This is a genomic window from Vibrio sp. M250220 (assembly GCF_036533795.1).
GTDB lineage: Bacteria > Pseudomonadota > Gammaproteobacteria > Enterobacterales > Vibrionaceae > Vibrio.
Genome location: NZ_JATABI010000001.1, coordinates 1 through 115,343, shown reverse-complemented (window position 1 = coordinate 115,343; position 115,343 = coordinate 1). Strand labels below are relative to the sequence as shown.

The window sequence follows — 115,343 nt, the reverse complement described above, 5'->3', positions numbered from 1 at the left end:
TGTAGTTTTGTATTTCGCCAACTCGGTTTCGTAACACATAGATACTGAGTTTTTCGGGATAAACGGCGCCAAATTTCGTTTGGTTCCAGACCTCGCCGCTCCAGTGCCCCTGTTCATGAAGCTCTGCCCACATCTTTTGATAAAAGCTCGCCGGATGGAGACTAGAACTCAAAATAGAAGGTGATTCGCCCTCTAGCTCGGCAAAAGTATAGCCAGTAATATCTTCTACTTTAGAGTTGGTACTGATAATACGGTTGTGCTTGTCGGTAATTAATACGCCGTTACTAGAGAGGTCGACGATCTTTTGCGCGATGGTAAAGTCCGCTTCTAATTGAGAAATATCTGTCGTATTTCGTATGTTGCCTACGATCTTAGTCAATTCACCTAACTCATTGAATTTTTTAATGTAGCTAATTTCGAATTGCTTATTGATCGGGCACATTTCTCGATAAACAGTGAGAGTCTTAGCTTCACTCCCAGAACTTACATCAAGCATGAAGCGATCTAAGCTGATTTTACTCTTAAAGATATAGAGTCGGAAAAAGTCAGAAAATTGTAGTCGTTGATCAGGTTTCATGCCCGTCATATTGGCGAGATTTTTAGAGTAGCTAAAATGGTTATGAGCAATATCCCATGTCCATGAACCACTTTGCGTTAATTGCTCTGAACGTTCAAATTGTTCCAATAGTTTATCTTTTTGATCTGCAAGGCGTTGCTGAGTGATTGACTTACCGATCAGAAAACCGATGGTTTCTAGCCAAGTCTTATCAAAAGATATATCGGGTAAATCGGTGTCATACATGAGTGCGATAACGCCAACCACTTTGCCACTGCGCGACTGAATAGGAATGCCGAGATAACTGTGCGCATTGATTATCTGTAAGATGGCATCATCAGGGAAAAGTTGTTGAATTTTCTCTTTGTAAACACAGATTTCTCGGTTATCCAGCACCAGTTCACACGGCGTGCCACCTAAAGAATAGGTGATGTTTTCCGCTAGCTCGCCGTGGTGTAAGTAACAGTGAGAATGAGCAATGTTCTGCTCAAGATCATACTCAGCAATCAAACAGTGTTGTGGTTTATAGCGTAAATAGACGTCTTGTAGACAACGGTGGTAAAGCTCTTGTTCATTTCTTGAGTCGATGACTTTTGTAATGAGCGATTCCATTGAAAGGGGCCAATCCTTGTTAAGTAATATGTTCTATTTTTATGGTTTATAGGGTTGGCATAAATATTCACACAGGTGCCATTAATTGTATATGTACAATGTACGGTTTTGTGAGGGGAATATTGTCAAAATATAAAATGATCAGTTAATTCAGCTGGATGGAACGTCGCTGCCTAAACATTAAGGCCTAATAATTCTAGTGTAATTACTCCATTTCATTGTAAACAACGACCTTATGTTGAGTTAATTAGCCTTGTCTAAGAAAGAACAAAGGCTGGAAAGCCAGCCTTTGAAACGAGGGGATTACGAATTCTTCTTTCCTACACCAAGGTTCTCTTTCTGTGCCAAAGTGATTTTACTAAAGCCAAGTTTTTTAAAGTGATTATCACGATAATTGCGAACGGCTTTGGTGTCTGAAATCGCTTCGATTTGCTGCTCCATTTTTAGGTATGCCGAAATATCAATACCTTCAGCTTCTGCCACTGCCTCGTGAATGTTTCTGTGTTTCTCGTAAGAAAAAGCCAGTGTTTTGTCTTGGTCTTTGTAGGTATATAGGATTGTACGAGCCATAAATATTCAACCGTCTATAAAATAAAGAGGCCAGCTAAGCTGGCCCCTGAATGGATTGCTAGATTCTGCCTTGAAGTGGGATGATTGTCACGCTTTCTCCAACTTTAACCGTGTCAACAGCAGGGGATATTTCGATCAAGCAGTTGGCTTCACTCATTGAGCGAAGAATACCTGAACCTTGCTTGCCCGTTGTTGCGACGGTTAAATGGCCACGAGAATCAAATTGATAGATGCCGCGACTAAATTCTGTGCGTCCTTGGCGAGAACGTAAGGGTTCAGTGGCGATTGCCTTAATCTTTAATGGCTGCCAATCAAGTTCGCCTTGCATCTTGCGTATCGCTGGCTCGACGAAATTAATGAATGACACCATAACCGCCACTGGATTACCTGGTAAACCAAAGAAAGGTTTTTCGCTAATCTTTCCGAAAGCGAGTGGGCGACCCGGACGCATGTTTATACGCCAAAAATCGATACTACCTAGCTGTTCAAGGGCAAGTTTAATGTAATCGGCATCGCCAACAGAGACGCCACCAGAAGTAATGACCACGTCTGCTTGCTGAGCTGCGCGTTCCAGTGCTTCAACCATCGTCTGCTGGTTGTCCTCAACAATGCCAAAATCTAAAATTTCACAACCAAGATTTTGCAGTAACCCCATAATGGTGAAACGATTTGAATCGAATATAGAGTGCGCTTTTTGCTCACTCCCCGGGGCTTGAACTTCATCACCTGTTGAGAAAACAGCAACTTTAAGCTTACGGTAGACTTGGCATTCACCGTAACCAAGAGAGGCGATCATTCCCATCTCAGCAGAAGAGAGGCGCTGACCAAGAGAAAATACATCACTTCCTGCCGCTAGGTCTTCACCTGCAAGACGTACATTCTGACCTTGTTTTATTGAAGCATTAGGAAACGTGACGATGTCACTATTTTCGGTGGCTTGTTCACGCATGACAACTGTGTCGGCAAATTGTGGCGTCGGTGCACCTGTCATGATTTTTACCGCTTGACCTTTTTGTAAAGGTTGTTGATAAGCATGACCTGCGAGTACTTCAGCCACGACTTGGTAGTGTTGACGATTGAGGTCATCACCACGAATTGCGTAACCGTCCATTGCCGAATTGGTGTATTGAGGCACATTGACTGGTGAAATGATGTTGTTCGATAAAACTCGACCAAAACAAGATTCCACAGCGCACGGCTCATTCTCAGTGACGGTGTTGACAAGTGACAGAATTTTTTCTTGTCCTTGCGTGACAGAAAGATACGCAGGGGAGAGGGTGTCACAACATGGCGCCACATGGTTTGGTTGGATACCATTTTGTGCGTACTGAATGACAAACTGAGCAATCACATCAAGGTCATTGATATCCATTTGTGGCAGTTCGCTATCCTTGACTGGCGTATCCGACGCAATGGCAATGATGTTAGTGTCATTTGGATACAACCAAGGTTTACCGACAACTTCGCGATGCAATTCAATCTTAGGAAACGCGATGTTTTTACAGCCTTCAACCAAAATGATATCGAGTTTATCGGTATCAAAACGTGTCAGTAGATATTGAAATTGTGATTCTTCCTCAGGTGTCTCCGTCATCAGTGCGTAACGATTACGAGAAGAAATCAGCATTTGCGATGCGCCAGCTTTACGAAGACGATAACTATCTTTTCCTTCTTTATCGACGTCAAAATTGTGGTGAGCGTGTTTCAGCATACCAATGCGCAGACCAGTGGTTGTTAGCTTTGGCAATAGTGCTTCAAGGAGCGTCGTTTTACCTGTGCCCGAATAGGCAGCAAAACCTAGAATAGGAATGGGTGTTTGTTCAATCATCAGTCAATGGTACCGAATTGAGCGAGCTCTTCTGGTGTGTTCAAATTAACAAAACAGTTTGGTGAATCGCTAAAGTCGACATACTGGGTATGGCACTCTTTATAAAGTAGGATGATTTTGCGATCACCGCGCTCTAAGAAAGCGGTTAACTTGGGAAGAACTCTTTTGTGATAAAGGGTGAAAACCGGCTGTTGGTGATCACCATCGTGAGCAACGAGAATATCCGTCTCGTCGGTGACAGAAGCGCAAAACCGCTCGACGAGATCGTTATTGATGAGTGGACTGTCACAAGGGACGAATCCTACCCAGTCTGTTGGTGCGTTGAGCAGTCCCGCATGGATACCGCCCATTGGCCCAGGATAGTCTTTAAATTGATCACTAAATACTTCGCCGAACTGAGTATAAATACTCTGATTTCGGTTAGCGTTAATCATGATGCGCTCAGTCTGTGGAGTAAGACGCTCGATAACGTGTTGAATGAGTGGTTTGTCATTCAGTTGGACAAGCCCTTTGTCTTGTCCGCCCATACGGGTTGCTTGTCCACCAGCTAAAATGACCCAGCTAGTTTGCATTGGAAGAAGCATAATTAATTTGTAACTCTTTGTCGGTTATTACTTGAAGCAGAGGAGACTCTACCAAAGTCGCTTCTTTTATCCACCATTGTTTACGGCATAAAGCGGTCAAGGCGTTTTGCTGGTGACTGGTTATCACCAAACTTGACCCACGTTCGAGAAGATCTTGCGCCATAATCACTAAACGGTCGATCGATTCTTGATCTAAAGAAGCACTGGGTTCGTCCATCAGCAAAATCGAAGGCTTTAGAATCCACGCTCGTGCCATTGCAACGCGTTGCTTTTCGCCCCCCGACAGCACTGAGATGTGTTCGTCTGCAAGAGTTTCTAAGCCTACCATGCGCAGTGCCGTAATAACTTGAGCTCGCTTATCTTTTGCTGTTTCTTTTTGATAGCGAATACCGTATGCAACATTCTGGTATACCGTGCCATCAAATAAATAGGGAGACTGATGGAGGTAGATAACATTTTTTCGTCCCGATCGCGAAAAGAGTCTATTGCGCCACGAGTCACAGGGGGCGACAACTTTACCGGTGGTGGGTTTGATCAACCCAGAAAGGATTTTTAGCAGGGTAGTTTTACCGACACCATTATCTCCTTTTAGATAAATGGCGTCGTTTGGACCAATATTCAAAGTAGGGATGTGAAATAGCACGCGCTCTTTGAAGCGCATAGAAAGTTGCTGTGCCGTTATTTTTATAGTCATACAGCGCCCTTAAGTTCTGAGGTAGCCTTTGCCACGCATACTGGTAAGCAAGAAGTTTAATACTAAGGCTAGAGTCAGTAACACTATGCCTAATGCGACACCTTGCGCAAAGGCACCCTTGTGGCTTTCCATAGCAATCGCTGTCGGTATGTTGCGAGTGATGCCCATAATGTTGCCACCAACCATAGTCGAGCAACCCACCTCTGTCACGATGCGCGAGAAGGCAGCAATAGTGGCTGCAAGAAGCGGGAACCGTGTTTCCCAAATCATTGTTCCAACGATGCGAGGTACCGAAGCTCCGAGCGTGATTGATGTTTCAACCGCTCTTCGGTCACTAGATTGAAGCGCGCCATGCATCATTGAAACCAGTACCGGAAAACCGATAAGCATCTGACCAACAATCATCGCTTTCTGAGTGAATAGCATCTGCCAGTCCCCGAGAGGACCTGCACGTGACAGTAGCATGTAGAGCAGTAATCCAATCACAACGGTTGGGATAGCCTGAAGCGTATTGACCAGCGAAAGAAAAAGCCATTTTCCCCTGAACTCTGTGTACGCGAGAACAAAAGAGAAAATGATTGCTGGTAACAGCACGATCGAAATCGCTGACAATGAAACACTAAAGGAGACCGCGACGATCTCCCAAAGTTCGCTATCGAGGCTCACCAATAAGGCGAGCGCATCGAGGGTGGTTTGCCATAGGCTCATCGAAAATTATTTCTCGTTAGCGTTGGCGACAAACAGTTGTTTACCATTGAGTTTGAATTCATTGATCAGTTGTTGTCCTTTTGGATTGACAAGCCAGTCACTGAACTCCTTGGCACCTTGGTAATTGATGCTAGGGTAGCGCTCAGGGTTAACAAGAATAACTTGGTATGGGTTAAACAGTTTTTTATCGCCTTGGAACAACACTTCTAGATCAAGTTTGTTGTTGTAGGCTAACCAAGTACCACGGTCGGTCATCGTGTAACCTTGCATCTCATTGGCCATATTTAGCGTTGGCCCCATACCTTGGCCCACGCTGCGGTAGCCGCCAAAGTTGGGTTCCATTTTTGTTTGTTGCCAAATGCCTTTTTCTTTTTTATGTGTTCCAGAATCATCACCACGAGATACAAAAGTAGCGTTCATGTTTGCAATACTTTTGAACACTTCAGCAATGTCTTTCTGCTGAGCAATTTTTGCAGGATCTGAATGAGGACCAACAATAACGAAATCATTATACATCAGCTTGCGAGGCAGTACGCCATAGCCTTTTTCTACGAAGTTTGCTTCTGCTTTTGGTGCGTGCGTCATAACCAAATCTACGTCACCGTTCTCACCCATTTTAAGTGCTTTACCCGTTCCGGCAGAAATAACGTCGACTTTATAACCGGTATCTTGTTCAAATTTAGGTAATAGGTAGTCAAGTAGGCCTGAGTGATACGTGCTAGTAGTAGTCGCGAGACGAACATGAGGAACTTCATCGGCAGATGACGCGGAGTAACTGACTAGGGCTAAAGACGCTGTTGCTAATGTAAAAGAGATTGCTTTCATAGTGTTTATTAATCCATTCTATTTATTATTTGATAGGTATTTTGATACCTAATCGCTGCCAACTCTGACGTGTTATAATTTGGCATGCATATAAAGCAATCTTGATGCCAAAAAAATGCGATCTTTTTCAAATGAATTATCAATAAGTTAGAAGGAAAAAGTTTGATGAGGGACAAAATGTCTCACATTAAATATAACCAAGCTTTGGAAACTTGGTACACTCTGTCCCAATAGTCACACAGTAATAGTGGAATACAATGCCTCCTTCATTCGACCCTAATAAAGCTTCACAATATCAAGCATTTTCCGTTCTTGTCGTTGACGACGAAGCGGGAATGCAAGCGATATTAAACAAAGCACTAAGTAAATGGTTTTCAAAAGTGGATTGCGCTGGAAGTATCGAAGAGGCAGAGATGCTCAGATGTGCTAATCATTATGATTTGATCATCTTGGATATCAATTTACCGGGTCGCTCTGGTATTGAGTGGGAAGAGGCGTTTTACGACGATGATAAAAAAGCCGACGTGATATTTATGACAGGATATGCCGACTTAGATACCGCTATTTCGGCGATCAAACTCGGCGCGACGGACTTTATTCTTAAGCCGTTTAATTTGGAGCAAATGCTTAATGCCGTTCAACGTTGTATGGACAAACGTCTTGAACAACGCCATCAGTTTGCGCTTCGTCATGACTTCAAGCGCCATATCGCGACTGATATCGTTGGTGGTTCCGACAAAACCAAACAACTGAAACAACTCATTACCCAATTTGCGCCTTCACGTGCGTCCGTTCTCATTGAAGGCGAATCTGGAACGGGTAAAGAACTGGTCGCTAGGGGTGTACATGATGCGAGTCAGCGTAATGGGCCTTTTGTTCCCATCAACTGTGGCGCTATTGCCCCTGAATTATTAGAGAGTGAACTGTTTGGTCATACCGCGGGCGCTTTTACAGGGGCGAAACGCAGTCGTGAAGGCTTATTCCGTGTCGCCAATGGGGGGACTCTGTTTTTAGATGAAATTGGCGAGATGCCGCTTCCAATGCAGTCGGCGTTACTAAGGGTGTTGGAACAGAGAACAATCCGCCCAGTGGGAAGTGAGAAAGAAGTGACGGTCGACGTGAGAGTGGTGGCCGCGACGAACCGTAATCTTCAACAAGAAGTCAACAAAGGGCATTTTCGATCGGATCTCTATTATCGCCTTAACGTACTAAAAATTGATGTCGCACCGCTGAGAGAACGTAAGACGGACTTGATTGAGTTGGTACCGTTCTTTACTAAAAAGCTCGTCGCAGAGTTGGCAATGCCCGACCCTAAGTGGGCGCATGAAGATGTTCTGGCGATGAATGAGTATGATTGGCCAGGTAACATCCGTGAACTCAAGAACCTGATTGAACGTTGTATTCTGCTAGGGAAACCACCTGCTCATTACTGGCGTGAGATACATGGCGATGCTTACAAACCTTCTGTTTCGATGAAGGTTTCGAGTGGTGTTGAATTAATCGAGCTGGCTGGCGATACCAACAAGGGGGTTGGCTATCCAAACAGCTGGGCGCTAAAGGATGTTGAAAAAGCCCATATCATGCAGTTGGTTGATTACCATGATGGTAATAAATCCGCCGCCGCACGTGATTTGGGCGTAGCTCGTAAGACATTAGAGCGCAAATACAAAGAGTGGGATGGTGAGGAGTCAACGCATGCCGAGTAGAGCATCACGTTGGTCTCTGTGGTCAAAATGGCGCTATCGCTTTAAAACCATGGTGCGATATAGGCTGATGATCCTCACCTCTGCGCCGATTTTTTTGACTCTGCTCGCTCTGATTGGAATAACCATCTACTGGTCGATTCATTACACTTGGCAAAGCGCGTTGATTGATGTTTCTGAACGTTTAGGCGTGGCAGAGAACAGCATTGAACTGATTCAGGAACGTCAAGCGAATCACGTCAAAGCATTTGCGAACTCTTACGACTTTGTAACCAGAGTGGCCAACAGTGAGATGCCAGAAGCAGATTTGCAACAATGGGTGTCTGACCAGCGTATCGAATATAAGTTGGATTTCTTACGGTTTCATCGCGTAGATAACCTAGTCAATAAATTTCGCTTTATGGATCTCACTCGCCGTGAATCCTTCTTCGATGTACTTACTCAGCAGGAGCTCAATGCATTAGGGTCGGATCTTGTAAAACGAGCTCAGACGCCGATTCTAAATAGTAGCGAGATAGAAGGACGTGGCTTAGTTAGTCGAACCGTGATCCCTATTCACAACAAGAGCAATGATATTATTGGTTTTTTGGATGGTGGATTGCTGCTTAACAACAGCACTGCTTTGGTTGATACCATTCGTGATTTAATCTATCCGTCGATACAAGATAGCTTGCGTCCCGTGGGAACACTCACGGTCTTCTTGGACGATCTGCGAATCAGTACCAACGTTCCTTTAGACAGTGATGACCGCTTGGGACGCGCCATCGGTACGCGCGTTTCCGACGAAGTCAAACGTACGGTACTCATCAATGGTGAGGAGTGGGTTGACTTAGCCTTTGTATACGACGCTTGGTATATCACGGCTTATCAGCCACTACATGATCAATATGACAATGTGATTGGTATGCTTTATACCGGATACCTGTTATGGCCGTTTGTCACCACCTATATGACCAACATCGCTGAGATCTCGATAACGACCTTGTTCCTACTGCTCATTTCCAGCTTATTGGTCTATCGCGGTTCGAGAGATCTGTTTATTCCTATTGAGCACATTCACCGCGTCGTCAAAATGATCCAGTTAGGTAAGGAGACGCGTATTGGCCCGCTCGGTTTGGATGAGAACCATGAACTGGCGCAATTAGCTAAGCAATTCGACAACATGCTTGATCTGCTCAAGCAGCGCAAAAATGAATTGTTGCGAGCGGCAAATGAACTTGAGTGTAAAGTCCAAGATCGCACCGCCAGTTTGAAAGAGAAAACGGAGGATCTGGAACTTCATATCAAGCTACTCAACCAAACTCGAGACAAGTTGGTGGTCAATGAGAAATTAGCCGCGCTTGGCGAATTGACGGCGGGTATTGCGCATGAAATCAATAATCCAACAGCGGTGATTCTGGGAAATGTCGAGTTAATGCAGTTTGAACTCGGTAATGAATCTAATCGAGTCAAAGAAGAGATTGAAGCCATTCATGCTCAGATAGATCGCATCCGAAACATTACTCGCAGTTTGCTGCAATACAGCCGTCAAGGGGGAGTTCAGGATGAAATTACATGGCAACATGTCAACCCCATTGTTGAGGAGAGCATCACTCTGGTTAAGACGGGAACTAAAAAACGCGGCGTTGAGTTTGAGACACATCTCTCTGCTCATACCTCTGTTGAGGTTAACCGTCACCAACTGTTGCAGATACTGGTCAACTTGCAGATGAATGGTATCCATGCAATGAAGGGGACTGGGCGACTGATCATATCTACAGAAGACTGGATGGAAGGCGACAAATCCGTCGGCGCTATTATTCATGTTAGAGATGAAGGGTGTGGAATCAAAGAGGAGAATCTGAAGCGAATCTTCTCGCCGTTTTACACCACCAAGCGCGATGGAACAGGGTTGGGGCTTTCCGTATCGCAGAGTATCCTGAGCCAATCTGGTGGTGAACTAAAAGTCACTTCTGAGTGGGGCAAAGGGAGTTGTTTTAGTGTCTATTTACCCGAACGTGCCGAACCCAAACTAAAGATTACCAATCTATAAAAAAGGCCAGTGCGAGTATCGTACTGGCCGTTTTTATCGGTGTTGTTAACTGGCGTTAACCGCAATTTTCGGCGGGCAAATACCGTGCTTTTTAAACTCTTTCATCACTCGCAGAGTAATGTCGGTTTCAAACAGCTTTTCGTAAGCGGTATCAACCACGTACGCCTTACACGTCAACTGAATGGCTAAGTAGTTATCAGTGATGGTTTGTTTGACCAGTACCGTTACAGGCTTAGGTAAGTGTATGTAGCGACTTGATGACGCCGCTTCTTGAATCAGGTCTCGAGCGAGCGTAATGTCTTCATCAAGCCCAACATAGAATGGGATAACAACCTGCATATCAAGAGCACCGTAGTTTCCGCTCACCGTCACTTCGTTGAGGAACTTGTTGTTTGGAATGGTGATGATGTCGTCATTGAGAGTACGCATACGAACTGAACGTAATCCAATCGCAATAATGTCTCCGTAGTTACCCTCAAATGTGACGCGGTCACCAACCTGAAACGGACGATCGACCATCACAGTCATGCCCGCGATAAACGACGCAGCAAGGTCTTTAAGCGCAAAGCCCACGGATACAGCAAGTGTACCGCCAATCAATGCGAGTATTTGGTCATTGATGCGGAAACTCATCATAAACACCAAGATACCCGCACTCATGTAGATAAAGAACTGCATGAATGACTGGAGTTTTTGCAACGGCATTCTGTACTGAGCAAACTGACCACCAATGCTTTCAACCATGGAATTGATGAACTTGAGCAATAACCAGGTGGCGATAATGATCAGCAGCGAGAAGAACACACCGCTCCAACGAATCAGACTGGCAATTTGACCGATGTTTTCAACACTGGCCACCTCCTCAGTGGCAAAAGCAGGGTGGATGACCAGCAAACCAAACAAGACAATTAGAATTTTTTTCATATTACTTCACCAATAAATGCTGACGATCGAGAACATTGGTTATATGACGGAACCAGTGATCGGAAACACGCGCTTTGTCTTCTAGCCACTCAATATAACCACGGCTCTGGAAGTAACGCAGTGTGCCGGTGATCTCGGCAATGCTCAACTGAGTACATTCGGACAGGACTTCTGGAGAAGCGATCTCCAATTGAACGATAGAGCGCAGCACAGCCAACATAGGTTTGGGCATTTTCTCTAACTCTTGTGATTCAGGTGCGTGGAATAGGCGAATATAAACTTGTTCCGTCTCTTTATCGCGGTTTAATGACAACCTGAAAAAGCGCAGCGCGACGGTAGGGTTGCCATCAGAGTAATGCCATAGAATTCGATAGAATCCTTGTTTAGCACGCTCTTCTTCAGTGACTTCTTCCTGATCCCACTGTTTTGGAACCACTAAGCCCTCAAACGAAATCTGTTTCTGTTCAGGTTGGTTGATTCGGGTATCGAGTAACAGATGGATCTGTTTCTCTGTCCAACGAGGCAGAAAAGAGACCAAATCAAACAGCAGACGTTCACCACGAGCACGATCGACAAAACGCCAGCTGGCTTTCTCAATTGCGATAACAACGCGATGGTTCTTTTTAGAACGGCGCAAGAGGTTAGTAAGACGAATCAGGTCAGTTAGCCCACCGACCATTGGTTTCACAAGTCGTTGAGCGTTATCGACGGCAATTAAGTAAGTGGTGTCACTTTTTCGCAATTGGGACAAGATTTGGATCTCTGTCGCGTCTTCTTCTAAACCAAGGCTAACGGCCAAATGCGCAAGCAATTCGCTGTACCCAGAGTAAGGACAACTTAGATACATTGGCTCGGCATTTTTCACTTTCATAAGAAGCCCACGCAGGAGTGTTGTGGTTCCAACGCCACGTTCACCCGACACTACGCATATCGCCGGACTGTCGCTCATCAAATACTTAGACAACTGCTTAATTTCATCACCCGCATAGTCGATGATGGTGCTGTCAAAGCTCCCAGGTGAAACGTACTCAAACGTGTCGTTACCTTTAACACGCACTAAGTTGCTTTGGCCGTTGCTGTATCCAGTTTGCTTAGCGACCTCAATACGGAACAGGTAGGCGAGTGCTTGACTGAAAAAACTGTAATTTGAAAGCGCAGAGACGAGCCTATGTTTGAAGTGGTGAATGATTAACCACACCATTGCCATCGCTGTCGCAGGAATACTCAGCAGTAAGGCATCTTTACGGCTTACTGCCCAGTTAACCCATACTGGTCGGTCGGTTAAGGGCTCAACCGTTGCGAATACTTTGCTACGCCACAAAAGCAAAATCGATAAGGTCACCAAGACAAACCAAGCGTAAAGGGCGCTATATATCCAATAGTAAATGGTTCCTTTACCGAGGGTGCGCATAGAGATTTGTAAGATCACACCAGCGACAATGGCGCTCCAGACGTAGCGTCGAATGGTCGATAGCCTCAAGGCAACAACTTCTGGATTAGATGAGCGACTATTGCGATACGCAAACTCTAGAATAAAGCTAATCGCTATGGAGCCACCGAGCACCCACCAAGTAAATATCTCTAAGATAATCAGGTGCTGAAGACTTGGAATACCAGAAAGTACACGCAGTGATAAGGTAATCGCGATCAGGAAAGCGATCGCTCTGTTAGCACGACTGATGTACCAGATAAGGCGAACCCACAATGCAGGCTTAGCATTCGACTCAAGCTGAGTTTCTTTGAAAAGACGAATCAAGCGCTTGCTGTTTGCTAGCCACCAGACCAGACCAAAATAGATAAACAGAACTTTCAACCCGGCCCAAATGACAGGAATCGGTGAGATCAGGACTTCGCCAAGCAGTGATTTAAAACTGCGCAGCTGAAAATAGATCCAATATTCAAGATTAAGCTGGGTTTGATACCATTCCTGTTTAAACTGAATTACCCCGTAAGGGCCAAATCCCGTCAGCTTGTCACGGTTAACTGAATCGGTCAGGACAAGTAGTTGCTCCTTACTTTTGCCAAGACTGGTTAACGTCAGATAATTGGATTCCGTGTCAAACCACGCATCGTCCCCCCTATGTTTTCGGAAAGTCGCAAGGTTTTTCTGGAAATGATCAATTTGTTTTTGTTGCTCAGTAAGAACGGCATCAAGTAGCTGATTGACCTTTCTTCTATCTTGAGCCGTCATAAACAAAGCTTCAGGAAGGTTCGCTATTTCTTGTTCAATGTCACTGCTGACACTGTCCACCTGAGGAATTGCCTGGAGATCATACTGCCAAGCTGCCAAAGCAGGAAGCGCAGTAATCAAGCTAGCCATACATAAAAAGCGTACGATTAAACGCATAAAAATCTCTTATAACTTATGAGGTTAGAGTTAGTTTAGTAGTTTTAGAAATGAAAGCGAGTGAAATACCCACTTATTTAAGCTGCAAAACTATATTCTTAACTTTGCGTCAAGTGTCATACCGATGTCATTAATAATAGTGATCCGCTAATTGAGAGAATCCTTACAATGCAGTCGCTTACCGAAGTAGATTCAACAATCCAGCTCAGTTAAGAATATCCTACAAAGTGAGCTAGTATACTAGTGCGCGAGCGACAATCTTCAAGTACGGGTATGTCGGTGTCGAGTACACAGCCCTTACTGGCAAGATAATTGGAATCGACACAACATTGACCAATGCGCGAGTTTCAGTTGGTGGCCGAGTTACCTTCTAAACCCACTGTGTATTACCAATAGATCGAAGGAGCTGTTAAGCGATTAGCGGCTCCTTTTTGATATATCTGCAACATGTTATGTAGTTCACACTTCTTACCTGTTACAATAGCGCCAAATTTACATCAATACATTTGGTAATTAGCCATATCTAATTGATTTTTAAGGCTAATTCATTAGGGGGATAGTCCTATCATAAGTACAGCTAATATCACTCAGCAATTTGGCGCTAAGCCGCTGTTTGAAAACATTTCGGTAAAATTCGGTGAAGGTAACCGCTACGGCCTGATTGGTGCCAATGGATGTGGTAAGTCAACCTTTATGAAAATCCTTAGCGGAGAACTTGAGCCGACTGGTGGTAACGTAAGTTACGATCCTAACGAACGTGTGGCAAAGCTAAATCAGGACCAGTTCGCTTATGAAGAGTTCACGGTAATCGATACGGTTATCATGGGCTATAAAGAACTTTGGAAAGTTAAGCAAGAACGTGACCGCATCTATTCATTGCCAGAAATGAGCGAAGAAGAGGGCATGTTAGTTGCGGATTTGGAAGTTCAGTTCGCTGAAATGGATGGCTACATGGCTGATTCTAAGGCGGGTGAATTGCTTCTTGCTGTTGGTATTCCAGAAGAACAGCACTACGGATTGATGAGCGAAGTCGCACCTGGTTGGAAGCTACGTGTTCTTCTGGCTCAGGTTCTGTTTGCAGACCCGCATATCATGCTGCTTGACGAACCAACCAACAACTTGGATATGGACACTATCCGTTGGTTAGAAGATACGCTAAACCAACGCAACTGTACGATGATCATTATCTCGCACGACCGTCACTTCCTAAATTCTGTATGTACGCATATGGCGGATCTGGATTACGGTGAATTACGAATCTATCCGGGTAACTACGATGAGTACATGACCGCGGCTTCACAAGCACGTGATCGTCTACTGTCTGACAATGCGAAGAAGAAAGCTCAGATCGCTGAACTACAGACATTCGTTGCACGTTTCTCAGCTAACGCATCTAAAGCTAAACAAGCAACATCGCGTGCTAAGCAGATCGACAAGATCCAACTGGCAGAAGTTAAAGCATCAAGCCGTCAGAACCCATTTATTCGTTTTGAGCAATCGAAAGAGTTGTTTCGTAATGCACTGATTGTTGAAAATCTGAGCCAAGGTTTTGAAGACGATCTGTTTAGTGATTTCAACGCTATATTCGAAGTCGGTGAGCGTGTCGCTATCATCGGTGAGAACGGGGTCGGTAAAACCACACTACTTAATACATTAGCGGGTGTACTAGAGCCTCGCACAGGTGAATTTAAGTGGTCAGAAAACGCTAACATCAGTTACTACGCTCAAGATCATGCGCATGACTTTGAAGAAGATATGAATCTGATGGACTGGATGGGCCAGTGGCGTCAAGCAGGAGATGATGAACAAGTTATCCGTAGCTTCCTTGGTCGTATGCTGTTCTCTCAAGATGACATCAAAAAGTCAGTGAAAGTACTCTCTGGTGGTGAACAGGGTCGTATGTTGCTTGGCAAAATCATGATGCACAAACCGAATATGCTGTTAATGGACGAGCCGACCAACCACATGGATATGGAGTCGATCGAATCGCTTAACAACGCGCTTGAGCAGTACAAAGGCACACTATTCTTCGTCTCGCACGACCGAGTATTTGTAGACTCACTGGCTACTCGAATTATTGAAATCAAGAACAACAAAATTACCGATTTCAAAGGAACGTATTCAGAATTCCTTAAAGCTCGTGGTATCGAGGGATAATTCTCTCCAGCCAGACAAGTAAAAGCCTCCTTACGGATAACTCCTATCACTTTACGTGTTTGGAACGAACAGGGTAGAGTTTTACTTATACGAACGGCCCTTGATTTGGGCCGTTTTTTCGTTCTGGCAGAATGTAACGCTTCACTTGCTCTAGCATTGCCCGCAACTCTTTTTATGTCGGGAAATATAAAATTAAGGGCGCATGGGAGGTGTTTTGCCAGTATCGGTTAACTTGCTGGATTGCCTTTTACGTCAAACTCCATTTTATCTGCGCCGGTAAATACCTGGAACCTCAAACCTTTGGCTCGAGCTATGGTGGTAATTCCAAATTTTTGTGCCAAATCTAACCCCATTTGCGTCACTCCTGAACGGGACAAAAGCACGGGAATTCCCATTTGAGCAACTTTAATCACCATTTCTGAGGTTAAGCGACCTGTGGTGTAGAAAATTTTGTCATCACCGCTTTGCTCATTGAGCCACATTTCACCGGCGAGCGTATCAACTGCGTTATGACGGCCTACATCTTCAACAAAAGAAAGAACCTCATTGGCTTTACATACCGCGCAACCGTGAACGGCGCCGGCTTTTTTATAGGTGTCGTTGTAGTGAGTCAGGGCTTCGAGCGCGGAGTATATTTCTGATTGCTTAATTTTTACTTGAGGAACTTGATAGTTTTCTAGTTGTTTCATCACATTGCCGTACATGGTGCCTTGACCACAACCTGATGTGACGGTTTTTTTCTTCAGTGCGCCCTCGACTTGTTGAGTGTCTTCACTGGTGATTACCGCTGCAGTATGCGTTTCCCAGTCAATAATCACAGATTCCAATGCCTGTGGATCGGAAATAAAACTCTGGTTTTTTAAATAGCCAAGCACGAGTGACTCAGGGCGTGATCCTAATGTCATCAAGGTAACCACTTCTTTCCAGTTAAGCATGACGGTTAAAGGACGTTCGCAAGCTATCTGTTTGGTGAGCTTTTCACCGTATTCATCAAACACTTCAACTTCAAGTGTCTGCATTGGGTTTTCACTGGTTTTAATAATGTTTGGTTTAACCACAGAGTTATCCTATTCGATCTATCCGCATTCGCGGAGTGCTGCTTGCAAATAATGTTCCGCCTCTATAATAAGGGTTGGGAATCGCATTGTTTAGGACTAGGTACAAATATTGCAAAGTAAAACCCAGATTGTATCAATTACACAATCCAAACCTGACAAACAACAGTGTATAAGTTGGTGAACTATGCCAGAACAGCAAACTATGTCCGTTAAAGCAGAAAAGTCCGAAGATTTATGGTCAATCGGGTGCAATTTAATCGCACATGAAATTAGTACTGGACTATGGACGACGACGCAGTGGCAACTTTCAAGCTTTGATCTACAGCCAGATGAGTCGCACCAGAGAGTCATTGCTCTGCAACTGCATCGGGATGAAAGAACGGATTACCGTTTTAACTTGAGTTCTCAACAACCTAAGCTATTTTTGGTTCTTGATACTATGGAGTCCGAAGACGATCCTAATATTGTCATACTCACAGCCTCGCAAAGTGTTGCTGGCCAATACATGGATGGCGATTACCTAGTGCTTTCTAATGACATGCCGCTTGCGGTACAAGCATGGATGGAGGCGTATATTGGTCGTCATGGTGAACTGCTAGAAGAAAGACGTAAAAAGCGTAAAGGGGCGGGTAGAGCAAGTGGCAACTAGTTTCCTAAGTCGCTGGTCACAACGTAAACTCGATGCGCAAGGTTCTGAACCTGAGTTGGTTGAATCAGGTGAAAGTACAAATTTGCCAGATAACGCTGATTCTTCACTGGAACTTGCGCCAGACATCCCTCAACAACAGAGTGCAGAAGCGAGTGAATCTGAGCTCAGCGTCGCGTCTTTGTTGACTTCAGAGGTCGAGTCAGCGGTCAAAAAGGCCGCGTTACGCAAACTCTTTTTATCAGGGCAATTCAGTGAAATTGACGGGCTCAATGATTACGATCATGACTATAAAGCGGTTAAGAATCTCTCTTCAGAAGTCGCCAGCAAACTTCGCGAATGGGTCAACGCACGCGAAGAAGAGCCGAAACCGTCTTCTGAACTGGATAATAATTACCAGCTAACCGATCAAGATTCCTTGATTCAACCCGAAGACGTTGAACAAGAGTCAGAACTTGAGCGAGAATCGATGGGACAAAATATACCACACAATAAATAGGTACATTTTGACTAAACCATCAATTAACAGAGTGGGACAATTTGTCTCACTCTGTTTTTTTGTCACCAATAAAGATAAGGAAACATTCTAATTCATTGATTTTAATGTAAATAAAAGTTGGTACAGCATTTGCAATTAAGAGTGCAGGTGAATATTCCGTTCTAACTGGAACTGAGCAATGCTAAAACAACTACTACAAGAATCATCGTCAACATCCAATGGTAAAGCGCGTCTTTATGCATTTGAGAACACGGTTGAACTAACGAACTTAATTCCTCCCACGGTAAGTTACGAGAGTGGTGGTAATACGCTTATCGTCGGTCCGACTTCAATCATCGAAAGCGCTGCTGCTCAATTGGGTCAAATGAATAGCCTAACCTTGCTTTCTACTGATGGCGAACAAGGTCAACACGCGAATCTGTATTACGCTAACACAGTTCAAGTATCAGGATTCCTGGGCACCTTTTCGGTGCTAATCGAAAACAACGGCCTAGAGAGCAATCTGGCTAAGGTCGCGTTAAATCATGATTGTTTTGATATCGTTTTGGATCTGTGCCTCAACAGTTGCATGAGTGAAGAGGTTCCTGTCCCTGGTTATTACCCAGTTGGCAGAGGTTATCCAAAACTGGCTGAAGCATTAGAAGAAATTCCGACGCTGATGGGGACATTTGATAAACCCAAATTTTTCCGTCTGGATACAGACAAATGTGCGCATAGCTCTCGTGGTGTAAAAGGTTGCGAGAGATGTGTTGAAGCCTGTCCTGCTGGTGCGTTGTCGAGCGAAGGCAGTGATAAAACCGGTCATCGCATTGAGATTAACCCTTACTTATGTCAAGGCGTCGGTACTTGTGCCACTGCTTGTCCGACAGAAGCAATTCACTATGCGTTACCGAATCCACAAGATACACAAAAATTCATCGAACGAACCTTAGCAAATTATGAATCAGAAGGTGGTGTTGATCCGATCGTACTGATTTGTAGTTCTCGTCACGAGCAATACAACGTGATAGCACTTAAGGCGCTACCTGATAACGTAATCCCTATCGTTGTTGAAGAGTTGCCGTCTGTTGGCGTCGATTCTTGGTTTGCTGCATTAGTGAATGGCGCAACGCAAGTGCTGTTCGCCGCGAGCCGTTTCATGCCTGAAACGATTCAACGAGTCCTCAACAATGAAGTTGCAGTCGCACAAGAACTGCTGGCTCAAATCGGTATCGCGAAAGAAACGATCGACATCGTATACCTAGAGTCATTACGCGAAGGTGCTCCGATCTTATGCACGGATTCATTTGACCTCGCACTGGGTGATTTGCCGGGTAATAAGCGTCAACGACTTTTTACTGCTCTAGATGCGCTTGCTCAGTCTAGAATTCCGGTCGAAAACATTGTCGAACTTCCGACCAATGCCCCTTACGGCAATATTTCATGCAAATCGAGTGATTGTACTCTGTGCATGAGTTGTGTGGCCGTGTGTCCAACTCGTGCGTTGCATACTGACGGTGACTCTCCGTCGCTCAAGTTCGTCGAACAAGACTGTATCCAGTGTGGTTTATGTACTAAAGCGTGTCCAGAGCAGGTTCTTACGATGACGACACGTATGAACTGGGACAAGGCGAGTCGTCAGGAAGCGACGATAATCCATCAAGAAAAAGCCGCGGAATGCATTCGTTGTCAAAAGCCGTTTGCCCCACAGTCAATGATTGACATGCTTCAAAATAAGTTACGCGGTCACTCTCATTTTTCAGACCAAGCTTCGCTAAACAGAATTGCGATGTGTGAAGACTGTCGTGTTGTCGATATGTTCGAATCGATGGCGGAAGACCCAACTAAACAACTGAATTACTAGGGTAGAAAGCAATGGAAAATCAACAACAAACTCTACGCGCTGAAATTTACCTTGTGCTATCTGCACTATTCCGTCAGGCGCCATCAGAAGAGATGGTGAGTTTTCTCAGTGAGTTGGAGATTGAACAGAGTGCAAGCGCAATGCAGTCCGCTTGGATCGGTTTGCAAAACGCAGCCCGAGAATCTAACCAAGAAGCGTTAAACGATGAGTACCAAGAATTATTCATTGGTATTGGTCGTGGTGAAGTGATGCCTTTCGCCTCTTGGCATCTTACGGGTTCACTGATGGAAAAACCATTGGCTTCGATTCGTCACGATCTTGCAATTCTTGGTCTAGAGCGCGAAGAGCAGGTCAAAGAGCCAGAAGATCACTTCTCTGCACTTTGTGAAGTGATGTCTGTACTTACCGCTGAAGATGAAGAGCTGCAACAGGTATTTTTCAATAAGCACTTAGCAACGTGGTTTAACGCGTTAACGAAACAGATCAAGGCTGCTCAGCACGCCAATTTCTACGTGGCTGTTGCCGAATTAACTGACGCATTTATGACCCTTGAGCAAGTGCGTTTTAGTGAAAATCTACAAAGTGGAAAAAACAAATTAAAAATTGATGTTAAGAACGTGACTGAGTACGAGCAAGCTCAGCAATAAGCGTCACATCGATGCAATACCTACTAATAAGGGTAAGGAAGCAATAATGAAAGACGATAATAAGTTAAATCAAAGCCGCAGGGATCTTCTCAAAGGCTTAACTACGGCAGCAGTTGCTGGAGCGGTAGTCGCTGGAACCACTAAAGTGGCTAGTGCTTCAGAATCTGTATTGCCAAAACAAGACGTGAAGAAAACTGGCTATCACGAAACTCAGCATATTCGTGACTACTACGATACGCTATAGGAGCCTAACCAATGAAACTAGTTAAACGCTCCGATAGTGTGAGCAAAGAGCAACACCAACTCGGCGTTTCACGCCGTGCCTTTATGAAAAACAGTACCCTTGCAGCAGGCGGGGCCGTAGTAGGGGCAAGCCTGTTCGCACCAGGAATGATCAAAAAAGCGCAAGCTAAGTCTGTTGATCCTTCAGCGAAGACTGAGATCAAAAGAACGATTTGTTCTCACTGTTCTGTAGGTTGTGGTATCTACGCCGAAGTACAAAATGGCGTTTGGACAGGCCAAGAGCCTGCTTTTGACCACCCGTTCAATGCTGGTGGACATTGTGCAAAAGGTGCAGCGCTGCGTGAACATGGCCATGGTGAACGCCGTCTCAAATACCCAATGAAGCTCGAAAATGGCAAATGGGTCAAACTGAGCTGGGATCAAGCTATCGAAGAAATTGGTAACAAGGTTCTCGATATTCGTAAAGAATCTGGTCCAGATTCCGTTTACTGGTTAGGCAGCGCAAAGCACAACAACGAACAAGCGTACATGTTCCGTAAAATGGCATCACTTTGGGGAACCAATAACGTAGACCACCAGGCGCGTATCTGTCACTCAACAACAGTAGCTGGGGTAGCAAATACTTGGGGCTACGGTGCAATGACGAACTCGTTCAACGATATGCACAACTGTAAGTCGATGCTGTTTATCGGTTCGAACCCTGCTGAAGCGCACCCAGTGGCAATGCAGCATATCTTAATCGCGAAAGAGAAAAACAACTGTAAGATCGTTGTTGCTGACCCTCGTCGTACACGTACCGCAGCAAAATCTGATCACTATGTTTCGCTTCGCCCAGGGTCAGATGTTGCGTTTATCTGGGGTATTTTATGGCATGTTTTTGCTAACCAGTGGGAAGACAAAGAGTTTATCCGTCAACGTGTGTTTGGTATGGATGAAATTCGTCAGGAAGTCGCAAAGTGGACTCCTGCTGAAGTTGAGCGCGTAACAGGCGTCTCTGAAGCCGATGTATACAAAACGGCGAAACTTCTTTCTGAAAACCGTCCTGGATGTGTTGTTTGGTGTATGGGTGGTACTCAGCACACCACAGGTAACAACAATACCCGTGCATACTGTGTACTGGAACTTGCGCTAGGTAACATGGGTAAGTCAGGTGGCGGTGCGAACATCTTCCGTGGTCACGATAACGTGCAAGGCGCGACAGACTTAGGCGTACTTTCTCATACGCTTCCAGGTTACTACGGCCTTGCAGATGGTTCTTGGAAACACTGGGCGAAAGTGTGGGATCTTGACTACGAGTGGGTTAAAAATCGATTCGACCAAAATGAGTACCGTGGTAAGAAACCGATGAACAATATGGGTATTCCGGTTTCTCGTTGGATCGATGGCGTTTTAGAAAACAAAGAAAATATCGAGCAGAATGACAACATTCGCGCGATGTTCTACTGGGGACACGCGGTCAACTCGCAAACTCGTGGCGTCGAGATGCGTAAGGCAATGCAAAAATTGGATATGATGGTGATCGTCGATCCATATCCAACAGTTGCTGCGGTAATGAACGACCGTACAGATGGCATTTACCTTCTTCCAGCGACCACTCAGTTTGAAACCTACGGCAGTGTGACAGCGTCAAACCGCTCTATTCAATGGCGTGACAAAGTGGTTGAGCCGTTGTTCGAGTCAAAACCTGATCATGAAATCATGTACCTTCTGACTAAGAAGCTTGGTTTCTCCGATCAACTGTTTAAAAACGTAAAAGTTGAAAACAACCAACCACTTATCGAAGACATCACGCGTGAATTTAACCGTGGTATGTGGACAATTGGCTACACGGGTCAAAGCCCAGAGCGTTTGAAAACGCACCAACAAAATTGGCACACCTTCCACAAGACGTCGTTAGAAGGTGAAGGTGGTCCTGCTCATGGTGAAACCTATGGTCTACCATGGCCGTGTTGGGGTACACCTGAGATGAAACATCCGGGTACGCATATTCTTTATGATACGTCTAAGCCAGTTGCTCAAGGCGGTGGTAACTTCCGTGCTCGCTTTGGTGTGGAATTTGAAGGCAATAATATTCTTGCTGAAGATAGTTATTCTAAAGGCTGTGAGCTTGAAGATGGATATCCAGAATTTACCGACAAACTGATCAAAGCACTTGGATGGTGGGATGACCTCACAGCAGAAGAGAAAGCCGCGGCAGAAGGCAAAAACTGGAAAACGGATCTCTCTGGCGGTATTCAGCGCGTAGCAATTAAACATGGTTGTATTCCATTTGGTAACGCGAAAGCGCGTGCTGTGGTTTGGACATTCCCAGACCGTGTTCCGCTGCACCGTGAGCCACTGTACACACCTCGCCGCGACCTTGTTGCTGATTACCCAACATGGGATGACAGTGAGTCTATCTACCGTCTACCGACCATGTACAAGTCGATCCAAGACAAAGATGTCTCTGCTGAGTACCCAATTATATTAACGTCTGGTCGTTTGGTTGAATATGAAGGTGGTGGTGAAGAGACACGTTCAAACCCATGGCTCGCTGAGCTTCAACAAGAGATGTTTGTAGAAGTTAACCCGAAAGATGCCAATGACCTTGGTTTTAAAGATGGCGATATGGTGTGGGTAGAAGGTGCTGAGAAAGGCCGCATTCACGTAAAAGCAATGGTGACTCGTCGTGTGAAACCAGGCCTTGCCTTCATTCCGTTCCACTTCGGCGGGAAATTCCAAGGTGAAGATCTTCGCTCTAAGTACCCAGAAGGTTGTGACCCATATGTCATTGGTGAATCAGCAAATATTGCCACCACTTATGGCTATGATCCTGTTACTCAGATGCAGGAAACTAAAGTCACCCTATGTAACATTCGCAAAGCGTAAGGAGTCCACTGATGGCTAGAATGAAATTCCTTTGTGACACCAAACGCTGTATCGAATGTAACGGCTGTGTCACTGCATGTAAGAACGAAAATGACGATGCGCTTGAGTGGGGTATTCAACGTCGTCGCGTAGTCACACTCAATGATGGCGAACCAGGTGAAAACTCGATTTCGGTTGCGTGTATGCACTGTACCGATGCGCCATGTAAAGCCGTGTGTCCTGCTGACTGCTTTGAGCACACCGAAGATGGCATCGTGTTACACAACAAAGATCTTTGCATCGGTTGTGGTTACTGCTTATTCGCGTGTCCGTTTGGTGCTCCTCAGTTCCCTAAACAAGCTTCGTTTGGTGAACGCGGTAAAATGGACAAGTGTACATTCTGTGCTGGCGGTCCTGAAACTGAACCAGGTTCGGTAGAAGAACGCCAAAAATACGGTGCCAACCGCATTGCAGAAGGTAAGCTCCCAATGTGTGCTTCTCTATGCTCGACAAAAGCGCTGCTTGCCGGTGATGCAGAAAAGGTCTCTGACATCTTCCGTCAACGCGTTGTTGAACGTGGAGCCAAGGGCGCGGGCTGGACAGATGGCAATGATCTGTCTTATGACGCAACGAAAAGCTAACGGTGGAGAGATTCATGTTTTCAATGTTTAAACGTGCATCTCTTGCGATGCTGTCACTGATGGCAGCATTGCTTTTTGCTTTGTCGTTGCCTGCGCATGCTGAGCAAAAAGAGTCTGATGTTGCACAACGTGAAATGACGCAATTAGCTGGTGCCGATTATTGGCGTCAAGTTCGTCAGGGCGAAGTAGGCTACACGACGTCTCAGTTCCCAGAGCACGGAATGCTAATTAGTACCCCAGGTCAAGCTTGGTACATTTTAAAAGAAAAATGGATGTCTCCTGCGGGAGCTGTGGCGATTTTCGGTAGTATCGCATTAGTGACCATGATGTATATCGTGATTGGTCCGCTAATGTTAAGTGCGCCTCGGACGGGCAAAAAGATCAAACGCTGGTCCCGTCTTGATCGTGCACTGCACTGGAGTATGGCATTCACCTTCTTAACCCTCGCGTTTAGCGGCTTAATGCTGGTTTACGGTAAGCATTTCCTTAAACCATATATCCCAACAGAGCTGTGGGGATTAATCATTATGCTGGCTAAACAATACCACAACTACATAGGACCAATTTTCTATGTGTTGCTGCTATGTGTGCTGATTAAATGGTGGCGTAAATCTACCTTCAAGAAGGTGGACATTGCTTGGTTTATGAAGCTTGGAGGTATGGTTGGTAAGCACAAAGGTTCTCACCCTTCAGCTGAGTTTTCGAATGCGGGCGAGAAAGCGCTATTTTGGCTTCTGATCGTTGTTGGTAGTGTTGTCGCGTTCAGTGGCTTAGTGTTGGATTTCCCAATCTTCGGTCAAACTCGTCGCGACATGGAGCTATCGAACTTAGTTCATATGTTGGCTGCGCTGATCCTTATCTGCGGCTTCGTCTTCCATATCTACATCGGTTTGTTTGGCATGGAAGGGGCGCTAGAAGGTATGGTCACCGGTGAAGTTGATGAGACTTGGGCAAAAGAACATCATGATCTTTGGTACCAAGAAATGATGGCCAAAGAGCAGGAACAACAAACAACAACCGTTCAAGATGTGAAAGGAGTGCGCGCCGATGAGCAAGCCTAATAACGGGATTTGGGTAGCGTATATCCTTAGCATATTTACTCCATTCACTTGCCTTATCTCTGGAGTGATCGCGATTATCTATGCAGGTTATCGTTTGGATAAAGGAGAGGATGGTGAGATTGTTGATTCACACTATTACGGTTTGATTCGTACTTTCTTCCTAAACCTAACCTTCTTTGTGGTGCTGATTATCACAGTCGCGACATCTAATGGTGTCCTGATTGGTGTTAACGACTACTGGTACAACAGCAATGTTATCGACGAAATCGCGTACTACATCCCTTACGTGGGAATGCTGTTTGGTGCGATTGCAATATTATTGTGGTTTGTACGCATGTATCAGGGGATGCAGAAGCTTAGAGAAAATCAGCCATTTAGTATGGTCAAAGGTCCAAACCTATAATTAATTCAAAGCCCTGTTTAACAGGGCTTTTTCATACCTCTGCACAAATTATGCGCGCCTTAAAACGGTGCGTCCTCACCAAAAAAGTGCATTTTTATGCGTCGTTCTTATCCTTCGTTGCGCACCTTTATCGTTAGAAATTCGTTTTGATAAGTAAAATCAATGAATTACACGAGTTGATAATTATGTGATTTATTTGGCACAAAGCTTGCCCTTGCTATGTCTCATTATCAATTCACCAATATGGTGAAATAAAAATGCCCAACGCACAGACGTTGGGCGACAAAGGAGACAAATGACAATGAGCGTAGATGCCAGTCAGGTACATGGAGCGGTACAAACCCTGACACAAAGTTCAGATACACTGTTCTTATTACTCGGTGCAATCATGGTATTTTTGATGCACGCAGGCTTTGCTTTTCTTGAAGTGGGGACAGTCCGTCACAAAAACCAAGTCAACGCACTCGTCAAGATTCTTGCCGATTTCGGCATTTCTGCCATCGCATACTTCTTCATTGGATACTGGGTGGCTTATGGGGCTAATTTTTTTGCCGATGCAGAAACCTTATCGCAAGGCAACGGTTACGAGCTAGTGAAGTTCTTTTTCTTACTAACGTTCGCCGCTGCGATTCCTGCTATTGTATCCGGTGGTATTGCTGAGCGTGCACGTTTATATCCCATCTTAATTGCCACGTTTTTTACGGTAGGCTTGGTCTATCCACTTTTCGAGGGCATGATTTGGAATGGCAACTACGGTGTTCAAAATTGGTTTGAAACACAGTTTGGCTATGGCTTCCACGACTTTGCAGGTTCTGTAGTCGTTCATGGTGTCGGAGGTTGGATTGCTCTGGTTGCGGTTATCTTCCTAGGTATGCGTAAGGGTCGTGTTCGTGCGGGTAAACACACAAACTTTGCCCCATCCAATATTCCGTTTCTGGCGTTAGGTGCGTGGATTCTATGCGTCGGATGGTTTGGCTTTAACGTCATGTCAGCTCAGACACTGAATGGCATCAGTGGTCTTGTGGCCATGAACTCTTTGATGGCGATGGTGGGCGGCATTGTAGCAGCGCTAATTGCAGGCAAAAACGACCCAGGCTTTATCCACAATGGTCCTTTAGCAGGGCTTGTCGCAGTTTGTGCGGGTTCAGACCTGATGCACCCGATTGGTGCGTTGGTCACAGGTTCACTCGCTGGCGCTCTGTTTGTTTACTTATTTACCTACCTACAGAACAAGACAAAAATTGACGATGTACTGGGTGTTTGGCCTTTGCATGGGGTATGTGGCGCGTGGGGCGGTGTAGCGGCAGGTATTTTCGGCCAGAGTGCTCTCGGCGGTCTTGGAGGCGTCAGTTTAACAGTGCAAGTTCTAGGGACCTTGGCGGGCATTTCTATTGCTCTAGTCGGTGCCGTGCTCGTCTATGGTGTCATCAATAAACTAACGGGCCTGCGCCTTTCTGAAGAAGATGAGTTTAACGGTGCCGATTTGGCTATTCACAAAATTTCGTCAACAAACGAAGATTAAATGCGTGAAGATTGGTGTTTCGGAAGGCAGCCAAGTGGCTGCCTTTTTGTTTAACCTCACAAAAAATGGGTAAAACTGCGGTAACTTCGACCATGGTCTAATCTTGTTGGCTTATACCGAGAATCAGACAATGCTAAGCTAACTCAATGAACACTAAAGAGGATGTGGTATGAAGCTCCCGTATCGTAATGTCGTTGTATTAACCGGCGCTGGAATCTCTGCTGAGTCTGGTATTGAAACGTTTCGCACACAGGATGGGCTGTGGGAAAACCACCGTATAGAAGATGTGGCAACGCCGGAAGGCTTTGAGCGTAATCCAGATTTAGTGCAAGACTTTTATAATAAACGTCGCTTAGGGCTACAAAATCCGACAATCAAGCCAAACCCTGCTCACATTGCTTTGGGCAAACTCGAGCAGGAGCTGGAAGGTACTGTCACCGTTATTACCCAAAACATTGACAATCTCCATGAACGCGGTGGGAGTAATAATGTCATCCATATGCACGGCGAGCTATTAAAAGCGCGTTGCAGTGAATCAAATCAGGTTGTTGAAGAGAAGGGTGAAATCCATACCGGCGATCTTTGCCATTGCTGTCAGATCCCTGCTCAAATGAGGCCTCATGTGGTTTGGTTTGGTGAGATGCCCTTAAAAATGGGCGATATTTATGCCTCATTAGAAGCTGCTGACTTGTTTGTTTCTATCGGCACGTCTGGGGTCGTTTATCCTGCCGCTGGATTCGTGCATGACGCTAAAATGCATGGCGCACACACGATTGAAATCAACTTGGAACCGAGTGCAGTAGAAAGTGAGTTTGAAGAGAAGCGTTACGGAAAGGCAAGCGTCGAGGTGCCTAAATTGGTGGAAGAGATCCTCCAACTGCAGCGTGAAGATGTCAAACACGCGTAAACCCGCTTATCTCTGCTCTCTGCCTTCGCGCTGAGAGTGTTTTATTTGATACATCGCTTGATCCGTTTTGATAAGCGCTTCTTTGAACTCCTGTCGCTTGGTTTCTGATTCGATAGGCGCTACCTTCATCAAGGAAGTAAGGAATTCTATCTCCGTCACCACATCATAAGCTTGATTAATAATGAGCAGTAAGAAACCGTTCCTGACTAAATAACTCGTCACTACTCTTTTGGCTAAAAAGAAATAGATAAAGAACAAGATGAATAAGGTATTTGATTCGAACAGTAAATCATGACGAGATTCAATGTTCATTGTGCGACCAAAGTAAGTCGAGATGAGTGTGGCAGCACCGATGAAAGCTAAAGAGAGCAGGATTAGTTGATACTTAACTAGTTTCTCCTTAGAGAAGGGCTTTTGACGCGGGGGATACAAATAAAGCGGCCGGCGCCGCTTTTTAAGTATATAACTGAAAACTAATTTTTGGATTAGTTATCCACTTTTAGTTTCTGGAAGTATTCGTCGTAAAGCACGCTCGCTTCGCCAACTTCATCTTGCCATGTACCGCTGTCCATCACTTCTTGTGGAGGGAAGATGCTTGGATCGTTAGCAAATTCTTTTGGTAGCAGGTCATGCGCTGTCGCTACAGGAGTAGGGTAACCAATCTCAAGTGCAATCTTAGCGGCGTTCTCTGGACGAAGTAGGAAATCGATCATTTTGTGTGCAGCATCAACGTTTTTAGCGCCAGCTGGAATCGCTAAGCTATCCATCCAGAAAACGGTGCCTTTTTCTGGCCAGATGATATCGATTGAAGCGCCTTCTTCACGCGCCATGTATGCACTGCCGTTCCAAAGCATGCCAAGTGATACTTCACCTGCTAGGTATGGGTTTGCAGGAAAATCAGAGTTAAAAACTAATACGTTTGGCATTAGCTTTTTCAGTTCTTGGTAAGCAGCTTCGATCTCTTTTGGATCGGTTGTGTTTGGTGAGTAACCTAGTTTGGTTAGGGCAATATGGAACACTTCGCGAGAGTCATCCATTAACATTAATTGGCCTTCCCACTTGCTGTCCCAGAAATCGTCCCATTTTGTGACTGACGACTTGTCTAGCATATCTGAGTTGATGCCAATGCCCGTTGCGCCCCAGATATAAGGGATAGAGTAATTGTTGTTTGGATCGAACGGCTTGTTAAGGAAGTTAGTGTCTAGATCACTGAAATGAGACAGTTTAGTTTTGTCGATTTGTTGAAGCATGTCTTCTTTGCGCATTTTTGACACGAAGTAAGTAGACGGTACTACTAGATCGTAACCAGAACCCTGGGTCTTAAGCTTGGCATACATGCTTTCGTTAGACTCGTAAGTCGAGTAGATAACTTTGATCCCAGTTTCTTTTGTAAAGTCTTCAAGAACTTCATTTGGAATGTATTCAGACCAGTTGTAGAAGTAGAGTTCTTGATCAGCAGCCATTGCAGGAGTAGCGATCAAAGTCGCTGCGCACAGTGCGCTTGCATAGAATTTACTTTTCATTATGTTTCCGTTTTTCTTTGCTTAATCAGCATAAGACCCATCCAAGCCAAGCAATGAGTTAACTTTCTTGTCAGGACAACAAGAGATACAAAACGGAATTATATCAGCCCAAGACCAAAATAGGCAGCCAAGGCTGCCTATTTTCATAATTTTCGCTGACTTATTGACCAGCTTTAAGTTTAAGGAAGTATTCCTCGTACTTAACCGTCAAGTCACCCACTGAATCTTGCCACTCTACGCGGTCAAGATCTTCTTGAGAAGGGAATAGTGGAGCGATGTCTTTGAACTTCGCGTTAGACTCAGCAACGGCTGTCAGATAACCTGTGTCACGAGAAATCTGCTCAGCAATTTCTGGACGTAGTAAGAAGTCGATCATCTTATGTGCCGCATCTACGTTTTTCGCACCAGAAGAAATAGCAAAGTTATCAACCCAACCGATACCGCCTTCTTTAGGGAAGACAAGTTTAAGGTTCATACCTTCGTTTTGAGCTGCCGCTGCGCTGCCATTCCAAAGCATACCAACGCCAACTTCACCTGACATGTAAGGAGCACCTGGGTTATCAGAGTTAAAGACCAATACGTTTGGCATTAACTTTTGAAGTTCCGCGTACGCTTCATCAATCTGTTTAGGGTCAGTTGAGTTACCAGAGTAACCTAACTTGCGCAGAGCGATGTGGAACACTTCACGAGTGTCATCCATTAGCATTAGCTGACCTTCAAGCTCTGGGTTCCACAGATCCGCCCAGCTTTGAAAATCGTTCGCGTCGTACATGTCAGTGTTTACCGCAAGACCAGTAATCGCAACAACGTGTGGAATAGAGTAGTCGTTGTTAGGATCGTATGGCTTATCTAGGTAATTTTTATCAAGGTTGTCGAAGTTTGACAGCTTAGATTTGTCAATCTTCTGCAACATACCTTCGTCGCGCATTTTTGCTACGAAATACGTCGAAGGTACGACTAGGTCGTAACCTTGATTATGAGTTTTTAGCTTCGCGTACAAAGTCTCGTTTGACTCGTAAGTCGAGTAGATAACTTTGATACCCGTTTCTTTGGTAAATTGCTCTAGGATATTACTGTTGATGTAAGGACCCCAGTTCATAAATACCAGTTCTTTGTTTTCGTCCGCTGCCACTGAACCAGAGAACAGAGAAAGCGCACATGCACTACCAGCTAATAGAGTAGCCCATTTCTTCATTGACGTTAGCTCCAAACCAAACGTAGATAGAAAAACAGAATGGCTTAACCCATTCTGTCTCGTTTTAAATACTGAATTACTTCACTTTTTCTCTAGCCAATAGCTGTGATGCTACGACTAGAACAAGTGAGACAATCAGCATTACTGTTGCTAAGGCATTCACTTCCGGTGATATGCCGACTTTGACCATTGAATAAATTTTCAGTGGCAAAATTTCATAAGTTGGTCCTGTCACAAACGAGCTGATGATCACGTCGTCTAGTGAAAGGGTGAAACTCAATAGCCAACCCGCCGCAACGGCCAGTTTAGCCAGTGGCAAAATGATCTGTTTTAAAATGGTCCATTCACTGGCACCCAGATCTTTCGCCGCTTCAAGCATTTTTACGTCAAAGCCGTTCAAGCGACTGTAGACGGTGACTACCACGAATGGCAGACAGAATGTAATGTGAGCAATCAACAGGGTGAAAAAGCCCAATTGAGCGCCAAGCACCAAAAACAAGGCCAGTAACGAGATTGCCATGACGATATCTGGAGACATCATAACAACAAACAGCATGCCATTAACTGCGCCTTTACCCTTAAACGAGTAACGGAATAGGGCAACGGCAGTCAAACTGCCGATAATTGTAGCAGCTGTAGCAGAAAAGATGGCGACATTTAGTGAATGCCAAGCAGCCTGCATTAAACTGTCATTGTTGATCAGCGTCTCATACCATTTAGTGGTAAAGCCACCCCATTTCATTCCAAATTTGTTGGCATTGAATGAGTTAACAATCAACACCACGATTGGCAAATACAAAAATGCATACACCAATGTCATAAAGCTAAATCGAACAGTACGTCCCATCAGTCTAGCTCCACTTTCTTATTCAATAATTTACCCGCTCTGTAGTAGGCGTAGAGCATGATTGCCATCGCAATGGTCAGTGCAATACTTGTGGCTGCGCCAAACGGCCAATCACGAGCGTTAAGCACTTGGCTCTTAATCACGTTACCAATCAGTAGATTCTTCGCTCCACCCAGTAGATCCGATATGTAGAACATACCGAGAGCTGGCAACAGCACCAACAAACAACCCCCGATAATGCCAGGCATTGTTAGCGGTAGAATAACTTTTGTGATGGTCTGAAACTTGTTCGCACCTAAATCTTTCGCTGCTTCAATGTATGTGTTGTCCAACTTCTCAATAGCCGAGTAGAGGGGCAAAATCATAAAAGGTAATAGGATATAGACTAAACCAATCATCACTGCCGTCTCTGTGTACATAAGACGAAGTGGCTTATCAATAATGTCCAGCGCCATGAGCGATTGGTTTAGAATACCTTGAGTACCCAACACAATTTTAAGTCCGTAGGTTCGGATAAGTGAGTTAGTCCAAAATGGAACAATCACTAGAAACAGCATAAATGGACGCCATTTCTCTGGCATCTTAGCGACGATGTAAGCAAATGGATAACCAATGACTAAACACAGTAACGTCGCAATAATAGCCATGTAAAATGAGTGCAATAGCACTTTGGCGTACAACGGATCAAGCAATCGGAAATAGTTATCGAGAGTAAACGTCATCTCGATTAGATTTGCTTCATCGCGAGTCAGAAAACTGGTGCCAATAATCATTACGTTTGGCACCAGCACAAACAGTGTTAGCCAACCAACAATTAAGGCAATGATTGCGTTCTGAAGGCTAAGCTTCTTGGCTTTCATCGAGTACTACCTCCCAGCTTTCAACCCAAGTGATAGCGACTTTTTGACCTAATGAGTGATCCACATCTGGATCATCTTCATTGAAGAACTCGCTGACCATCACACGCATGCCAGATGCCAGTTCAATGACAGAATCTAACGTCATACCTTTGTAGGTACGCTCAGTAACGTGACCAACGATACCTTCTTGTTCTGATTCTTTAATCTCTTCGATACGTAAATCTTCTGGGCGAAGTAGTACTGTTAGTTTGTCACCAGCTGACGCTTCTTTTTCGTAGTATACAACGGACTCTACGCCTTCAATTTCAGCTCGAACGCGTTTTTCGTCAAGGCGCTCAATCATGGTGGCGTGGAACACGTTGATCTCGCCGATAAAGCGTGCAACGAATAGATTCTTAGGTTCTTCGTAAATCTCACGTGGTGAACCGTCTTGCTCGATAACACCGTCGCGCATAACGATGATGCGATCTGACATCGATAATGCTTCTTCTTGGTCGTGAGTAACGAAAATAAAGGTAATACCTAACTGACGCTGTAATTGTTTTAACTCAATTTGCATCTGTTTACGCAGTTTGTAATCAAGTGCAGATAGGGATTCGTCAAGCAAGAGGACTTTTGGCTTGTTCACTACGGCGCGAGCGATAGCGATACGTTGCTGTTGACCTCCTGAAAGCTGATGAGGCTTACGCTGAGCCATTTTTTCTAGGCGAACCATACGTAACGCATCCATCACTCGAGGCTCGATTTCAGCTGCATTGACTTTCTGCATGCGGAGACCGAAAGCGACGTTTTCAAACACCGTCATATGGGGAAATAGTGCATAACTCTGGAAAACAGTGTTTACGTGCCTTTGCTCTGCAGGAACTTGAGTTACATTTTGGTTGTCTAGAATGATCTGACCATTGTCAGCGCTTTCAAAACCAGCGATCATTCTTAATACGGTTGTTTTACCACAACCAGAAGGGCCCAAAATCGTTAGAAACTCACCATGATTAACATCAAGGTTAAGATTTGCGATGATTTCCTTACCATCGAAACTTTTGCTAATTCCAGTAAGACGAACTACTGGTTGTCCTGCATTTTGTTTAGCGTTCAACGTCTGTTTTTCTCCCACATTGGTCATTTAAAGTGACTTAACTGAATGACCCGTAGTTACACAAATTAGAGGCGCGCATCATAATCATCAAAAGTGTGAATTCAAAGCATTTTCTTATCCTGAAACACAAAAAATTTTGTAGGCTTAAGTAAACATTCCTTACCATACTCTCTATATATGGGTAACGGCTTGCAGATAAGGGTTATTTTTCTTTGCCTTAGAGTAAGATAAATGCAATTAGATGACGCATTAGTGGCTAATTATCATCCAAACAATTGAGAAAGCAAGCTCATCATTGAGATTCGATTTTAGACCGCTTAGTGTTGCAGTATAATAGCCGAAATTTTCTATTAACAAGTTGGCTGGAATGAACGTACAACTGGCCACTGGATTCAAGAATGAACAACGACATTGAAAAAGACTTCAATTTGGGCGGTAGCGTAGAGCGAGCTTTGTCCGGCGACTATGACCTTAAAGCAGGAGACGTGTTTAAGGAAGCATGGCAACATACCGTTAAAAACTTCCTTTCATTTTCACCTTCGATCATTATTTTGATCGCCTTACAACTGGCGATTTTCTACATAGCACTAAAGCTGCAACTGGGTAACCCTGGTATCATTATTGATGCTTTTACGAATCAAGAGGCATTTGATCCAAGTATCTTCAACGCCATCATGATTGCTAACTTTAGCTATGAAGTCATCAGCGCGCCTATCTATGCGGGGATTAGTTTAATGGCGATGAGCCACGCTGCGGGCCTTGCCACCAAACCACGCCATATTGGTAAAGGGTTGCAGTATACCGTACCTGTCATTCTGGCTACACTGTTCAGTTTATTACTACAAGGTATCGCAGGAATGATATTTCCGTTCCTATCTTTGTATTTGTCGCTGGCATTCAGTAACTCGATTCTTTTAATCTGTGAGAAACAAGTTCCCCCAATGCAATCACTGCTGCTTTCTCTGCGTGCGGTGAACAAAAAGATATTTGCTCTGGCGGGAATCTATATCGTTGTGTCGATTATGTTTGTGCTCGGCATGATGTTTTACGGCTTAGGTCTAATATTTGTGTTGCCGTTTTTCTTCCATGTTAAGGGGATTATTTACCGCAACATGTTTGGCATCAAACTAAAAATCATTGCCTCAGACCGACCAAAAGGAGAAGATGATAATGACAACGATCCACAAGTGTTCAATGCGTAAAAGTGAATTTATAGCGATTGCTATTGCGAGTATTATTGCGAGCTGTTCTCTTTATGGGTGCGAACAAAATGCCGCAGAAGAACGCGAAAAAAAGAGTGTGGCAGAGGTTGCAATAGAGATGCAGCAGAAGGTTAAGCCGTCAGCTGTTGGTAGCGCGCCTAATTTTGCTGCCATCACCGATGTAAAACAAAAGAAGCAGGCATTCTTTGACTACCTTCGACCTGGTATCGCACTCGAAAACCAGAGAGTGAGAAACGAGCGTCTGCGCTTAGACTCAATTCAGCAGAACTACTTGCAACAATCGCTCGACGATGCGGATAAGTCTTACGCGCAGAGTTTAGGCAAGCTCTACAATGTTGAACTGCCTTCCGATGGAATATCGCAACAGTGGCTCGACGATATGCTTCACCGTGTCGACGTCATACCTGAAGTTCAAGGCGCAAATGAATCGGCTTGGGGCACTTCACGTTTTGCCACCGAAGCCAATAACTACTTTGGACAATGGTGTTATCAATCAGGTTGTGGGCTTGTCCCTCTTCAACGTGGCGACGGCATGACCCATGAGGTGGCTAAGTTCAGTTCAGCTCAGCAGTCGATTCACGGCTATTTTATGAACGTCAATCGCAATAACGCTTATAAAGAGCTGAGAGAAATTCGTTATCAACGACATCTTGCCGGACAAAGCTTGACTGATACTGAGGCTGCAATGGCGCTGTCCAATGGATTACTGAAGTACTCTGAACGAGGTGAGGCCTACATCAACGATTTACAAAGCATGATCAGGCACAATCAGAGCTTCTGGGAAGATCCGATTGTCAAACAATAAGTATATAATTTCATGAAGAAAGTAACGTCAATGATTTTGGCCGCAGCGCTAACGGGTGCGGCTGTTTTACCTGCTCAAGCTCAAGAATACATGTTCACCTACTCAAAGCTCTACTCACACATGAAGCAGAATGCGAAAGAGGGACATGATGATGTAAAAGTAGGGTTCTTCTTCCTTAACGCTAATACCAAACAATTGTGTAATATCGAAAAAGCCTGGATGGAGAAAGAAGAACACTACGAAGACCTTAAGGTTTCGCCACATAACGAAGTGATTGTTCCTCTAGACGATAACTTACGATCGGCTAACCCTTTGGTTTTTGTCCATACGCCGATGGATATGCGCTGTGACTTTTCTATGGTCGTGATGACCAAACAACCAATGAGTGACAATGTCACGTACGATCAGGTAAAAGTTCTCCTGCCACAAATGCAGGCTATTTTAGAGCAGTTAGGGGGCATGTTTGCTAGTTGGTTCACACCTGATGTCGAAGGTGTGACACTTGAGTTTGCAGACAAACTCAATTCAAAAATCGTTTTTTCTAACGGTAAATTAAAACCCATTATTGATGGTAAAGTTCAAGTCTCTCTAGATGATATTGGTGAGGGAGGCTTTATGACCTTGCCGCAAGAGACAGCGCGTGTGCTGCCGTACTTGCCTAAAGCAAAATGAAAAAAGGGTCGCATTGCGACCCTTTTTATTCGGATTAGATGTTGGTGACATTAAGCTGAAGGCTTGGATCAAACTCGTGAACCATATCTGGGTCTTGAACAGTCTGAGTTGGCATTTCTTCTTTATCGAAACCAATATCACCACCGTTGATTACACCAGAGTTTTTGTCGATCGATTTGAAATCAAATAATTCGAAGTCAGCAAGATGGCTTGGTACGACATTTTGCATTGCACGGAACATCGTCTCGATACGGCCAGGGAAGCGTTTGTCCCAATCATTGAGCATCTGCTTGATGTTTTGACGCTGCAAATTAGGCTGTGAACCACAAAGGTTACATGGAATGATAGGGTATTCACGCATCTCTGAATATTTGATGATATCTTTTTCGCGGCAGTATGCGAGCGGACGAATGACAACGTGTTCGCCATTATCTGATACCAACTTAGGAGGCATTCCCTTCATTTTTCCGCCATGGAACATGTTCAAGAATAGAGTTTCTAGAATGTCATCACGGTGATGGCCTAATGCGATTTTCGTCGCACCGAGTTCGTTAGCAGTACGGTAAAGGATGCCACGGCGCAAACGAGAGCAAAGTGAACAGGTTGTTTTGCCTTCTGGGATCTTGTCCTGAACGATTGAGTAAGTGTCTTCTTCGACAATTTTGTACTCAACGCCGAGAGATTCAAGGTATTCAGGAAGAATGTGACCTGGGAAACCAGGCTGTTTTTGGTCAAGGTTAACTGCAACTAGCGAGAATGAAATCGGCGCGCTCTTTTGTAAGCTCATTAGGATATCAAGCATAGTAAAGCTGTCTTTACCGCCAGATAAACACACCATGATACGGTCACCATCTTCAATCATGTTGAAGTCTTGGATCGCTTGGCCTGTATTACGGCGAATACGCTTTTGTAGCTTGTTAAAATTATATTGTTGAGCTTTAGTACGCTCTTGAGTTTGCTCGGTCATTAGCTTGCAGTCTTCATCAATCTTCAAAACAAAATGAAGTGCGTATGATACGGATAAATGGAACAGATGCTAGATCTATTCAGCGGAGAACAAAAAAAAGTCCCCTCAAAGAGGGGACGGAGAGAGGCTTTGCACTAGATAGCGGTTTTTGGATCGAGCGGGCTGATATAACCTTGTGGTTTCAACGCCATCACATCACAATTAATCTTATCGATCACGTGCTCTGCCGTGTTACCAATAAAGACGGCTGACAATCCTGTTCTACCCGTTGTGCCAATGATAACCATCGCAGCATTGAGTCGCTCAGCGGCCTCAGGAATGATGTCTTCAGGCAATCCTTGTTCTACAACGGTTTGTTCTTCGTCATAACCGTGTTTCTGACGCAGAGCTTTCATCGCAGTAAGGTGATGTCCACGTACCGCGTCGGTATAGGTCGCTGGATCGAATTCTGGTAACTCAATCGTAATGTTTGCTGGAGTAACAGGGTACGCATTGACCAGATAAGGCTTCGCGCCTAACCGCTCAGTCAGACTATTGAGCTGTTCTACCATGGCATCGTTTAGACCAAGGTGGGTATCGTTCTCTGAACCAACGTGAACTGAAGCCAAGATGCTTGAATCTTCGGGCCAATCAGCGTTCTTCACTAGCAGAACAGGGCATGGACATTTACGTAATAGATGCCAGTCGGTGGGAGTGAAAATTACAGACTCCAGCACATCGTGTTTACGTGTCCCCTTAATAACAATGTCGTGTTCGCCGGCAAATACCTCAGCAATAATCGCCTCATAAGGGCGGTTGTGCCATACCACGCGAACATCGAAGTCGACGTCGTCATTAATGTAATCTTTGGCGATTTTACGCATCCATTGTTCGCGTTGCTGAATGACTCCACGACGCATTGCGTCGCGTTCATCGACAGATAACATGGACGTCATGTCATAGGAAAAATCGTAGATAGAAAGAAAGAAGGTTACCCGGCTTGGAGATCGACTTTTCGCTGCAAGTTGCATAGCACGAGCTAAGGCTGGCTGTTCATCTTTATTAATGTCAGCAACGACCAAAATCTTATTGTAGATACTCATATTGACTCCTTAGAGACGAGGAGGGCATATGATTAATGTAGCTTAGTTGGACGTAGAGTTTTAGAAATAATTGGAGGAATGTAAGAGAAGTTTGATGTAGCTCATCATCATGCTGAAAAACGAGCTACATCATTGAAAATTATTATGATTCTTTTGAAACGCCCGCCAATTCCATAAGCGCATCGTGGTTAAGAATAGTAATGTATTTACCCTTAACACTTAGAATTTCTGACTTTTGGAAACGGCCCAAGAGACGAGAAATCGTTTCGACGGTAAGTCCAAGATAGTTACCGATATCACCACGAGTCATGGTAAGACGGAATTCACGTGGACTAAAACCACGTTGAGAGAAACGAGTAGAAAGGTTGTACAAGAATGCAGCTAAACGCTCTTCGGCATTCTTCTTCGATAGCAGAAGAATCATCTCCTGATCGCCTTTGATTTCGTTACTCATCAAACGCATGATTTGCTGACGTAATTTCGGCATTTTACCTGAAAGGTCATCAAGGATCTCGTACGGAATTTCACAAACCATCGAGGTTTCTAGCGCTTGAGCAAAGCTAGGGTGCAAATCACCAGTAATTGCATCAAAACCTACTAGGTCACCCGCTAGGTGGAAAGCAGTAATCTGCTCATCTCCTTGTTCTGTGATGGTGTAACTTTTGATCGTACCTGAACGGATTGCATAAAGAGATTTAAGGTCATCTCCTGCTTTAAACAATTCCTGTCCTTTCTGGATTGGCTTTTTACGCTCGATGATCTGATCGAGTTGATCGAGTTCAGATTCATTGAGCGTAAACGGAATACAAAGCTGACTGATACTACAGTCTTGACAGTGGATTGCACAACCACCAGATTGAATGCGCTTTGTTGCAGGCTTTTCAGAAATCATAACAACCTTTCACTATTTGATATACATCAATATTTTAGCACCCATTACGACTAAAGGATAGTGGAAAAAAGCGCATAAAAACAGCCGACTAAAAACTAATGTTAAGTAAAGACAGTGCACCATAGCCTGTATATAGGCCATAGGTTAAGATAGTAAATGCAACAATGTGACGGAATATATCAGAGTTTTGCAGCTTATGGAGTGAGGTCGCTGCATGTCCTACAAGTAGCATCGCGGGTAGGGTTCCGGCCCCAAATGCTAGCATAACTAACGCACCGTTGAGTGCACTTCCGGATACGGCTGACCATGTTAACGTTGAATACACGAGTCCACATGGAAGCCAACCCCAAACAAATCCAAATGGAAGCGCATGGAGTGAAGATTTCAGTGGCAACAAGGATTTACCTGCGGGGGATATAAATCGCCAGATAACTTGGCCAAGTTTTTCGATGTGAAGTAAGCCTTGCCACCAACGACCAATGTAACAGGCCAATAAAACCATAAATAGCGCAGCGGCAAGTCTTAACCAAATCAATGCATCGTTAACTTGGCTAACTTGTGAAATTGTCGAAAAGGCGCCACCTACGATGGCGCCAATGACAGCGTAGCTAATTAAGCGACCACTGTTATAGAACAACGGAACCCATTTCGATGGTTGCGATTGTCCCATTGTCAGCATGGACGCGATACCTCCACACATTCCCATGCAGTGGCCAGCGCCCACAAGGCCAATGAAAAAAGCACCTAACCAATCAATGCTCACTTAGGCGGGTTCTCTTTACGTTCGTCTTCATCAAACAAAATGTTATGACCTTGACGCTCAAGATCTTCAAATTGCTCACTTCTTACCGCCCACAGAAAGACCGCAACAGCGACACAGACCAGCACGATAGCAATAGGGATGAGGATATAAAGGCTTTCCATCTATTTACCTTTTTCTTTGAGCAAGCGTAGAGAGTTAGATACTACAATAATTGAGCTCGCAGACATACCGACAACTGCAAAATAGGGGGCAACAAATCCCGCAACTGCAAGTGGCAGGATCAGAAGGTTGTAACCAAGCGACCAAGCCAGGTTTTCGCGAATGATCTTACGTGTTTGCAAAGCCAGTTCACGAGCGGCCAAAATTCGGTCAAGCCTGTCACCGAGTAACACCATGTCTGCGGAAGCTTTGGCGACGTCAGCACCACCGCCCATTGCCACCGATAGATGAGCGCCGGCAAGCGTAGGAGCATCATTAATGCCGTCACCAATCATCATGGTAATGTCTTTGGCGTCAACATTAGTGAGATAATTCAGCTTATCTTGTGGTTTTGCACCTGCAACCACGTCTTGAATACCAATTTTACTCGCGACAAGGTGCGCGTTTTCACTGGTATCGCCAGTCAAAAGCGTAATTTTGACACCCGAGCGCTGGAACTTCTCTACAAACTCTTTTGCTTCAGCACGTATTGGGTCGCGGTAACTAAATGTCGCAACATGAATGCCGTCTAAGGACAGATAAACCGAATTCGCTTGTGCGAGCTTTGTTTCACCCAACACATAGTGTGCACTACCGATTTTAACCACAGAACCTTGATAACGTCCCTTAATCCCTGAACCGATCACGTTTTCTACGTCATCGACGATAACGTTGGTATCGGCGTATTGTTTAAATGCGCGAGCAATAGGGTGGTTAGCGCGAGACTCTAGTGACGCGGCAATAGCTAAAACTTGTTGTTTATCGTGTTCACCGTACACATCCACTTCATTGATCTCGATATCGCCATGGGTAAGTGTCCCTGTTTTGTCGATAATGAGATGGTTCACCTTACACAAAGTTTCGAATACATGACTTTTACGCAGCAAGATGCCGAGGTTACCCATTCTGGATGTCGCACATGTCAAAGCGGTCGGCGTAGCAAGCGAAAGCGCGCACGGACACGTCGCAACCAAAACTGATAACATGATCCAAAACGCGTCATCTGGGCGACTTGAGTGCCAGAAAAACCAAGTGCCTGCGGCAATAATGAGGATCACCGCTACAAAATAGCGTGCAACAATATCAGCGATCTCTGCAATTTTTGGCTTAGATAGCTGCGCTTCATCCTGAAGACGAACAATATTCGAAATCATTGAATCGGCTTTTGAAGAGGTCACTTCAAGCTCGAACGATTCTTCACCGTTTAATGTCCCTGCAAACACATAGTCGTCCACTTGTTTGACCATAGGTAAAGACTCACCTGTAAGCATGGATTCGTCGATGTGGACGCGTCCAGAAATGATCTTACCGTCTGCAGGAATATGTTCACCGGGGAGAACACGGATCTGGTCACCGACTTTCAACGTTTTCACCGGTACTTGGTCACCATTTAACTTGTTCGCAATCGCAGGGATTAACTTCAACAAGTTTCCACTCGCAGCCGCAGCCTTACGACGTGCGCGCATTTCCAAGAAACGACCAACCAATAAGAAGAATGCAAACATCGAAATAGATTCGAAGAACACTTCTCCTTTTTCCGTCACTGTGGCGACTAAGCTGGCGAAATAGGCGAAGATCATGGCAATGGATACAGGGACATCCATACCGAGTGTACGGCTGCGAATACTTCGCCACGCGTTGATATAAAACGGCAAAGCAGAGTAGAGCATCACTGGCGTGGCAAATATTAGACTCACCCAGCGGAAGTAGTTTTTAAACTCGGGCTCTAAGTCGCCGAAGACTTCTAGGTAGAGCGCAACCGCGAGCATCATAACCTGCATCGTTGCCAAGCCTGCTATGCCTAAACGATACAGATACTGCTTCATCTGTTGATGATAAGCGGCCTCCTGCTTATCTGCTTCAAATGGTGCAGCTTTATAACCTAACTGATGGATTAACGACAACAGTTCACTAAGACGAACCTGAGTTTTGTCCCAAGCCAACAAAGCACGGTTTGTGGTTGTATTGACACGAATAGAGACCACACCCGATTTGTTTGATACCTGTTTTTCAATCAACCAGGCACAAGCTGCACAAGAAACCCCATCAAGCGAGAGAGTGACCTCGGAACAATGTTCGCTATTGCGAACAAACTCTGACTGAACATCATCATTGTCGTAGTGAATTAATGCTTGTAACTGTTCAGGAACGAGATCTGCTTTTTCGGCAGGTGCGGTGCGATATTGGTAGTACGAGACTAAACCGCTATCAACGATCGTTTGAGCGACAGTCTCACAACCTGGGCAACACATTTCTCTGATATCACCCAGAATCTCTACTTTATAGTCCGTGTTGACTGGTACTTCTTCACCGCAGTGGTAACACGATTTACACATAAGCTATTAGTTCGCTAGTTGTACTGGAGTCGAGGATGGGAAAGTGACGCGCCCTTGTAGTAGCCACTGTTGATCATGCGGCGTAAGTTCAATAAACCAAGGTCCTTGAAGCTCTTGATCTAACTTAAAGCGATATTGTCCGCTCGCATCAGATGTAAGTAGTCGGCTAAAGTCACGGTCCGGTAGTGTACGGTGGGCAAACATGGCCGTTATAGCTGGATAGTGATCAAGTTGACCTTTATCAAATTGAATCACAACTTCGTGATCTTGAGAGAATGCAGCCGCGCTGAGACCGAGCTCTTTTGCCACATTCAGTTTAGAGATATCGATATTGATGCCTTTGCCTTTTTTATAGTAATCCTCAGTCACTAATGAAACAGAGTTCTGTGAGAAAACGATAACTGTAATGATCGTCCATACAACAACGGTGAGTGGCAGAATGATTAGGAACCACGGCCAGAACTGCTTATACCAAGGCTTTACCATAAAAAAGTTCTCAATGAAAAAAATGAAAGATATTAGGGCTTTAACTGTAAAGGAAAGACAGCCCCTTAAAAAGGGGCTGTTATTGAAATGTTACTTATTATCTGAGTTGCTCAAGCTCCAAACGTAAGCTGAAACTAGCTGAACTTTGTCTTCGCCTAGAATATCTTTCCAAGCCGGCATTACGCCAGAACGACCGTTCATAACTGTTTCAGTTACATCCGCGCGAGAGCCACCGAACAACCAGTCTTGGTCTGTTAGGTCAGGAGCACCCACTGCTGGGTTACCTTTACCGTCAGTACCGTGACACGCAGCACATACAACAAAACGTGCTTTACCTGCTTCAGCTTCACGTGCATTCACAGAACGACCAGATAGGCTTAGTGTGTAGCTCACAACTTCTTTCACACCTTGCTCACCTAGAGCATCCTTCCATGAAGGCATTTGACCGATACGACCATTCATTACTGTCGAAACGATAGCCTGAGGTTCACCACCGTACAGCCATGCATCATCAGCTAGGTTAGGGAAACCTTTCTGACCACGAGCATCTGAGCCGTGACATTGCGAACAGTTTTGCAGGAACAAACGTTGGCCAACTTTAACTGCTTCGCCATCCGCAGCAATTTCTGGGATAGGGCGCAATTCAGATGAACCATCTACGTAAGCAAGTTTCTTAAATGCTTCACCAAAGTAGGCTTCTGCATCGTCTAACTCTTTTGCGTATTGAACTAGATGCTTGTTCTCTTGTGATGCAGCGATAGAAGCTTTTGACTCTTCGATAGAGCGAACAGTCTGGTCAGAACTCTGCCAACCTAGGACGCCCTTGAAGTTACCTAGACCCGGGTAAAGAGTCAGGTAAATCGCTGCAAACACAAACGTACCAACAAATAGATAGGTCCACCACTTAGGTAGTGGGTTGTTCAACTCACGAATACCATCGTATTCGTGACCCATATCTGCACCTTCTTCAACGCCCATTTTATCTTTAAGGCACCAATAAAGGACTGCAGCACAGCCGAGCAGTGTACCGACTGTAATGATGATTATCCAAAGACTCCAAAATGTAGTCATTGCTTAGTCACTCCTTGTTCTTTTGAAGGTGCTTGCTCTTCATCAGCGAATACAAGGTTAGCGGCTTCGTCAAAACGAGACTTGCGGCTTTTACCGTAAGCCCACCAAACCACACCAAGGAAGCTCACGAAAAGCACTATGGTCCAAATACTGTGAATAGTACCAATGTCCATATTTACCACCTTAATTACTTCATTGCGTGACCAAGAGACTGAAGGTAAGCGATGATGGCATCCATCTCAGTTTTACCTTCTACATCTTTAGACGCATTTGCGATCTGCTCGTCAGTGTATGGAACACCAAATTGATCACGGAAAATAGTCAGTTTCTTCTGAGTGTCCTTACCATCAAGAACGTTCTCTTCAAGCCATGGGAAACCAGGCATGTTTGACTCAGGAACCAACTCACGAGGATCAATTAGGTGTACACGGTGCCACTCGTCAGAGTAACGACCGCCCACGCGTGCCAGGTCTGGACCTGTACGCTTAGAACCCCATAGGAATGGGTGCTCATACACACTTTCACCAGCAACAGAGTAGTGACCGTAACGCTCTGTTTCAGAACGGAATGGACGAATCATCTGGCTGTGACAAACGTTACAACCTTCACGGATGTAAACGTCACGACCTTCCATTTCAAGCGCAGTGTAAGGACGTAGGTTCTCAACTGGCTCAGTAGTTTGTTTCTGGAAAATTAACGGAGTGATCTCAACAAGCGCACCCAGGCTAATAGCAAAAACGATAAGAATCGCGAGTAAACCGACATTGCGTTCAACAATTTCGTGGCGATTGTTAGAATTAGAACTCATTCTTTAAATCTCCTTATGCCGGCTGAGGGATAGCTTTTAGGCTATCTTTTGGCGCTGTTACCGTCTTGTACGTGTTGTATGCCATTAGGAACATACCCGCTAGGAAGATGAAACCACCTAAGAAACGTACGAAGTAGAATGGGTAAGACGCTTGAACTGACTCAACGAAGCTGTAAGTCAATGTACCGTCAGAGTTAACTGCACGCCACATCAGACCTTGCATAACACCCGAAATCCACATTGCAACGATGTACAGTACAGTACCGATAGTTGCCAACCAGAAGTGCGTATTGATTAGGCTAACAGAGTACATGCGCTCTTGACCGAATAGGCGAGGAACTAGGTGGTATACCGAACCGATAGATACCATAGCAACCCAACCTAATGCACCAGAGTGTACGTGGCCGACAGTCCAGTCTGTGTAGTGAGACAGTGCGTTAACTGTCTTAATAGACATCATTGGACCTTCGAACGTAGACATGCCGTAGAACGATAGAGACACGATTAAGAAACGTAGGATAGGGTCATAACGTAGTTTGTGCCATGCTCCTGACAGTGTCATGATACCGTTAATCATACCACCCCAAGAAGGAGCGAATAGAACAAGTGACATCACCATACCTAATGACTGAGTCCAGTCCGGAAGTGCAGTGTAATGTAGGTGGTGAGGACCTGCCCAAATGTACAGGGAAACCAATGCCCAGAAGTGAACGATAGACAGACGGTAGGAATAAACTGGACGTTCAGCTTGCTTAGGTACGAAGTAATACATCATACCTAGGAAACCAGCCGTCAGTAGGAAACCTACTGCGTTGTGACCGTACCACCACTGTACCATCGCATCCACTGCGCCCGAATAAATCGAGTACGATTTACCCATCGAGACAGGGATTGCCATGCTGTTTACGATGTGAAGTACCGCAACAGTGATAATAAAGGCACCGAAGAACCAGTTTGCTACGTAGATGTGAGAGGTCTTACGGGTAATCAATGTTCCGAAGAACACGATCGCATAAGAAACCCAGACAACTGCGATGGCAATATCGATTGGCCATTCTAGCTCAGCGTATTCTTTACCAGAGGTAAAACCTAATGGCAGAGTAATTGCTGCTGCTAAAATAATGGCTTGCCAACCCCAGAAGGTGAAGGCGACAAGAGGGCCACCAAATAGACGAGTTTGACAGGTACGCTGAACAACATAATAAGACGTTGCGAATAGGGCACTTGTACCAAACGCGAAAATAACCGCATTAGTATGCAGAGGACGTAAGCGACTGTACGTCAACCACGGCGTATCAAAGTTTAGCTGTGGCCAAACTAATTGAGCGGCAATCAAAACACCAACAGCCATGCCAACAATACCCCAGAGAATAGTCACTAAGGTAAACTGACGAACGACTGTATAGTTGTAGTTTTGTTCAAGCTGCTTTTCTTGGCTCATTTGCATGCTTCCAATTTCTAATTAACTACACTTTACTTCCAACACGACACATGTCGTAATGCCACCCAAACCGTTAAGAAAATAGAACCTATTCAGTCGGTTAAATATTCTTGCCGATTTTAAAAAAAGTGGCATTTTCAGCCGCCAACTATACTGCATTTAACAATTCAATGACAGAGTAGTAACCTTACAGTCGGTCAGGTTTTGGCCTTTTATTTTAAAACTTTGAAGTTTGTTACACGGAGAACCCCTTAAATGGCAGCTGAAAAACTGACGCGCGGACGTTTTGTTCAAATAATCATCATGTTAACCCTACTATTTACAGCGTTTATTTGGCGGACGATCACATTCAGCGAAGGGGAAATAATCGATTGCAGATTGAAAACAAACTGTACTTTTACTGTTAACGGCAACGAATTTGCCGCCAAGCGCACAAAAGATCGCCTATTGATTAACAAGCCAACAACGGATTTGAAAATTATTTCGCCTGATAATTCAGTTAAGGTGCTTGAAGATGTAAACACTTGGGTAATCGAAGCTGAAAAATTAGAAGATTTAGAATTAAACATCGTTGGTAATACACGCGAACGGATAGCCACAATACGATTCTAACCACCGTTTATAGTGTACTTGGAAACCATTCTTAATTTGAAGGCGTCGTCTCAGACCGAAGCGGCGTAATCAAGCTAAAAACAACCAACTGGAATTTGGTCATTAGCAAAGAAGCTAATAATCAGTAAATTAATCTTTGATTATCTTACTGATTATTAGGTATTTTATGGTAAATCAATTATGTTGAATAACTTAGGCGATAAACGCAGTAGAGTAAGTCAAACGGGGCAATGGCTTAGCTGTATCATGTATATCATTTAACATAACGTACATAATACGCACTAAGGGGTGGGTTTTTGCCATACTTATCAATGACTTGGTTTTTCAGTAAAAATGGGTATTTTGCGTTTTCTAACATTTTGTATTGGTTCCAAAAACGGACTTAAAAGGATTATCGACTTGTCGTACGCTCGGTGCCGTTCCTTACTCAGTTTGGTTAAGAGCGGATTTGGTTGGTTGATGGCGATTTTTTCATGTTCAACCGATCACCGTCAAGCAGCGCTTACAACTTACCAAGTTCACTTGTTAAACCGCTACATTGAGGCTAAGATGACCTATATAAAGACCCATTTAGAGACCAATTGTATGACTACTCGTATTTTGGCCGATGTAGCGGCCAGCATCACCGAATTAAAGGCTAACCCAATGAAAGTGGCCACCAGTGCTCATGGCGAGCCTGTTGCCGTGCTTAACCGAAATGAACCGGCCTTTTATTGTGTTCCTGCCGAAGCGTACGAAATGATGATGGACAGACTTGAAGATCTCGAGCTACTTGCGCTAGCCAAAGAGCGTGAGTCTGAAGAGAGTATCTCGGTAAACATCGATGACTTATAAACTCGATTTCAAAAAGAGCGCACTCAAAGAATGGAAGAAGCTCGGCGCGACCGTACAGCAACAGTTCAAGAAAAAGCTGGTCGAACGCCTGGAAAACCCGCATGTGCCCGCTTCCAGGCTGTCTGGTGGTGATAACCTGTATAAGATCAAACTGCGTCAGTCTGGTTACCGTTTAGTGTATAAGGTCGAAGACGATGTCATTATTGTCACGGTGCTCGCGGTCGGAAAGCGCGAGCGCAGTGATGTTTACCGTCAAGCAATCAAACGCCTGGATGATTGATGACGCTGAATAATGTTTCTATGGGGATTGGTGAGCCAGTATAAAAAACGCCGCTTATGCGACGTTTATGGATTCGGGGAGATTTGGCGGGGGTTTGTGGTGATTATCAGCACATGGAACGGCTTGTTCGTGATGTTTTAGACAGCCAGTGAAAGTGAGTCGAATTTATGCTTATTCGATCTCAACTTGCGTTCGATCTTCTTCACTGATTCACCAGTCTCAATCGCTGTGGAGCTGGCAACAGAGCGAAAGATCATCGCTTGAGTCACTCTTTTCTTCTTTTCATCTTTCATAAGAAATTACCGATTCGTATCACTAAGTGCATGTTTAGATCCTATAACAACAACCTCGGATTATCAACGTAAAGAGCTACGGCAGGCATATTATGAAATACTGAAGTGAGCACGGATACATATTAACGTGGCGATTGAACCACGTGAGAAGTGGACAACGTTACTTTGAAACTAAACCACACTACCGTAAATACAAAACCCAACAATGGAATGAAACATGCCAGGCGTTGGGTATGACTCTTAAATGTAGTATGTGTTTGCTAGATGAGTTGGTTGGACAATCTCATTGCACCATATTTCAGAAAAATATTTCAGAAAATATTTCAGAAAATATTTCCGTTAATATTATAGAGATCTGACAACAACGAATGACATAATTACTCTTAAATTGTTTGTCATGTGTCTGAACTATATGACTTTTACAAAATATACTGGAGACGTATTTTCAGGAAAAGTCGACACAATTGGTGCAGCTTCAACATCCCATGTAAAAAACGTTTGCTTGTTGCAAGCAGTACAAGTTGCAGCATATTCACCGTTAACTTGAAATACTCCATTAAGAGTTGCCTGATATTTCGTGCCACATTCTTTGCACACTACATTAGTTAACGCTGATTCAGACTTAGCTATTCGATGGTGTAGCCCTTTTTGAGCTGGCCGTTGGCCTTGCGCCCTTTTCTGCTTCGTTTAGCCATGTTTGTCCTCCAGTTGTCGGATCCGTTGTTCTTGGTCTTGTTGGACTTTCTTGATCCAGTTGATGTCGGTTTTGAGCGCGGCGATGGTGCCTGCGCTCGAGACCAGGCCTGTGATTAAGGAAATGAGCAGTGCTTCCAATAGTCCCATCATTTACCCCTGAACTTGTTTGAGAAGAATTCAAGCAGGTAGCGAACCATGGCACGCATGCCGAGGGTATCGATGACAACCGCGCCAACCACATACCAGTACGGTTCTGGGATGTTCTGCAGGGCTGCGAAGCCTTGTTCGACGTAGGGTGCGTAATCGGGAATAAAGGATAGGATCAGCGGAATAAATACGACGAGCAGGATAAATTCGTCTTTGTAGCCCCGCTCTCGGATACTGACTTCATCGAGACTACTGACCTGCTCTTCCCCTTGTTGAAGTCTGCGCACCCTCGCCTGATGTTTCTCCTGATCTAGTTCGTCTTTGCGCAATAAAGCCTCGGATTTATTGCGGTTATACTGCCTATAAGTTTCGAGTCCACCATTAAACAGACTGACAAGAGCGCCGAGCTGGCTAGTTTTAATAATCGTAACGGCATGAAATAATCGTTATGGCCTGCTCATCGACTCATCGACGTCACAAACCAGTCGATTGGTATCTTCAATTCTGCGTGACCAGAATCCAACTGAGTTTTCTTTTAACGGCTCTGGTTTACCAATGCCTTCAAACAGAGAACGCTTTACGTCGATAATGAGCTTGTTGATACGCTTGAGGGTTTTCTTGTCTTGGTCTTGCCAATCAGATCTCGCTGGGTGATTTCCCCCGCTCGATACTGTGCGATAGAACGGTTCAAGTGATCTGCATTTTGCTGTGAGCGCGGCTTTAAGGCCATTTCTAGACTCGGTAAATAACACCCCCACATACCTGGGCTAATCGCTAGTCATACAGCTCCGATACTTGCAACGGATCAAATGGTTTATTGAATGGCTTGGTCTCTAAGAGAATTTGAATTTGACGCAAATCTATACTCTCAAAGGCATCTTGTTGCTCTCTATGTCGAAACACCTTCTTAATTGTTAGCCAATCATCCAGTCGTTGAGAGTCGCCTGTTTCTGCTACATATGCTAGCAACGTTCGGCTATATTCGGCTTCTTCTTCCGCGATGCATGTATCTTTTTCTGCTCACTGCTCAGTTCATTAAACCATGGTGAGGCCACTTCTTGCTTTTCAAGCGGCCGTCGCATTTGAGCACATTGCTCCACTTTAAGGTTTAAGTTATCGTAAGCCTTTAGCATGTTGATGCGCAGGTGATCAGACCAACTCATGGCACCGGCTGGTAAAGTAAGGAGCATGAATAATGCAGTGACATATTGTTTTCTATAACGCATTGTAAACACAGGTCCAAAACTCCTTTTCTTTTCCCATCGATAGCGAAGCCGTATTGTAAGCGATCTGTTCTAATCGAGCTCTGCGAATTGGATCAACAGACTTCAGTGCTTGAGCAAAAAGCTCCCAATCATAGAACACAGCTCACTGGTATTACGGCGTATCGATTTCACATGATGTTTCGCTGTCATCTACCGTTAACAGGCGCATTTCAACACATCGGTTCAATGATCTGCTTTCTGGCGTCATGTTCGATGTTATAGGCTTTGATGCACCCTCGCCCTTAGTCTCTATTTGCTCAGGAAGTATTTCCTTTCCTTCAAGCCACATTGCGACGTTAGTCGATGACGCAGATGGTAAACGTGGTACGGAACTTCCCAGAGTAAATGCGGCGCTCAACAATAAGGTATGGCTGTTGTAATTACCAATTTCATCGATGTACTGGTATCCACCAGAAACCTTAAATTTATCGTTAACCCAATAAGTTAAGCCTGTTTCAACCATCGGGGATACGTCTTTTAGCGTACTTTGGCTTTTTTTCGAATCCCAATATGCGACGCCGAGCCGAGCATAGATACTGTAGTTATTTGACAGAAAGTAGTCGTACTTAAGCGCACTCTCGACAATTGAGGCGGTGCTCGTGCTTTCGGTATCTAAAGCTCCGCGCTGTTGAAATACAATGTCCCAACTATACATTCGATTTAACTCAAGTCCGCCATAGATACCTTGCATTGTTCCATTTGAAGCTTGCCCATTTGACGTATCGACAGGAAATTGGTATGCGTCATTTTGACCAATGAATGGTGAAAGTGGGTAGCCGTTCTCCTCAGCTTGTGATGATTCGAATACTAATAGAGAAGCCAAAATTAATAGGTAGTATTGTTTATTGAGCATATTAATTTAATTGCGTGAATACGTTCACTACAGATTAATTATTTATCGATGATGCTGTGTTTCAGATTTGAATCATTCCTTGATAAAAATTACAACGTAACAATAACTTCAACCCTGGAAAACTTGGGGTTGATAAGCTAAAGATAGGGATTTCTTAACTAAATGTTTAGTTATAGTGCCTTATGTGAGTGGTTTTTAATCAAGACACTGCTCAAACATTGTATAAGCTTAACTGCTGCGTTTTTTGCCTTTGCTCGTAAAGCCTTGAAATGGGAATACATTGCGAATACGCTGCTGTATTTTTTTCGGAATCTGCTTAGACATCACGAGCTTAGTGCCTGTACGTTGCTGATAAACTTTAAGCTCCCCACTGAATGGCGTACGTTCCGCAATTTCAACAACATTGTGTTTAAAGCCCGGCGGGAAATGCCCTTTTTCTTTGGTAATTTTACCCTCGGTAAAGGTCACTCTAAGTACTGGCCTATCGACGGCAACTAACCAAAATATAATAGCGGATGCGACAAGAATAACGTATAGCATAGTTCTATCCTTATTAATCGAGAAGCTTACTTAAATCCTCTTTGAGGCTACTCACTGCCTTACTCGCTTTTTCACTTCGAGAAGCTTCAGAAAGCAGATACTCTATAGCATCGGATAAAGTGCAACCTAACTCGTTTGCTCGGTGTGACAACTTCTCCCATACACGGTAATCAAGATCTATAGATTTTTTCTTTGTGTGTATCTGTTCTGCATTGAAATGACGTTTACGTTTTGCACGAATAGCCTGTTTGAGCTTGTTATCGAGTTCAGGAGCCATATGAGTTTCTATCCACTCAACCACCTTTATGGGTTGGTGTTCTAACTGACGTAACTCGTTAACCGCGCTATCTGCTTCACTAGTATCAATGTGGCAAGTGATCGCTTCTCCCGCTTTCCACTTATTGATTAGATAATTCCATTTCCAACCACACTCTAGGTTTTCAAGCTGTTGATATTTCATTGCAAAGTCATTCCGTTTCAGTTATAGGTGACAGCGTAACCCTAACCATGCAAAGTTACAATCCCTATTGTAATCGAAAAGAGATCAAGATCATGAGATAAAATTATCTATATATACCAGAAGCATTTTTCTATATAATTTCGCTCCATTTTACGTATATGAACTGAATTGATGAATCAAGAAAGCTGGCACGCTGTTACCCCGCAATATTCGCAATATGACGCTCAAATCAATCGATTTAATCAGCTAGAAAAAGTTGATTTTTTTGACATCCAGCCACGTCTCAAACAAGCAATTAATACCCTATGTAGCGTGAATGGCTTTAACCGTATATTAATGGTCAATGCGGTCGACAATGCCTTTTACCGCAATATCGTTAAAGATGGTCTAGTTAGAACGGATAGTTCCAAACCGGTATTAACGACGGAATCTTTAGACATTGCCACTTTAGTCGGTTCATATACCTGCGACGACAAAGGTGACATTGTCACTAAAGTTGAAGGGCTGTTAGATAAAGCAGACGGCGGATATCTGATCACACCGGTCACATTATTACTCGCCAATCCCGCTAGTTGGCAGATGATTAAGTCTGCTGTTCTTGGTGAACAGATTAGCCCTGTCAATGCCAATCCTCGCAAAATTGCTGTAGAGAAACCTTGTCGTCAATACGAAATCAAGCTTGTTCTCGTTGGTGACCGTCACCAAATTGTAGATTTCGAATACATTGAACCAGAGCTTTATTGCGGCCTTGCGATGTTTACAGAGATTGAGCAAGAACTTCCTCTTAATAAACAGAGCATCGATACTTACTTAGGGTATATTGCTTGGCTAGTTGATGAATACCAGCTCCCTACACTCTCCTTTGGTGCTATTCACCGTTTAATGATTGCAGGTGCAAGGTACACAGAAGATCAGCACTACATGCCGATAGAGACACTTTGGTATCTTTCATTACTCAACGAAGCTGTGCTCACATCAAATGGTAAAGTCATTTCAGAGCAAGACCTCGACCAAGCGATTGCAAATAAATATCAGCGTGAATCTTATCTCCCAGAGCGCGCTTTGGCTGACATTACGGACGGTCAAGTTATCATCGAGACTGAGGGTGAATGTATTGGTCAGGTCAATGGACTCACTGTTATTGATGTTCCTGGGCATCCCATGTCTTACGGCGAACCAGCACGAATCTCTTGTGTGATCCATTTTGGTGATGGTGATATCTCAGATGTGGAACGCAAAGCGGAACTTGGTGGTAATCTACACGCCAAAGGCATGATGATCATGCAAGCTTTCGTCAGCAGCGCACTCAATTTAGATGAACCTTTGCCCTATTCTGCTTCGGTTGTTTTCGAACAGTCATACAGTGAAGTAGATGGAGACAGTGCGTCGTTGGCAGAGCTCTGCTCTTTTGTCAGCGCACTTTCGGAATATCCGATTGATCAGCAGATCGCGGTGACTGGCGCGGTAGACCAATTTGGTCGCGTGCAAGCTGTTGGCGGTCTCAACGAAAAAATCGAAGGCTTCTATTACGTATGTAAGCATAATGGCTTTACAGGTGATCAAGGTGTGATTCTGCCTAAGTCGAATTTAAAACATTTATCGCTTAATAAAGATGTGGTAGAAAGCATCAAAAATAACGAATTTCATATCTGGTCGGTATCTAACGTCGATGAGGCAATTCCAATCATTATGGGTAAACCATTCCGTGGTGATGACGAAGAGAGTGTGATCAGTAGAATCGCGCAACGTATTGAAAACTTTGAAAGACATGAACACCCACAAGGAATTGTGGAACGCATCAAAAACCTGTTGTTTTAACCGAGTTTTAATTCATATTTTTACTGATCGGAGTTGTTTAGCGTACACGTGTTCACTAACATGCTGCTATCAAAATTTGGAGTAATTGATAATGCAAAACAAACGTGATTCTTATAACCGTGAAGATCTTCTAGCATCTAGCCAAGGTGAACTATTTGGTGAAGGCTATCCTCAGCTTCCAGCACCTAATATGCTAATGATGGATCGCATCACTAAAATGTCAGAAACTGAAGGTGATTTCGGTAAGGGTCTAATTCTAGCAGAACTAGATATTACTCCGGATCTATGGTTCTTTGATTGCCACTTCCCTGGCGACCCAGTAATGCCTGGTTGTCTTGGTCTAGACGCTATGTGGCAGCTAGTTGGTTTCTTCCTTGGCTGGGTTGGCGGTAAAGGTAAAGGTCGTGCTTTAGGTGTCGGCGAAGTTAAGTTTACTGGCCAAATCCTACCGACTGCCAAAAAAGTTACTTACGAAATTAACATGAAACGTGTAGTAAACCGTAAGCTAGTAATGGGTCTTGCTGATGGCCGTGTATTAGTTGATGGCAAAGAGATTTACGTTGCAAAAGACCTTAAAGTAGGCCTTTTCCAAGACACATCGGCTTTTTAAGCGCAAATGTTTCAACAAACGACTCTTCGGAGTCGTTTTTTTGAATCAAACGCATTTAGTTATAGTGCATTATTAGCATCATTAAAAGCCCCTTTCGGGGCTAAATCCTATTTCGTATGTGGAGAGTGAGTGTTATTTGTAGAGACCAGAGTGTTTATCTTCTCTGGCATCGCGCCAACCACCAAGCCAATAAGATCGAGCATCCATCTGCTGGTATGGACATGCCTCCATCGAGCGGCCATTTAGGCCCGCTTTATATCCTTGAGATTGAGCTCTTTCTAAGCGGTCACGCTTTTGTCTCTTCATAGTGTCGTCCTCATACATAAAATGTGTCTTAACGTACTACTTTATCTATCGCAGACTGACTATCGTTAGCACAGCACTAGTCGATAGAAGTGAAGTTTTTATGACTTCACCATCAAGATTCGATCAAAATGACGCTTAATTCAAGGTATAAAAAAGGCACAGATCCAAAACTGTGAACCTGTGCCCTAGTTGAAAATTTAACCTATTTTCTACGGAACCCTAGAAACCCTAATAGAGTCAGAGCGATAAAGCCAATTGTGCCACCTTGACGCTCAACCGTCTCCTGAGTAACAGGACGAGTGCTTATATCTGTCGCTGTCTGACCATTGATAGGAACAAGTTTCACCCCAACAAGTGATGCGCCTGCATTACATGTGGCGTCAATAGCTTCACTGTCAAAGCCACCAGCACAGTAGTACGCTGTCGCTGCAATGATACCCGCGTCGTTGATGTCAGCGGCTTCAATTATGCGATATTGATTGTTATCAGTAGAAGCACCAGCACCATAGGTTAGATCATCCAAGTAACGCGCAATACCACCGATAGGAGCGGAACCAGTGACAGTACCTAAGTTAGTGATAAACGCACGTTTAGCACGCGGTTTACCATTGGTCTCTTTGTGACTTTCAAAGTCAATAGTACCAACTACATCGTTTGAGTTGTTAATACCGCCTGCTTTACCACTTGCGCCGTTAAAAAAGATGCTACCACTAAATGCTTTGTAGACTGGTGATGTTAAGTTGTCGACATAAAACAATGTATTCGCATATGCACCATTAAGGGCTTGGTTCAGTTTTGCTGTACCAATTGCGATACCGTTGTTATTCACTGCTTGTAGCGTTTGGTTAGCGTATTCAGACGTTGCATAAGGGAAACCATCAACAGCTTTTGAAGTCCAGCTCGTTCCACCATTGTTATCCGATTTAAACACGGTTGCTCTAAAATACACATCGCTGTCGGAGTTATAACCAACAGCATATAGAACATTCCCATCTTTTATAATGTCTCGAGCACTTGCGTGAGCTCTACGATCGCCATTATTTGTGGTAGTACTACTGAACCAATCAATCGGAGCCTGTAATACTCCATCGACCCAAACCGCGGCATACGAATTGTTATCACTGGTAGCGTGGTTTGATGTTTTAGTAACGCTTCCTACTGTGTAGTACGTGCCACCATCCTCCAACGTTTTCCAAGCATGTGATTCAGCGTAAGTCGTACTATTTTGAGTTAGAGATAAATCAGCAACTGATGTGCCATTGATACTAGTAAACGCAACGTTACGTGGAGAGCCTCCAATAGTTCTATTCCCTGTTGCAAAGCCATTATCAATACTATTGACGACGGTATTCTCTGCGTACAAAGCGGAATCATTTATGTAAGCAATAGACCCTGCATAGTTGCCACCTTGTTCTTTAGCATAGCCTTGCGTGTACTGCTTATTAGCCCAGTCATCGCACAAAGAATCTGAATAACCTAAGAAGTTACGACAGTAATTTCTAAAACCATCGTAATTATCATCAAGGTATGTCCAACCGTATGGTAAAAAGAACGGTGACTCATCACGATACTGGAACCCTTCACGGTAGCGCTTAACTTCTGTCGCCATTTCGGAAGTAGAATCTGAACACGCACTTCTCCAGCAATTAGTTGCATTTGGAGCAACAGCTACACCGTAAGTTTGTAGGCTAGAGCTGGTTCCCTCTGGGTCTTGCAAATAAACATTATAAAGCGCTGCATGAGCACCGAAAGAAGCAGCGACCGTTGCTGCCACTAGTGAAACTTTAAAAATATTACTACTCATTAATCTTAGCTTTCCTGTTGCATCGCTTCGAGCTCTTCCCAGCGTTCGAAAGCAATCTCAAGCTCCTGCTCTGTCGCAGCTAGCTTATCTAATACGGGTTGCGTCTGCTCTACGGGTTTGGAAAAGAAATCAGCACTGTTAACCTGCTGTTGCAAGCTTTCAATATCCACTTCTAATTGTTCGAGTTTGGCTGGCAATGCTTCTAACTCGCGCTGTAGTTTATAAGATAACTTCTTAGGTTTACTCTTTGTTACAGCGGTTTTGGGAGTTTCCTCAACCTGTTTAACGCTCGACTCAACTTTTTCGCTATTACGCGCTTTTTTAACCTGAAGACGTTGTTGCTGTGCGTCGTGGTAGCCACCGACAAATTCCTCAATAACACCATCGCCTTCGAATATCCAACTGTTGGTCACGGTGTTATCGACAAACTGACGATCGTGACTGACAAGCAACAATGTACCCTGATAATTGGCAAGTAAATCCTCTAAAAGTTCCAATGTTTCGATATCTAAATCGTTAGTTGGTTCATCAAGTACCAACAAGTTATTGGATTTAAGAAAAATACGCGCCAAAAGAAGACGGTTTTTCTCACCACCAGACAAGGCTTTGACCGGTGTTCGCGCGCGATGAGGGGCAAATAGAAAATCTTGCAAGTAGCTCAACGCATGACGCTGTCGACCACCAACCATCACCTCTTGCTTACCATCAGCAAGGTTATCGATAACAGATTTCTCTGGATCAAGCACTTCACGATATTGGTCAAAATACGCGACTTCTAGCTTGGTACCACAGTGAAGCTTGCCTTGTGAAGGCTTGAGCTCATCCAGCAGCAACTTAAGCAAGGTACTTTTACCACAACCATTAGGACCGATTAGAGCGATACGGTCACCACGCATGATGTTGAAAGAAAAATCTCTAACAATGGCCTTGCCTTCAATGCTGTAACCAAGATTTTGCGCTTCAAATACGATTTTGCCTGAGCGTGATGCATCATCAATCTGAATGTTCGCCTTACCCTGCACATCGCGGCGATTGTAGCGTTCCTCTCGAAGCTTCTTAAGTGCGCGGACGCGACCCTCGTTACGGGTACGACGCGCTTTGATGCCTTGACGAATCCAGACCTCTTCTTGAGCAAGCTTTTTATCAAACTCGGCGTTTTGCATCTCTTCAACGCGCAGCATCTCTTCTTTTTCAACGAGGTAATTATCATAATCACCAGGAAAAGACGCTAACTTACCGCGATCAAGATCGACGATGCGTGTAGCCATAGACTTGATGAATGCACGGTCGTGAGAAATAAAGATAATCGAACCTCGGAAATCCTTTAAAAAGTTCTCCAACCATTCGATTGTCGTCACGTCGAGGTGGTTAGTAGGCTCATCAAGCAACAAAACATCAGGATCACGCACCAAGGCACGCGCTAGCGCTGCTTTACGCTGCCACCCACCAGACAAATCCGTCAGCTTGGTGTGACCATCAAGATTTAGCGCGTCCATAACATTTTTAATGCGATCTTCGAAACGCCATGCGCCCGAGTGTTCAAGCTGCTCTTGAATTCTAGCCAATTTGTTGATGTTTTTTTCAGAGGCATCATGAGCAATCAGATCTAACTGATCTTGGTAGATCTTTAGTTGTTGACCGATTTCTGCTAACCCACCAGCAACGTAATCGAAGACTGTCCCTTCTTCATTGCGCGGCGGATCTTGTTCTAAGCGAGAGACGACAACATCTTGAGTAACTGTCAGCTTGCCATCATCTAATAGCACCTCACCCGCCAGAACTTTCATTAAGGTAGATTTGCCCGCACCATTTCGGCCAACCAAACAGACTCTTTCATTGGTTTGTAGAGCGAAGTCAGCATGGTCTAGTAAAGGATGATCACCGTATGCCAGCAATCCGTTATTAATTGTAAGTAATGCCATTATTGCGTAACCAAACTTTTAATTGTTCCAAATCAAACGGCCAATTCAACTCATTACCTTGGCAACTGAGCACCGGAATAGTGACACCGTAACGAAAAAACAGCTCGTCATCGAAAGCTATATCGATAATCTCGACTTGATCTGAAATGTGGAGTTGTTGAGTTAGGGAAAATGCCATCTCACAAAGATGGCACCCTTCTGTACTGTATAACGTAATCACGTCAACGTTATTCCTTGTGTGTTATCACCCAGCAGTTGTGGATATGCTTGTTGCGCGAAAAATCCATAGGTAACGTTTGGTGAGAAATGTTGTTCGCTTGGAGTCCTAGGTCTGCAAGCGACTCTAAATCCATTTTAAAGTGACGCTTGTTATTCGAGAACACTATCGTACCGCCAGAGCGAAGCAGACGTTTTAAGTTTTTCATTAGCTGAATGTGATCGCGCTGGACATCAAAACTCTGTTCCATACGTTTAGAGTTAGAAAACGTCGGTGGATCGATAAAGATAAGATCAAACTGAGCAGTCGATTTCTCTAACCACTGTAAGCAGTCTGCTTGCTCAAATCGGTGTTGACGACCAACCTGCCCGTTGAGCTTCATGTTCTCTTTCGCCCACTCAAGATAGGTATTCGACATATCAACCGTCGTTGTGGAATTTGCGCCACCACACGCCGCATGAACGGTGCCAGAGCCTGTGTAAGCAAAAAGATTAAGGAAATCCTTACCCTGAGCCATTTCACCCAGTTTACGTCGGGTAATCTTATGATCGAGGAATAAACCCGTATCCAAGTAATCGTGGAGATTAACGGAAAGCTTTACACCATACTCATTGACCACAAGTGTCTCTGACTGTTGAGACAGCTTCTGGTATTGCGCACGACCTTTCTGTTTTTCTCGTACTTTAAGTACCACCTTATTCGCCGGTGTACCCGTCACTTGAATCGTTGCACGGATAATGTCCGTCAAGCGGCGCTTGGCCTTCTCTTCGGGAATGTCCTTAGGTGCGGCGTACTCTTGAATAACCAACTGGTCTAGGTAAACGTCAATTGCAACGTTATAGTCAGGCAAATCCGCGTCGTAAACACGGTAGCAATCAAGTTTCTCTTTACGCGCCCACTTACCAATCTTAGCGATGTTCTTTTTCAGTCTGTTTGAAAAATCCGGCGCAACCAATGATTCTGTGACACTGTCACTAGAGTCTTGAGCAGCTCGCTCACTAATAGAATAGTTCTTCTGGTGACACGGTAACGCACCATTATTCAATTTGAATTGCTTGTCTGCTCTCATACGTAAACAGCTCAGCAATTCATCTGAACTAGAGAAAATTGATGCCTGACATCCACCAAATTGCGATTTTAGCTGTGCGCCAAATGCGGTGTATAGAGCGATTAAACCAGGATGAGTGCCTAAACGTTCACCGTATGGTGGGTTACAAACAATAACCCCTGCTTCGAATCCTTCTGGTCGCATAATCTCGGCGGCGTCACCCTGTTTGAACTCAATCAATGAATCAACGCCAGCTCGACGTGCGTTATCTTGAGCTGTTTTTAGTACACGAGCATCGTTATCAAAGCCGAAAAACTTAGTGTCAATTTTTTTGACACCACGACGAGACTGCACTGAAGCTTCAGATTTAATCTCTGTCCAAAGCTCTGGTTCAAAATCTTCTAAAGATTCAAAGCCCCACTTAGCGCGGTTCACACCTGGAGCCATGTTAGCAGCCATCATCGCTGCCTCGATAAGTAATGTGCCTGAACCACACATTGGGTCTAGTAATGGTTTATCCGCACTCCAACCACTTCTGAGGATGATTGCAGCGGCTAACGTTTCGCGTAGAGGCGCGCGACCCGATTCTGTACGATAGCCACGTTGGTGCAAACCACCACCTACCATATCTAGGCCAAGGATGGCTTTGTCCTTGTGCAGACGCACATGGACACGAAGATCGGGTTGATCTTTACTGATCGAAGGACGAGGTAAATTCTTCTTCTCATAACAATCCACTATGGCATCTTTGACCTTCATTGCACCGTACTGGCTATTGCGGATTTCGCGGTTAGTACCATTGAAATCAACGACGAACGTCTTAGAACTGTGGAATTGATTAACCCAGTTCACTGAAGAAGAGGCAAGATAGAGATCCATATCATCGTTACAGGTGAACTCTGAGAGTACACGCACAAAACGGGATGCCAAACGACTCCATAGGCAGCAACGGTAAATCTGCTCGTTGCTCGCCTTGAAGCGAACACCAGCTTGTACTGGCTTAGCGTCGTTGATCCCTAGTTTAGTTAGCTCATCAACCAATAGGTTTTCTAAACCATTGGACGTAACCGCAAGATATTGATGCATAGTGATGTTTTTATTCTGTAGAAAATGACCCCGCATTATACCTGACATCATCACTTTATCGTTAGTTCATTCCAGAATTTCCCATCAATTATCTCTTTAAACGTTCATTTACTCACCTCTTCATCGTTTGTAGCCAAATTTCACTAGGCAAACTTTTCGAAAACTCATCCAACGAAAAATCAAGCCCTCTGACCGAAGTGAATACTTATTCTCATAGAAACTGGTCTATACCAAGCCCACTTTTTGGTGAAATTAAGTTACAGTTTTTAGCTAAATGAGGAATTTACGTGCACTTGTATGCGCTAGAGGTGTTCTAGTGAGTAAAAATCAATCGCTTCGTTCGGTTAAAATTTGCACAAGAATCACATTTAATTGACTGCCAGGTCGTATCAACCCAGCCAAATTTTAGGCAAAAAAATGCCAGCGTTGAGCTGGCGGGAAATGAAACAAAGGAACGATAACTAATTTATGTCAGCTAACCAAAGCGATTGGCTGAGCATGGAAATGATGGTTGCAGACCACGAGACGGTCATGCATAACTTTAATCGCTTGTCCAAATTGAAGGCTTTTAGCGCCATTTAAAGCGAACTCTTCCAAACATACGTACGCGCATAAACTGGCGCACTCTCCCACTTCAAGAACGATAAAATATCCGTCGCTGTAGGCGTTGCTTAGACGAATTAAGTCACCCTCTTCTGGGGTCATCTGTCCGTCGGACAGATTGTCGAAAAACCAGCTCTTAGGTTGTACCGGTTTATGGAAGCGCTTTGCTGCGACACAATACAAAGCCAACTCTGCTTGTCTAGGTTCACTTAAACCTAATAGCGCGATTTGCTCTTTGTAAGTTTGAAATGCAGAAGCATCATCAACTGAGAATTCATTGACGCCAATTGCGCAATCGACAATCAGCTTACGTGGAAGGTTGGTCTTGAATACCATATCATCACCCAGATCCAACATCAGATGCTGTTCTGCGTCATCATAGTACCAAGTCCATTTGTCATTGGGTTTAAGCATCGTTCCATCTCTGTATTGTTGTGTGAAATTAGGTAAAACGCTTAATTACCTTTCCAAGCAATATCTGGATTTTATTAGTTCAGAGATGAAAAAAAAGAGGAAATGAAAACTCATTCCCTCTCAATTAATGCTGTTTGTTCGGCGTATTGATTTAGTGACAATGTCACTAAGCCTTTAAACTTTAGAGATTTTTTACAATATCGCGTACTAGGCTTGGGCCGTGATAAATGAAACCAGAGTAAACCTGAACCAGCTGAGCGCCAGCCATCATTTTTTCTTTTGCTGCAACATACGAATCAATACCACCAACACCAATTACTGGGATCTGATCTTGTAATTCTTCATGTAAGCGGCGAACCACTTCAGTACTGCGCAGTTGCACAGGACGACCACTTAGCCCCCCTGCTTCATTAGCATGCTTCATACCCTCTACAATAGAGCGATCTAATGTAGTGTTGGTAGCAATGACTGCGTCAATCTTGTTATTGAGCAGTGATTGACAGATCTGTTTGATCTCGTCATCGCTAAGATCCGGTGCGATCTTCAGTGCCAGCGGGACATATTTGCCGTGTTTTTCGGCTAACTCTGCCTGTTTAACTTTTAGCTCTGATAATAATTCATCCAGAGCTTCACCATATTGCAACGAGCGTAATCCCGGCGTGTTTGGTGATGAAATGTTTACCGCGATATAGCCGGCATACTCATAGACTTTTTCCATACAAATTAGGTAGTCTTCAGCACCTTTTTCAATCGGAGTATCTTTGTTTTTGCCGATATTGATGCCAAGCACACAGTCGAACTTAGCTTTCTTCACGTTCTCAACTAAGTTGTCAACGCCTAGGTTGTTGAACCCCATACGGTTGATAATGCCTTCCGCTTCAACCAGACGGAACAAACGTGGCTTGTCATTTCCAGACTGAGGTCGCGGTGTGACGGTCCCTACTTCAACAAAGCCAAATCCCATCGCATCAAATGCTTCAATGCATTCGCCGTTTTTATCTAAACCTGCTGCCAAGCCGACTGGATTACGAAATGTTAAACCCATGCATTCGACGGGACGGTGTGGTAACTGCTGGCGATAAAGAAGATCGAATGGTGTGCCAGTAAAACGTTTGAAGTTTTGAATTGCAAGATCATGTGCCTTTTCGGCATCAAGTTGGAAAAAGCCAGTTCTGGCTAGACGGTAAAGCATTGTGCCTCCGAAAGAAAAAAGCCCCGTGTAAACGGGGCTGTATTATTAAATGTTTTACCGATTAATTCAACGAATTATAGCAATCGTTTACTCATTTGCTGAACAATTCAAGTTAAGCAACATCAGTTCACGTAGCGCTACCGAGAATTTTGCAAATTCATGCACTGAACCTACTTTAAATTCATTGAGGATATTTTCCCAACGATGTAGCGATACTTCATTTGTCACGATCCACTCATCAAGCGCTTTCATCACATCGAAATCTTCCGGTGCACAAGCACAGCTGAGAACTTGACCTGTTAGCTGACGTTGTTGCCAATCTAGATCTTCACGGAAAGCGGCACGTGCCAGTGCTTGCCAGTGGTTGTCTACTGCTTGGCCATTAATCTGTTTCAAGAACCAGTGCAGTGACAAACGATCGCCTAGGTTGTAGTACAGTTTTGCACTTTGTTCGACAGTTTTGCCTTTTTCACGCGCCACTGTAGAAATATCCAGTACTGAGTACAAACTAGAGAGACGAGCAACATAATTCGCAAGTTCTGCTTCAATACCCTGCTCGATCCAGTCTTGAGCCATTTGGTTGTGCTCTTTCACTTCGGAAGGAACGAGCATATCATCCAAGTGTTGCTTGATGGTTTCTACATCAGCTTGGTAAAGCTCTATCAAAGATTTAACGCTCTGACGTCCACTGCGGTTACGCAAGATCCAGCGAGATAGACGACGTAGAGTACGGCGTACGTAGAACATCATGTCATACTGAGCAACCGTTAATGCGTCGTTGTCTAGCTTACGGATATGTTCGAGAACTTGGCCAAGACCGAAGATTTCACGTGATGCAACATAAGCGTTAGCAATATCAACGACATGTGCTCCGGTTTCTTCTTGAAGACGAGTGACAAAATTGCACCCCATCTCATTCACCATCTGATTTGCTAACGCAGTAGCAATAATTTCAGAGCGTAGCGGATGGTTAACCATTTGCACTGAATAGTTACGGCGTAACTCGGTTGGGAAATAATGAGTTAACTGCTGTGCATGGAATTCATCATTGGCGATGTCTTCGTGTACCAGTTCTTCTTTAAGCACCATTTTACCGTACGCAACTAACACAGCTAGCTCTGGACGAGTTAGAGCCATGCCTTGTTTTTCGCGTTCGATTAGCGTCTCATCGTCAGGGATGTACTCAAGTGCACGGTCAAGGTACCCTGCTTTTTCCATTGTATGGATAAAGCGAATTTGCTCTTTGACTAAAGAAGTGCCTTGCTGTTCAGTCACCGAAATCGATTCTGACTGACAGTAAGCATCTTCCAGAACAATCTGACCCACTTCATCTTCCATCGACTCAAGGATCTCGTTGCGCTGTTTAACAGTAAGATCACCATTGGCAACCAAACCATTTAGGAAGATCTTGATGTTCACTTCGTTATCCGAACAGTCTACACCGCCAACATTGTCGACGAAGTCCGTATTGACACGACCACCAGTTAGAGCGTATTCAATACGTCCCAACTGAGTCATACCCAAGTTACCACCTTCACCCACAATCTTAGCTTTCAGATCGCGACCATCGATACGCAATACATCGTTAGCACGGTCGCCAACATCCGTATGCGTTTCGGTCGATGCTTTAACGTAAGTACCGATACCACCATTCCATAGAAGATCCACTTCCATAGATAGAATCATTTTGATCAATTCACTTGGTGCGACTGACGTTTTCTTAGTACGCAGCATTTTCTGGATTTCAGGCGTCAGTGCAATTGATTTTGCGCTACGCAAGAAAATACCACCACCCTTAGAAATAAGATCCGCGTTGTAATCTTCCCAGCTAGAGCGAGGTAGATTAAACAGACGATTACGCTCTTCCCAGCTTGTTGCTGAGTCTGGATTAGGATCAATAAAGATGTGCATGTGGTTAAATGCCGCTTGGAGACGGATATGTTTAGATAGCAACATACCGTTGCCAAACACATCCCCTGCCATATCACCAACACCAATAGCGGTAAAGTCAGTGGTCTGACAGTTTATGCCCATTTCACGGAAATGACGTTTGACCGATTCCCAACCACCTTTAGCAGTAATACCCATGGCTTTGTGGTCGTAGCCATTTGAACCACCGGAAGCAAATGCATCACCAAGCCAGAAGTTGTACTCTTCTGACACAGAGTTAGCCAAATCTGAGAAAGTCGCTGTACCTTTATCAGCGGCAACAACCAAGTATGGATCGTCCTCATCATGACGAACAACATTCTTAGGATGAACAACTTCACCTTCAATGATGTTGTCGGAAACGTCTAGTAATGCACGGATGAAACGTTTGTAACAACGTTGACCTTCAGCAAAAATCTCATCACGTCCGTTAAGCGTGTGCTGACGTTTACAAACGAAACCACCTTTAGCGCCGACAGGAACAATGACCGTGTTCTTAACTTGCTGAGCTTTAACCAATCCCAAGATTTCAGTACGGAAATCTTCTTGACGATCAGACCAACGTAATCCACCACGTGCCACTTTACCGCCGCGCAAGTGAACACCTTCAATATCAGGTGCATAAACAAAGATTTCAAACGCAGGTACCGGTTGAGGAATCTCGGGAATCTCGGTTGGTTTCATCTTCAACGATAGCCAAGGCTTGAACTGCTTGTTATCGTCGACTTGATAGTAGTTAGTACGCAGTGTTGCCGTGATCATTTCCATGTAACGACGGATGATCCGATCGTCGTCCAAGCTCTCGACATGATCAAGTTGCTCTGTAATATGAGCAATCAGTTCACTTTGCCCTTTCTGGCTACCTTTGAATTTTGGTTCAAAACGTTTAGTAAATAGATCAACTAGACCTTTCGCCAAATCAGGATAATGGCTAAGAGTATCCTCGATGTATTGTTGACTAAATGGGAAGCCCACTTGACGCATGTAGCGAGCATAAGCACGCAAGATCGAAATTTCGCGACCTGTCAGTGAAGCGCCAAGAACTAAGCGGTTAAAGCCATCACTCTCTAGTTCGCCTGCCCAGATAGCAGCAAAAGCTTGTTGGAAGCGATCTCGAGCTTCACGAAGATCGACACTCTTTTCACTCTTATGAAGCATTGAGAAGTCGAGGATCCAGAATACTTGACCGTTCGTTTTGCGAACTTCATAAGGCGACTCACCAATCACTCGTAAACCAAGGTTTTCTAACATTGGCATCACATCAGAAAGGTGGATTGGCTCATCACGATGGTATAGTTTTAGACGGACAGACTTCGAATCCGCCGCTAACTCTTGCGGACGATAAAAAAGCATTCCAAGTTTGTTACCATCACTGAGTTTTTCTAGACGTTCAATATCCGCAACTGCCGAGCCAGGCATAACATCTTCTTTGTACGAACGAGGGAAGGCACGAAGATATTCTTTCGCTAAAGGCAGGCCTTTACTCTCACCAAAGTTCGCTACGATCGCTTCTGATAAACGATCATCCCAAGTTGAAGATGCTTCCATTAAATTTTGCTCAATCGTTTTGACGTCTACGCCCATGTTGTTGTTATCAACACGAACAATGTAATGTGTACGAGCGAGAGGGCTCTCTGAGAAGTAGGTAGTAAATTCGACTTCTTGTTCACAGCCAAAATACTGTTTCAATATGCGCTGTGTTTGACGGCGAAGTTCTGTGTTGTAACGATCTTTTGTCACATACACCATACAACTGAAGAAACGACCAAACGGGTCTTTGCGAACGAACAGACGCAGCAGATCGCGATCTTGCATCTGAACAACACCCATACCGACTTCTAGCAACTCTTCTTCTTTTGCTTGAAGTAACTCATCTCTTGGGTAGTTTTCTAGAATATTGTGAAGTGCTTTGTAAGAGTATGACCCTTCGCGATAGCCACTCGCTTCAAGGATACGGCCTACCTTTTCACGAATCAGAGGTATACTCGCAACACTTTGGTTGTACACCGCTGACGTGTATAGACCTGTGAAACGATGCTCACCAATCACCTTGCCGTTTTCATCAAACTTCTTGATGCCAATGTAGTCAGTATAGGCAGGGCGATGGATACGTGAAGGTTGGTTACCTTTAGTGACGATCAATAGGAAAGGTTTCTTCGCTTCTAGTCGTGCAGAATCAGGGAAGTCCGAAAGTTTGACGGTACGAACACGGTCACGGCTTGCAAACAAACCAAGTCCTTTATCCGCAGTAGGTCTAAGCTCTGTATCACCATCGACAGTAACAAGATCGTATTCTTTGTAACCCATGAAGGTAAAGTTATGATTACCTAGCCAGCGTAGGAACTGGATAGATTCATCATAACGATCACGCAGAATCTCAATCTTACCCTGCTGCGCCTCAACTTTTGTGGTCACTTCTTCTAATTTTTCGACCATCAGTAACCAGTCTTGAACAACCAAGCCGGTGTCGTTAAGAATGCTCAACAGCTCTTCTTTAAGTGCCGCCATCGCTTCTTTGTCACTCAGACGGTCAACTTCAATATGGAAGAGAGATTGAAGCCCGCCCTCACCTTGGTTAATACCGGTAATCGCCCCTGTCTTAGAACGAGCGATTTGAGTCGGACCATGAAGCATTAAGTGTGATGAAAGATCCAAGCGGCTTAGTGCCATTTTTACTGAGTCGACCAAAAATGGACTATCAGGTACCACAATCTCAACGATTGTATGCGTTGATTGCCAGCCTTGGCGACTTACGGTTGGATTAAAAACTCGAACAGAAATCTCGTCAGCTTTTTTCTCATTGATATGGTGCCAAAGTGAAACTACTGCGCCATACAAGTCAGATTCGTTACGTTCGACCAAATCGTCCTGAGAAATGTTGCTAAATAAATGTTGAGCAAGTTGGGTGACTAGGGGTTGATGAGCAAGCTCGAGTTTGTCTTGAATAAGTTTGTAAACTTTTTCAAGCAGAACCGGCATCAATGTTTCACGCGCGGTCATAATCACACTCCACAATTAGAATTGTATGTATTTTGGGGATGTTGTAAGCATAGTGCTTAAAACGGGTAATGCCGCTTTATTGTAAAAGCTTTATTGATAAATAGTTAATTCTTTTGGGAGTGGTAGGAGGTGAAATGTTTGATAATGTGACTAATGTTCTATTTAAACTACTATAAAATCAGTTGCTCACAGAAGTTCTAACTCTAAAAACTTATTATTTTGGTCAGTTGTTAATCTAAAGCGCCCTTTTAGGCCAATTTGACTAAGAAAAGGCCTGAAACGCGATGCAGGCAATTGTAGGCGTAAGCCATTGTCAGTCACCACTAAAACATTGCTTGCTGCCCCACTGTAGTGTGCGAGAAAAGTTTGATAACTGATGTTGAGAGTAAAATAGTAATGCTTCATGAAATCGGTCAAAAAAGTCACGTTTTATCTGACAGTGATAGACAGCTGTATAAATAAACAGTAGCACTAAAAAGTGCTACTGTTTTCGCCATATTGATTAAGATTCCAACGCTTTGGTCACTTTTTCAAACAGGTCTTTAGCCAGATTATCCATTGATTTTAATGCCTCTAGTTCCATTTTGATAAGCTCTTGGCGAGCAGTATCGTACTTGCGGAACTTCAACAGCGGATCGATCAGACGCGAAGCTACCTGCGGGTTACTACTATTTAGCTCGCGTAAGATCTCCCCCTCAAACTGATAACCCTCACCAGATTTTGCATGGAAGCGTACTGGGTTCATATTGAGGAAAGAACCAATTAGGCTACGAATACGGTTAGGGTTTTTAAGACTAAACGCTTCGTGTTCCATCGTCTTCTTGATCACCTCAAGTGCATCTTGCGCTGGATTGGTACCTTGTAAAGTAAACCACTTATCCATCACAAGACCATCATGTTTCCACTTATCGCTGTAGTCTTGCATTAATGCTTCACGACATTCTAACTGTGCACTATTCGCGGCACTCATTGCTGCAATGGTGTCAGTCATGTTATTAGCCTCAGCGTATTGCGTCTTGGCAAGTTCGTTACCCTGCTCGGTGTAAGCCAAAAAGCCTAAAGCAGTGTTTCGAAGAGAGCGTTGGCCGATTGCCGCATGTTCGATAGAGTACTTGGCTTGCTTAGAGCTATGATAAATCGCACTCAGCTCATCATTCAATTCAGTGGCGAGAATTACTTTCAATGCTTTCAGCACCTTAGCAATCGCATCAACATCCACCTGCTTGTACCAACCTAACACTTCATTGAAACTTGGTAGCGATAGCATCTCTGCAATGAATGCAGGTTCAAGGTCACTAGACAGAAGTACACCGCGGAAAGCGTCAATGACCGCCTCAGCAAGTTTAACCTCGCCACCAGCTTGAACATTTTCGACATTCGTACGAATGTACTTGGCAAGAAGCATTTGTCCTGCATCCCAACGAGCAAACTCGTTACGCGCATGAACCATCAAGAAAATCAGCTCTTCATCACTGTAATCATACTCCAGTTTTACTGGCGCAGAGAATTCGCGTAGCAATGAAGGAACGGGGTTTTCAGCAACGTCTTCAAACACAAATGTCTGCTTCGCTTCAGTCACATCAAGAACATTACCAACAACAGAACCGTTACAGCGTAACTCAATCACCTCTCCATTTACCGCATAGAGCTCGACATCAAAAGGAATATGCAGGGCCTGCTTTTCTGCTTGATCCTGAGTTGGCTCCGTCGATTGCTCAACCGTCAATGTGTAGGTTTTTGCTTGTGCATCGTACTCGCTCGCTACGCGTAATGTTGGTGTTCCAGATTGGCTATACCATAAACGGAATTGCTTAAGGTCAACACCGCTTGCATCTTCCATCGCTGAGACAAAATCTTCACAAGTCGCGGCCGTACCGTCGTGGCGTTCGAAGTACAGCTTCATGCCCTTTTGGAACCCCTCTTCACCAAGCAAGGTATGCATCATACGAATCACTTCACTGCCTTTTTCGTAAACCGTCAAAGTGTAGAAGTTGTTCATTTCAATCACTTGATCTGGGCGGATCGGATGAGACATCGGGCTGGCATCCTCAGCAAACTGAGGACCACGAATGATTCTTACATTGTTGATACGATTCACAGCACGAGAGCCAAGATCTGAAGAAAATTCTTGATCACGGAATACAGTCAAACCTTCTTTAAGGCTCAGTTGGAACCAGTCGCGACAAGTTACACGGTTACCAGTCCAGTTATGGAAATATTCATGACCAATGACCGCTTCAATGCCTAAATAATCAGTGTCAGTCGCTGTTTTCTCATTCGCTAATACGAACTTAGAGTTGAAGATATTTAAACCCTTGTTCTCCATCGCTCCCATGTTAAAGAAATCGACCGCTACAATCATGTAGATATCCAAGTCATATTCAAGGCCGAAACGCTCTTCGTCCCACTTCATCGAGTTGATCAATGACGTCATCGCATGCGGAGCACGATCTAGGTTGCCCTTATCAACAAAAATTTCGAGTTCAACATTACGACCAGATTGAGTTACGTATTTGTCACGTAGTACATCGAAATCACCAGCGACCAAAGCGAACAAGTAAGCTGGTTTTGGATGAGGATCTTGCCACTGCACCCAATGGCGTCCGCCTTCTAACTCACCTTGCGCAATACGGTTACCATTGCTGAGTAAGAATGGGTTGTGTGCTTTATCTGCAATCACTTTCGTGGTGTATTTCGCTAGAACATCTGGGCGATCCATGTAGTAAGTGATTCGACGGAAACCTTCCGCCTCACACTGAGTACAGAAAGCCCCACCCGATTTATACAGACCTTCTAGAGCGGTATTAGCTTCAGGATCAATTAAGGTCACAATCGTCAGAGTGAACTCAGATGGAAGCTGATGAATTTCTAATCCACCTTCAATTTCGCTGTAGTCTGACCAAGCTTCACCATTGACGGTGATACTTTGTAACTTGAGTTCTTCTCCGTCTAGGCGAAGTGTTGTTGCATCTTTAAATTGCTTAACTTGAGAAACCGCGGTTACTGTCGTCTCGTTATCGTAGAGATCAAAGGTCAAATCAATATCAGTGATGGTGTGTGATGGTGATTGATAATCTTTGCGGTACTTGGCTTGAGGAGTCTGAGCCATGTCGAAATCCTTCTGACTGAATGCATCTGAACATTGCGCTGTAAAAGTCTAGCGCAGTAATAATAAAGTTCGGGAATTTTCCCGTTACAATTTGCGTATTAGCTTACAACTCTGGATATAAAAAAACGAGGTTCGATGTCGAAATACCTCGTTTTTTCTCTATTGTTGACATAAAACTCAAACTGTTTGTCTATTTAGTCAGCAAGGGGCACATTTCTCTACCACGCTTTATCAACGGATTCGATTTAATACGGCATACAGCGCGCCTTCTTCCATTTCCAAAGTCAGCGTATCTCGGTTCAGCGTGTATCGTGTTTCATGTTCACCATTTTCATAGAGAAGCACCAAGTGCTCGCCCTCTGTATAGTAAACACCTTTGTGTATCGCCTCATCGCCATCATCATTACTCACCCGGAACATAAAGACAAAATCTGGCTGTAAAATCAGATCCAACTTTTGTACGTCGCTGGCATGAATATCATCGCCACCCAAATGTGCACTCGACCACATACCAGACAATGCGTTGGACAACGCTTTAGTGAAAGTAACGCCATTTAAACTGAGTAAATTGTGGTTGGCTGAATACTCGTACATTTGAGGCTCTGAAGTATTCAATCCAAGAACCAAAGTATCTTCATTGGCTGTGTACAACCCTTCCCAGTGGTCGACTGAATAGTCCCTTTTCTGAATATCAATCTTAAAACTATAGTTTGAATCCAGGGACAGCTTGATCGCTAAAAAGTTTTCCTGCGACTGTTCAGGATTAGGATTAACGAGGTACCAGTCTCCTAGCAGAAACGGTTGATCGAACTGAGTTAAATCGCTGTTGTCTTTCACTCCATCAGCGAGCACCGAAAGGCTAAAAATTAATGATATTAGAGCTAACAATCTCATCACGTGCTCCTCACTCTTTTCTTTAAGCTTAGGCACGTCAGGTATATTTAGCTAAAAAAATTGATCTTTATCACAATATTTTATTGTATAAAAAAAGCGAGCCCAAATGACTCGCTTTTTAATCGATTGATTTCAATTAAGATTTAATCATATCAACCATTATCGCTACCGATTCGCTAAGGTAGGCATCCGGCGATTCATAATCTTTAGGGATATCATCCAGTGTCTTATACGGCTCTTGACCTGCTGCTTTTTGTCTCTCATTAATTCGAGTTAAACGGCGCGCGTCTGCTGCATCGGTTTCCGCTTTACGTGTTTTTTCGTTGAGCGACAAAGAGTTATCGTCTTTCTCTGCCTTGTATTTTTCAATATCTTCGGCCACGAAACGAAACTCTAGGTCCTTAGCAATACGAGTTTGGTGGTTAGCGGCAAGCTTACCAATCAATGCCTCATTACGCTGTAACATTTCGTATTTAGCTTTGTCAATACTATCCCAAGGCAGTGCATTGTCTTCTACCGACTCACCCGTTTCGCTTGGATCTATCGCTGTAGGGAACGCAATATCTGGGGCGACACCCTTGTTTTGTGTACTACCACCATCAATACGATAGAACTTTTGGATGGTATACTGAACGTAACCCAACTCTTTGTCGAAAAGATCGTAGATATGGTTTAGCGAACGATGTTGCTGAACCGTTCCCTTACCGAAAGAGTTTTCACCCAAAATAATGGCACGCCCATAGTCTTGCATTGCCGCAGCAAAAATCTCTGAAGCGGAAGCACTATAGCGATTAATCAATACCGTTAATGGACCGTCATAACTGATCTTACCGTCGGTATCACTATTGACGTTGACTCGACCATAGCTGTCTCTCACTTGGACAACAGGGCCGCTAGTGATAAACAAACCGGAAAGTGCTGTTGCTTCAGTGAGTGCACCACCACCGTTGTTACGAAGATCAACAATGACGCCATCAACGCCCTTGCCCTTGAGCTCTTCGATAAGTTTATCGGTGTCTTTTGCAAGTCCGACATAAAAACTTGGTACTTCTAGAACACCAATTTTTTTGCCATCCTTCTCAATCACTTCAGATTTTACCGCTCGGTCTTCTAGACGGATTTTGTCTCGAACGATGGTAACAACATCCGCTTTCGCTTCCTTGCCTTCAGGCAAGATTTGCAGATTAACCTTGGTGCCTTTCGGTCCTTTGATTAGCTGAACAACATCATCAAGACGCCAACCGATGACATCAACGATATCTTCACCATCTTGACCAACACCAATGATTCGATCACCTTCCGCTAGAAGCTTACTATTCGACGCCGGGCCACCAGCCACCAACGAACGGATAACAGTGTAATCGTCTTCCATTTGCAGTACCGCACCAATACCTTCAAGCGACAAATTCATATCAGTTTGAAACTGGTCTGCACTGCGAGGTGAAAGATAGCTAGTATGAGGATCAATCTGACGAGCAAATGCGTTCATGTAGAGCTGGAATACATCTTCGTTATGAGTTTGACCTAAACGTTTGAGTGCGTTGTTATAACGCTTGCCTAACGTGTCTTTAATCTCATCCCAATCTTTGCCCGTTAACTTTAAGTTCAACGCATCATACTTGACTCGCTTACGCCAAAGTTCATCAAGCTCTGCGGTATCGGCTGGCCATGCGGCTTCACTGCGATCAAGCTCAATGGTTTCATCATTATCGAAACTCATCTCCTGATCGAGGATAGACAAAGCATACTTAAAACGTTCATAACGACGCTTGATTGACAGATTGTAGACATCAAATGCAATCTGGTTATCTCCCGCTTTCAATTGGTCATCGATTCCTGATGTCCATTTTTTGAAAGAGTCGATATCTGCTTGCGTAAAGATATTACGATTGTGATCAAGCATTTCGATATAACGTTCGAAAATAGCTTGAGAAAATTGATCGTTTAGCGAGAAGTGTTTGTAATGAGAACGTGTAAAGCGAGATGTGACACGTTTGCTGGCTGTCTCATGCTGAGCTTCTGGAGTCAGGACTGGTAGGTCCTCTAAACTGATATTTGCTTCTAAAGCATGAGCAGTAGAAGCTGCTAGCAATAAGCTAGCAGCAATCAGCGACAATTTTGAACGGCATTTCATGCGTAGGAGTATCCTTTATGCGCGCAAGTGCTCTGCTTTTACAACCATTTGTAGGCCGTTAGTCAGTTGAACACGCACATCTTCCTTATTGATTTCAACGATAATCGCAGCCATGTTTCCTTTACCCATATTAACGTTTACTTGATTACCAACTTTCACTTCATCAGCATTCAGAGCGCGCGTTTCTACAGGCTTAGCGGCTTTTTGTACTTTATTTTGTTGCGGGCGACGGCCTTGAGGCTTCTTCGCCGCAAGCTTAGCTTTCTCTTTACTTTCTTCGCGGGTTTTAGTCGCTTGCTCTTTACGACGAGCTTGCACTTTAGCTTTACTTTCAGCTAGTGCTGTTTTTGCGTGTTCTACGTGCTCTTCGTCAAGCTCGCCTGCTGGGTTGCCATCTAAATCTACACGTACTGCACCAGGCTTAACACCGTGAAGGTAACGCCATGATGAAGTGTATTGTCTTAACGCTGCACGAAGTTGAGTTTTGCTTACTTTAGGATCATCGCTTAGACGATCCGCAAGATCTTGAAAGATACCAATTTTAAGTGGTTTAGCTTCACCTTCTAAAGTAAAGCACTTAGGGAAACATTCAGCAATATATGCGATAACTTCTTTGCTGTTTTTTAACTTTTCAGTGTTTTCCATGTGGGTTCCTGGTTATTGCGGTTCATCCGCGAGCATTAAGATTAAATATTTGAGGTATTATAGTGACCTGCAAGCGAAAAACCACACTCAATAGATAATTTATGCCTTGATAGCGTGTGAATTAAGCAGCTTTTCTACTTCCTGCATCAAAAAAGTTAGCCCCTGCTCATCGATTTCATTGAATCGCCCCACTTTCGGACTATCAATATCCAACACACCAAACATTTCACCATCAATCGAAAATGGAATCACGATCTCTGAGTTGCTCGCTGCATCACAGGCGATATGTCCTTCAAACTCATGCACATCATGAATACGCTGAACCGTATTGGTCGCGACCGCGGTTCCACAGACTCCACGTCCTACCGGAATGCGCACACATGCAGGCTTGCCTTGAAAAGGACCAAGCACCAGTTGGTCATCTTTCATTAAATAAAAACCAACCCAGTTTAACTCTTCAAGTTCCATGTTGAGTAAAGCACTGATGTTTGACAAATTGGCGATCAAATCGGTCTCAGATTCGATAAGTGCGATGACTTGTTTGGTTAAGCGTTGATAATGTTCTATTTTCATTTATACATCCATTTGAAAACTAGAGACTTCCACTATGAATCTGCGTACAATTTCGCAAACCACAAATAGTAAGCATTCTCATTACAATGACTAACAATTCCAACACTATTAGCCATTCTTGGTTGATAACACAAGTTAAACAACACCGCAATAAGCTGATATTTGCCAATGTCATTGCTTTCATCGCCACCTTAATCAGTGTGCCCATTCCATTGTTGATGCCACTTATGGTCGACGAAGTGTTGCTCAACCAACCCGGTACGGGCCTTAAAGTGATGAACCAACTGTTACCTGATTCAATGCAGACAGCAACTGGCTATATCTTTTTAACCCTGCTGCTAGTTGTACTTATGCGTACGGCTAGCCAAGCACTTTCCATCGTACAGAGCCGTCAGTTTACTTTGGTATCTAAAACCATTACGTATCAAATGCGTAGCAAAATGATCGATAAACTGGGCCGTATCAGCATTCGGCAGTATGAGACTCGTGGCTCTGGAGGTATCAATGCTCACTTGATTACTGACATAGAAACCATCGATCAGTTTATTGGTTCGACTCTCAGTAAATTTCTTATCAGCCTGTTGACTGTCATAGGGACCGCAGGGGTTCTTCTCTGGCTAGACTGGCGTTTAGGTCTGTTTATTCTGTTGGTCAATCCGGTTGTAATCTATTTTTCGCGTAAGCTAGGCAGTAAAGTAAAGCATCTTAAAAAGCGCGAAAATCAATCGTTTGAACGTTTTCAGAATCGATTAGTCGAGACCTTAGATGGCATCTATCAACTAAGAGCGGCAAATCGAGAACGGGAATTTCTTAACGAACTAAAAACCCATGCAGACCACATTCGCCAAGATGCAGATAAGTATGCATGGCAATCGGAAGCCGCTGGTCGAGTCTCTTTCCTTCTATTTTTATTAGGATTTGAGTTATTCCGCGCAGTTGCAATGTTAATGGTCTTGTTTAGTGACCTGACCATAGGTCAAATCTTCGCAGTATTTGGCTACCTTTGGTTCATGCTCTCTCCTGTTCAAGAACTGCTTGGCATTCAGTTTTCTTGGTATAGTGCCAAAGCCGCACTGAAACGGATCAATGCCCTATTAGATTTAGAAGAAGAACATCGCCCTCAAAGTAAGGTGAATCCATTTACTGATGATCGAGAAGTCGATGTTGAAATCGACAAGGTGAGTTTTTCTTACAATGATGAAGTACAAGTCCTCTCTAAATTGAGCCTCACCATACCAGCGGGTAAAAAAGTGGCGCTGGTCGGTTCCAGCGGCGGGGGCAAGTCAACATTGATCCAGTTGCTTATCGGTGTGTATCAGCCTAACTCCGGCTATATCCGCTACAATGGTCAAACGACAAATGATATCAGTTTTGAGATAATTAGAGAGCAAATTGCCGTTGTATTACAACAGCCTATACTCTTTAATGACACCTTAAGGCATAATTTGACACTAGGTTCAGAATATGATGACTTATCTTTATGGCGCGCGCTTGAAGTCGCGCAGATGCAAGATGTCATCAGTCAACTCAGTGATGGGCTTGATACGCAAATAGGCCGCAATGGTATTCGGCTGTCAGGTGGACAACGTCAGCGCCTAGCGATTGCAAGAATGATCTTGAGTAATCCTAAGTTTGTCATTTTGGATGAAGCGACGTCGGCACTCGATACTGCAACAGAAGCCGCATTGCATAAAGCGCTTACCGAGTTTCTACGTGGTCGTACAACGTTAATTGTCGCACATAGATTGTCCGCGGTTAAACAGGCAGATTTGATCTACGTACTTGAAGACGGTCAAGTATCTCAAGCAGGTACTCATGGAGAATTGGTTGAACAGCAAGGCTTATATCAAACCTTATACGGCAACGTGCAAAGTCACGCTTAGGCCCTTTTCTCGTGCCAAAAATATAGAGGGGCTGCGATGAACGCCCCTCAGGTCTTGCATGCTCATGACTCCAAGCCAACCAATATTAGGCTTTGCCACGGCTGTGAACTACCCGTTGACCTTGTCTCTGTGGAGAGAGGCAAAAGCGCCTACTGCCCGAGATGCAATAGTCATCTATACCGAGGGGGGAATCCTTCTCTGTCAGGCAATTTAGCGATTGCAATAACTTGCCTTTTACTGTTTGTTCCTTCGCACTTTTTCGAGTTTATAAGCATTCGTCTTTTCGGCGTGATGATTCCTGCGACTTTACCCTCAGGCGTATTTGCACTTTTTCAAGAAGGTTTTGTACTCCTGTCACTGCTTATTTTCTTTTGCAGTTCGATAGCGCCCCTTTTGTTGTGTAGTTCGGTTGTCGCTGCGCATATCGCGCTGAGCAAAGGCTCGTTTCGTTTGCTCAAGAGTTCCCTGTCAATTATTCACTATGTCAAAGCGTGGGTAATGATTGATGTCTTTCTTGTTAGCATCGCCATTTCGTGTTTCAAACTCCAAGATTACTCGGATATCTACGTTGGACCGGGCTTGATTGGTCTAGTGTTACTGCAAGTCTCTACCGTACTACTGGTGACACGAGTAAGCGTGCGTCGATACTGGGAAGTGTTTCATGCGGAAGAGCAATACGCTTTGTCAGAAAAAACGCTTCACTGTCATCACTGTCACCTTTCTCAACCAGAAGGGACGGAATGCTTGCGTTGTAAAAGCCCTATCCATCATCGCAAACCGTACTCGATTCAAAAGACATGGGCTTATCTCATCGCGGCCAGTATTGCGATATTTCCCGCTAACATCATTCCAATTTCCATTTTATTAACTAACGGCAAACGCTTAGAAGATACCATCTTTTCTGGCGTTGCTTCGTTAGTGAATAGTGGAATGACTGGCATCGCCATCATCATTTTTGTTGCCAGTATCGTGGTTCCCGTTGCCAAGATCCTAGGGCTGTCTTACCTGTTACTGGCGATACAGTTCAAACGCAAGATTTACCACAAACACAGAATGCGCATCTATTTTGTCATTAAATGGATTGGTCGCTGGTCGATGATGGATCTGTTTGTCATCTCGATCATGATGACATTAGTTGATAGAGGCCAAATTCTCGACTTTACACCAGGCTATGGCGCGGTCGCATTTGGTATTGTAGTTGTGCTCACCATGTTAGCCGCAGAAAGCATGGATCCGAGACTAATTTGGGACAATTACCCAGAAGAATTTGATAGAAAAGAGTCGTTAAATGAGTAACCCTTCTCCCACACAAAACTCATATTCCCCGCATATCAAGCGTAATAAAGGAATATCACCACTTTGGCTGCTACCAATCTTAACTATGGTACTGGCAGGATGGCTGGTGTTCAAAGCCGTGCAAGATGCCGGGCAACGAGTCCAGATCTACTTCTCTGATGCACAAGGCTTGATCGCAGGAAGAACCACCATTCGCTATCAAGGCTTAGAAGTGGGCATGGTGAAAGATATCAATTTGTCCCCAGACTTACAGAGTATCTACGTCGATGCGGACATCTACCCACAAGCCACGAAATTGCTGACCAAAGAAGCGCGTTTCTGGTTGGTCAAACCCACAGCGAGTCTGTCTGGGATTTCTGGCCTTGATGCACTTGTTTCGGGTAACTATATCGCGATTTCTCCAGGTAATAACCCTTCCGAGCCTGAGACCAAGTTTACCGCTCTAGAGCGTGCTCCCTCCGATTTACTGGCAAACCAAGGGCTTAATATTTCACTAAAATCGAGAGACTTAGGCGGTATCTCGGTCGGTTCACAAATCGTTTATCGAAAGATACCGATTGGTGAAGTGTATAGCTATCAGCTTGACCGTGATTCGAAAAACGTCATCATCCAAGCCTCAATACGCGATGAGTATCGCCACATCATCACTGACGATAGCCGCTTCTGGAACGTCAGTGGTATTGGTGCCAACATAGGATTCGAAGGGGTTGATGTAAAACTGGAAAGTTTCAGTGCTCTGCTTGGAGGCTCTATTGCTGTCGACTCACCTGATGGTGGTGAGCCTGTTGCAGATAACTCTCAGTTTAAACTCTACCCAAATTTAAAAACCGCTGGTCGAGGTATCGCAATAAAGATTGATTTACCAGATGACAACAAGATCAACGCTTCTGGCGCACCAATTATGTACCGTGGTATCGAAATCGGACAGATTACAGATTTAGAGTTGAGTCATGGTAGAGAGAACATCGTTGCTTCTGCGGCAATCCAGCCTGCTTTTAGTGACATGCTGACAACGGGTAGCCGCTTCATTCTTGAAGAAGCGAAAGTCTCTCTATCGGGAGTAGAAAACATCGCTAACATCGTTAAAGGTAACTTCCTGACCGTGGTTCCTGGTGACGGCGAGCGTTCACGACATTTTAGCGCAGTAAGAAAAGACGACTTCAAACGCCAACAAGCCCGCTCTGTCTCACTTCAATTAGTGTCAGACAATTCGTTTGGACTCGATCAGGGTGCCAACATCCTCTACCGTGGTATCAGCGTAGGTTCGGTAACGCAAGTGAGCCTAGTTAACGACAAAGTGCAGCTAGATGCGCTAATCGATAGCGACTATGCGCACCTTATTAAGTCTCAAAACCGCTTCTTCGTGACAGGTAGCGCCAGTGCCGAATTGACTGAATCAGGCTTGAATATTACCGTGCCACCAGCAAAACAGCTTCTAACGGGTTCTATTAGTTTCGTTAGTGAAGGAAAAGCTCAGCCACAGGCGCAATACACGCTCTATCAAAACAAGTCACTTGCTGAACTCGCTAAGTACAATATCTCAGGTTCTACCAAGTTGACCCTTTTTGCTAACGAATTACCTTCGATCAGTAAAGGCAGTCCTCTGTTGTATCGAAATCTGCAAGTGGGTAATGTTGCTGACTTCTATTTGGTCGACGGTGGTGTCATCATCAGCGCGAGTATAGAAAATCAATATAAGCACCTTGTCACTGATCAAACCGTATTCTGGAACCGCTCAGGCGTTGAGATAGATGCAAGCCTTGCAGGCATCAACGTTAAGGCGGCCCCACTCACCTCTTTGATTCAGGGAGGCATTGCATTCGATTCTCTGCCTGGAGTCGAAAATAAGCAAAACGACAAATGGTTGCTCTACTCAGACTTCAAGACTGCAAGGAAATATGGCCAAGTGATCTCATTGACACTCAATGGCGAAAACACAGTCGCAAAAGGCACTTCAATCAACTATAACGGAGTAAAAGTTGGTGAGGTCACTTTGGTTATTCCAGACTTCAAACTCAACAGAGTAGAAGTCAAGGCGCGTATATTACCTGAATACACCAATACAATTGCGGTTGCTGGGTCGTACTTCTGGTTACCTAAAGCGCAAGTGGGTCTTAGTGGTGTGAAGAACATTCAAAATCTCCTGGCACAATCGATCAACGTGTTACCGGGTAACGGCAAAGCGACATATGCCTTTGAACTTAACCACCAACAACCGGCGATAAACGGCATTACCTTCACCCTACAAAGTGAATCTCGCGGCTCTATCACTGTTGGTACACCGGTACTCTATCGTGAGATAGAAGTCGGTCAAGTAACCAATGTTCAGTTAGGTGAATTTGCTGATCGCGTCATATCGACCATTGCTATTGAGCCTCAATACGCCTATTTAGTTCGTCAAAACAGTGTTTTCTGGAACACATCTGGCGTCGACGTATCGATCGGTATTACCGGTGCCAATGTTAGAGCCGGCACAATTGATAGTATTGTTCGTGGTGGAATAACTTTTGCGACGCCAGAGCAAAAACAATTGGAGCCAATCGCTCGTCAAGGTCAGTCCTTCTACCTATATACCAAAGCAGAAGACAGCTGGCGCACATGGCGTACAGCAATACCAAAACCTTAATCCATGGGGAAACGCAGCGAATTCGCTGCGTTTTTTATTGAAATTAGCTATAATCACCGACCTTTTACGCTTGTAGAGACAGAACCTTGCACCAGAACGTATACCTACCAGACGACTTTCTCGCTGAAATGCAATCAATCCTACCCCAAGGACTGAACATGGCGGATTTTATCGCCGCATGTCAGCGCCCATTGCGTAAGAGTATTCGGGTCAATACACTCAAAATATCAATCGATGAGTTTGTTCAACGAGCACAACACAAAGGATGGCAACTTCAACCTGTACCCTGGTGTGAGGAAGGATTCTGGATTGACGCAGACGAATCGGAAGTCCCGCTAGGTAACTCGGCAGAACACATGTCTGGGCTTTTTTATATCCAAGAAGCCAGCTCTATGATGCCCGTATCCGCTTTATTCTTGGATGACCAAGATGACTTCACCAGTGTGCTCGATATGGCGGCTGCACCAGGCTCGAAAACCACTCAGATTGCGTCAAAGATGAACAACCAAGGTGTGCTCGTTGCCAACGAGTTTTCCGCAAGCCGTGTAAAAGTACTCCACGCTAACATAGAGCGCTGTGGAGTACGTAACGCCGCTCTTAGCAACTTTGATGGTCGTGTGTTTGGTGGCTGGTTGCCCGAGCACTTTGATGCAGTATTGATTGATGCACCTTGTTCAGGTGAAGGTACGGTACGTAAAGACGCAGACGCCATGAAGAACTGGAGTAAAGAGTCGGTCCTTTCGATTTCTGACACACAAAAAGATCTGATTGAAAGCGCTTTTCATGCGTTAAAACCTGGCGGCGTTATGGTCTACTCAACCTGCACGCTCAGTATTGAAGAGAATCAACAAGTATGTCATCACCTTAAAGCGTCCTTTGGTGATGCTGTAGAGTTCGATAGCCTCGCTTCCCTTTTCCCTGATGCCGATAAAGCTCTTACCGAAGACGGTTTTCTACACATATTCCCTCAGGTATATGATTGTGAAGGCTTCTTTGTTGCACGTATGCGCAAACTTGCGTCAGTCACCGCCCCTCAAGTGAAAAAGCGTTTGGGCAAATTTCCGTTTGAGAAAGCGAGCGCTAAAGTACAAACGGACATTGCTAAACAACTCCACACTCAACTGGAGATTAATTTACCTCAAGCATCTTCTATCTGGTTGAGAGACAACGACGTATGGTTGTTCCCTGATGCTCTTGAACCTATGCTTGGTGAGCTTAGATTCTCCCGAATGGGGATCAAAATTGCTGAAGCCCACAAAAAGGGCTACCGCTGGCAGCATCAAGTTGCAACGGCATTAGCTACTGGTAAAGAGAGAACAGCCCTAGCACTTTCTATTGATGAGGCTCGTGAGTGGTTTATGGGACGTGATGTTCGCCCTGCTGACCTATCCGGTCAAGGTGAAGTGATCGTAACACTCGCTAACGATGTGATTGGATTAGGAAAGTGGGTGGGTAACCGTATCAAGAATGGACTACCAAGAGAGTTGGTCAGAGACAAAAACTTGTTTTAAGCGGTCATTAAATAGTATGAAATTCTACAAAAGCCTAGCGCATTGCCGATCATAAACTACAATTAGGTTATCGATATATACAATATATCAGACAGTTAGCGCAGGCTCTGTAGGAGCCGTTCCCCTAGGCCCAAAGCAGGATCAGCTCTGGGCCTTTTTTTCGGCTTAACAGTCAAACCAATTGTGTTAACTCAGGCGAATGCCCTCTTTCTCAATCACAATTTTACCCTGTTTGTACAGACCGCCGATCGTCTTCTTGAACGTGCCTTTACTAGTGCGGAAAGCGGCAAAGATAGCTTCTGGCGATGACTTGTCATTGAGAGGTAAGAATCCCCCCTTCTTCTCCAATAAGTCCATCACCTTCTGGCTCAGTTCATCCATCTTACCAACCCCGATTTTCTGCAGGGACAGGTCGATTTTGCCATCTTCGCGAATATTCTTGATGTAACCTTTAAGTCGCTTACCAATAAATAACTTACCAAACACATCTGATTTAAAAATCATTCCCCAGTGCTGGCCTTCCACAATGGCTTTGTAACCAAGTTCGCTACGCTCTGCGATGATTAAATCAACCTGTTGGTTGCGAGTGTAATTTGCCGGTGTTTTATCCAGCAGTTTATTAAACTTCGTTGTTCCAACAATTCGTCCAGAAGCTTTATCGCTGTAGACATAAACAAGTACGGTTTGCCCCGCCGCAAAACGTGCACGTTGCTCACTAAAAGGTATCAGTAGGTCTTTACCTTTGATACCCCAATCAGCGAAAGCACCGGTAGAGTTGACACCTTCGATCTTCATCAACCCCCATTCGCCGACTTGAGCAACAGGAGTCTCAGTTGTTGCGACTAACTGACTGTCAGAATCAAAGTATAAAAATGCATCTATAACGCTACCAATTTCCACACCTTCAGGTACAAAACGTTTTGGAAGCAAGGTCGTACCGTAATCTCCGGCATCGAGAAATACGCCAAAATCGGCTATTTTTACTACTTCTAAGTGGTTCGTCTGACCAACTTTAATCATTTCAACTGTCTCTTGTTAAATTTGCGGTGATTATAGCGAATCTCTGTTATGCTTGCGCCAGATATTTATACCTTTTTTAGGAGCGTTAATTGATCACTGTTGATAAGCAGGACGGCATCACTCTCAAGATTTCTCATGCGATGGCAGCGACAAAGAAATCGGATTTAGATCTCTATTTTTTCGTACCTGGTGAGCTTGGGCTTTCGCCGGACATCCTTAAAGAGAGTGAATTCTACTATGAGTCGATATCTCAAAAACGCGCTTACTACAGTGACAAAACCCTCCTTCCTCTCGTGCACAGCCGCTTAGCTAAACGAGGTAGGCTCTCTTCAACTCAATACCGTGTCAGTTTGAGTTTGTTCGCCTATCAGTATGTTATCGCGCTAGACAAAGCGGTCAACGAACTCAATAAACACAATACCGAGTCTGTCACTACTGACGAGGTCGACGAAGTCATCAACCTCTCTCTCGATATTCTCAAGAAACTGCGCCGCAGTATTCCTTACGAAGAGAGCTTAAAGCGTTACTACGCCAATATAGACAACTATCTTTCTTGGTACACAGGACAACGTTTGATGTCGCTTGTCGCACATATGCCTCGTGATAGCGAGTATAAGAGCCTTAAAGAGAGTTTGCTCGCCATTGTAGAAAAAGAAGCAGCGCACCGAAAGCTCAACAATTATAACTCCAAAAGTGTTCGTGATGACGTCATACGACTCAGTAATAAAATGCGCCTATTGCGACGCCTGATAGAACATCCGGTGGTATTGAAGGAGCGCACGCAGTCGCTGGGTAACAATATGAAGCGAGTCGTTAAAGGCAGTGCAACTGGCTTTGTCATGGTGTTTGTTACCATCACAGCCATTCTTGCTCGTGACTACTGGGGAGAGATCACCGCCTCTTTCATTGTCTTAATGTCATTTGTTTACGCATTAAGGGAAATTTTTAAAGATGACCTGCGTGATGTGATGTGGCGATGGCTTCGCAAAGGCCGCCCAAAATGGCGTAAACTTTACTTAGACCCAACAACCATGAAAGCGGTGGGACAGAAACTCGAATGGCTAGACTATAAGGTTCTCGATAAGTTGCCTGACCGAATTCAGTCAATCCGCAAGAAACGCGTTGTCCAGCGTGAAGAACAAGTGCTTCACTACAGCTCTAAAACTGAAATGTCGACATCGAAGTTTATGAGTGGTTATGAAGAAACGCGTGAGTCTTTGTTGGTTAGCATGCGTGAATTAACTCGCTTGATGGACAAAGGCTCAAATAAGGTTTACATGAACAATAACGGGCAGGTAAGTCGCGAGTCGGTTGAAAAACGTCATCTTATCAATCTGATTGCCAAAGAAGATAATCACGACGGCCAGCCACGCTACTATCGTTGGAAGATCATTCTCAACCGAAGCAAGATCGTCGCAATTGAACAAATTGAAGTGGATGACGTTAGCCATCCATTCTCTTCAATGACAGAGTAAGTAAAAATTCCGCCATAGGTTCATCGCCGTGCAGACTTGGGCAAATGGCGGTAATTTTCACTGCTTGATTGACGCGCTCACCAGTAGCGAAAGTCCTCTCTAGCATGTCATCGATCAACTTGCCATCTTCACAAACGAAATGAACATCTGCTTCGGGACGTTTGAGAAACTGCCCTTCTACTGCTTTAAAGGCTAGTGATACCCTTTTGCCGCACTGCTCAGCTTTACTCATCGCCATAAAACCTCCTGCGACATCAGCCCCGACAGCCAATGCACCAAAATACATACTGTTGAGGTGATTTTTGGTTCTTCTTTTTAGGGGAATTTTGACTTCAACACGCTCGGCATTCAGTTCCAATATCTTTGGCCGAGCCAGCCAAATAAACGGCACTTTAAAAAATCCGAACAGATTGAGATAGAGATTTGCTTTTGAGAGAGCTGACAACATTGAACTAGTCCGACCAGTGAAACTCATCTTAGTTCATAACGAATAACGCCCAATGTCAACATTTCATTAACATTGGGCGTTATAAACAGTGACTTAACAACCAGTTTGAGTTACAACGTCACCAAAACGTCTATCTGTGGATGCTCAACGATGTACTCTTGTAAACGAGCATATTGAACTAACCCATTGCTGACTAAAACAATCGGCTTATTGCTGTTCGTCGCCGCGTCGACGGCCTGCTCAATCAGCATCATGACAGCTTCACTTTCCGGATCAAACAGATACTCCAACTCCTCACTAAGGCGATCAACCCCTAAGGTGAATTGAGCTAAGTTTTCCACATTGATCACCAAGCCATCAAAGTAATGAAGTAATCGCTCTGATAACAACGCGCCCGATGGTACATCAACGGTATAGAGAACTTTCAAACCATTGAGTCCCCTTGGTAAACCTTGTTCTGCGAGTAAGTCGATTACTTTGGCGGCATCAGACAATCCTCTGACAAAAGGTACGACAATTTCAACATCACAACCTTGCTGCTGCAATGCCTTAATCACCTGACACTCTAGCGTAAACAACTGGACAAATTTCTCATGGGCAAAACGAGAGACACCGCGCAAACCAAGCGCTGGGTTAACTTCAGTTGGCTCAAGCTGTCCCCCCAGCAGTGTTCGGAAACTGTAGCTGTCGGCACCACCTAGATCGATGCGTACCGACTGATGTTGTGGCTTCACGGCCGCTAAAATCTGTTCAGTGAGTGTCGATACGAAGTGCAACTCTAGCGTCTGCTCGCCCAAGATGGCATTAATTGATGCCACTTCACTCTCTTCAAGAGATGGCAAAATCGCGGCATGATCGGGATGGTAGAAGACATGTTCTAAAATCATTTCTGACAATGATACAAAAAGGTGCGAACCACTGGTTGCTTGATCAAGCTGAGGAAGTGAATCGCCGAGGTTTAGCGCAGGATGCATACTGCTAGAACGGGTTAAACTCATTACTGCTCCAGGCAAAGGTTTTCGTTGTATTTCTATTCCTCAACATACCTATCGTATGTCGATAATACAAGGGGTTGTGAGCATTTTTAGTAAATAAAAATGCATAAATTTGCACTTTACAGTTTGATACCAATAAGAATCGCGATAAGTGGTTTATTCCTATCTTGGTTTCCGTTATCTTTACCGCTTCGTAATAAAAAGAACAGGCTGTCGTATGCCATTAAAAACCGATGAATTAAGAACCCAACCATTGGGTCCAATGCCAACTCCGGCAGAATTAGGAAGCGCCCATCCAATTACCGATGAGGTCGCTGAGCGTATCGCACAGTCACGTCGCCAAATTGAAAATATCCTTACAGGGGAAGACCAGCGCCTATTGGTAATTGTCGGCCCATGTTCCGTGCACGATACCGATGCCGCCCTTGACTACGCAGAGCGTTTAGCCGCGGTGCAAGATCAGTATAAAGATGAACTGTTCATCGTTATGCGCACCTATTTTGAAAAGCCTCGCACTGTCGTAGGTTGGAAGGGGTTAATTACTGACCCAAATCTTGATGGCTCTTATGCGCTAGAAACAGGTTTGAACAAAGCCCGTAAGCTATTGCTCGATATCAATAAGCTTGGTTTAGCAACTGCTACCGAGTTTTTAGATATGATCACTGGCCAGTACATTGCAGATCTCATTACATGGGGTGCGATTGGTGCACGTACGACCGAATCACAAATCCATCGTGAAATGGCGTCCGCACTCTCTTGCCCAGTTGGTTTTAAAAATGGTACCAACGGGAACATCAAGATCGCTATCGATGCAATTCGTGCATCTCAAGCGTCTCACTATTTTTATTCACCAGACAAAAACGGCCGTATGACCGTATATCGCACTAGCGGTAACCCATTTGGTCACGTTATCCTTCGTGGCGGTGAAAAAGGCCCTAACTTTGATGCAGCATCCGTCGATGCAGCATGTAAACAACTGGGCGAGTTTGGCCTACCTGAACGCCTTGTGGTTGATTTTAGCCACGCTAACTGCCAAAAGCAGCACAGAAAGCAACTTGAAGTCGCTGAAGACATCTGTAAACAAATCAAGTCAGGTAAAAATCAAGTAGCAGGCATCATGGCTGAAAGCTTCATTAACGAAGGTAATCAATCCATGGAAGACCTAAGTAATCTTACTTACGGTCAGTCGATCACAGACCCTTGCTTGGGCTGGGATGATACAGCCACTATGCTTGACATGCTGGCAAATGCCGTAAAAGCTCGCTCGTAATAATAAGGACTCCAACATGCCATCATTTGATATTGTTTCTGAAATCGATACTGTTGAACTACGTAACGCAGTAGACAATGCGTCACGCGAGCTAACGACTCGTTTTGATTTTCGTGGCGTTGAAGCGTCATTCGAGATGCAAAAAGACGAATCGGTAAAGCTAAGCGCAGAAGGTGAATTTCAGCTTAAGCAACTACGCGACATGTTACGCGGTAACTTAACTAAGCGCGGCGTTGATGTTAATGCAATGGAAGCCAAACCAGAAGAAGCATCAGGAAGAAACTGGCATCAAATCGTTGTATTTAAGCAAGGTATCGAAACGCCAATGGCGAAAAAAATCGTTAAACTGATTAAAGACAACAAGATGAAAGTTCAAGCATCGATTCAAGGCGACAAGGTTCGTGTAACCGGTAAGAAGCGTGATGATCTGCAAGCTGCTATTGCACTGATCCGTGAATCAGATCTAGGTCAACCATTCCAGTATGAGAACTTCCGCGACTAATATCTTTTATTCGCCTGTTTGATAAGCAAAAGGGCCACATCTTAGTGGCCCTTTTCTATTTCACCGATCCCAGCTCTATTAGCAGATCCTTGCCCTGTAAGAAGGTAACTCTTTTCGATTTAGGTGGCATTAACACCACCACTCTTTGATCGTGACTTCGAGCTTTCTGCAGTTCATTGCTAAAACCCGCCTCACTCTTGCATTCAACTCTTTCCGCATCACGGCGAACGAGGTCAATAAACGCAAAAGGACAGTTCGGGTCATGCAACACTATCTCGGCCTGCTGCATCAATCTCAATGCTTTCAAGGTAAGAAGCTCGACATCTTCACCATACTCGATCCAAGTTACCGAACCACTCTGGTCGACCCCCTCTTGCAGCAGCGCTTGATAGGCTCTCTCTAGATCGCCATTGTTGGTCGCTCTTTCAACATCTGAGCGCGAAAAATAAGCTTCCCAAAACTTACGTCGTTGCTCAACGCTAGCAAAACGACTTTTAATGTCATTACGCTTAGAGGCCGCGAAGTCAGCTTGTATCGCTAGGTTTTGCGGTAACACAGCCTCTAGCTTTTCTCTCACATTCCTAATCAAAACCGGTGAAGAGCCACCACTCGATATCGCGAGTTGTATCCGGCCACGGTTAATCATCGAGGGGGTAATAAAGTCGCAGTATGGTAGGTCATCCACGACATTCACCAATATCCCTTTACGCTTAGCGTCATGATGGACTTGGTGATTCAAATCTGGATTGTCGGTTGTCGCCCAAACTTGAACATAGCAACTTTCGAGTAACTCGGCAGAATAGAACCCTTGGATCCATTGGCAGTCCCCTTTTTCGATCAAGTTGGCGAGGTAAGACTCCACATTGGGTGAGACGATCGTAACATTCGCTCCCGCCCTAACTAGGCTATCTACTTTGCGGCTTGCGACCTCACCCCCACCAACGACCAGAACGGGTTTATGAGTTAAGTCTATAAACAGTGGAAAATACTGCATTTCATTCCTTGAGTTACTAAAAACATCTTCAGCCTTGATACTACCAAAAATAGAGCAATAGATTCATTCCCAATTCAGATCACACCTAATAAATGACCGAATTTTGAACTATTTTTAGCTTTTTTAACTAATTGATAACAGTGATACCAATTTGAACCCTATATGTATTGATAAATTTATTACACCATCCTGTCGCACCAAATTTGTGACCTCTTGCACTATTTACATTTAAGCAACATTTCGTCATTCTAAAGTCTGTCAGGATTTGTGATTTCATTCAAAAATCTTTTTAAATTATACATTTGAGAAATTGCGAATCCTTTCCTACGCTTATAACTGGTTGATTTGTTTAAGGCTCAAATATGGGCATACGCAACCTAATAATTAAGAAACACAACACCATTTAATCGTTGTATCAGGTTGAACCTGATTTAACATGGATCATACAGGAAGGATACAAATGGCACATAAACTAACACTTCTTGCTTCAGTTGTAGCGGCATCTACTGCACTGATGTCTACAAGCGCTGCTGCTGCGGATAGCACGCTAGATAAAGTAACTAAACAAGGTTTCCTAACTTGTGGTGTAAGTACTGGCTTGCCAGGTTTCTCTAACCCTAACTCTAAAGGTGAATGGGAAGGCATTGACGTTGAATACTGTCAGGCGCTTGCTGCGGCAGTGCTTGGCGATAAATCAAAAGTTAAATACGTTCCTCTAACAGCGAAAGAGCGTTTCACTGCACTTCAATCTGGTGAGATCGATGTTCTTTCTCGTAACACAACTTGGACGCTTCACCGTGATACAGCTCTAGGTCTAAACTTCGTTGGTGTTAACTACTACGATGGTCAAGGCTTCATGGTTAAGAAAGACCTTGGTCTAACAAGCGCTAAAGAGCTAGACGGTGCTTCTGTATGTGTTCAGTCTGGTACGACAACTGAACTTAACCTAGCGGACTACTTCCGTAACAGTGGTATGTCTTACAAGCCAGTTGTATTTGATACAGCCGCTCAAACTTCGAAAGGTTTCGACGCTGGCCGTTGTGACGTACTAACAACTGACCAATCAGGTCTTTACGCACTTCGCTTGAATCTTCAAGATCCTGCATCTGCTCAAGTTCTTCCAGAAATCATTTCTAAAGAGCCTCTAGGCCCAGTGGTTCGTCAAGGTGACGATCAATGGTTTAACATCGCTAAGTGGACTCTAGCTGCAATGGTGAACGCTGAAGAATACGGCATCACTTCTAAAAATGCAGACGAAATGCTTAAGTCTCAAGATCCAAACATCAAGCGTATTCTTGGTGTAGACGGTCCTAAAGGTAAAGGCCTAGGCATCCGTGACGATTGGGGTTACCAAGTTGTGAAACAAGTGGGTAACTACGGCGAGAGCTTCGAGCGCACAGTCGGTGAAGGTTCACCACTACAAATTTCACGTGGCGTAAACGCACTGTGGAATGCGGGTGGCTTCATGTACGCTCCTCCAATCCGTTAATTTTTACATAGTTACAATAGAAAATGGGCGGTTTTGGCCGCCCTTTTTATAAAAATGGATTTGAGGTTATAGCTGTATGAAACCTACTAATTTTGCGACGAAATCGGATAACGGACCGAATTCAAACGCTAACCTTTTATACAATCCCACCTTTAGAGCTGTTGTTTTCCAGATCATAGCGATTTCAGCACTCGTCTTTTTCTTTTACACAATTGTCAATAATGCACTAACCAACTTAGAAGCACGTGGTATTGCCACGGGTTTTGACTTTCTAACTCAAGAAGCTGGCTTTGGGATTGGCTTAACGCTGATTGAGTACGATGAAACCTTCTCTTACGGCCGCACCTTTATGGTCGGGCTACTCAACACTGCGCTAGTCTCGTTTTTTGGTATCATCCTCGCGACGGTGATTGGCTTTCTAATGGGTATCGCACGCCTTTCGTCTAACTGGTTAGTTAGCCGTTTTGCTGCTGTTTATATTGAGACATTCCGTAACATTCCTTTACTTCTTCAGATTTTCTTCTGGTACTTCGCGGTTCTGCAAGCACTTCCGTCAGCTCGCCAAAGTTTAAGTCTGGGTGAAGCCATTTTCCTCAACGTTCGTGGCCTCTACTTCCCTGCCCCAGTCTTTGGCGAAGGTTCTTCCTTTGTTGTAGCAAGTGTGATTATTGGCATTATCGCGACGCTTTTGATCGGTGTATGGGCGAAAAACAAGCAAAAACTGACCGGTCAGCAAACGCCCATGGGACGTATCATGCTGGGGCTCTGTGTTGTTCTACCTGTCATCGTTTACTTCTTAACGGGTTCACCTATCTCTGCCGAATACCCTGTGCTAAAAGGCTTTAACTTTAAAGGTGGTATTACCATCATCCCAGAACTGGCGGCTTTGCTCATCGCGCTTAGTGTTTACACGGCGTCGTTCATTGCTGAGATTGTACGTTCAGGTATCAATGCCGTTAGCCATGGTCAGACAGAAGCCGCTATGTCACTAGGGCTACCACGTTCTCGCACGCTAAAGCTGGTGGTTATCCCTCAAGCACTGCGTATCATTATTCCACCGCTGACTAGCCAATACTTGAACTTAACCAAAAACTCATCGCTTGCGATGGCGATTGGTTACCCCGATTTGGTTTCAGTATTTGCTGGTACAACGCTGAACCAAACTGGTCAGGCGATTGAAATCATTGCGATGACGATGGGTGTTTACTTAACACTCAGCCTAGTCACATCGGCTCTGATGAACTTGTACAATAAGAAAGTGGCTTTGGTGGAGAGATAGAATGAAAGTACATCAATTTCAGCCTAGCCTTCCGCCGCCTGCAAATACGGTTGGTCTGGTAGGTTGGCTAAGAAAAAACCTATTTAATGGTCCAATAAACTCAGTCGTAACGATTATCCTCGCCGTTTTATCCGCGATGGTACTATGGGACGTGTTTAACTGGGCTATTCTCAATGCAGACTGGGTTGGCACAACCCGTGACGCATGTAGTCGTGAGGGTGCGTGCTGGGTATTTATCAGCGTTCGCTGGGACCAGTTTATGTATGGTTTCTACCCTTCCGACGAGCTTTGGCGACCTCAGTTTTTCTACGTGACACTGGCTATCTTTACGGTATTGCTGGCTTACGAGAAAACACCTAAGCGTCTATGGATTTGGTTATTCTTCGTAAACGTCTACCCATTTATCATTGCTGCTTTACTTTATGGCGGTGTATTTGGTCTGGAAGTTGTCGAGACGCACAAATGGGGTGGCTTGCTGGTTACACTGATTATCGCACTTGTCGGTATTGTCGTTTCGCTACCTATCGGCGTTGCTCTGGCACTAGGGCGCCGTTCAGAAATGCCGATCATTCGCAGTATGTGTACTGTCTACATTGAAGTATGGCGTGGTGTACCTCTTATCACGGTTCTGTTTATGGCTTCAGTTATGCTGCCCCTGTTCCTTTCTGAAGGTTCAGAAACAGACAAACTTATCCGCGCATTGATTGGTGTGGTGATGTTTAGTGCTGCCTACATGGCGGAAGTGGTTCGTGGTGGTCTTCAAGCTATTCCAAAAGGACAATACGAAGCCGCAGACGCGTTAGGTCTAAGTTATTGGAAAAAAATGGGGCTGATTATTCTTCCACAAGCACTGAAGATTACTATCCCATCTATCGTGAACACCTTTATCGGATTGTTCAAAGACACTAGTCTGGTGCTTATCATCGGTATGTTTGACGTACTGGGTATCGGACAAGCTGCAAACACTGACCCTGAGTGGTTAGGCTTTGCAACGGAAAGTTATGTATTTGTCGCGTTAGTGTTCTGGGTATTTTGTTTCGGCATGTCGAGATATTCGATCTGGCTAGAAAACAAACTTCATACCGGTCACAAACGATAATTAGAGCTCAAGGACGTATTATGACGCAACAACAAGATTACATGATCCAAATAAAGGATATGAACAAGTGGTACGGCGAATTCCACGTACTGAAAAACATCAACCTAAACGTTAAGAAAGGCGAAAAAATCGTTATTTGTGGCCCTTCTGGTTCTGGCAAATCCACCATGATTCGCTGTATTAACCGTTTGGAAGAACACCAAAAGGGACAGATTATCGTTTCTGGCAATGAGCTGACTGAAGATCTGAAAAACATTGAGGCCGTTCGTCGCGAAGTTGGTATGTGTTTCCAACACTTCAACCTGTTCCCTCACCTAACTGTTTTAGAAAACTGTACGCTGGCTCCAATTTGGGTGAAAAAAATGCCTAAGGAGGAAGCTGAAGCGATTGCGATGAAATATCTAGAACGCGTTAAGATTCCAGATCAAGCCGATAAATATCCAGGCCAGCTATCTGGTGGTCAGCAGCAGCGTGTTGCCATTGCTCGCTCACTTTGTATGAGCCCGCAAGTGATGCTGTTTGATGAACCAACGTCGGCACTTGACCCAGAGATGGTTCGTGAAGTACTTGACGTTATGGTTGAGTTAGCCGGAGAAGGCATGACCATGTTGTGTGTAACACACGAAATGGGCTTTGCTAAAGAAGTGGCTGACCGTGTTATCTTTATGGATGCGGGTGAGATTATTGAAGAGAACAACCCAATTGAGTTCTTCGAAAACCCACAGTCAGATCGAACGCAAAATTTCCTTGCTCAGATCCTGCACCACTAATTTCTAAAGATGGCATAACACAGGGGCGACTTCGGTCGCCCTTTGCAGTTGTTATATTGTGTTACATCTTTCAAAATACATAAGTTTTTATTTCTATTATTATTTTATCTACTACTAACTGACTTGGGGCTTGATCTTTTGGTCATTAAACCTCATAAATGTAGATATAAACATAAAACCTTACGAGGAAGATTATGAACAGTCCTATGTTTACCCGCACTTCAACGCAAGAAAGTGCTCTGCAAACAAACAAAGTATTGCGTAATACTTACGCTCTACTCTCTATGACTCTGCTTTGGTCTGCAGTGGTTGCTGGTGTTTCTATGGCGATGAATCTTCCTCGTCCAGGCATCATCATCACACTTGTTGGCTTCTACGGTCTGCTATTCCTAACCGAAAAGAACCGTAATAATAGCATGGGTTTGGTATTTACCTTCCTGTTTACTGGTTTCCTAGGCTACACGCTTGGTCCAATCCTTAACGCATACATTGGCGCAGGAATGGGCGATGTGATCCTAACGGCACTTGGCGGTACTGCTCTGTCCTTCATGGCTGCATCTGCTTATGCTCTAACGACACGCCGTGACCTGTCTATGATGGGCGGTTTGATGATGTCATTGTTTGTCGTACTGGTTGTAGGTATGATTGCGAGCTTCTTTATCCAGTCAACGATTCTACATCTGGCACTAAGCAGCCTGTTCATCGTGTTCTCTACCATGGCGATCCTGATGACGACTCAAGGCATCATCCGTGGCGGTGAGACAAACTACATTTCAGCGACGATTACGCTTTACGTTTCAATCTACAACATCTTCATCAGCCTGCTAAGCATCCTTGGCATTATGAATGACGATTAAGATTAACGTTTAATCAAACACCAAAAAGCCCGAAAGATAATCTTTCGGGCTTTTTCTTTCTTGCCATATTGTCCAATCGCGGTATGCTGCGCTACCCTATTGAATATCAAACTATTTAGGATCGTTAAGATGTTTGAGTATAACGGCAAACAAATCGAAACTGACGCTCAAGGCTACCTACTAGACCATACTCAGTGGGAAGAAGGCATGATAGAGATATTGGCTCAACAAGAAGGCATTGAGCTAACTGAAGCCCATCTTGAAGTGGTTCATTTCGTGCGTGATTTTTATGAAGAATTCAACACATCTCCAGCCGTTCGAATGCTGGTTAAGGCAATGGAAAAAGCCCACGGTCCGGAGAAAGGCAACAGCAAATATCTGTTTAAGCTATTTAAACAAGGGCCAGCTAAACAGGCTACCAAATTAGCGGGTCTGCCTAAGCCTGCCAAGTGCTTATAAAAAGATGCGATTGAGATCCTGTTGCCACGCTACAGGATCTGAAATCCTTTGTATGGCTTGTAGGAAACGCTCTGTCTTTGAACATGGTCAACACTTGATGTTTTAGGCCCTTGAGTCAGCCAGTCAGCCATCTCATCAATTTTCTCTTGCGCCCCACAAACCACGACTTCTACGTCACCATTGTTGAGGTTCTTAGCGTAGCCAACTAGGCCTAACTTTTTCCCCTGATACGAAGTGTGGTAACGAAACCCTACACCTTGCACTATTCCTGAAACGATAAACTTCGCACTGCACTCCTGCATGATTTACGCCTCCCACCGTTAGACTTTAAGCAATTAATCAATTCATTCCGATACGAATCTGTGGTCGATATATTCGCAATCATACCGTGTTGGATATTTTCACACCAAGGTTTGATGACAAGTTAATCGCTGCTGTTGAAAGCGCGCATATTTATCACAGTTATCTATGCTGCCGTACGTTATCTGTGTATATTTCAATATAAAATGTATTAATGTTTGCATATTCTCAATAATAGGATGTTCGCAATGAAAGAAATACCGTTTCGCTGGATTGACAAATATCTCATTCATCTCAAAATTCAGGAAAAATTCTACTTACTGTTTGCTCTACCCCTACTGGCTGTGATCATTCTAACGCTGGTACTTAACAGTGCAGCAAACACCATGCTTGCTCATCTTTATCAGGATGAGCTCCACTTGATGCGTAACTTGATCGAAGCGGGCAACCTGACGCAAGCACAGGTAGCAAGTATTGTGGCGAGTTCAGACACCATCTCTATCGGCAGTGGTTTAGGCTCAGTTTCAGTAAATAACGGTGCATTCAGCCTCGTCGCTTCCCATGAGCAGAATTTATGGTCCGCAATGTCGACAACTCAAATGGTGATTGTTTTAGTCACCCTGTCACTTATTGCTTTAGGTGTTTACTACATCATGACTTTTATTGGTGGCGCGATGTTTACCATGAATAAAGCATTGGCCACATTAGCAAACGGCGATCTGACCAGCCGTATGAACTTCTTTAAAGTACGCGACGAGTTCAGTGAAATTGCGATTACCATTGATAAAGTGGCTGAGCGTGAACAAAATATGGTGATTTCTATTCAGGAGTCCATCGCTCTGATGCAACAGATCAGTTCTGACCTTAATCTGTCTAACCAGCAAAGCGCAGAAGTCTCTGGTACTCAGCAAGAGCACCTGAACTCACTGGCCAGTGCGACAGAGCAGATGGCATCAACAATTCGCGAAGTGGCCACTCTAGCACATGACTCAAGCACACAAACTGAAGATGCTCGTAGCGTTGCAACTCAAGGACAGGCCAAAGTCGTCCACACCCTTGCTTCGATTTCACAGCTGTCGAAGGAGATTCAGTCTGCCTCTGAAGCCGTTGCTGAACTTGATGCCAATGCTGCGCAAATCGATGAAGTGGTGACAACCATTAACGCTATTTCAGAGCAAACTAACCTTCTCGCGCTTAACGCGGCGATTGAAGCAGCCCGTGCCGGTGAACAAGGTCGAGGCTTTGCCGTCGTTGCAGATGAAGTGCGAGCATTAGCAGGACGAACTCAGCAAGCAACCGTTGAGATCCAGAGCATGATTGAAGCGCTACAGCGCAATAGCCAATCTTTAACTCGTTTAATGGAGACTACCGTCGTTAATGCTTCAGAAGGTCAGCAGTTGATGTCTGAAGTCGATGTTGAGATTGGCGCATTGGCTGAGAAGAACCAATCCATCTCAGACAGTAGTGTACAAATCGCGACGGCCGCTGAAGAGCAAGGCGTGGTGGCGGACAATATTGCCGCTAGCGTTGAGGAGATCCGTGTTCAGGCCGACAATGTTCACGACATGATTAACACAACCAACGCTAACATCGCCCAGCTCCGAAGTCAGAGTGACCAGATGGAGTCACTGCTGACAGGCCTTAAAGCCTAATCGATTGAGCCGCTTTTAAGCGGCTCTTTTATTTGCTTTTCCCTAGTAGTTCCTTGAAAATACCCCACCTTGAAAAACAAACAATTGAGTAATCCAATGACTCCAGCTATCTATCTAGTCAAAGGCCGTGATAAATCACTCCGCCGTAAACACCCATGGGTATTCTCTCGTGGTATCCACCGTGTTGAGGGTGAACCGACATTAGGTGAAACGGTTGATGTATTCACACACGATGGAAAGTGGCTGGCGAAAGCGGCCTACTCACCAAACTCTCAGATTCGTGCACGAGTCTGGAGTTTTGACAAACAAGACATCAACACCGATTTCTTTGTTAAACGCATTCAAGACGCGCAACTGTTACGTGAAGACATCATCGAGCGTGACGGTTTAACTGGATACCGTTTGATTGCGGCTGAATCTGATGGCCTACCTGGTATCACAATCGATAAGTTTCAGAACTACTTGGTATGCCAACTGCTGAGCGCTGGTGCAGAGTACCACAAGCAAACCCTTGTCGATGCGCTATTAAAAGTGTTCCCTGATTGCAACATCTACGAGCGCTCAGACGTGGCAGTACGTAAGAAAGAAGGTCTTGAGGAGACAACGGGTGTATTGCACGGTGAACAGCCACCACGCTCAGTAGTCATTGAAGAAAACGGTGTAAAGATCAGCGTGGATATTATCGAAGGCCACAAAACCGGCTTCTACCTCGATCAACGCGACAGTCGCCAGCAAGCGATGAAATACGTTAAAGACAAAGAAGTGCTTAACTGTTTCTCGTACACTGGTGGCTTTGGCTTGTACGCTCTTAAAGGCGGTGCCAAACGTGTGATCAACGCGGATGTCTCTCAGCCTGCGCTAGATACTGCTAAGTACAACGCTGAACTCAACGAGTTTGATATCTCTAAAAAACGCGCGGTATTCCTCAATGCCGACGTATTTAAGTTGTTGCGCGAATATCGCGATCAAGGCACCAAATTTGATGTTGTAATCATGGACCCGCCTAAGTTTGTGTCCAGCAAAAACAATCTAACTTCAGGTGCTAACGGCTATAAAGATATCAATATGCTGGCAATGCAGATCCTTAAACCTGGTGGCACACTACTGACCTACTCTTGCTCAGGCTTAATGAGTGGTGAGCTATTCCAGAAAGTGATTGCCGACGCTGCTGTCGATTCGGGTCGCCAAGTCAAGTTTGTCGAACGCTTTGAACAAGCGGCTGACCACCCAAGCGAGTTGCGAGTTGCGAGTTGCGAGTTGCGAGTTGCGAGTTGCGAGTTGCGAGAAAATTTTGAAGGGTTGGCACTTGGTGTCAACCCTTTCTTTTTACTGGTGCTGAAGAATACACAGCCTAAGTAACTAGGATTAAAAAAGGGCCTTGCGGCCCTTTTTGGTTTAGTGGTTAGTTGTGTCGTATACCTTCAGTAGGTCGTTTAGGATTGCGCTAGTGTCGGTAATAGAACTGCCTGAAATATAGTCACTATATTGTGATGTCGCTCCCTCTATAACAACTTTTTGGTTAGCCCCGTTGTCAGAGATCGTTAATTCCAAGTTATCACCATCAATAGACAAGCCGATTGCATTGCTGCCCAATAGACTAGCGATTGAATCATCCGCATCAGTATTAAGTAACTCAGAGATATCAATCTTGTCTTCACCTTTGGTAAAGTCTTTGATGGTATCGACTTCGCCATTGCGGACACCTGAGCCTTGGTCAACGAATTTGAAGATGTCTTCGCCTTCGCCACCTATCAGGATATCGCCACCGATACCTCCGATTAAAACATCATCCCCTTGGCCACCAGAGAGTAAGTCATCGCCTTGTCCACCACGAAGACCATCGTTACCTTCACCACCAAATAGCGAATCATCACCTTCACCGCCGTAAATTGCATCAATTCCTTCTTCACCATAGACAATGTCCTTGCCCTTACCCGCATGAGCGTAGTCAATATCATCAGATTTGCTATGTGGTACGTGCAGTTTCTCAGCGTTATTTGAGTCATAGATCTGGCTGTCGGCACCAATAACGAAGTTCTCTAAATTTTCTTCGGATTTGTCATTCTTGTTTGGTGATGTTCCCGCACTATCGCCCAAGAATATAACATCATCACCTATTCCTGATTCAACTAGGTCGCCTGAGCCACCAACATCTATGCGATCGGAGTTATTATTTCCACTAGTGTAATCTGGGGTTTTACCTTTTGTTACAACCCAATCTAATGTTTCACTCTCTGTACCTTGTTCGTGAGGTTTAACCGTAACTGTATCTACTTCGTCTGCATTAGTGTTTCTATCACCAGACAAGAAGATAGTTTCGCTATCCTGCCCGATTGATTGACTGCCATTACTTGTCTCTGTTGAGACTGCTGTCGCGGTTACTTCGAAGTCTAGGGTTCCATCGTAGTTAGCGGGAATATGAAGCTTCGCGTCTGAAATAGAACCAGAATGAGTTAGTTCGCTAATAGCGATGTTTAGTGTATAGGTCTTAATACCGTTAACAACGCTAGACGGTGTTTGAAGTACATTACCAATGAACAGATCAACGCCAACAGGAACCCCTGAAAGCTCAACACCCTTACTCGTTAATTGTTCACTACCATCTTTATCTTGAATGAACACGTCGATAGTTAATGGAACTAGACTTTCAGTGAGAACATTATTATCGCCAGTCTCATTGTTTAATTCAATAATCGCGTCGGCAAATACGACACGTTCAATATAGTAAAGATGGTCTCCGACTTTACCTTTAGTTTCCGTTTCGCTTAAGTCTACAACTTGGAAATAGCCACCACCTTTTTTATCATTCCACGTTATTTCAAAACGAGGTACACCGTTCTCATCGTAATAACTACCTTGGTAAATGACAGTATCTACTGCTTGAACTACCTCACCTTTTTCGTTCGTAAAGTAGTCATGATTCGGGTCATCTATGCCAAAGGCTTCATGGTCGACAGCCTCTCCAACCATTCCGTGGAAAGTCTCGTTTTGCCCACCACCAATGAACACATCTTCGCCTTTATAAGAACCTGTGTACGTATGTACATCAGCATCAGTTTGAGCTATGAAAATCGCATTGACACGGCCTTCGACATCGTCCTGACTTACTGAATGTTTATCTGAGTAGACTTTACCATTAAATATAGCTTCAAGTTCAGAATCAGATTTAGTTTTGATTGTTGTAGTATCAATTTCAGGTTTGACTGGTATTGTTACTGTTTGATGCACACTAATGTCGACAATCGGGGCATCGGAAACTGCAGCAATATCGACTGTCAAAGTGTGTTCTCCTGAAGTGATATCGCCATCTTTAGCCTTAAAGACGATTTCTGCGTAATCGCTTAGCTTGTTACCAACACCGTTGTCAGCAAAATCATCGTGTCCAGCTTGGTTTGCATCTGGTTTAAAGCCAATCACACCAGAAGTAAGTTGTTCTGACATAATTTCGTTTGCATCCAGTACCTGCCAGTTTGGCAGCTCGGCGGTTCCAATATTAATTACCAGATCGCCCAACACTGGTTTAGTCACGATGAGAACATCGCTGCCATGTTCGATACCAAAATCATTGAGTGACAAGGTTAATACGGTGTCTTCAAAACCATAAACCGATTTGCTCTCTGCATCTGGTGTTTGAATATCATCAACTGGGATAACCTTAACGGTAGTGTAAGCAGGGTCACTGGTGTTAACACCATCAGACACTGTAATAGTAACGGTACGGTCAACGGTACCTGGTTCGCTACTCGTGTTGTTAAACTGAACCTGTTTTAGAATCGCTTCAAACTCGGCTGGCGTAGCCCCACTATCAGAAGTTACGGTGATAGTAGTACCACGGTTATTAACCGTGAAGCCCGCAAAGGAGCCAGTAAGTAACAGCTCATCATTAATATGTTGTTGTGACAACTCGATCGTCATCGACACAATGGTGTTCTTATCGTCGATGATATCAACATCTTCATCTACAATGCCGACCGTTGCTCCACCTTCTGTAAAGGTGGTTTGGTAGTCATTGGTTGAGTCCTGTTTCACCACTTTAATCACTAAGTCATTAAAGTCGTTGTCATCATTACCCGTATGTTGATCGTCGATCTCTAGTAATAGATTACCGTTACCATCGCTGTTAACACGCAACTGACCAAGGGAATCGTTAGATGTGAAGATAGGCAGATCGTTTTCTTTTCCATCGATCACTAACTTACCTTTGTCTGTGATGTAAAGCTCTTTACCCTTGACTAAGTCTGCACCATTAGGAATCAAGAAATACTCAATATTTCCAATTGAGCTAACTGTTCCCGGAAGTACTGATCCATCTTGCGGTTCGTGCGAGTTTGATACCAATACATGTAGCTCTTTATTACCGGTTGTTCCATCAACTACGTAGTAACCAAAGACGTTCTTGTAGCTTGCGCTCTGACTAACGAACTCAAATCTGTAATCGCTGCCATCTAAATCGATTGTTGGTTTCTCGTTGTCCAGTATTGTCGCTGTACCTGTAACTACACCACCTACTTGATACTCTGTTTTTGCGTCCAGTCGGAACTGCTCACCATCATCACTGATATCATCAGGTTTAACCGCTACAACAACCTGGAATGCCTTTGTATTTGCAGGTAGCGCCTCAATAACAAACTTGCCATTACTGTCCACGCCAATTATTTGGTCTGGCTGACCAGAAACTTTTATGATCACTTGTGTCGCATCAAAGTCTTCCGGTTTACCCGCTGTTCCTTCACGCAGTGTCAGCTCGACTTTTGTTGTCGAAGTACTTTCACTTGATAACTCTACGTCGAATACTGCTTGAGGGCTTTGCGCTTCTTCATCGACTTGAGGATTAGAGATACTCTCTACGACAGGGCGATCATCATTACCAACTTGTGGACCTTGAGGACCATCTGGGTCTGTACCATCATCTAGGATAGTCGCTTCATCTGAAGCAGAATCATTCGATACATAACCTGACTCATCAGTGACAACCAGAGTAAAGTCTTCCGCGCCTTCAAATACAGAGTCGTCTTTTGTTGCTACTTCAACGAAGATCTCTGTCTCACCGTTAGGGATAGTAACAGTAGGTTTTCCATCCTTGATGACTATTTCAAGTTCAACACGTAGTGGTTCACCAGACAGCTGAGGTTCTAGATAGTAGGCAGTAAACAATTCGCTGATATCTTTAAAGTCAGCTTGTTCTGCAGATGTAGCATCACCATCAAGCGAAATGGCGAGCGATACATCGATATTTTCTGAAGATGGATTAGACAGACTTACCGAGAATACCGCTTTAGATCCTTCAGCTACATCTGCAACACTTTCAACAGTTAGAGTCGTTGAATCAACATTTTCAATAATACCAGTATCAGATACTCCACCAACGTTTAAGCTGTAGTTTTCATCAAGCTCATGAACACCATCAACAAGAGTTGGAATAAGAACTGCGAAATCTATCACGCCTACTGGAACAATCAGCTTACCGCTTTGCTCATCATAGGTAACACCGTTTGTAAAGCGAACCTTGCTTAGGTCGAGATCCTTCTCATTACCAGAATCTTTAGCATCATCGCTATCCTTGCCGAACGTAACATCTAGCTTAGTTTCGACAAGCGCACTCGAATCTAACGTTACTTTGAAACCGAGCTCATCGCCTTCCAATACTGAATCTGCTAGTAAGTCGACAGACGCAACATTCGAAGCAGTCGGCTGAGGGTTAACGATAACATTGACTGTAGCACTTGCGACTTCACCATTGTCATCAGTAATCTGGTATTTGAATGTTGTTTCGCCAACAAAGTCATCGCCAGTTAGATCGAAGTACACCACACCATCTTTGATGTAAGCATTACCTTCAGTCTCACCATATACGTAAGTGATACGTAGACTATCGCCGTCAGAGTCAAAGTCGTTATCAAGCAGTTCAGAGCCATTTATGCCAGCAAGTTGCGATGCTGGAATCGTAAGGATACCGCCTTGATTCACAGCATATGCGCCTTCGCTAGACGCTTTAAATCCCGTTAGGAAATAATCTGATGCGTCATTGTCATGCGTAGGTCTGTTAGAGTATTCCGTTGCTTCGAATACAACACTATCAAATGCGATCGGAGTGCCATCAGGTCCTTTTGGAACGATTTCATAAGTACCCTTACCATTACCCTCAGCAACGAATGTATCGCTGGCTACAGCAATCCCGTCAAGGTAAGCAACCCAACGACCTTGCTCATGGTTGTCTGTAAAGCCACCGTCATTACCTTCATTCTCAAACAAATTAGAAACAGAGAAGGTAAATTGAGTCGCTGGCTTGTCTAAGTTGATTTCAAACTTCTCAGAGATTTGTTCGTCACGGTCGTACTCTATCTGAGCACCAAGGCCACCTACTTGACCCGCAACGCCAATCTTAATGCCGTCGTGAGCGAAGGCTTTATCTTGACCATTAAAGCTGGCACTTAACGCTACACCCTCGTCTGTCCAAGGTGAGCTATTGTCATCGCTGTATTCGCCAAGTTTAACTTCAAAGCCTTGAGGATCATTATTTGCTTCCAAGCTACCGTTACTTTCATCGACAGTAACTGTCTTGGTTTCACTCATATTGCCGTCACTATCAACAGCACGGTAATCAAAGCTATCTGTCGCTTCAGTCTCTAGGTAGCGTAACTCCCAGTTACCATTACCATTAGTTCCTAGCTCAACACTTGTAATAATTGCGCCGTCAGGAAGCGAGGCACCTACCAAAGTACCACTAGTTAACTCACCGTTAGCTGGGATAGTAATCTCGTGGAATAGGTTGCTGTCGCCAGATGTCGATTTCTGGAATGTATACTCAACCCCTTCTGCTGGTCCACCTTCGTAGTGAACTACAATTCTGACTGAGGTTTCGTCGTTTGTGTCAAGTCCTTCATGGAACCAACCACCAACACCATCTAAACCGAGAGTGACGCTAGTCGCAGGGCGAGAACCAAAGTCAATCGAGATGGAATCATTTTTATCAATGCCTTTATCATTGTTGACGCCAATGCCGTAACCGACGTGATTCGCGCTTGGATCACCCATATGCTGGAATAGATCACCGTTTGAAGTAATAGTCACAACGTGACCATTACCCAAGTCTAGGGTTCTAACATTGCTATCTGATGTAGCGTCACCCCAGTTAAGGAACTCTTCGTTTGAAGCTCCTGCTTCAGAAAGCTCAGCATCTTTAACGCCAAGAATAAAGCCTTCAGAATCTGCATCTGGTTCGTAGTGAATAGAGTTTGCGTCAAAGTGTTTCTCGTTTGAGCCACCGAGTAAGTGCTCTTCCTCTACAGAGAAGAACTCATCGCCCTCTTTGTAGAACAACTGGCCATGGTCTGGTAGTTCAACAATAACTACTTTCGGGTCAACGCCTGCATCATCATCTTCAGCATCAGATATATGGTCTGTTGAAGTATCAGATGGATCAGTATTGATAGGCGTATCTGCTGTTTCAAAGACAACTTGCGTTTTACCGGTAGAATTTACCGGAGCAGTAAAGTGTTCGGCTGTAGGTGGGTTGTCAGTAGAATCAGTAATAATTCCTGTTGCTGTATCTACTTTATTCCCAGTGACAAGGTCACTCGTTGTTTCAGCTGTTAGGCCTACGACCTCATCACCTTCATAATCACCGTCATTAATTACTTTTACAAAGACTTGAGTAGAAGTTTCACCAGCAAGAATTACAAGATCACTAGCCTCAGCTTTAACAAATCCGCCGTTACCATCAGAAACATAGAACTCATAATCTACATAATCTATGCCTGCTTGTGCATCCTGTGTAGTCGAGACACCATCTATAGCGGCCGATAGTGCGAAACTTACGTCTTCAGCAACTCCGTTACTAATGGAGACATTAAAGCTCAAATACGCATCGTCTCCTTCTTCGACAGTATCACCGCCTTCAATTTGAAAACTTGCCTTGGTGTCTTCATCGACGTCAGGGTTACCAGTGCCTCGGTCATCAAAGATATAAACCGTATCCGATGCTTCTTGATCGGCTACGTTGTTGTCCGTTGTCGTCGCTGTTAGCTTGACGCCTTCCGTTGACTCGGTTTCCAGATCATCAATCACAGCAACGCGGACACGAACTGCATTACCACTTTCAGGGATCACAAGCGTGCCTGTGTAATTAACCCAGTCCTGACCATCGAAGTACTGAATCTGTGGGTTGTAGTCCTCACCAGACGTCGCATCACCACTCAAGGACAGTGATACATTCACTGCGCCCGCAGCTGGACCACTCAGTGATACATCGTACTCTAGGTACGCGTCGTCTGATTCCGTGACATTCGCAGCGCCTGTCACCACAAGATCTGGTGCATCTGCATCCACTTTAGTGCCATCTTCGCGCTTGACCAGATCGTCTTTGATGATACCCGTCGCGCTGGCTGACTGGTCGTTAACGTGGTTACTGTCCGTGGTTGCGGTCACGATAACCGTTTCACGGCCTTCCGTTTCATTGTCGTCCAGAACTTCAACTCGAACCTTCACCACACCTGAATCAGGTACTAGGAAACCGTCCGTCTCATCGTAATTCTGCCATTGACCGTTTGGAAGTTTGATTTGAATGCGACCCAAGTCCGCATCTGAAGCTGTACCTGTAATATCAAGCTTGGCCGCTACATCACCAAATGCGTCGCCACTCAGCGAGACTTCGTAGTTCAACCACGTTTCTTCGCCTTCAACCGCTTTGTCGCCGCCGCTCACTAGAAGATCTGGTGCATCTGCGTCCACTTTAGAGCCATCTTCGCGCTTGACCAGATCGTCTTCAATAGTTCCAGTATCCTTTGCAGAAGGCGACTCCAAGAATTCGCTATTACTCTGAGCAGTTAAAGTGACTGATTCTAGATCTTCAGTCTCCAGATCATCTTGAACCTGAACGTAGACTTTTAACTGAGTTTCACCCGACTTCAATATTAAGTCTTCAGAGGTTAAAGCTCGGAACTGACCTGGTCCAATTGCGATAAATAGATTATCTAAATAGTCACTTCCTTTAGTTGCTGTATCACTTAGCTCTCCCAGAGACAGATTTAGCTCGACATCTTCCGTCACTGCTTGATCTAAAGAAATAGTGAATTCTATATATGCGCTATCATCTTCCACTACAGTTTGGCCGGCGGTCACTGTCATCTCAGCCACAGGTAAGACGTCCACGTCAAACTTAATTGTGTCTGTACCACCGTTACCATCATCCACAGTAAGAATAAAACTATCGGTACCGTTGTATTCTTCGTTTGGTGTATAAGTCCAATTACCCTCACTATCAACAGTTACTTGACCGTTTTTAGGTTGTTCTGATACTAAGTAGGTTAAGTCATCACCATCAACGTCGGTAGCCTGAACCTTACCCGAAATTGGATCGTCCTCTTTAGTCACAACAGACTCTGAATCGCCAACTGGTACATCGTTCAAGTCAACAAAGACTGGAGCATCATTCACAGGAGTAACATCAATATTGACTACCAGCGTATCTGTACCACCATTGCCGTCATTGACAATGACAGTGAAGCTATCAGGGCCGTTATAATTCTCATTCGGCGTATAGGTCCAAGTGCCGTCTGGGTTTACGATAGCCGTACCATTTGCAGGCGCAGAAGACTGGGAGAAAGTTAGGATATCTTGGGCATTTTGGTCTGTAGCTGTCAGTGTTCCGCTGATAGGTGTATCTTCGTCTGTAACAACGGCAAGGCTATCACCTAGTGGGTCATTGTTTAGATCAACGAAAATAGGATTGAATAGACGGAATTGCTCTAGGAGTGCAAGGCTTTGTGTCTGAGAAAGACCTAACGATTCAAAACCTGAAGTATCGAAATTAGTCGAAGCAATCGTCTCGGCAGCATCACGCGCAACAGTTGTGGAAGCAGTTAGGCTCGAACCACTTTGACCACCAGCGGCCGTTGCAAAGTCTTCACCTAACTCAGTCGGGTCTTGGCCTTCTTCTAACGCAGCAAAGATATCTGCAATTTCTGCTGAGATATCTTGGTTCTCGCCGTTGTCGCCAACTAGGTTGACTTGTAGTTGTTGATCTTCAGCAAACTTAGGATTGCCCTGAACAATCACCTCACCGGGTTTTGGAAGCTCTCCCTCTACCAAAACTCGAACATTACCGTTTGCATCAATAACGATGATTTGGTTTGCTGCTAAATTGCCTACTGCTACGTAAGTACCAAAACCCATATTTTAAGCCCTTTATCCTTGACTAAATTCTTGCTTATGTCATTGCCGACAAAAATTTGGCAATGTTAAAAATTCATGCAGGTTATAAATTAACATCTTTAACTATTCGGCTAAACACATTTTTTGTATAAAAGCCTCAACAAACACGACACAAGTTGCATTTCTCAACATTGAGACCGTGAATTAAGATCACATTTTTAGCATCATAAAGTCTAAATGATGCCTCTTTAACCAATATGCACTCAATTTTTTAATCCTTGTCGATAATTAACAACTTAGCAACACAATAAATGCGTTTTTCATTAGTTTTCTGCTACTAAGAGTGTTATTTTATTGGCGCTATCGATGGATAAATCTCACAAACGAGACAAAAAAGTTGAGTATTATCCTCAATTACGAGCACTTCGAGGAGAGTCAGAGTGAATTGGAATAAGTTGAAAGTACTAAGTTGCGCGGTTGCACTTAGCTTTCCAGCACATAGTCAAACATTAGAGCAAGCAGTTGCCTACACTATTACTACTAATCCTGAAATTAAAGCATCATACAATGAGTTTATGAGTAAGTTTTATGACTCAGAAGCATCAACTGGCGCTTACATGCCTAAATTGGATTTAGATGCAGGTATTGGTTATGAAGCGGTTGACTTGGCATCAGGAACCGAAAATGAATTGACCCGTAAAGAAGCGACTTTGACGCTGACACAGTTGTTATGGGATGGTTCTGCTACTCTTAACGACATGGATAGAACTGCTGCAGACGCCGAGTCTGTTCGATTCCAACTTCTTTCCGACGCCCAAGATATCGCTCTTCAAGTGACTAAGATTTACTTGGACGCGACAAAAGCATATGAAGTGTTAGCTCTTTCTGAAAGTAATCTGGCTGTACACAAAGAGATTTATCGTGACATCAGCAAGCGTGTTGATTCAGGAATAGGTTCAACAGCGGATTTATCACAAGTAGAAGCACGTTTAGCTAAAGCGCACGGCAACTTGCTCGCTGCGCAAAACAACCTGTTTGATGTCCACACTCAATTCAAGCGTATCGTTGGTCAAGCACCACAAGGGTTAATCTTCCCTCGTGCCGATCAAACCGCAATCCCTTTCACGGTGGATGAAGCTTTAGACACCGCATTTAACTCACATCCAGTGATCAAGATAGCTCAAGCTGATGTCGATTCTGCTCGATTCCAATACGACCAAACTAAAGGCGTTAACTACCCAACACTGTCAATCGAAGCCAACCAAACTTGGCGCGATGATGCCGGCGGCATTGAGGGTGGCAGCGACGAATTCTCTGCAATGCTACGTATGCGCTATAACCTATACAACGGTGGCTCTGATGCAGACCGTTCAGAGAGCGCAGCATATCAGTTGAATAAAGCGAAAGATTTCCGAGATCGTACATTCCGCACTGTTGAAGAAGGTTTGCGTCTATCATGGAGTGCTCTTGATCTAACCGTTCAGCAAAAAGAGTTTCTTGCTGACCACGTAGACTCGGCATCTGACACCGTTATTGCGTACCAAAAGCAGTACAAGCTCGGCAAACGTACCCTACTTGACTTGCTCAACACTGAGAACGAGTTGTTCGAGGCTCGCAAAGGTTACCTAGATGCTAAGTATGACGAGCAGTACGCTAAGTACCGTGTTATGAATGCAACGGGCAACTTGATGGCGGCACTACGTGTGGATACACCTGAAGAGTGGAATAAGAAGGTAGAATACTAAGATGAAAAAAACAGTACTTTCAGCGCTTGTCACTGCAACGATTTTTGCAGCGCCACTCAAAGCCGAAGACACGTACGAGTATCGCGCAACTCCGACTCCGAATCAGCTAGCAGACTTGCTGGACGAAGATGGGGATGGTGTGATTAATGCGCGCGATTTATGTCCTCAAACTCCGGCTAAAGCCGATATCGATAACGATGGATGTGGTACTTACATCAAAACAGAAGAACAGCTAAATCTGCATATTCTGTTTGCTAACGATTCGGATCAGATTCAACCCGCTTTCTTAGCTCAGATTCGTGAGATGTCTGCCTTCCTTGAATCTTACCCGTCAACGTCGATCGAACTTCGTGGCTATGCAAGTAAAGTAGGTAAAGCGGAATACAACATGGCTCTATCTGAGCGTCGTGCACAAGCAGTAGAAAAGGCATTGCTTGAAAACGGTGTTGCTCCAGACCGTGTCCGCATTATAGGTTTCGGTGACACAGATCTTGAAGCATTAGGCACAGACGAAATCAGTCATGCGAAAAACCGCAAGGTAGTGGCAACGGTTGTCGGCCACAAAGGTAATGTTAAAGAAGAGTGGTCAATCTTCACAAAGATTGAGAAATAACCATTTGTTTTTGATTAAGGGAGCTTCGGCTCCCTTTTTTATTTTGCTTTTGGGTGATGAGTGTTACCCTAGCAGCAATTAAACGTATGAGATAAAACCAATGAGCAAATTAACTTCTGATATTCAAGCAAACCTTGAGCTATTCGTTTCAGAAACTAAGCAATCTAAGCTAGTTTGGGGCATGCGAAATGAAGAAGGCTGGCTGTCTTGTGACTCTACTGAATTTGAAAACAGTGAAGTAATGCCATTCTGGTCAAATAAAGAAGATGCACAAGCGCACAATGTTGAAGAGTGGGCAGACTTCGAAGTGCTAGAAATCCCACTGGATATTTTCGTTGAAGATTGGTTGCTAACTCTTGCTGAAGATGGTGTTCTAGTTGGTACTAACTGGAATGCTCAACTTGAAGGTAAAGAGATGGAGCCATCAGATCTCGCGAAGATGTACCTAGACTAATGACCAAAAGCGTCCCTCGGGACGCTTTTTTGTTCTTATTGCTTGGCCACTAAGGCTGCCATCACCGCTTCGCGGTTGTCCAAATAGTCATTTAGACCGACTTTTCTCAGTTCGCATGATGGGCAATCTCCGCATCCGTCACCAATAATCCCGTTGTAGCAAGTCAGGGTTTTCTCACGTACAAGTTGCAGAGCGTCATATTGATCCGCCAATGCCCAAGTCTCGGCCTTATTCAGCCACATCAATGGGGTCGCAATCTCTAGTTGGTAGTCCATACCCTGAGCTAATGCGTTGTTCATCGCTTTAACGAAATCATTACGACAATCTGGGTAGCCAGAAAAATCCGTTTCACATACACCAGTAATCACTGTTTTCGCACCAATCTGATAAGCATAGATACCCGCTAGGGTTAAAAACAGGATATTGCGACCAGGTACAAACGAATTTGGTAGGCCATTCTCTTGCAGTTCATGAGAAACCGCAATGTCATCACGAGTGAGGGAACTAATTGCCAGTTCATTCAATAGGCTGACATCCATCACCTTATGTGCCTTAACACCCAACTCTTTTGCTAAGTTTTGTGCCACTTCGATTTCTAACTTATGACGCTGACCATAATCAAAAGTAATCGCGTGAACTTCATCAAACTGTTTAAGCGCTTGGACAAGACATGTGGTTGAGTCTTGACCACCACTGAATACTACAACGGCTTTGTTCATGTTTGTTTCCTTTAAGCAATGCTGAGGTATTTGTGAGTTTGGATCGACAGACGCCAATTTCTAGCGATACAGACATCAATACACAGCTCGGTTGCACGTGGTTTTTGACTGATTGGCTGAAGAGCAATGGTAGTCGACTTTGGCACTTGAGCGCGTTCTAGCAAAGCATCCAACTGATCGATGTCTTTCTCTGTTGCTACTGGGTGTTTAATCTCATTCGCTCGCAATAATGCACTGTCTAACACTGGCAGTTTGCCTTTCATAGCCACTTTCGGTGACACTGTCACCCATGTATTTTCGCTAGCTACAACGTCATAAGTTCCGCTGGTTTCTATCTGACATTGGCAACCCATGGCTTCAAACGCAGCCGTTAGAGGACGAAGATCGTAAATACAAGGTTCACCGCCAGTAATCACAATATGTCGAGCGGTGTAGCCTTGCTTGTTGTACTCATTAACAATGTCTTGTGCTGATACACTACACCAAGTCGGAGAGTCCTCTTTCTTGGTTAGGATTTCTTCAAGCGAGCATTCGTCTTGCGGGGTCGCATCCCAAGTTTGCTTAGTATCACACCAAGCACAACCCACTGGACACTCTTGCAATCTGACAAATACCGAAGGTACGCCCGTAAAGACCCCTTCTCCCTGAATGGTTTGAAACATTTCGTTAATCTTATACAACTTAAACTCAGCCTAAATCATCATCAAAAGTTTGCAGGAACGAGACCTTAAAGGACTCCAAGTTGAAGGTCAACTAATTCATAAATTGATCATTCGAATCTCAGCCATTATGCTGGGCTCTTTTGCGTCGTCTACGCTCTATTTTAAGGTAAGTTATGTATAAATTGATTGCTCTTGATATGGATGGCACTTTGCTCACCAGCGAAAAGACCATTAGCGAGAGAACAAAACGTGCGATTGCCGAAGCACGTCAACGTGGTGTAAAGGTGGTTCTTGCCTCTGGTCGTCCTCTGGACGGCATGCAAGCGAAGCTAACGGAGCTCAACATTGAAGGTGACAATGAGTTCGTTGTTTACTTCAATGGCTCAATGGTGAAAGAACTGGGCACCAACAAACTGATTCACACTGCCATCATTGATGGTAAGCGCGCGAAACAAGTTGCAGCACTGGCGCTACAACTAGGTGCTTACTGTCATGCCTTTAGTGCAGAGCTAGGGCTTATCACCCCAAAGCACAATGAATTCACTCAAATTGAATCCACTATTAACCAAATTCCAGTAACCGAAATGGACTTTGAACAACTTGATGACAACCACGCTATCATCAAGGCCATGATTGTTGCCGAGCCAGAAACCCTGACCAAACTGGTTGATCAGATCCCACCATCGGTGCGAGAGGAATTTACCATTGTTCAAAGTGCGCCTTTTTTCCTAGAGTTTCTGAGTCTCGACAGTAATAAAGGCGTTGGTGTCAAAACCATTGCAGATTATCTAGGCATTAAGGCTGACGAGGTGATTTGCATGGGTGATGCTGAAAATGATCACCACATGCTCGAATATGCTGGGCTTGGGGTTGCGATGGAAAACGCGATGGAACAGACCAAAGCCATCGCCAACTATATTACGTCGAGCAACAATGACGACGGAGTTGCAAAAGCTATTGAGCAATTCATTTTGAACAAATAAGCCCTAATGCACAAAGGCAGCGTTACGCTGCCTTTGCTTTTGCTCTGATAAGTATTGCGAACACAATCAGCAATAACGGGTATCTAAGTGTTTCGACAATCAGCGAATAGAGGCCGCTTGAGGACACAAAGGTCGCAGCATAACTGACCAACAAATAGGTTATGACCATAGCAAACATAGCAATCACCGTATCCTTGCCATTCGCCTTTTTCTGCTCTGTACGCTGGGTTGAAACCAAACCGAACACCGTCACTATTATTGCTAACCAATAAGTAAATACAGGTATTGGCCAAAAGATGGTGAGTAGTGTCGCGGTAAAAACCAGCATACCCCAAACCAGCTTAGATGAGAGTAATACCATCGCATCCACTTCGGTTCGGTTTTGTAGTCTAATGATATGCCATGCACATAAAGCACCTAATAACGCGCCACTAATACTGTCAATCATGAAAGCAGCACCACTGTAAAACTTGGCAATAGCGAGCCAACTCACGGCAATCAGAAGCATGATTGACCAACGATTAAGATACAGTTTTTTCAGTGCATCAAGAACCAACACACCCACACAAAGCCAAACGGCTATTGGTAAACTCGGTAAGCCAAATCCATAACTTGATGCCAACTCTACAGCAGGCAGATACACATGCGGCCGCGGAAGTGCAAACCCCTGTTGAGCAACAAGGCTAAGTAGTGATGTTACGGTAACGGCAAAGAACGCTCGATAACAAAACTCCTTACCAAATCGCCAATAAAGTAGAGGAAATAACCCCAATAGAATTAGCGGATTGGCAAGATAATTACCCGCGAGCAACATTAGGTCTAAAACCGTATAAATATACTCAGGCATCTTGAGCAAAGAATGTTGCAATTGCACCATCCAACCGAGTTCTAACTGATTGAAAAATGGCGCCGCCTCGACGAGATTGCCCACGTAAAGTACGCCCTGATCGGTGGCATTTGGCAAAGCATCAATCAACCACTGAAGTTGATCTGGAAAACGATAGTCTCCCTTAGGCACCAGTTGTGGATCGACTAACATTGCAGACGATATCTCAATACCATAATGTGGAGCAAACCAAATGGGTAACTCGTTTCCATCGAGAAGATTGTTGTATTGGAAAGCGACAATATCTGAGTCCGCAACACAATCATAAAACGCAGCGTTATCACTCCGACCTAATTCATTGCCTACAGAAACCACCAGCCCAGTCTCTTCCCACGCTTCGCGTTGCGCTGCCAGCTTTGGATCTTCACCACTGGCGATGGTGCCTGCTGGCAGTGAAAGCTTGCTGGTAATAATTTCATTGACCATCACCACTTTCTCGCCTGAGCGAATAACGCACACCGCGCCCTTTAAATTTGATGAGTCTGACTCAGCCACAGAGGAAAGAGAAAAGAAGGCTGAGATCAGACATATAAAGGTGCTAACTATATTAGAATAAAAACTCATGATGCTGGCTTGTGTTTCCCGACTGACTTACGTAACCAATGAATATGATGTTCAAAACCGAACTGCTGATAGAATTCGACCGCTGAAGCATTAAATTGCCACACTTCAACACAAACTTCCTGTACACCGTACTCAACAAAGCGTTGTTCTATTTTTTGGCAAAGTTGATTCGCCACACCTTGTCCACGATATTCAGGGCAGATAAATAGCTCATCGATGCTCCCCATTTGGATCGGCTTACTAACTGTAGAAATGAGTTCACAAAAATGCCCTGTGATAAAGCCTATGATGGCGTTAGCCTGACATGCCACAAAAACAAGACATTCAGGATCGTCTAGATAGCGAGCAATGCTTTTTTCTTGCTCTATCTCTTCTGCTGTTTTGAAGTAGTTAGGGCATTGACGATGGTGCTCATCATGAAGCTGATACATCAGTTCATTAAGCTGTTCGAGATCGTTTTCGCCTGCAGAACGAATTGACACTGGGTGCATAAATATTTTTGCGTTGCATATAAAGTGACAGTGTGGCGGTTTAGTCAAATTTTTTCAACAAAAAAGCCCCTTTGTATGAGGTAACTCCTATCAGTTAAGCAAATGATCAGTTGAACGATCCTGTGGTTGGGGCCGACTTGTCTAATCTCACTCATGATGGGTCATTCCCCCTCATCCGTTAGCAACAGCTCGACTGCCGCTCGATTGAGCGGCAGTGCGGATAAACTGTCGTGAAAAACGTCTAATGCCAATTGCATCGCTTACCTGTCCACTCATGGACTTGTTCCGGCCATTTATGTCTCAGGGGGTTGCACCAGAGCGAAAAAAGAGCAGGTCGAAACACAAATACAATCGGTAGAACTAAGATAAAGCGAATTAAGGCGACAAAGTTGCTATACCCTTGTTCTCTTGCTTTATCCGTGTTAACTCCCCCTATTCGAGGCTCTTTACTGATTTCATACCATAGTGGTTGTTCATCAGCCATATAGCGGCGAACGTATTCCCAATAGCCATCTTTTAATCGGCCATAACCCATATGGGTTTTAGCGACTATCACAGATATTTCACATTCTTGCCACGGAATGCGATAGAGCACTTTATTGTGCCATACGTAAACCTCTTGGTTTTTTTTATGAAAGCGTACCGGCATGGCGATGGGCTTAAATAAACTTAAGCTCATGTAAAAATCCACCTGCATAGCAGGTGGCTTTGAAAGGCCCCTAAAAGGGGGCTCACTGTTAGTT

The 115,343-nt window shown here is 44.3% G+C and carries 99 protein-coding genes and 2 pseudogenes (1 of these 101 running past the window's edge); 41 read left to right on the top strand and 60 right to left on the bottom strand.

Going from position 1 to position 115,343, the window contains the following annotated elements; genetic code table 11:
* From QTN94_RS00505 to QTN94_RS00475, 7 genes are all read right to left on the bottom strand, one after another.
* Positions 1-1,168, bottom strand: partial view of a sensor domain-containing phosphodiesterase gene (locus QTN94_RS00505; protein WP_331426516.1) — the start only. 1,325 nt of this gene lie to the left of the window's left edge; the window shows 1,168 of its 2,493 coding nt (coding positions 1-1,168); the start codon lies at positions 1,166-1,168; its stop codon lies beyond the left edge, outside the window.
* A gap of 303 nt (positions 1,169-1,471) precedes the next feature.
* Entirely contained in the window at positions 1,472-1,738 is a 267-nt protein-coding gene (locus QTN94_RS00500) for a DUF2960 domain-containing protein (RefSeq protein WP_138971922.1), read from the bottom strand.
* Between the two features lie 58 nt (positions 1,739-1,796).
* The gene (locus QTN94_RS00495) at positions 1,797-3,566 is read right to left on the bottom strand and encodes a bifunctional molybdopterin-guanine dinucleotide biosynthesis adaptor protein MobB/molybdopterin molybdotransferase MoeA (RefSeq protein ID WP_331426515.1); all 1,770 of its coding nucleotides are present in this window, start codon (positions 3,564-3,566) and stop codon (positions 1,797-1,799) included.
* The gene (gene mobA / locus QTN94_RS00490; RefSeq protein WP_331426514.1) at positions 3,566-4,150 is read right to left on the bottom strand and encodes a molybdenum cofactor guanylyltransferase MobA; all 585 of its coding nucleotides are present in this window, start codon (positions 4,148-4,150) and stop codon (positions 3,566-3,568) included. The genes QTN94_RS00495 and mobA overlap by 1 nt, the downstream gene beginning before the upstream one ends.
* Complete coding sequence (locus tag QTN94_RS00485; protein WP_331426513.1) at positions 4,128-4,844, bottom strand: energy-coupling factor ABC transporter ATP-binding protein; 717 nt, start codon at positions 4,842-4,844, stop codon at positions 4,128-4,130. The genes mobA and QTN94_RS00485 overlap by 23 nt, the downstream gene beginning before the upstream one ends.
* Positions 4,845-4,853: 9 nt before the next feature.
* A complete protein-coding gene (locus QTN94_RS00480; RefSeq protein WP_331416310.1) occupies positions 4,854-5,552 on the bottom strand; it encodes an ABC transporter permease in 699 nt (232 codons plus the stop codon).
* Between the two features lie 6 nt (positions 5,553-5,558).
* The gene (locus QTN94_RS00475; RefSeq protein WP_138971917.1) at positions 5,559-6,377 is read right to left on the bottom strand and encodes a substrate-binding domain-containing protein; all 819 of its coding nucleotides are present in this window, start codon (positions 6,375-6,377) and stop codon (positions 5,559-5,561) included.
* A 257-nt stretch (positions 6,378-6,634) separates the two neighbouring features.
* Here QTN94_RS00475 and QTN94_RS00470 point away from each other — a divergent pair, with 257 nt between their 5' ends.
* Together QTN94_RS00470 and QTN94_RS00465 are read left to right on the top strand one after the other, a co-directional pair.
* The gene (locus tag QTN94_RS00470) at positions 6,635-8,083 is read left to right on the top strand and encodes a sigma-54-dependent transcriptional regulator (RefSeq protein WP_331426512.1); all 1,449 of its coding nucleotides are present in this window, start codon (positions 6,635-6,637) and stop codon (positions 8,081-8,083) included.
* A complete protein-coding gene (locus QTN94_RS00465) occupies positions 8,073-10,112 on the top strand; it encodes a sensor histidine kinase (RefSeq protein WP_331426511.1) in 2,040 nt (679 codons plus the stop codon). Before QTN94_RS00470 ends, QTN94_RS00465 begins: the two co-directional genes overlap by 11 nt.
* A 45-nt stretch (positions 10,113-10,157) precedes the next feature.
* Here the strand turns inward: QTN94_RS00465 and QTN94_RS00460 are convergent, their stop codons facing one another.
* Positions 10,158-11,036 (bottom strand): mechanosensitive ion channel family protein, encoded by an 879-nt coding sequence (locus tag QTN94_RS00460; RefSeq protein ID WP_331416307.1) that lies wholly within the window; start codon positions 11,034-11,036, stop codon positions 10,158-10,160.
* 1 nt (position 11,037) lies between these two features.
* Positions 11,038-13,383 (bottom strand): ATP-binding protein, encoded by a 2,346-nt coding sequence (locus QTN94_RS00455; protein ID WP_331416306.1) that lies wholly within the window; start codon positions 13,381-13,383, stop codon positions 11,038-11,040.
* 564 nt (positions 13,384-13,947) lie between these two features.
* Here QTN94_RS00455 and QTN94_RS00450 point away from each other — a divergent pair.
* Positions 13,948-15,540, top strand: coding sequence for an ABC-F family ATPase (locus QTN94_RS00450; protein WP_138971911.1), 1,593 nt, complete (start codon positions 13,948-13,950; stop codon positions 15,538-15,540).
* Between the two features lie 227 nt (positions 15,541-15,767).
* On the opposite strand, the gene fdhD is transcribed toward QTN94_RS00450, so the two are convergent.
* Complete coding sequence (gene fdhD, locus QTN94_RS00445) at positions 15,768-16,598, bottom strand: formate dehydrogenase accessory sulfurtransferase FdhD (protein ID WP_331416305.1); 831 nt, start codon at positions 16,596-16,598, stop codon at positions 15,768-15,770.
* 184 nt (positions 16,599-16,782) lie between these two features.
* On the opposite strand from fdhD, the gene QTN94_RS00440 reads away from it, so the two are divergent.
* From QTN94_RS00440 to cobB, 11 genes are all read left to right on the top strand, one after another.
* The gene (locus tag QTN94_RS00440) at positions 16,783-17,247 is read left to right on the top strand and encodes a DUF3305 domain-containing protein (RefSeq protein WP_138971909.1); all 465 of its coding nucleotides are present in this window, start codon (positions 16,783-16,785) and stop codon (positions 17,245-17,247) included.
* Positions 17,237-17,743 carry a DUF3306 domain-containing protein gene (locus tag QTN94_RS00435; protein ID WP_331426510.1) on the top strand — a complete coding sequence of 169 codons (507 nt, stop codon included), beginning with the start codon at positions 17,237-17,239 and terminating at the stop codon, positions 17,741-17,743. The genes QTN94_RS00440 and QTN94_RS00435 overlap by 11 nt, the downstream gene beginning before the upstream one ends.
* Before the next feature lie 178 nt (positions 17,744-17,921).
* Positions 17,922-19,586 carry a 4Fe-4S dicluster domain-containing protein gene (locus QTN94_RS00430; protein WP_331426509.1) on the top strand — a complete coding sequence of 555 codons (1,665 nt, stop codon included), beginning with the start codon at positions 17,922-17,924 and terminating at the stop codon, positions 19,584-19,586.
* Between the two features lie 11 nt (positions 19,587-19,597).
* Positions 19,598-20,233: a TorD/DmsD family molecular chaperone gene (locus QTN94_RS00425; protein ID WP_331426508.1), complete on the top strand. Its 636-nt coding sequence runs from the start codon at positions 19,598-19,600 to the stop codon at positions 20,231-20,233.
* Positions 20,234-20,279: 46 nt separating this feature from the next.
* Positions 20,280-20,477, top strand: a complete 198-nt coding sequence (locus QTN94_RS00420) for a twin-arginine translocation signal domain-containing protein (RefSeq protein WP_138971905.1) — start codon at positions 20,280-20,282, stop codon at positions 20,475-20,477.
* A gap of 11 nt (positions 20,478-20,488) precedes the next feature.
* Positions 20,489-23,344, top strand: a complete 2,856-nt coding sequence (locus tag QTN94_RS00415) for a formate dehydrogenase subunit alpha (RefSeq protein ID WP_138971904.1) — start codon at positions 20,489-20,491, stop codon at positions 23,342-23,344.
* 11 nt (positions 23,345-23,355) lie between these two features.
* Positions 23,356-23,964: a formate dehydrogenase FDH3 subunit beta gene (gene fdh3B / locus QTN94_RS00410; protein ID WP_006878919.1), complete on the top strand. Its 609-nt coding sequence runs from the start codon at positions 23,356-23,358 to the stop codon at positions 23,962-23,964.
* Positions 23,965-23,978: 14 nt separating this feature from the next.
* Positions 23,979-25,025, top strand: a complete 1,047-nt coding sequence (locus QTN94_RS00405) for a formate dehydrogenase subunit gamma (protein ID WP_331426507.1) — start codon at positions 23,979-23,981, stop codon at positions 25,023-25,025.
* Entirely contained in the window at positions 25,012-25,428 is a 417-nt protein-coding gene (locus QTN94_RS00400; RefSeq protein WP_331416299.1) for a hypothetical protein, read from the top strand. The genes QTN94_RS00405 and QTN94_RS00400 overlap by 14 nt, the downstream gene beginning before the upstream one ends.
* Before the next feature lie 301 nt (positions 25,429-25,729).
* Positions 25,730-26,950: an ammonium transporter gene (locus QTN94_RS00395; RefSeq protein WP_331416346.1), complete on the top strand. Its 1,221-nt coding sequence runs from the start codon at positions 25,730-25,732 to the stop codon at positions 26,948-26,950.
* Positions 26,951-27,119: 169 nt separating this feature from the next.
* Positions 27,120-27,857 (top strand): Sir2 family NAD+-dependent deacetylase, encoded by a 738-nt coding sequence (gene cobB, locus QTN94_RS00390; protein ID WP_331416298.1) that lies wholly within the window; start codon positions 27,120-27,122, stop codon positions 27,855-27,857.
* Between the two features lie 6 nt (positions 27,858-27,863).
* Here the strand turns inward: cobB and QTN94_RS00385 are convergent, their stop codons facing one another.
* From QTN94_RS00385 to potA, 6 genes are all read right to left on the bottom strand, one after another.
* Positions 27,864-28,169, bottom strand: coding sequence for a hypothetical protein (locus QTN94_RS00385; RefSeq protein WP_331416297.1), 306 nt, complete (start codon positions 28,167-28,169; stop codon positions 27,864-27,866).
* 173 nt (positions 28,170-28,342) lie between these two features.
* Positions 28,343-29,380, bottom strand: a complete 1,038-nt coding sequence (locus QTN94_RS00380; protein WP_331416296.1) for an extracellular solute-binding protein — start codon at positions 29,378-29,380, stop codon at positions 28,343-28,345.
* A gap of 160 nt (positions 29,381-29,540) precedes the next feature.
* Positions 29,541-30,575 (bottom strand): extracellular solute-binding protein, encoded by a 1,035-nt coding sequence (locus tag QTN94_RS00375; RefSeq protein ID WP_269376471.1) that lies wholly within the window; start codon positions 30,573-30,575, stop codon positions 29,541-29,543.
* Between the two features lie 76 nt (positions 30,576-30,651).
* Entirely contained in the window at positions 30,652-31,422 is a 771-nt protein-coding gene (gene potC / locus QTN94_RS00370; protein WP_331426506.1) for a spermidine/putrescine ABC transporter permease PotC, read from the bottom strand.
* A complete protein-coding gene (gene potB, locus QTN94_RS00365; RefSeq protein ID WP_138971897.1) occupies positions 31,422-32,282 on the bottom strand; it encodes a spermidine/putrescine ABC transporter permease PotB in 861 nt (286 codons plus the stop codon). The genes potC and potB overlap by 1 nt, the downstream gene beginning before the upstream one ends.
* A complete protein-coding gene (potA, locus tag QTN94_RS00360) occupies positions 32,263-33,396 on the bottom strand; it encodes a spermidine/putrescine ABC transporter ATP-binding protein PotA (protein ID WP_331426558.1) in 1,134 nt (377 codons plus the stop codon). Before potA ends, potB begins: the two co-directional genes overlap by 20 nt.
* A gap of 380 nt (positions 33,397-33,776) precedes the next feature.
* Between potA and QTN94_RS00355 the strand changes: the two genes are divergently transcribed.
* From QTN94_RS00355 to QTN94_RS00345, 3 genes are read left to right on the top strand one after another with little or no spacing between them, the layout of a single operon-like run.
* Positions 33,777-34,580 (top strand): hypothetical protein, encoded by an 804-nt coding sequence (locus tag QTN94_RS00355; protein WP_331426505.1) that lies wholly within the window; start codon positions 33,777-33,779, stop codon positions 34,578-34,580.
* On the top strand, positions 34,573-35,406 hold the full coding sequence (locus QTN94_RS00350; RefSeq protein ID WP_331426557.1) for a glucosaminidase domain-containing protein: 834 nt from the start codon (positions 34,573-34,575) through the stop codon (positions 35,404-35,406). Before QTN94_RS00355 ends, QTN94_RS00350 begins: the two co-directional genes overlap by 8 nt.
* Before the next feature lie 12 nt (positions 35,407-35,418).
* Positions 35,419-36,078 (top strand): DUF2987 domain-containing protein, encoded by a 660-nt coding sequence (locus QTN94_RS00345; RefSeq protein ID WP_331426504.1) that lies wholly within the window; start codon positions 35,419-35,421, stop codon positions 36,076-36,078.
* Between the two features lie 34 nt (positions 36,079-36,112).
* Here the strand turns inward: QTN94_RS00345 and ttcA are convergent, their stop codons facing one another.
* The 11 genes from ttcA to ccoN form a co-directional block, all read right to left on the bottom strand.
* Positions 36,113-37,045 (bottom strand): tRNA 2-thiocytidine(32) synthetase TtcA, encoded by a 933-nt coding sequence (gene ttcA, locus QTN94_RS00340; protein ID WP_269376474.1) that lies wholly within the window; start codon positions 37,043-37,045, stop codon positions 36,113-36,115.
* A 134-nt stretch (positions 37,046-37,179) separates the two neighbouring features.
* On the bottom strand, positions 37,180-38,127 hold the full coding sequence (gene uspE / locus QTN94_RS00335; RefSeq protein WP_331426503.1) for a universal stress protein UspE: 948 nt from the start codon (positions 38,125-38,127) through the stop codon (positions 37,180-37,182).
* A 142-nt stretch (positions 38,128-38,269) separates the two neighbouring features.
* The gene (locus QTN94_RS00330; RefSeq protein ID WP_138971892.1) at positions 38,270-39,019 is read right to left on the bottom strand and encodes an FNR family transcription factor; all 750 of its coding nucleotides are present in this window, start codon (positions 39,017-39,019) and stop codon (positions 38,270-38,272) included.
* Positions 39,020-39,107: 88 nt separating this feature from the next.
* A complete protein-coding gene (locus QTN94_RS00325) occupies positions 39,108-39,782 on the bottom strand; it encodes a sulfite exporter TauE/SafE family protein (RefSeq protein WP_331426502.1) in 675 nt (224 codons plus the stop codon).
* Positions 39,779-39,943 (bottom strand): cbb3-type cytochrome oxidase assembly protein CcoS, encoded by a 165-nt coding sequence (ccoS, locus tag QTN94_RS00320; protein WP_138971890.1) that lies wholly within the window; start codon positions 39,941-39,943, stop codon positions 39,779-39,781. The genes QTN94_RS00325 and ccoS overlap by 4 nt, the downstream gene beginning before the upstream one ends.
* Positions 39,944-42,316 (bottom strand): heavy metal translocating P-type ATPase, encoded by a 2,373-nt coding sequence (locus QTN94_RS00315; protein ID WP_331426501.1) that lies wholly within the window; start codon positions 42,314-42,316, stop codon positions 39,944-39,946. It abuts the gene before it with no gap.
* Between the two features lie 6 nt (positions 42,317-42,322).
* Positions 42,323-42,802: a FixH family protein gene (locus tag QTN94_RS00310; RefSeq protein WP_331426500.1), complete on the bottom strand. Its 480-nt coding sequence runs from the start codon at positions 42,800-42,802 to the stop codon at positions 42,323-42,325.
* 90 nt (positions 42,803-42,892) lie between these two features.
* Complete coding sequence (gene ccoP / locus QTN94_RS00305; protein ID WP_331426499.1) at positions 42,893-43,873, bottom strand: cytochrome-c oxidase, cbb3-type subunit III; 981 nt, start codon at positions 43,871-43,873, stop codon at positions 42,893-42,895.
* Complete coding sequence (locus QTN94_RS00300; RefSeq protein ID WP_006878898.1) at positions 43,870-44,046, bottom strand: CcoQ/FixQ family Cbb3-type cytochrome c oxidase assembly chaperone; 177 nt, start codon at positions 44,044-44,046, stop codon at positions 43,870-43,872. The genes ccoP and QTN94_RS00300 overlap by 4 nt, the downstream gene beginning before the upstream one ends.
* Before the next feature lie 14 nt (positions 44,047-44,060).
* Positions 44,061-44,681: a cytochrome-c oxidase, cbb3-type subunit II gene (gene ccoO / locus QTN94_RS00295; RefSeq protein WP_006878897.1), complete on the bottom strand. Its 621-nt coding sequence runs from the start codon at positions 44,679-44,681 to the stop codon at positions 44,061-44,063.
* A 13-nt stretch (positions 44,682-44,694) separates the two neighbouring features.
* A complete protein-coding gene (gene ccoN / locus QTN94_RS00290; RefSeq protein WP_171052191.1) occupies positions 44,695-46,122 on the bottom strand; it encodes a cytochrome-c oxidase, cbb3-type subunit I in 1,428 nt (475 codons plus the stop codon).
* A 255-nt stretch (positions 46,123-46,377) separates the two neighbouring features.
* Here ccoN and QTN94_RS00285 point away from each other — a divergent pair, with 255 nt between their 5' ends.
* From QTN94_RS00285 to QTN94_RS00275, 3 genes are all read left to right on the top strand, one after another.
* Positions 46,378-46,734 carry a hypothetical protein gene (locus QTN94_RS00285; RefSeq protein WP_331426498.1) on the top strand — a complete coding sequence of 119 codons (357 nt, stop codon included), beginning with the start codon at positions 46,378-46,380 and terminating at the stop codon, positions 46,732-46,734.
* A gap of 585 nt (positions 46,735-47,319) precedes the next feature.
* On the top strand, positions 47,320-47,568 hold the full coding sequence (locus tag QTN94_RS00280) for a type II toxin-antitoxin system Phd/YefM family antitoxin (protein ID WP_239944600.1): 249 nt from the start codon (positions 47,320-47,322) through the stop codon (positions 47,566-47,568).
* Positions 47,558-47,848, top strand: a complete 291-nt coding sequence (locus QTN94_RS00275) for a type II toxin-antitoxin system RelE family toxin (RefSeq protein ID WP_331416273.1) — start codon at positions 47,558-47,560, stop codon at positions 47,846-47,848. The genes QTN94_RS00280 and QTN94_RS00275 overlap by 11 nt, the downstream gene beginning before the upstream one ends.
* Before the next feature lie 137 nt (positions 47,849-47,985).
* Here the strand turns inward: QTN94_RS00275 and QTN94_RS00270 are convergent, their stop codons facing one another.
* From QTN94_RS00270 to matP, 8 genes and pseudogenes are all read right to left on the bottom strand, one after another.
* Positions 47,986-48,141, bottom strand: coding sequence for a hypothetical protein (locus tag QTN94_RS00270; RefSeq protein ID WP_331416272.1), 156 nt, complete (start codon positions 48,139-48,141; stop codon positions 47,986-47,988).
* A 687-nt stretch (positions 48,142-48,828) separates the two neighbouring features.
* Positions 48,829-48,987, bottom strand: coding sequence for a hypothetical protein (locus tag QTN94_RS00265; RefSeq protein WP_331426560.1), 159 nt, complete (start codon positions 48,985-48,987; stop codon positions 48,829-48,831).
* Complete coding sequence (locus tag QTN94_RS00260) at positions 48,984-49,406, bottom strand: hypothetical protein (protein ID WP_331416343.1); 423 nt, start codon at positions 49,404-49,406, stop codon at positions 48,984-48,986. The genes QTN94_RS00265 and QTN94_RS00260 overlap by 4 nt, the downstream gene beginning before the upstream one ends.
* A pseudogene (locus tag QTN94_RS00255) lies at positions 49,402-49,586 on the bottom strand (Txe/YoeB family addiction module toxin). The gene QTN94_RS00260 and the pseudogene QTN94_RS00255 overlap by 5 nt, the downstream one beginning before the upstream one ends.
* Before the next feature lie 360 nt (positions 49,587-49,946).
* Positions 49,947-50,219, bottom strand: coding sequence for a hypothetical protein (locus QTN94_RS00250; protein WP_331426497.1), 273 nt, complete (start codon positions 50,217-50,219; stop codon positions 49,947-49,949).
* 142 nt (positions 50,220-50,361) lie between these two features.
* On the bottom strand, positions 50,362-51,102 hold the full coding sequence (locus QTN94_RS00245; RefSeq protein ID WP_331426496.1) for an outer membrane beta-barrel protein: 741 nt from the start codon (positions 51,100-51,102) through the stop codon (positions 50,362-50,364).
* 228 nt (positions 51,103-51,330) lie between these two features.
* Positions 51,331-51,642, bottom strand: coding sequence for a DUF3634 family protein (locus tag QTN94_RS00240; RefSeq protein WP_138972374.1), 312 nt, complete (start codon positions 51,640-51,642; stop codon positions 51,331-51,333).
* A gap of 13 nt (positions 51,643-51,655) precedes the next feature.
* The gene (gene matP, locus QTN94_RS00235; RefSeq protein ID WP_331416269.1) at positions 51,656-52,102 is read right to left on the bottom strand and encodes a macrodomain Ter protein MatP; all 447 of its coding nucleotides are present in this window, start codon (positions 52,100-52,102) and stop codon (positions 51,656-51,658) included.
* A 171-nt stretch (positions 52,103-52,273) separates the two neighbouring features.
* Between matP and QTN94_RS00230 the strand changes: the two genes are divergently transcribed.
* Both QTN94_RS00230 and fabA read left to right on the top strand, forming a co-directional pair.
* Positions 52,274-53,920: a Lon protease family protein gene (locus QTN94_RS00230; protein ID WP_331426495.1), complete on the top strand. Its 1,647-nt coding sequence runs from the start codon at positions 52,274-52,276 to the stop codon at positions 53,918-53,920.
* Between the two features lie 91 nt (positions 53,921-54,011).
* Positions 54,012-54,530 carry a bifunctional 3-hydroxydecanoyl-ACP dehydratase/trans-2-decenoyl-ACP isomerase gene (fabA, locus tag QTN94_RS00225; RefSeq protein WP_138972371.1) on the top strand — a complete coding sequence of 173 codons (519 nt, stop codon included), beginning with the start codon at positions 54,012-54,014 and terminating at the stop codon, positions 54,528-54,530.
* A gap of 132 nt (positions 54,531-54,662) precedes the next feature.
* Here the strand turns inward: fabA and rmf are convergent, their stop codons facing one another.
* The 14 genes from rmf to QTN94_RS00155 all read right to left on the bottom strand — a co-directional run bounded on the left by rmf (position 54,663) and on the right by QTN94_RS00155 (position 75,406).
* Positions 54,663-54,836, bottom strand: coding sequence for a ribosome modulation factor (gene rmf, locus QTN94_RS00220; protein WP_004414030.1), 174 nt, complete (start codon positions 54,834-54,836; stop codon positions 54,663-54,665).
* 202 nt (positions 54,837-55,038) lie between these two features.
* Positions 55,039-56,640, bottom strand: coding sequence for a DUF3466 family protein (locus QTN94_RS00215; RefSeq protein WP_331426494.1), 1,602 nt, complete (start codon positions 56,638-56,640; stop codon positions 55,039-55,041).
* 5 nt (positions 56,641-56,645) lie between these two features.
* Positions 56,646-58,562 (bottom strand): ABC transporter ATP-binding protein, encoded by a 1,917-nt coding sequence (locus QTN94_RS00210; protein ID WP_331426493.1) that lies wholly within the window; start codon positions 58,560-58,562, stop codon positions 56,646-56,648.
* Complete coding sequence (locus QTN94_RS00205; protein WP_331426492.1) at positions 58,543-58,782, bottom strand: glutaredoxin family protein; 240 nt, start codon at positions 58,780-58,782, stop codon at positions 58,543-58,545. The genes QTN94_RS00210 and QTN94_RS00205 overlap by 20 nt, the downstream gene beginning before the upstream one ends.
* 7 nt (positions 58,783-58,789) lie before the next feature.
* Positions 58,790-60,913: a bifunctional 23S rRNA (guanine(2069)-N(7))-methyltransferase RlmK/23S rRNA (guanine(2445)-N(2))-methyltransferase RlmL gene (rlmKL, locus tag QTN94_RS00200; protein WP_331426556.1), complete on the bottom strand. Its 2,124-nt coding sequence runs from the start codon at positions 60,911-60,913 to the stop codon at positions 58,790-58,792.
* A 471-nt stretch (positions 60,914-61,384) separates the two neighbouring features.
* The gene (locus QTN94_RS00195; RefSeq protein WP_331416264.1) at positions 61,385-61,930 is read right to left on the bottom strand and encodes a cell division protein ZapC; all 546 of its coding nucleotides are present in this window, start codon (positions 61,928-61,930) and stop codon (positions 61,385-61,387) included.
* A 181-nt stretch (positions 61,931-62,111) separates the two neighbouring features.
* The gene (gene pyrD / locus QTN94_RS00190; protein WP_331416263.1) at positions 62,112-63,122 is read right to left on the bottom strand and encodes a quinone-dependent dihydroorotate dehydrogenase; all 1,011 of its coding nucleotides are present in this window, start codon (positions 63,120-63,122) and stop codon (positions 62,112-62,114) included.
* Between the two features lie 87 nt (positions 63,123-63,209).
* Positions 63,210-68,051 (bottom strand): NAD-glutamate dehydrogenase, encoded by a 4,842-nt coding sequence (locus QTN94_RS00185; RefSeq protein ID WP_331426491.1) that lies wholly within the window; start codon positions 68,049-68,051, stop codon positions 63,210-63,212.
* A 186-nt stretch (positions 68,052-68,237) separates the two neighbouring features.
* Complete coding sequence (locus QTN94_RS00180; RefSeq protein WP_269376760.1) at positions 68,238-68,456, bottom strand: DUF2835 domain-containing protein; 219 nt, start codon at positions 68,454-68,456, stop codon at positions 68,238-68,240.
* 97 nt (positions 68,457-68,553) lie between these two features.
* On the bottom strand, positions 68,554-71,160 hold the full coding sequence (gene pepN, locus QTN94_RS00175) for an aminopeptidase N (RefSeq protein ID WP_331426490.1): 2,607 nt from the start codon (positions 71,158-71,160) through the stop codon (positions 68,554-68,556).
* Between the two features lie 231 nt (positions 71,161-71,391).
* Complete coding sequence (locus QTN94_RS00170) at positions 71,392-72,054, bottom strand: hypothetical protein (RefSeq protein ID WP_331416260.1); 663 nt, start codon at positions 72,052-72,054, stop codon at positions 71,392-71,394.
* A 136-nt stretch (positions 72,055-72,190) separates the two neighbouring features.
* Entirely contained in the window at positions 72,191-74,188 is a 1,998-nt protein-coding gene (gene prc / locus QTN94_RS00165) for a carboxy terminal-processing peptidase (RefSeq protein ID WP_331426489.1), read from the bottom strand.
* A 15-nt stretch (positions 74,189-74,203) separates the two neighbouring features.
* Positions 74,204-74,833: an RNA chaperone ProQ gene (gene proQ / locus QTN94_RS00160; RefSeq protein WP_331426488.1), complete on the bottom strand. Its 630-nt coding sequence runs from the start codon at positions 74,831-74,833 to the stop codon at positions 74,204-74,206.
* A 99-nt stretch (positions 74,834-74,932) separates the two neighbouring features.
* Positions 74,933-75,406 carry a GAF domain-containing protein gene (locus QTN94_RS00155; RefSeq protein ID WP_331426487.1) on the bottom strand — a complete coding sequence of 158 codons (474 nt, stop codon included), beginning with the start codon at positions 75,404-75,406 and terminating at the stop codon, positions 74,933-74,935.
* 86 nt (positions 75,407-75,492) lie between these two features.
* Between QTN94_RS00155 and QTN94_RS00150 the strand changes: the two genes are divergently transcribed.
* The 4 genes from QTN94_RS00150 to rsmF all read left to right on the top strand — a co-directional run bounded on the left by QTN94_RS00150 (position 75,493) and on the right by rsmF (position 82,722).
* Positions 75,493-77,289, top strand: coding sequence for an ABC transporter ATP-binding protein (locus QTN94_RS00150; RefSeq protein ID WP_331426486.1), 1,797 nt, complete (start codon positions 75,493-75,495; stop codon positions 77,287-77,289).
* A gap of 36 nt (positions 77,290-77,325) precedes the next feature.
* A complete protein-coding gene (locus tag QTN94_RS00145; RefSeq protein WP_331426485.1) occupies positions 77,326-78,585 on the top strand; it encodes a paraquat-inducible protein A in 1,260 nt (419 codons plus the stop codon).
* Entirely contained in the window at positions 78,578-81,211 is a 2,634-nt protein-coding gene (locus QTN94_RS00140) for a PqiB family protein (RefSeq protein ID WP_331416256.1), read from the top strand. Before QTN94_RS00145 ends, QTN94_RS00140 begins: the two co-directional genes overlap by 8 nt.
* Positions 81,212-81,297: 86 nt before the next feature.
* Complete coding sequence (gene rsmF, locus QTN94_RS00135; protein WP_331416255.1) at positions 81,298-82,722, top strand: 16S rRNA (cytosine(1407)-C(5))-methyltransferase RsmF; 1,425 nt, start codon at positions 81,298-81,300, stop codon at positions 82,720-82,722.
* Between the two features lie 186 nt (positions 82,723-82,908).
* Here rsmF and QTN94_RS00130 read toward each other — a convergent pair whose 3' ends face one another.
* Positions 82,909-83,742 carry a CvfB family protein gene (locus QTN94_RS00130; protein WP_331416254.1) on the bottom strand — a complete coding sequence of 278 codons (834 nt, stop codon included), beginning with the start codon at positions 83,740-83,742 and terminating at the stop codon, positions 82,909-82,911.
* A gap of 89 nt (positions 83,743-83,831) precedes the next feature.
* Between QTN94_RS00130 and QTN94_RS00125 the strand changes: the two genes are divergently transcribed.
* A complete protein-coding gene (locus QTN94_RS00125; protein ID WP_138972353.1) occupies positions 83,832-85,217 on the top strand; it encodes a hypothetical protein in 1,386 nt (461 codons plus the stop codon).
* Here QTN94_RS00125 and QTN94_RS00120 read toward each other — a convergent pair.
* Together QTN94_RS00120 and QTN94_RS00115 are read right to left on the bottom strand one after the other, a co-directional pair.
* Complete coding sequence (locus QTN94_RS00120) at positions 85,186-85,665, bottom strand: DUF4442 domain-containing protein (RefSeq protein ID WP_138972352.1); 480 nt, start codon at positions 85,663-85,665, stop codon at positions 85,186-85,188. The two genes, QTN94_RS00125 and QTN94_RS00120, sit on opposite strands and share 32 nt — an antisense overlap.
* 110 nt (positions 85,666-85,775) lie before the next feature.
* The gene (locus QTN94_RS00115) at positions 85,776-86,663 is read right to left on the bottom strand and encodes a putative PEP-binding protein (protein ID WP_138972351.1); all 888 of its coding nucleotides are present in this window, start codon (positions 86,661-86,663) and stop codon (positions 85,776-85,778) included.
* 214 nt (positions 86,664-86,877) lie between these two features.
* On the opposite strand from QTN94_RS00115, the gene QTN94_RS00110 reads away from it, so the two are divergent.
* Together QTN94_RS00110 and QTN94_RS00105 are read left to right on the top strand one after the other, a co-directional pair.
* Positions 86,878-87,930, top strand: coding sequence for a 3-deoxy-7-phosphoheptulonate synthase (locus QTN94_RS00110; protein ID WP_331416253.1), 1,053 nt, complete (start codon positions 86,878-86,880; stop codon positions 87,928-87,930).
* A gap of 16 nt (positions 87,931-87,946) precedes the next feature.
* Positions 87,947-88,432 (top strand): YajQ family cyclic di-GMP-binding protein, encoded by a 486-nt coding sequence (locus QTN94_RS00105; RefSeq protein WP_138972349.1) that lies wholly within the window; start codon positions 87,947-87,949, stop codon positions 88,430-88,432.
* Between the two features lie 55 nt (positions 88,433-88,487).
* On the opposite strand, the gene QTN94_RS00100 is transcribed toward QTN94_RS00105, so the two are convergent.
* Positions 88,488-89,426, bottom strand: coding sequence for an NAD(P)-dependent oxidoreductase (locus QTN94_RS00100; RefSeq protein ID WP_331416252.1), 939 nt, complete (start codon positions 89,424-89,426; stop codon positions 88,488-88,490).
* A 460-nt stretch (positions 89,427-89,886) separates the two neighbouring features.
* Here QTN94_RS00100 and QTN94_RS00095 point away from each other — a divergent pair, with 460 nt between their 5' ends.
* From QTN94_RS00095 to QTN94_RS00070, 6 genes are all read left to right on the top strand, one after another.
* Positions 89,887-90,915, top strand: a complete 1,029-nt coding sequence (locus QTN94_RS00095) for an amino acid ABC transporter substrate-binding protein (RefSeq protein WP_138972347.1) — start codon at positions 89,887-89,889, stop codon at positions 90,913-90,915.
* Positions 90,916-90,991: 76 nt separating this feature from the next.
* Complete coding sequence (locus QTN94_RS00090; protein WP_331416251.1) at positions 90,992-92,194, top strand: amino acid ABC transporter permease; 1,203 nt, start codon at positions 90,992-90,994, stop codon at positions 92,192-92,194.
* A 1-nt stretch (position 92,195) separates the two neighbouring features.
* Positions 92,196-93,293: an amino acid ABC transporter permease gene (locus QTN94_RS00085; protein ID WP_331416250.1), complete on the top strand. Its 1,098-nt coding sequence runs from the start codon at positions 92,196-92,198 to the stop codon at positions 93,291-93,293.
* Between the two features lie 20 nt (positions 93,294-93,313).
* On the top strand, positions 93,314-94,063 hold the full coding sequence (locus tag QTN94_RS00080) for an amino acid ABC transporter ATP-binding protein (RefSeq protein ID WP_138972344.1): 750 nt from the start codon (positions 93,314-93,316) through the stop codon (positions 94,061-94,063).
* Positions 94,064-94,257: 194 nt separating this feature from the next.
* A complete protein-coding gene (locus QTN94_RS00075; protein WP_138972343.1) occupies positions 94,258-94,920 on the top strand; it encodes a Bax inhibitor-1/YccA family protein in 663 nt (220 codons plus the stop codon).
* A gap of 129 nt (positions 94,921-95,049) precedes the next feature.
* Entirely contained in the window at positions 95,050-95,379 is a 330-nt protein-coding gene (locus tag QTN94_RS00070) for a TusE/DsrC/DsvC family sulfur relay protein (RefSeq protein ID WP_269376781.1), read from the top strand.
* A gap of 29 nt (positions 95,380-95,408) precedes the next feature.
* On the opposite strand, the gene yccX is transcribed toward QTN94_RS00070, so the two are convergent.
* On the bottom strand, positions 95,409-95,681 hold the full coding sequence (gene yccX, locus QTN94_RS00065; RefSeq protein ID WP_138972341.1) for an acylphosphatase: 273 nt from the start codon (positions 95,679-95,681) through the stop codon (positions 95,409-95,411).
* A gap of 246 nt (positions 95,682-95,927) precedes the next feature.
* Between yccX and QTN94_RS00060 the strand changes: the two genes are divergently transcribed.
* Both QTN94_RS00060 and QTN94_RS00055 read left to right on the top strand, forming a co-directional pair.
* A complete protein-coding gene (locus tag QTN94_RS00060) occupies positions 95,928-97,331 on the top strand; it encodes a methyl-accepting chemotaxis protein (RefSeq protein ID WP_331426484.1) in 1,404 nt (467 codons plus the stop codon).
* A 96-nt stretch (positions 97,332-97,427) separates the two neighbouring features.
* Positions 97,428-98,567, top strand: a pseudogene (locus tag QTN94_RS00055) (class I SAM-dependent methyltransferase); the annotation flags it as partial.
* 159 nt (positions 98,568-98,726) lie between these two features.
* On the opposite strand, the gene QTN94_RS00050 reads toward QTN94_RS00055, so the two are convergent.
* Positions 98,727-107,504 (bottom strand): Ig-like domain-containing protein, encoded by an 8,778-nt coding sequence (locus QTN94_RS00050; RefSeq protein ID WP_331426483.1) that lies wholly within the window; start codon positions 107,502-107,504, stop codon positions 98,727-98,729.
* 419 nt (positions 107,505-107,923) lie between these two features.
* On the opposite strand from QTN94_RS00050, the gene QTN94_RS00045 reads away from it, so the two are divergent.
* The 3 genes from QTN94_RS00045 to QTN94_RS00035 all read left to right on the top strand — a co-directional run bounded on the left by QTN94_RS00045 (position 107,924) and on the right by QTN94_RS00035 (position 110,295).
* Positions 107,924-109,228: a TolC family outer membrane protein gene (locus QTN94_RS00045; protein ID WP_331418616.1), complete on the top strand. Its 1,305-nt coding sequence runs from the start codon at positions 107,924-107,926 to the stop codon at positions 109,226-109,228.
* A 1-nt stretch (position 109,229) separates the two neighbouring features.
* Complete coding sequence (locus tag QTN94_RS00040; protein ID WP_331426482.1) at positions 109,230-109,841, top strand: OmpA family protein; 612 nt, start codon at positions 109,230-109,232, stop codon at positions 109,839-109,841.
* Between the two features lie 100 nt (positions 109,842-109,941).
* Positions 109,942-110,295: a DUF2750 domain-containing protein gene (locus QTN94_RS00035; protein ID WP_138972336.1), complete on the top strand. Its 354-nt coding sequence runs from the start codon at positions 109,942-109,944 to the stop codon at positions 110,293-110,295.
* A gap of 35 nt (positions 110,296-110,330) precedes the next feature.
* Here QTN94_RS00035 and queC read toward each other — a convergent pair whose 3' ends face one another.
* Both queC and queE read right to left on the bottom strand, forming a co-directional pair.
* The gene (queC, locus tag QTN94_RS00030; protein WP_331426481.1) at positions 110,331-111,014 is read right to left on the bottom strand and encodes a 7-cyano-7-deazaguanine synthase QueC; all 684 of its coding nucleotides are present in this window, start codon (positions 111,012-111,014) and stop codon (positions 110,331-110,333) included.
* Between the two features lie 11 nt (positions 111,015-111,025).
* Entirely contained in the window at positions 111,026-111,694 is a 669-nt protein-coding gene (gene queE / locus QTN94_RS00025; RefSeq protein ID WP_240800915.1) for a 7-carboxy-7-deazaguanine synthase QueE, read from the bottom strand.
* Positions 111,695-111,849: 155 nt separating this feature from the next.
* On the opposite strand from queE, the gene QTN94_RS00020 reads away from it, so the two are divergent.
* Positions 111,850-112,659, top strand: a complete 810-nt coding sequence (locus QTN94_RS00020; RefSeq protein WP_331426480.1) for a Cof-type HAD-IIB family hydrolase — start codon at positions 111,850-111,852, stop codon at positions 112,657-112,659.
* A 22-nt stretch (positions 112,660-112,681) separates the two neighbouring features.
* Here the strand turns inward: QTN94_RS00020 and QTN94_RS00015 are convergent, their stop codons facing one another.
* From QTN94_RS00015 to QTN94_RS00005, 3 genes are all read right to left on the bottom strand, one after another.
* Positions 112,682-114,109 (bottom strand): NUDIX domain-containing protein, encoded by a 1,428-nt coding sequence (locus QTN94_RS00015; RefSeq protein WP_331426479.1) that lies wholly within the window; start codon positions 114,107-114,109, stop codon positions 112,682-112,684.
* Positions 114,106-114,600: a GNAT family N-acetyltransferase gene (locus QTN94_RS00010; protein ID WP_331426478.1), complete on the bottom strand. Its 495-nt coding sequence runs from the start codon at positions 114,598-114,600 to the stop codon at positions 114,106-114,108. The genes QTN94_RS00015 and QTN94_RS00010 overlap by 4 nt, the downstream gene beginning before the upstream one ends.
* 241 nt (positions 114,601-114,841) lie before the next feature.
* Positions 114,842-115,279, bottom strand: coding sequence for a hypothetical protein (locus QTN94_RS00005; RefSeq protein ID WP_331426477.1), 438 nt, complete (start codon positions 115,277-115,279; stop codon positions 114,842-114,844).
* Positions 115,280-115,343: the final 64 nt, after the last annotated feature.

Excerpts from the sequence above, each read along its gene's own strand:
- QTN94_RS00330 (WP_138971892.1), bottom strand. The coding sequence starts at position 39,019 with ATGATTTCTGAAAAGCCTGCAACAAAGCGCATTCAATCTGGTGGTTGT.
- QTN94_RS00195 (WP_331416264.1), bottom strand. The coding sequence starts at position 61,930 with ATGCTTAAACCCAATGACAAATGGACTTGGTACTATGATGACGCAGAA.
- QTN94_RS00385 (WP_331416297.1), bottom strand. The coding sequence starts at position 28,169 with ATGAACATTGAATCTCGTCATGATTTACTGTTCGAATCAAATACCTTA.
- QTN94_RS00035 (WP_138972336.1), top strand. The coding sequence starts at position 109,942 with ATGAGCAAATTAACTTCTGATATTCAAGCAAACCTTGAGCTATTCGTT.
- mobA (WP_331426514.1), bottom strand. The coding sequence starts at position 4,150 with ATGCTTCTTCCAATGCAAACTAGCTGGGTCATTTTAGCTGGTGGACAA.
- rmf (WP_004414030.1), bottom strand. The coding sequence starts at position 54,836 with ATGAAGAGACAAAAGCGTGACCGCTTAGAAAGAGCTCAATCTCAAGGA.
- QTN94_RS00455 (WP_331416306.1), bottom strand. The coding sequence starts at position 13,383 with ATGCGTTTAATCGTACGCTTTTTATGTATGGCTAGCTTGATTACTGCG.
- queC (WP_331426481.1), bottom strand. The coding sequence starts at position 111,014 with ATGAACAAAGCCGTTGTAGTATTCAGTGGTGGTCAAGACTCAACCACA.
- QTN94_RS00300 (WP_006878898.1), bottom strand. The coding sequence starts at position 44,046 with ATGGACATTGGTACTATTCACAGTATTTGGACCATAGTGCTTTTCGTG.
- QTN94_RS00120 (WP_138972352.1), bottom strand. The coding sequence starts at position 85,665 with ATGTTGTCAGCTCTCTCAAAAGCAAATCTCTATCTCAATCTGTTCGGA.
- QTN94_RS00395 (WP_331416346.1), top strand. The coding sequence starts at position 25,730 with ATGAGCGTAGATGCCAGTCAGGTACATGGAGCGGTACAAACCCTGACA.
- ccoN (WP_171052191.1), bottom strand. The coding sequence starts at position 46,122 with ATGAGCCAAGAAAAGCAGCTTGAACAAAACTACAACTATACAGTCGTT.
- QTN94_RS00085 (WP_331416250.1), top strand. The coding sequence starts at position 92,196 with ATGAAAGTACATCAATTTCAGCCTAGCCTTCCGCCGCCTGCAAATACG.
- QTN94_RS00470 (WP_331426512.1), top strand. The coding sequence starts at position 6,635 with ATGCCTCCTTCATTCGACCCTAATAAAGCTTCACAATATCAAGCATTT.
- QTN94_RS00130 (WP_331416254.1), bottom strand. The coding sequence starts at position 83,742 with ATGATTAAAGTTGGTCAGACGAACCACTTAGAAGTAGTAAAAATAGCC.
- QTN94_RS00005 (WP_331426477.1), bottom strand. The coding sequence starts at position 115,279 with ATGAGCTTAAGTTTATTTAAGCCCATCGCCATGCCGGTACGCTTTCAT.
- QTN94_RS00460 (WP_331416307.1), bottom strand. The coding sequence starts at position 11,036 with ATGAAAAAAATTCTAATTGTCTTGTTTGGTTTGCTGGTCATCCACCCT.
- QTN94_RS00230 (WP_331426495.1), top strand. The coding sequence starts at position 52,274 with ATGAATCAAGAAAGCTGGCACGCTGTTACCCCGCAATATTCGCAATAT.
- QTN94_RS00050 (WP_331426483.1), bottom strand. The coding sequence starts at position 107,504 with ATGGGTTTTGGTACTTACGTAGCAGTAGGCAATTTAGCAGCAAACCAA.
- QTN94_RS00215 (WP_331426494.1), bottom strand. The coding sequence starts at position 56,640 with ATGAGTAGTAATATTTTTAAAGTTTCACTAGTGGCAGCAACGGTCGCT.
- QTN94_RS00010 (WP_331426478.1), bottom strand. The coding sequence starts at position 114,600 with ATGCACCCAGTGTCAATTCGTTCTGCAGGCGAAAACGATCTCGAACAG.
- QTN94_RS00375 (WP_269376471.1), bottom strand. The coding sequence starts at position 30,575 with ATGAAGAAATGGGCTACTCTATTAGCTGGTAGTGCATGTGCGCTTTCT.
- QTN94_RS00075 (WP_138972343.1), top strand. The coding sequence starts at position 94,258 with ATGAACAGTCCTATGTTTACCCGCACTTCAACGCAAGAAAGTGCTCTG.
- QTN94_RS00285 (WP_331426498.1), top strand. The coding sequence starts at position 46,378 with ATGGCAGCTGAAAAACTGACGCGCGGACGTTTTGTTCAAATAATCATC.
- fdh3B (WP_006878919.1), top strand. The coding sequence starts at position 23,356 with ATGGCTAGAATGAAATTCCTTTGTGACACCAAACGCTGTATCGAATGT.
- QTN94_RS00420 (WP_138971905.1), top strand. The coding sequence starts at position 20,280 with ATGAAAGACGATAATAAGTTAAATCAAAGCCGCAGGGATCTTCTCAAA.
- QTN94_RS00380 (WP_331416296.1), bottom strand. The coding sequence starts at position 29,380 with ATGAAAAGTAAATTCTATGCAAGCGCACTGTGCGCAGCGACTTTGATC.
- QTN94_RS00495 (WP_331426515.1), bottom strand. The coding sequence starts at position 3,566 with ATGATTGAACAAACACCCATTCCTATTCTAGGTTTTGCTGCCTATTCG.
- QTN94_RS00310 (WP_331426500.1), bottom strand. The coding sequence starts at position 42,802 with ATGGTAAAGCCTTGGTATAAGCAGTTCTGGCCGTGGTTCCTAATCATT.
- QTN94_RS00315 (WP_331426501.1), bottom strand. The coding sequence starts at position 42,316 with ATGTGTAAATCGTGTTACCACTGCGGTGAAGAAGTACCAGTCAACACG.
- QTN94_RS00100 (WP_331416252.1), bottom strand. The coding sequence starts at position 89,426 with ATGCAGTATTTTCCACTGTTTATAGACTTAACTCATAAACCCGTTCTG.
- QTN94_RS00350 (WP_331426557.1), top strand. The coding sequence starts at position 34,573 with ATGCGTAAAAGTGAATTTATAGCGATTGCTATTGCGAGTATTATTGCG.
- QTN94_RS00400 (WP_331416299.1), top strand. The coding sequence starts at position 25,012 with ATGAGCAAGCCTAATAACGGGATTTGGGTAGCGTATATCCTTAGCATA.
- QTN94_RS00015 (WP_331426479.1), bottom strand. The coding sequence starts at position 114,109 with ATGAGTTTTTATTCTAATATAGTTAGCACCTTTATATGTCTGATCTCA.
- QTN94_RS00275 (WP_331416273.1), top strand. The coding sequence starts at position 47,558 with ATGACTTATAAACTCGATTTCAAAAAGAGCGCACTCAAAGAATGGAAG.
- rlmKL (WP_331426556.1), bottom strand. The coding sequence starts at position 60,913 with ATGCATCAATATCTTGCGGTTACGTCCAATGGTTTAGAAAACCTATTG.
- QTN94_RS00265 (WP_331426560.1), bottom strand. The coding sequence starts at position 48,987 with ATGATGGGACTATTGGAAGCACTGCTCATTTCCTTAATCACAGGCCTG.
- QTN94_RS00270 (WP_331416272.1), bottom strand. The coding sequence starts at position 48,141 with ATGAAAGATGAAAAGAAGAAAAGAGTGACTCAAGCGATGATCTTTCGC.
- yccX (WP_138972341.1), bottom strand. The coding sequence starts at position 95,681 with ATGCAGGAGTGCAGTGCGAAGTTTATCGTTTCAGGAATAGTGCAAGGT.
- proQ (WP_331426488.1), bottom strand. The coding sequence starts at position 74,833 with ATGGAAAACACTGAAAAGTTAAAAAACAGCAAAGAAGTTATCGCATAT.
- QTN94_RS00170 (WP_331416260.1), bottom strand. The coding sequence starts at position 72,054 with ATGAGATTGTTAGCTCTAATATCATTAATTTTTAGCCTTTCGGTGCTC.
- ccoP (WP_331426499.1), bottom strand. The coding sequence starts at position 43,873 with ATGACTACATTTTGGAGTCTTTGGATAATCATCATTACAGTCGGTACA.
- QTN94_RS00210 (WP_331426493.1), bottom strand. The coding sequence starts at position 58,562 with ATGGCATTACTTACAATTAATAACGGATTGCTGGCATACGGTGATCAT.
- QTN94_RS00155 (WP_331426487.1), bottom strand. The coding sequence starts at position 75,406 with ATGAAAATAGAACATTATCAACGCTTAACCAAACAAGTCATCGCACTT.
- QTN94_RS00080 (WP_138972344.1), top strand. The coding sequence starts at position 93,314 with ATGACGCAACAACAAGATTACATGATCCAAATAAAGGATATGAACAAG.
- QTN94_RS00485 (WP_331426513.1), bottom strand. The coding sequence starts at position 4,844 with ATGACTATAAAAATAACGGCACAGCAACTTTCTATGCGCTTCAAAGAG.
- ccoO (WP_006878897.1), bottom strand. The coding sequence starts at position 44,681 with ATGAGTTCTAATTCTAACAATCGCCACGAAATTGTTGAACGCAATGTC.
- QTN94_RS00180 (WP_269376760.1), bottom strand. The coding sequence starts at position 68,456 with ATGAAGCATTACTATTTTACTCTCAACATCAGTTATCAAACTTTTCTC.
- QTN94_RS00110 (WP_331416253.1), top strand. The coding sequence starts at position 86,878 with ATGCCATTAAAAACCGATGAATTAAGAACCCAACCATTGGGTCCAATG.
- fabA (WP_138972371.1), top strand. The coding sequence starts at position 54,012 with ATGCAAAACAAACGTGATTCTTATAACCGTGAAGATCTTCTAGCATCT.
- uspE (WP_331426503.1), bottom strand. The coding sequence starts at position 38,127 with ATGAGTATCTACAATAAGATTTTGGTCGTTGCTGACATTAATAAAGAT.
- QTN94_RS00440 (WP_138971909.1), top strand. The coding sequence starts at position 16,783 with ATGCCAGAACAGCAAACTATGTCCGTTAAAGCAGAAAAGTCCGAAGAT.
- prc (WP_331426489.1), bottom strand. The coding sequence starts at position 74,188 with ATGAAATGCCGTTCAAAATTGTCGCTGATTGCTGCTAGCTTATTGCTA.
- QTN94_RS00150 (WP_331426486.1), top strand. The coding sequence starts at position 75,493 with ATGACTAACAATTCCAACACTATTAGCCATTCTTGGTTGATAACACAA.
- QTN94_RS00140 (WP_331416256.1), top strand. The coding sequence starts at position 78,578 with ATGAGTAACCCTTCTCCCACACAAAACTCATATTCCCCGCATATCAAG.
- QTN94_RS00185 (WP_331426491.1), bottom strand. The coding sequence starts at position 68,051 with ATGACCGCGCGTGAAACATTGATGCCGGTTCTGCTTGAAAAAGTTTAC.
- QTN94_RS00430 (WP_331426509.1), top strand. The coding sequence starts at position 17,922 with ATGCTAAAACAACTACTACAAGAATCATCGTCAACATCCAATGGTAAA.
- QTN94_RS00115 (WP_138972351.1), bottom strand. The coding sequence starts at position 86,663 with ATGAGTTTAACCCGTTCTAGCAGTATGCATCCTGCGCTAAACCTCGGC.
- QTN94_RS00060 (WP_331426484.1), top strand. The coding sequence starts at position 95,928 with ATGAAAGAAATACCGTTTCGCTGGATTGACAAATATCTCATTCATCTC.
- QTN94_RS00355 (WP_331426505.1), top strand. The coding sequence starts at position 33,777 with ATGAACAACGACATTGAAAAAGACTTCAATTTGGGCGGTAGCGTAGAG.
- potB (WP_138971897.1), bottom strand. The coding sequence starts at position 32,282 with ATGAAAGCCAAGAAGCTTAGCCTTCAGAACGCAATCATTGCCTTAATT.
- QTN94_RS00500 (WP_138971922.1), bottom strand. The coding sequence starts at position 1,738 with ATGGCTCGTACAATCCTATATACCTACAAAGACCAAGACAAAACACTG.
- QTN94_RS00405 (WP_331426507.1), top strand. The coding sequence starts at position 23,979 with ATGTTTTCAATGTTTAAACGTGCATCTCTTGCGATGCTGTCACTGATG.
- ttcA (WP_269376474.1), bottom strand. The coding sequence starts at position 37,045 with ATGACCGAGCAAACTCAAGAGCGTACTAAAGCTCAACAATATAATTTT.
- QTN94_RS00040 (WP_331426482.1), top strand. The coding sequence starts at position 109,230 with ATGAAAAAAACAGTACTTTCAGCGCTTGTCACTGCAACGATTTTTGCA.
- QTN94_RS00345 (WP_331426504.1), top strand. The coding sequence starts at position 35,419 with ATGAAGAAAGTAACGTCAATGATTTTGGCCGCAGCGCTAACGGGTGCG.
- QTN94_RS00145 (WP_331426485.1), top strand. The coding sequence starts at position 77,326 with ATGAACGCCCCTCAGGTCTTGCATGCTCATGACTCCAAGCCAACCAAT.
- QTN94_RS00480 (WP_331416310.1), bottom strand. The coding sequence starts at position 5,552 with ATGAGCCTATGGCAAACCACCCTCGATGCGCTCGCCTTATTGGTGAGC.
- cobB (WP_331416298.1), top strand. The coding sequence starts at position 27,120 with ATGAAGCTCCCGTATCGTAATGTCGTTGTATTAACCGGCGCTGGAATC.
- QTN94_RS00415 (WP_138971904.1), top strand. The coding sequence starts at position 20,489 with ATGAAACTAGTTAAACGCTCCGATAGTGTGAGCAAAGAGCAACACCAA.
- QTN94_RS00245 (WP_331426496.1), bottom strand. The coding sequence starts at position 51,102 with ATGCTCAATAAACAATACTACCTATTAATTTTGGCTTCTCTATTAGTA.
- QTN94_RS00105 (WP_138972349.1), top strand. The coding sequence starts at position 87,947 with ATGCCATCATTTGATATTGTTTCTGAAATCGATACTGTTGAACTACGT.
- QTN94_RS00475 (WP_138971917.1), bottom strand. The coding sequence starts at position 6,377 with ATGAAAGCAATCTCTTTTACATTAGCAACAGCGTCTTTAGCCCTAGTC.
- potC (WP_331426506.1), bottom strand. The coding sequence starts at position 31,422 with ATGGGACGTACTGTTCGATTTAGCTTTATGACATTGGTGTATGCATTT.
- ccoS (WP_138971890.1), bottom strand. The coding sequence starts at position 39,943 with ATGGAAAGCCTTTATATCCTCATCCCTATTGCTATCGTGCTGGTCTGT.
- QTN94_RS00240 (WP_138972374.1), bottom strand. The coding sequence starts at position 51,642 with ATGCTATACGTTATTCTTGTCGCATCCGCTATTATATTTTGGTTAGTT.
- QTN94_RS00090 (WP_331416251.1), top strand. The coding sequence starts at position 90,992 with ATGAAACCTACTAATTTTGCGACGAAATCGGATAACGGACCGAATTCA.
- QTN94_RS00280 (WP_239944600.1), top strand. The coding sequence starts at position 47,320 with ATGACTACTCGTATTTTGGCCGATGTAGCGGCCAGCATCACCGAATTA.
- QTN94_RS00425 (WP_331426508.1), top strand. The coding sequence starts at position 19,598 with ATGGAAAATCAACAACAAACTCTACGCGCTGAAATTTACCTTGTGCTA.
- QTN94_RS00095 (WP_138972347.1), top strand. The coding sequence starts at position 89,887 with ATGGCACATAAACTAACACTTCTTGCTTCAGTTGTAGCGGCATCTACT.
- QTN94_RS00020 (WP_331426480.1), top strand. The coding sequence starts at position 111,850 with ATGTATAAATTGATTGCTCTTGATATGGATGGCACTTTGCTCACCAGC.
- pyrD (WP_331416263.1), bottom strand. The coding sequence starts at position 63,122 with ATGCTTTACCGTCTAGCCAGAACTGGCTTTTTCCAACTTGATGCCGAA.
- pepN (WP_331426490.1), bottom strand. The coding sequence starts at position 71,160 with ATGGCTCAGACTCCTCAAGCCAAGTACCGCAAAGATTATCAATCACCA.
- QTN94_RS00070 (WP_269376781.1), top strand. The coding sequence starts at position 95,050 with ATGTTTGAGTATAACGGCAAACAAATCGAAACTGACGCTCAAGGCTAC.
- QTN94_RS00465 (WP_331426511.1), top strand. The coding sequence starts at position 8,073 with ATGCCGAGTAGAGCATCACGTTGGTCTCTGTGGTCAAAATGGCGCTAT.
- matP (WP_331416269.1), bottom strand. The coding sequence starts at position 52,102 with ATGAAATATCAACAGCTTGAAAACCTAGAGTGTGGTTGGAAATGGAAT.